Genomic DNA, 115,343 nt, shown 5'->3' on the forward strand with positions numbered 1-115,343 from the left:
TGTAGGTGATCTGAGCTACGTTCAGGTCGGCATCGAGTGGGTCGTCGAAGCCCGCGCCAACGTGCGTGTGCAGGCAAGGGGTAAGGTAGTGATAGATTTCGCCCCAGGCCCCGCGGGTGCGAATGCTGTTGAACGTCATGGTGTTGGTGCTTTGCAGCACTCCGGCATTCAAGAAGCCGAGCCCTTGGCCGACGAAACCTTCGCCCACAATGCCCCAACGTTCGTTGATTCTCCAGCGGAGATCGACGCCCAGGCCGTAGGTATTGGCCACGACGTTGGGGTTGAGTGGGATGGCGGTGCGCAGTTGCCCACCCACTGCCGAGACGCCAATTTCGAAGGCACGCTTGGGTTCGAGCCCTTCCTGTTTGAGCTCGCCCGTCGCGTAGGCGATGCGCCCTTCGATGTTTGGCCAACCGTTGTCTTCGCTGATGCGCAGCGGTGGTGCGCCGGTGATGATCTGTGAGATGGGTGTTTGGGAAACAACGCCCGTGGCAATTGGATCGGAGAGCGCTGCCTGAATGGTCCACTGCGAATTGCTGTCGGGATGCAAATAGCGCTCAACGCGGAATTGTCCCGGAAAGTTATTCCCTGCATTGCCCGAAGCAATCAGCGACGAGAAGGTCAGCATGGTCGGCAAATTGGGAGAGAAAACGTTGAACTGCAAGCCCGCCGCGATGCGCCAGTCTTCGTTGCGGAGTTCTCCGAACGCCTGCAATGGCAGAAACCCATAGCGATCGACGATCAGCGCATCGTTGTAGAACATGGCGAGCATTAACCCGCCCGCTTTGAAGTTGCCCACATCGGGACCAGTGAAAAGCGCGCCCAGGCTACTCGATCGCGCGAAGATATCGACCGTGTTCTCGGGCTGAACTGCGCCCGGCGCCAGAAACATGGGAATGCCCGGCGCAACGGCGCGGGCCGTGTTGTACATCATGTTGGCTTGCAGCGTGCCGAAGATGTTGACGTTCCAGAATGGCTGCAATGTCGAGACGTGCGGGCAGGGCTGACAGGGAGCCGGCTTCACCGGACATTCACAAGTCGCACAGCGACAAGTGGGGCATACGCAATCGGGACAGGGTGGCGCGATTTCGGCGAGGCTATCGGCCACCGAGTGCGAAACGACCGCAGCAGGGAATTCGGCATCAAGCTCTTGGCCAGCCGTCGATCGAAGCACGCCAATTCCTGCGCACAGCACGACTGCCAGCAGTTTCATTCCCAAATTTCGAACACGTTGCATAGCTCCCCCCCGAGAGTTGTCAGATAACTCTTCGACGGTGAATCTGGGGCGGCTTTAACGATTTTGCCGGTCGTAGCGGCAGCCGGCGGGTTCAAAGCGGTTCGCAGTATTGTCCAAGAACGAAAAAAGGCCACTGAGAGCGGGAATTCTCAGTGGCCTTCAGGCGGGATTGATTTTTTGAATGAGCGACAGTTGATTCGTCGCCAGGCAGTTCTACCCAGATGCCCGGGGAGGTCGCTCCGTTCTCGTCGAGTGGGTCATCACCGGTCGTTCTTCCGGCGATGGAAGTGCTGCATGCGTCTTTCCTCCATGTTAAGACTGGGGACTCACGGTTATCAGCCGGCCGGCTGGCCACCACAAGCCTGTTCGTTCCATCGTTTCCCCTGCGCCGGGGCGTCTTCGATGGAACAAACTTATTGCACGCTGCGTGCCAGAACGGCCTTGACTTCTCGAAAACGGGTGCGGGGAGACTTGGATTTGACGGCGAACTTGTCTGCCCATCGCCCCAAACTCTTGAAGCGGCGAGGTTTAGCAGCGAACCGAGAATTTGTGCCAAGCTTCCATCGATCCCCCCGCTAGCTGGATCGCCAACCCGCAGTTGTAAAAACGTCTCTTGACCGATTGGCAATTTTACAATTTCACTTTGAACTTTCTTCCGCTAGCGGGCGTACTGCGTGCAGGTGCAAGTAGTGCCGCCCGCCGTTTTTGCTGGCTAGAATTTGATAAACTTGTCGGCTTGCCTCGCACTTCAGGCGGGGCCACTCATTTTTGCAGTTGTTTTCCATCATCCCGCTCTGCTTCTCTTTGGCCTCTTTGCTATGACTGCTGCTACTACGCTGCCGGCATCGCCGGTTCGCCCCGCCACTACCGATGAAGTGGTGATCGAAACCCGCACCCTCACCAAGGTTTACAAAGACTTTTGGGGCCGGGCCAAAGTGCGAGCCTTAAATGCCTTGGACCTGGAAATTCGCCGTGGCGAAATCTTTGGTCTCCTCGGGCCGAACGGTTCCGGCAAGTCGACCACCATCAAGCTCGTCCTTGGGCTTCTTTTTCCGACCAATGGCCGGGCTTTGGTCTTTGGCAAAGAGGCGACCGAAGTCACCAAGAACGAGCGGATCGGCTATCTGCCCGAAGAGTCGTATCTCTACAAGTTTTTGAACGCCGAAGAGACGCTCGACTTTTACGGTCGGCTGTTCAACATGCCGTCGCAGGTCCGCAAGGACCGCATCAACGAATTGATCAACATGGTGGGGCTCAACTGGGCCCGGCGCCGTCAGCTGCGGGAATATTCGAAGGGTATGACCCGCCGCATCGGTCTGGCCCAAGCGCTGATTAACGATCCTGAGCTGCTTCTGCTCGACGAACCGACCTCCGGTCTCGATCCCATCGGCACGCGCGAGATGAAGGACTTGATTCTCAAGCTTCGCGATCAAGGCAAGACGATCGTCATGAGCAGCCACTTGCTGCCCGATGTGCAGGATGTCTGCGATCGAATCGCGATTTTGCATCAAGGCGAATTGAAAGAGCTTGGCCGTGTCGATGAACTCCTCACCGTGCAGGACGTGATGCAGTTGCGGGCCCGGAATGTCACGCCCGAGTGCGAAGCGGAACTGCGGGCGGTTCTCGCCCGGCACAATACCGAGCTGCTGGCCGTCGAGCGGCCGACGCTGTCGCTCGAAGAGTTGTTCCTCAATATCGTGCGCGAAAGCGAAGCCCGACCGGGCAAGCGAGCCCCGAACTCGTAAGTGCGCTCTTCGTGTGCACCAGCGACAACCTGGTTGCAGCCGCCCGTGAATCAGCCGCCTTTTGAATAAATCAGTGCCATGCTTTCCTTCGAAAACAGACTAATCACCTATTACGAATGGTTGTGGGGAAGTGCCTACAACTGGCAACAGCCCGACAAGTGGGGCTTTGCCATCGGCGCGGTGATCATCATCTTTGCCCTCGCGCTGCTGGTGCCGTTTTTCTGGTTCGTGATTGCCTCGTTCTCGCGCGGGCCCAGCGAAGCCTTTTACCTGGTTTCGCGCTCGATCCTCTCGGTCTTTACCGAAGATGCGCCGGGCTTCTCGCTCCGGCGCACGTTGGCGATTGCCAAGTTGTCGCTGCAAGAGGCGGTTCGCAATCGCGTGCTAATTGCCTTCGGTTTGTTCCTGGTGGTGCTGCTCGTCGCCGGCTTGTTCCTGGATGTAAAAAACAGCAACCCCGCGCGCCTCTACCTGAGCTTCGTCATTTCAACGACGAACTATCTGCTGTTGTTGATGACGGTCTTTCTCAGCACCTTCAGCATTCCGAACGATATCAAAAACCGTACCATTTACACCGTCGTCACCAAGCCGGTGCGGGCGAGTGAGATGGTACTGGGCCGCATCATGGGCTTCATGGGCATTGGTTCGCTGATGCTCCTCGCCATGTGCGCCGTGAGTTACGTCTTCATCTTGCGCGGCCTCACGCATTCGCACGAAGTAGTCACCGACAGCTTTCAAGCCGTCGTCGATGAGACCGGTGCCCCGACCACGATGGAAAAAGGTGAGACAACCAACAACTATCACCACCAGCACGAAATTGTGATCGACGAGAACGGCAAAGCCACCGCTAGTACGGTGATGGGGCATACACACGAAGTGACAGTGACCGGAACCGGCAAAGATCGCAAGCTCACGCTTGGTCCGCCACTTGGCATGCTGCAAGCCAAGGCACCCATTTATGGCCGGCTTCAAGTTATCGACTCCAGCGGCAACTCGAGCGTCACGGGGGGTATTAGCGTCGGCGACGAATGGAGCTATCGCGGCTATATCGAGGGTGGTTACAACACCAAGGCAGCCGCCATTTGGACGTTTGACGGAATCACGAAAGAGCGCTATCCCAACGGGCTGCCGTTGGAAATCAACCTGCAGGTGTTTCGCACCTATAAGGGGAACATCGAACGTGGCGTGCTCGGCGAAATTATTCTGCGCAACCCCGATGAAACTGCCCGCGTACGACAAAGCGGCCCAATCGTATTCGAATCGCGAGAATTCGTTTCGGACTACAAGTTGATTAACAAAGAGAATCCCAAGTATCAAATCGATCCGTTCGACTATGTAAGCGACGATGGCAGAATTCAAGTCATCATTAAGTGCGCGGAGCCCTCGCAGTACTTCGGCATAGCGCAGGCCGACGTCTACCTCCGTCCGTCCGATGGCATCTTCGAATTGAACTTTATCAAGGCCTACTTCAGCATCTGGCTGCAGATGTTGCTGGTGACTTGCTTCGGTGTGATGTTCAGCACTTTCCTCAGTGGGCCGATTGCCCTGCTGGCGACGAACGCGGGTGTGGTGTTGGGACTGTTCGGCGAATTCGCTCGCAATGTCGCAACGGGCGCCGAACAGGGTGGCGGGCCGATCGAGTCGATCATTCGGCTGGTCACTCAGCAGAATCAAACGACCGATATGGAAATGAACGCCATTGCCATGAACATCATCAAAGGGTTCGATAGCACGCTGATGTATTTCATGTACGGACTCACCTATATCCTGCCGGATCTAACGCAGTTCGACTCGTCTCAGTTCGTGGCGAATGGTATCGATATTTATCCGGCAGTCGTACTGCGGCAATTGACGATGGCTCTCGTTTATGCCGCTTGTGCGACGTTTGCTGGTTACTTCTTCCTTAAGTCGCGGGAGATCGCCGCGTGAACAAGAACCAATCTCTTACTCGCAAAGTTGTTTACATCACTGCGATTGCGCTGCTGATGATTCCTCTCTCGCGTTTGAGCGAGCCCGCTACACTCACGCGCACGAAGGACGAGAGTGGCCAGGTGCGCGAAGTCGGTACTCCCGGCGGCACCTTGGCCCGCATGCGCGCCGAACATGGCCTGGCGCAAGCCCAATTGGGAGAGATCGATCCAGCCAGCGCCACAATGAAACTCGCCACGCTCGGCATGCGTCCGGTGGCGGTCAGTGTGCTGTGGCAATACGCCAATCATTACAAAAAGGTCAAAGACTGGGATAAGTTGGAAGCGACGGTCGAGCAGATCATTCGCTTGCAGCCCAACGATCTGGAAGTGTGGGACTTCCAGGCACATAATCTGTCGTACAACGTCTCGGTCGAGTTCGACGACTATCGCTACCGTTACCAATGGGTGAAGAACGGTATCGCGTTTTTGATTCAAGGGACCGAATACAACCGCGACGAACCGGGCCTGCTCAATCAGGTCGGCTGGTTCACTGGGCAAAAGATCGGCCGCTCGGACGAAGCCAAGCAGTTCCGCCGCTTGTTCCGCGACGACAAGGAATTCCACAAGCTGTTCCTTGATGCGGGGGTCGATGTCGATCAATACGCGGCCAAGGGTTACGACGGCAAGCCCGATAACTGGCTCGTCGCGAAACTTTGGTACGATCGCGCGATGGACGCCGCCCTGAACTCGGGCCGGCCGATTCGCGGCAAGACTCCGCTGCTGTTCTATAGCGGTGCGCCGATGTCGCTCATCAATGGTGCCGCAGCAATCGAGAAGGATGGCCACTTTGGCGATCGTGCCAAGGTCGCCTGGGAAAGTGCCTCCGAAATGTGGTACGGCGGTGACGACAAATCTGGGCCCAAGGAAGTGAAGCAGGTCTACGGCAACCGACTCATTCCCACCTCGGCGGGATTCGACATCCGCTTGAATGACCTGGAAGAGGTCGAACAGCGGATGAAGACTGCCGCCGCAGAACTCGATAAACTGGCTCCCGGTGTGCGCGAAAAACTGAGTGCCGAAAAGAAAGCAGCGCTGCCGGAAGATGTGCGCGCCCTGCTCGATAAGCCAATTGAAACGCTAACGTCCGAGCAATATCAAAAGCTTGGCTCGGCTCCGCAGCAAATCATTCCGCGGAATGAAGAGGTGGCCAGCCAGGTGACCGGTCCTGGCCGCGTGCGTGCTCTGCAACTGGCCGACCAGTTGGAAGCGGAAGCCAAGCTGGCACAGTACATCAAGATTTATCGCGGTATCGTCAATTTCGAATACTGGCGCGATCGCTGCCGGGCAGAGAGCAAGCCGCGGATGCTCGCCGCACGGGCCAAGGTGTTTGAAGCCGACCGCAAGCTGGAACTGGGACAAGGCTTCAGCGATGTGCAGAAACTGTACGAAGACTCGTTTCAGGCCTTCGCCGAAATCTACGCCGACTTCCCCGACCTGATGGCCAATCCCGAAGCGGAGGAGCTTGTCGAGTCGGTCGAACGTTATCGCGACTTGCTTTCGCAACTCGACAAGCCGTTCCCTGCCGATTTTGTGCTGAACGAGATGCTCGACAAGCATCAGCGCGGCCGCAAAATTCGCGACCTGGCTAAACTCGTCAGCGATGCTGCCACCGATTCGAACTTGCCCAAGAAGTCGGACGATAAGAAGGAAGAAGAATCGAAGAAGGAAGAACCAAAAAAAGAAGAGTCAAAGCCTGCCGACGAGAAGAAGCCTGAAGAGAAGAAGCCCGAAGAGAAGCCGGCTGCCGACGAGAAGCCCAAGGACGATGCTCAGAAGGTTGAGAACAAACCAGCCGAAAAGCAAGCAGACGAGAAGCCCGTAGAGAAAAAGGCCGAAGAGAAAAAGGCCGAAGAGAAAAAGGCCGAAGAGCAGCCAGCGGAAAAGAAATAGCCGCTCCTCATGCGAATTGTCTCGCTGCTATCGAGCGCTACGGAAATGCTCTTCGCACTTGGGCTGGGGGAGCAAGTGCTGGCCGTCAGTCACGAATGCGATTGGCCAGTCGGTGCCCGGCATCTGCCGCGGGCCACGCACTCCCGCATCGATAGCAGTCAACCCAGCGACGCCATCGATGCGCAGGTGAAACAGCTTGTCGCTGGTGGCGAGCAACTCTACGAACTGAATGAACCACTCCTGCGCCAGCTGCAGCCCGACTTGATCGTCACGCAAGCGCAGTGCGATGTGTGCGCAATTCGTCTGGCCGATGTCTTGAAGCTGCGTGACGATTGCCCAGAACTGCGCGCCACGCGCGTTTTGCCGCTCAATCCCTTGTCGCTCGCCGATGTCCTTGCCGACATTGCGCGCGTTGGTGAAGCCACGGGAGTGCCGTCCCGGGCGGCAGATTTGGTCGCTGGCTATCGCGCTCGAATTGATTCCATCGCCAGCCGCACGAACAGTCTCGCTGCCCGTCAACGACCGCGCGTCTTGTGTATCGAGTGGGTCGCACCTTTGATGCCAGCTGGCAATTGGACGCCGGAACTGATTCACCTGGCCGGTGGCGACAGTGGCCTCGCTATCGCTGGCCAGCACAGCCGCTATGCAACATGGGCAGAAGTGGCAGCATTCGATCCGCAGGTGATTCTCGTCGCCCCGTGCGGCTTCAATTTGCCACGCACCCTGATTGAAGCCGAACAACTACACCAGGTACCCGGTTGGCAGAACTTCACCGCCCTTCGCACGGGACGGGTCTTTGCCATCGATGGCAACGGGCTCCTCAATCGCAGCGGGCCGCGGCTGATTGAATCGCTCGAACTCCTCGCGCAATTGCTGCAGCCCGAGATGTTCGCCGACTTCGGGCTGCGGTCGTATTGGCAACCGCTCGTGTCTGCGCCGTAATTCTACGGCTTGATGACCACTTCTGAACTGACGCTCAGAATGCTGGCCAGGTCTTGCGCATCTTGCGGGCTGAAGCTAATGCAGCCCAAGGCAGGACCACCGGCGGTCGCGGGGCTCCCGTGCAGCGAGACGTTGTTTCCCAAATCGAGCCACCAGCCTCCGTAAGGATTAGCCGGATCGTTGGCGGCCAATTGGCGGCCATCGCGACCGACATACAACTTCTCTCGGCTCTTCTCGCGCACTTGATAAGTACCGGCTGGCGGTTGTTCATCACCAACAGTGAAGGAGAATCGTCCGGCATAGAGCGGGCCCAGGAAGAGAGTCAATTCGCCAGCAGCAACGCTGAGCTCCGCACGAAACGGACCGGGAATCACTTTCAATTCGGTTCCCGGCACGAGCACTGCAGAATCGCGCACGACGGCCGAGTTGATGTTCATCAATAGCTGCGCGTCGACTTTGTACATGCTCGATACTTCGTACAGCGTTTGCGTTTTACCAACCACGCGGTGGGGTTCGCCGAAGTGATGTTCGTTGCTGTAGATCACCTTGCCCGCCAGCGCATCGAGCCAGGTCAGAACTTGTTGCCGCTCAGCTGGGGTCAGGTAGGTGTTATTGGCAAACGGCGAAAGTTCCGCGAGGGCGTCGCGAAACTTGTTGTCCTGCACGTGCCGCTCGACCAGCAGCCAGGCTTGCTTCAGCTTGTGGGCTTCGAGCGCGGGTGTGGTTGCTGCGGTCGTTGGAGTGGCAGGCGCAGTCTGAGGTTGCGATGGCTCGATTGGCTGCGAATAAGTTGGTTGAGTGTAGGTAGACGACCCGGCATTGGGATCAGACGGTTCAGTAGCGAACGGAGCAGGTCCACTCGGCTGAGTTTCTGGAATCGTTGCTTCTACGGGTTCAACCAGCGGCGGAACACTGCGCTCGGGAGCCGGGTAGTAGGCGGGAATGTCTCTCGTTGGCGCGATTCCTTGCTGATCGACGACGGGAATCGTCGAGGCTGCAGGTGGCGAATCGATTAGCGGCGGCAACGACGGTTGTCCATTGGCCGCGCCTTGACCAAAGTCAATTGCGGGGGGCTGCATCTCGGTCAGCTGTTGCTGCGAGAGAGAGCTCGAGGGGGACTTTTCAGGCCCATTGAGAGTGACGTAGACCCCGTACAGCACGCCGGCCAGCACGAGGATCACGCAAGTCGATTTGAGTGAGTTCACATCCGTCCTCCCTGACAAACTGCAGGCTCAACACGTCGCATCATGCCAGCTGGCCAACCTTGCACATCGTCGCGCAAAGGGAGCCCGCCCGGCTAAGCCTGACACACCATGCGCACGATAGCGAACTTGCAAAAATCGGCAAATAGCAAGTTCCAAGAATGCCAAAACCTGTCAGCTGTCACTCGTGGGATAGGCTTCCAGCCTGTCAACTTGACCCCTTAGCACTATTCCGCGTTCGCTTCCGCCACCTTCTGCTGCCAGAAGTCGCGGGCCTGCCGGTGGAATTGCATCACGGCTTGTCTTTGCTCGGGGTCGGTGAGCGTGATCCGGCGGGCTCGCTCCGTCAGCCAATCGAGCATGAACTGGGCCGACTTTTTGCTCACCGTTCGCTCGTAGCCAATCTCAACATAATAGGGGGCAGTCATCGCAAAGCGATATGTCTTCGCCGCGTTGGTCACCGCGCGAATCATCAGCCAACCGCTGCGGTCGAACTTGACGGTCGGCAGCCGCCCGCCTGCTTTGGCCCATTCATCCAACCGAGTTTCGTGGACAACTTTGCCGTTCTGAATCACTTCCAAATATTCGATCTTCTCGCGCGTCGCCAGGTTGAGCGCGATGCTGAGTTCAACGGTCTGCCCTTTCTCTGCTTGAAAGACATGTCCCGGAGGCTGTTCGTTCACGAGCGGACGAAGGAGTGGACCATTCGTAATGACCACGCGACCTTGCTTCAAACCGTCCCACCAGGCTTCGGGCGAGAACTCTTCGCAGTAAACATAAACGCGGTTATAGCCTGCTGGATTGGTGGTGAGCCCACTGCCACTGGCAGCCGCGGGAGCGATGCGCAGTCCGCAATTGAGCAGATGAAAGTAAGCTTCCTGCGACCAACGTCCTGCGCCGGTCGTGCCCGGATAGAGCGCGCCGTCTTTGGGTTTCTCCCACGCGGCTGGTGCTTGGATTTCGTCTCGCTGCAGTGACTCACTGGCAACGACGAGGGAATCCAATTGCCCGGCGGCTACCAGCGCGGGCAAATCCCAAAGCGTGGCACTGCGGGCGGCGATATGTGCTGCTGCTTGTTCGCGCGCTTGGCCCACGATGGCGAAGGGGCTGGGGAACTCCTGACCTGCTGCTCCGAGCGCGAAGGGTTTCGTCAAATTCAGCAGCAGGAGTGAAGCTCCGGCCCGCTCGTCGCGGCCGCCGAGAATTTGTGCGAAGCGTCCATCGCTGGATCGCAGCAGTGGGTCGGTCGGCAACGGCCTCTTGTCCCACAGGCTCTTGTTATTCCACCAGGTGACATCGGCCACGATATCCAACTCTTCCGCCCGCATCAGCAGTTCGACTTCGGCCGGATCGCGCGCCAGGTGTAAATCGCCGGCGTACCACTTTTCCTTGCGCATGTTCACGACGCGATGCAGGTCGACGACCTTCGTATCCTCAGCACCTCGTTCGATTTCGAAGTTGCCATAGCGAGTCTTGTACTCGGGCCCGTGTTCCATTTCGAACGTGTAACTGCCCGGCGCGAGATCGAGCGTGATCGTGCCATCGAACGTAAAGTGATCGTGCCAAAAGGGAGTCTTGGTTGGCGGACGAATCGCTTTGCCGCGGACGTCGCGCAGGATCATCCGCACGGCCAGCGGCTTGCCGGTGTCTTTATCGACCGCCTCGATCGTGAGTTCGCCGCGGCCGTTGGCAGCACTGGCGGCCGGCAATTGACAACCGATCAGCACGATCAAGGCAACCGAGCAAATTTCCAGGTATCGCATGCAACGAGACTTCCGCGCAAGACCTCTGTGACGATTCGACCAGCGCCCGCAATGCGCGCGCAGCGTGCCGCACAAACATAGGTCACGGATTCTGGCCCAAACTCTTCCATCAATAAACTTGAATTGATCGCTCCCGGTACGCTATTCTGCAGGCACCGCTCCCCGGCAGCCCACCTCTCTCCGTTGAGACTCGCGATGGCCACTTCAACCGCAGTCACGCGTTTGCTGAATCAATCCTCACGCCGTTCGTTCTTGCGAGCTGCGGGCGTAACTCTCGCGCTGCCGATGCTCGACGCGCTGCAACCCAAGTTGCGCGCGGGTGAGAAAAAGGTTGTGCCACGGCGAATGGTCTGCATTTGCACACCGCTGAGCGTGAATCCGAATTACTTCTTTCCCACCGATACGGGTCGCGACTACACACTCTCGCCCTATCTCGAACCGCTCGCCGAACTGCGGAACGATTTCTCCGTCATCTCGGGCTTGTCCCATCCCGATGTTGGTTCGAGCCACGATTCAATCTTCAGTTTTCTGACTGCCGCACCACATCCCGAGATTCGTGCGGGCTTTCGGAACTCGATTTCGCTCGATCAATTTGCCGCGGAGCATTTGGGAGGCCAAACGCGCTTTCCGAGTTTGTCTTTATCGGCCGAAGGCTTTGGGTTGTCGTGGACGCGCAGCGGAGCGCTCGTGCCGCCGGACCTTTATCCCGCCAGTGTCTTTGCCAAGATGTTTCTCGATGGCAGGCCCGACGAAGTCGAATCCCAAAAGCGCAGGCTGCGGAATGGTAAGAGCATCCTCGATACGCTGCACGCCCAGGCGAAGCAATTGAATCCGGCCATCGGCACGCGCGACCGGGAAAAGCTGGACGAGTACTTCACCAGCGTGCGTGAACTCGAACAGCGGATGGTGGTGCAGCAGGAGTGGGCGAATCGACCCAAGCCGAAAGTCGATGCCAAGCAGCCCGCGAACAACATGAACTCGGCCGATCTTATCGGCAAGAACCGCCTGATGTTCGATTTGATTCACCTGGCCATTCAAACCGACTCGACGCGGCTGATCACCATGCTGCTGCTCGGCACCAGCAATGTGCCGCCGATTCAAGGGATCTCAGCGGGGCACCACGACCTGTCGCATCACGGGCAGGATCCGAAGAAGATCGAGCAGCTGAAGATTCTTGAGCTCGAGAAGATGAAGACCGTGCAGGAGTTGCTCTCCAAGCTAAAGAACACGCAGGAAGAGGGGGAGTCGCTGCTCGACCGGACGATGGTCTACTTCAGCAGCAATTTGGGGAACGCCAGCAATCACTCGACCAAGAACTTGCCGATTCTGTTTGCCGGCGGCGGCTTCAATCATGGCCAGCATCTGGCCTTCGATCCTAAATCGCCACCGCCACTGAGCAATCTTTATCTTTCAATGCTTCATCGCTTGGGCATTCCCAGCGACAAGTTTGGCTCCAGTAGCGGCACTCTCACCGGGCTGGCAGCGAAAGCGTAGCGCGCAATCAGCAACCAACGCATGCGATATTCCACCGGGCGAGTTCGCTGTTGGAGTGCGAACTCGCTGCGCTTGTTGATGCCGCAAGTTTTCTGGAGAACTACACCGGCAGCACAATCTCGCGACCTTCGACATCGCGAAGATCGATTTCCAGGTGTTCGGGGAACACCGTCGCCGAGCTGAGAATCTGCACGCTCATGTTGCAGTCATCTTCCAGCCGGGTGATCTCGCGTCGCTTCTTGTTGTTCAAGTAAGCGCCAACGGGCTCCGAAACCTTGACCGTAGCCCGGGCAATCTTCGGCTGTTGGCTGGCGAGCATCAGCAGGCGAACGACTTCAATCGCCATGCTTTCGGCAGTCTTCACCACACCACGGCCCGTGCAGCAGGGGCAGTCGCTATAAACAGCCGTCTTCAAGCTGGGGCGAATCCGCTGGCGAGTCATTTCGATCAAACCGAAGGGACTCGTTCGCAGAATCTTGGTGCGGGCGCGGTCGCGGCGCATCGCGTCGCGCAGGGCCCGTTCGACACCGCGGCGATGCTTCTCACGACGCATGTCGATGAAGTCGTTCACTACGACACCGCCCAGATCGCGCAGCCGCAATTGGCGGGCAATTTCCTTCGCCGCCGAGATGTTCAGCTTGAAGGCACTCGTTTCGGCATCGTCGCCGGTGCGGAAGTTACCGCTATTCACGTCGATGGCGACGAGCGCTTCGGTTTGATCGATGACAATCGAACCACCCCCGCGGAGCGGCACCTTGCGCTTGTGAATACCAGCGATTTCCTGATCCAACTTGTATTTGTGGAACAGTGGCTCGCGGCCGTCGTAATGATGCAACCGGTTCACGTGCCGCGGCATCACCAGCTGCAAGAATTCTTTGGCCCGTTCATAGGCATCGGCCTGGTCGATGTAGATGGCATCGATCTCGGCGGTGAAGATGTCGCGAATGGTCCGGATGATCATGTCGCTTTCTTCGTAAATCACGCCTGGTCCAGTGGTCTTTCGCAAGCGGCGAACGATCACCTTCCACAGTCGCAGCAGATAGGCCATGTCGCGCGAAAGTTCCTTCTTCGCCCGATCCTGACCAGCAGTCCGCACGATGAAGCCCAGCCCCTTCGGCGGATTAAGTTCCAGCAGCGTGTCTCGCAGGGTGCGGCGCAGTTGATCGTCTTCGATCTTGCGCGAGACACCAACGCGGCCGAGCGCGGGCATCAACACCAAGTAGCGGCCGGGAATGCTGATGTAGGTCGACAGGGTTGGACCCTTGGTCCCAATCCCTTCTTTAATGACTTGCACCAGCACTTCGTCGCCACGGCGAAAAATCTCTTGAATCGGCGGCTTGATGCGTGGGCGGCCACCACGGGGCGGACGCCGCTGGCGCTGTTGGCGTTGCGGCGGACGGTCACCTTCTTCGCCACCCTCTTCGTCGCTGTCGCCGTTGTCGTCTTCACCGGTATCGATATCAGCATTGCGGCCGCCCATCATCGCTTCGGCCGGGTCGAAACCACCTTGGCGGAAGTATTGCGACTCGACATCGCTGATGTGCAGAAAGCCGTTGCGGCCGACGCCGAAGTCGACGAACGCAGCCTGAATGCTTGGCTCCAGGTTTACGATCCGCCCACGATAGATATTGCCGACGTAATTGTCCGCACTCGCGCGCTCGATGTACAGCTCTTCCAGCAGGCCATCCTCAATGATGGCAATTCGGCACTCCTCGGGCTGCGAGACATTCACCAACATTTCGCTTTTCATGGACTCGTTTTCTCTCGTGATTTGAAGGCCCGCCCTGGCACCTATCCTCCGGCGCAGCTGGTCGTAACCAGCCGTCATGTCCGCCGGCCAGTGTTGGTTCGGCCACCGTCGATAACGACGCGCAACTCGCAGACCAACGAACCAATGCTGGGCGAAAGCCAGCCGCGCAGCGCGGGAGAGTGGCCCGGCGAGGCGCGTGATTCGCGCTCTCGCAGTTTGATGTGGGCCGCCAAGGGCGCTGCCGCCAGCAGCTTTCGCTCGAGCTGGCTGGCTCGCGACGATAGCCGTCAGGGCAAAAAACAGACGTATACGCAACGTGTACGAAAGCCCGCGAACGGGCGCTAGCAGCCACTTGGGCTTCAGCCGATGAGTCCAGTTGATAGCAACGGGCGAGCCGTGTCGAACGAGTCGACTCGCCTGGCGCTAATCGCGCAATTCTGTGCGCGGTTGTACCTTGCCCCGGGAGGGCCGGCCACAAGGACCGGGCATCGAGCGTGAATGGCAAGGTTGGCAACATCGTGAGTGAGGAACAGAGTAGCTGCGAGCTCTCCGGCCTGATGGCACCCCCCATGCTGACAGCCAGCAAACGAGCGCATCACGCCGAGACTATGGGCGATTATTATGCCGGAAACCAGCCCGCTTCGCGACACCAAACCCCGTTCGGGCCAGAGTTTCTGGCGAATTCTTGGGGCGGCGGCAGTTTAGTAGCCATTTTTTCGCACACCCCGCTTGAGCGAGTCCCAAGTTCCAGCCCCCCTCGCCCTCGATTGTTGCTTGTTCCGCCCTCGTTTAGTCGGCGTCGCCCCGGCGCTCCGAGTCTTCATCGTCGTCGTCGTCATCATCGGCGTCGCTGTTGTAGACTTCGAGCGGGACAACCACGACGAGGATCTCTTCGACGTTCACGATGCCGCCGGGAGCCGGGTACTTGCTCAGGCGATGGGCGACCTCGGCCACGACAAGAATCTCGGCGGTGATGGCCATCACCTGCTCACCTTCGCGCGGCACGTGATCGGTGCGGACGAGAAAGTTCTGATAGTCGTCGATATTGACCTCGTTCATCGCGAGGTTGAGGTCGGGCATATAGACGAAGCGAATCGGCGTCCGTCTGCTGGCGGTGCTCCCGGGAAATTTCCGGGGCGGACCTCCTCGGGGGCGCTTCGTCATGCAACTGCTTTCCGATGTCGGGAGTCGGGCGTGGGCAGAGACCGCTGCGGCGGTACTCATCTACTCTAATCGAAACTTGCAGCTGGCAAGGCTCGTCGCGGTGCCCGCCGCACTATAGGCTTCCGCACCACAGGATTCTCGGCCTCCGCCCACCTCAAAGCGTAACACTATATCGCGATTAGCGCGATTCTGAGAGGCGTCTTTTGCGGTAAGTGCCGATTATGCCGGGGCGGCAGGCAGCCCTCACCTCGCATTGCCCAGAAAGCAGCAAAGGTCGTAGTCCAACTGGCACTCAATGTCATCTGGTTAACCCACTCGCTTGCGAGGGTGAACTGTAAAATCGCAGAACTAGCAGTTCAGCGGCCGCAAGCGGCTCGGTTAACCAGGTTTGGCAACCTGACATCCATCGAGGATTAAGCGACTACGCCCTTTGCTCACCGCTCCAAAGATATTCCCTCGCTTGATCGGTTGCGGCAAGCCAGCGGCCACCGTCGGTTTCCATGGGGTTCCAGTCCGAACCAGCGACGACTCGTCCCAATGAATACTCGACGCGAAAGCGAACTCGATCTGCCAGAATTTCCTGAATCCAATTGATCGCATGTTCGGCGGCTTCACGCTGCCGGTCCTCTTTCCGCTCGGCTCGCGATGGAGAACATTCGAAGTGGCGATGACTGATCTTTCCCACCGCTACAGTGAGTTCGTCACCATCGTTGTGGACGACGAGATCACCGACCTCGGGCGCCCTTGCTGGAACGCGGAGAATCTTTGTCGCGTCAGCAGTCCGGTGCAGTTGCAGAACATCGGGCAAAAGCCCGAAGAACACGTTCGCGAGCTTGGGTGACGGTGCGGACATAAGTCTGACGGCTAATTGCCTATACTCTTGCACGGCAGTCAAGTTAATCTGCTCTGCGACCAAGGGAAAGAACTCGAATTGTCTCAAGCAGCAAACGTGGGTCGGGCACCCCGTCCCTTACGAAGGGGCATTCCATTTTTGGTTGCGCACCGCCCTGCACGACGATCCGATACGCTTCGAGCATTGCCTCGCTGAACCGCTCTGGTTCGTTAGGGACGTGGTCTTTGGCCTACCCATTACCCACTATCGGCTGCAGCTGCTCAATTCATCTTTTTGGCAGCGATGAAGACATACTCGAGGCCCGAGTAGATGGTGATCGCGATGGAACCCCAGACGGCGATGGGCAGCACGACTCCCAACCAATCGGGCAGCGGGGTGCCTGCTCCGTACTGGGCAAAGTGACGGAGGGCAACGAGGCTGGCAACGACCGCGAGGCATTGCACGACCATCTTCACCTTGCCGGCCCACTTGGCCGAAAAATCGCCGCCGCTTCCCTCAATCACCGAGCGGAGCGCGGTGACGAGCAATTCGCGCCCCATCACGACGGTGGCCATCCAGGCGGCGATGCCTGAGTTCACTTCGGCCGCAAGAAAGATGTAGGTGCCGCAAATGATGATCTTATCGACGAACGGATCGAGTACGCGCCCCAGCTTGGTCACCTGGCCATACTTGCGGGCCCAGTAGCCATCCATCCAATCGGTGCTGGCGGCGATCACGAACACAATCAGCGCGGCCGTGAATTGGTGCAGGGGAATGAGCACGAACACGGCGATCGCCAAGACGAGCCGCACCATTGTGATGATGTTGGGCACATTCCAGATATCGTTCTCGGTGCCGCGCGCGGTAATTGCGTTGAGCTGAGCTGTGGCGTGCTTTTTCTTTTTGGTGGTCATGTGTATGTAGCGAGGGTTGAGATTCGCGGCCCACCATTCGATTTGATGATGTGCGAACCTAGGGCGACTCGGATGTCGGCGGATTCACCGCAACTCGTTTGCCCGTGTAATAGCTTTCGCGGGCGGCGATGACGACCGACAGTGCGCGGTAGGCATCTTCCAGGTCGTTCACTTTGCGCACCAGGCTCGTCACGCCCCGATAGAACTGCATGAGTAGATGTTCGCCGACGGGACGCTCGCTGTCGAGCGATTCCAAGTGCCGGCCCGCTTCGTCGAACCAGGTGAGGGACGACGGCAGGTCGATGAAGGCCATCCCCCGCTCGCAGCAAACTTGCAAAGCAGCTGGTGGGCGAAAGGAGACCGCTTCGGGCCAGGACGACGGCATATAGCGGCCGCAACTGATTTGCGCGACCGGGCCAACGCCAATTTCGCCAGGAGGGGAAAAATCGAGGCTCATCATTTGATAATCGTCGCCATCGGGCTGGCCGGTGAGGCTGTGGCGAATGCCCATGACCGAAGTTGGCTCCAGGCCGGCGACATAGCGGCACCAATCGACCTGCTCGATCATTTCGCGCTGCATGGTCGGGCAATTGCGGGTCGGGCGGCGACCGTGGCCAGCAGGTTCGACGGACGAGCGGCGATGGCAGAAGAGGAGTCGCGGCTTGCCCAGACGCGTCGCAATCAGTTCCTTCATGCGAATGGTCGCGGGAGCTAAACGGCGGGGAAATTCCGCCATGAAGGCAATGCCTGCCTCTTCGACCCTCTTCTTCAACATGGCCGCTTCGGCGGGAGTGTCGATATCGAGGGCCGCGCCGCAATAAACGCTCTTGCCATAGTCGCAGGCCGCGATGATCGGCAGCGGGCCGTACCACTGGGGTGAGAGAATCAAGACTACATCGATATCGCTACGAGCACAGAGGGCCCGAAAGCCGTCCATTTCTTCCGCGCGAAAGTCCTTGGCCGCTTGTTCGGCCAGATGGGCCACTTCACAGCAGATGGCTTTGATTTCAAAGCGATCGGAGAGGGCCCGCAGGGCGTGCCGATGCCGACTTTCCCAGGCGTCTCCCAAACCCACGATCCCGGCTCGCAGTTTCATGCTCGATCGTCAGCCTGGTTTTACCTCGGTTGTGTCCCTGCGCGGCCGCCTGCGGCAGTCGAGTTGCGCAGCGAATAGTATAGTGCGAGAAAGATCGTTTGTCTTGGCAGTTTCGAAGGAAGTCTGCGGTGCGAGTGATTCCGGTCATCGATCTGAAAGAAGGACTCGTCGTGCGCGGCGTGGGGGGGCGGCGCGACGAATACCGCCCCATCGTCAGCGAACTCGTCCATTCGTCCCATCCCGGGGCAGTCGCGACCGCGCTCAAAATCGCCTTCGAATTCAACGAAATCTACGTGGCCGATCTCGATGCGATCATGCTGGGCATTCCCGACATCGAATCCTGGCAAGCGATCGCCGAAACCGGTTTTTCGCTCCTCCTCGATGCGGGTGTTAGCACGGCTGACGAAGCGGCGACAACCTGGCAACGGCTAACGAGGTTGCCGACCGAGAATTCTCGCCTGGTACTGGGGCTTGAGTCGTGGAGTGGTCCAGACGAACTGCAGCAACTGGCCGCCGCGGGTCTGATTCCGCTCGAACGAGTTGTCTTCAGTCTCGATTTGCAAGAAGGCCGACCGATTACGACCGACGCGGCTTGGAAAAAAATGACTGCGGCCGAGATCGCCGCAGCAGTGCTGCGCTGTGGCATTCGCAGTCTGATCGTGCTCGATCTGGCCGCTGTGGGGAGCGGTCGGGGCATCTCGACGCTCCCGCTCGTGCGAATGCTAAGGGGGGCTTATCCGCAGTTAGAGATCATCGCGGGGGGAGGAGTTCGCGCAAAGCAGGACTTGAGCGATCTTTCGCAAGCCGGTGGGTCGGCCGTGCTCGTTGCTTCGGCCCTGCACGACGGTCGACTCTCGCCCGGCGATCTGCGCTGAGGTGACAAATAGTCGTAGATGACAAATTCTTCAGACCGTGTGCAAATGACCTGAAAACCGCTGCAGATCGTCCCTTTCCGTCGGTTTTTCGGCAAGTTACGATAGGGCCTCTCTCCTTGTCGCCGGCTTCCTTTGGCCGCTAGTTCAGCCCTTCAGCTAACGATACGAACTTCGATGATGAACCCGCCAGTGAAGAGCGCCCTCCTGTGCGCTGCCATGATCTTGTCCGGTGTTTGGTGTGCGACGGAATTCCCCGCCGCGGCCCACGCGCAAGAGCCCGCGACTCCGGCCACAACTCCTGCCGAGGCAGAGGCCAAAACAGCGGATCAAGCTGCTCAAGGAACACCCGCAGCGACGCCGGACGACCACGCTCATGCCGCCGGCCACGAAGGCGAGCACGACGCCGCGCATGCCGCGCATAGCAATATGGGATTGGAACTGCCGCTAGTATCTGTGCTGCCATTCGTGTTGCTGCTGCTGTGCATCGCGATCTTCCCTCTGGTCAGTCCCCACTGGTGGGAACACAACACCAACAAGGGAATCATCGTTGCCCTCCTTTCAGTACCGCTGGCTGCGTATCTGGTCTACGCCTTTGGTACTGCCGGCGTACACGAGATTGCCGAAAAACTGCACGAATACGTTTCGTTCATGATTCTGCTGGCCGCGCTCTATGTCATCAGCGGCGGCATCTATATCAAAGGTTCGCTCAACGGCACACCGCTGGCCAATACGATGCTCTTGCTCATTGGCGCCTTGCTCGCCAGCTTCATCGGCACGACCGGTGCTTCGGTGCTCCTCATTCGTCCGCTGTTGCGAGCCAACCGCACCCGCAAACAGGTGGCTCACATCGTCGTGTTCTTCATCTTCATCGTGTCGAATTGCGCCGGGCTGCTCACGCCACTGGGCGATCCACCATTGTTCATGGGCTTTTTGAAGGGCGTCCCCTTCGAATGGACCCTCATTCACCTTTGGCCCCATTGGCTGCTGGTGAACATCATGCTGCTGGTGATTTTCAATATCTGGGATCAGGTCGTGTTTGCGAAAGAAGAAAAGGAACGCGCCGGATCACAGTTGGAAGCAGTGATGAAGCACGAGCCGCTTGGCGTCGAAGGGGGGCTCAATCTGCTATTCCTGCTGGGTGTCGTCGCGACCATTTATGCCTCGGGCAATTTTGCCTTCTTCGGGCAAAAGCCTTGGCCGATTGGAGTGGCCGAAGGAATGATGGCCGGTCTGGCGATCGCCGGGTATCTGACCACCAGCAAGCAGAACCGCCTCAACAACAAGTTCACGTTTGGTCCGATCATCGAAGTGGCGGTGCTGTTCATCGGCATCTTCATCACCATGGCCCCCGCCCTGCAAATTCTCAATGCCTGGGGTCGACCGATTGGTGGGCGCGAAATCATGGGCGTTAAGTTCGCCATGAGCGAAACCTGGCAGTTCTTCTGGGTGACCGGAATTCTCTCCAGCGTTCTCGACAATGCACCTACGTACATGACCATCGCTGCAACCGCTTGCGGGTTGAATGGTGTAGAAGTGGTCGGCCCGATCTATCTCAAGACCTTCCTCGAGAAGGGCGGACCCGATGCGGTGAGACTGCTGGCTGCCATTTCGTGCGGGGCCGTGTTCATGGGCGCGAATACCTACATCGGCAACGGCCCGAACTTCATGGTCAAAGCCATTGCGGAAGAAAATCAGGTCCGGATGCCGAGCTTCTTCGGCTACATGCTCTACAGCGGCGCGGTACTGATTCCGATCTTTATCATCGTGACGCTCGTCTTTTTCCGGACGTAGTCGCTGAACGATCGATGGATACCAGGTTGCCAAACCAGGTTCACCGGGCCGCTGGCGGCCGTTTGAACGGGTGGTTCGCTTGTTTTGCAGTTCACCCGCGCAAGCGCGTGGGTCAACGAGATGACATGGAGCGCTAGTTGGACTAGTCGTCGCCTGTTTTTGTGAAGGGGGCGAAGTCCGATTCGGTAGCTGAACGATGGCCCATTCAGCTACTTTGCGCTGGCGCGCAAGGGGTTCCAACTGAGCCGTTTATTCCTACGCGGTACGTGCCGGCGGCCAATTACGGGCTGAAACGGCACCGGCAGGGCCTGCAAATTCCCTCTCTGCCGAACTGTTTGCCACACTTGTCACGCTGGCTGGCAAGAACGACGATTCTCTAACGAATAGTTTTCCGCCCAATCAGGGTGGCAAATCAAACCGGAGAGTCTCGCATGTCAAACGATTCCTTTTCTGTGACCAGCAGTTCGTCGTGGGGCTCGCGGATTACGAGCGCTCTCTTCGGCCTGCTCATTGCACCGGTCGCCATGTTTGCTGGCAGCGGACTCCTGTTCTGGAACGAAGGGAACAGCGTCAAGACGGCCAAGAGTCTCGACGAAGGCGAGAAGCAAGTCATCTCGGTTCCGGCCGACCAGATCGATCCAGCCAATAACGGCAAGCTCGTCTATGTCACGGGCGAGACGGCCGTCGAGGGAGCGCTCCGCGACGAGAAGCTGGGCGTTAGCGAGCCAGCCATCAAGCTGCGGCGCGTCGTCGAGATGTATCAGTGGACGGAAAAGAAAGAGACGAAAAGGCGGAACAACAAGACAGTCACCACCTACGACTACACGCGCAAGTGGGTCGAAGGCACGGAAAGCTCAAGCGGTTTTCATAAGCGAAGCGGGCATGAAAACCCCGGTTACATGCCGCTGCACTCGCATGAAGAAGTGGCCGACAAGGTCACGCTGGGCGCGTTCACACTCGATACCAATCAAATTGCCCAAACCGATCACGCTGGCAATCGCAAGCCTCGCGTGATCTCTGCCGAAGAGTTCGCTGCGATGCCGGAAGAAGTGCGGCGCGATGCGGTTCTGCGTGGCGACGAACTGTACATGCCGGTGAGCAAGTGGTTCCCTCATGCTCCGAAAGATCAAATCAACAGCGAGTTTGCCGAGGAATTCAGGGGGGGCGGAGAAGGGGACACGCAGGTGGGCGACGTTCGCATTAAGTTCGTCGTGGTAAAGCCCGGGCCGACGACCATCGTCGCCGAACAAACAGGGACAGGCTTCGAACCGTTCACGACCAAAGCTGGCAAGCCGATCAGCATGTTGCGCACGAAGACGCTGCCGCCGCATGAGATGTTCGAACTGGCCCGCAGCGATAACACCTTCTGGACCTGGGTGCTGCGCGGTGGCGGGGTGCTGGTTATTTTCTTCGGCTTTATGTTTTTGATGGGACCGATCACTGCCGTCAGCGATTGGATTCCCATCCTCGGCAATCTGGTTAGCGGCGGTGTCTTTGTTATTGCCATCGCCGGCACGCTCATGCTGGGCTCGCTGGTGATCGCCTCGGCCTGGCTCTTCTATCGCCCGGTCTTCGCGATCATTGTCTTTTTAGGAGCATTGATGCTCGCAGTTGGGATCTATTACCTCTTCCGCCGCAAGCCCAAACCGATTCAGCACGACAGTGGTTTGGAAATTGTGGGCTAGGCGTTAGCGACCAGTGCGTTTTAACGGTCGAGATAGACGCGGGTGCTTTCTTCGCGGGTGACCGGATTCGGCCACTCGTTGCTGCTGATCTGAACGCGGATGATGAAATCGCCCGCCTTCTGAGCGTTGGCTTGAATGCGAAAGACGGCTTCCTCCTGCGGATTGAGCCGGGCGAGCGGCTCGAAAATAACGCGCGAGCCGTCGTTGGCCGCGCGCGTCGGTCCTTCGCCGGAGAGGGCTTTCAGTTCGGGTGGGAGCATTGCCGAGATGCGAATGTTGGTCGCCGACTTGGTGCCGATGTTCGTCACCTTCACTTCGTAGGTCGTATCGCTCCCCACTTCGATCGGGTCCGACAGATCGGCAATCGTGTGAATCAATTCCGCAGCAGCGTCGACGCTGACCACCTGCTCGAAGGCGGTGTTAAGGCCGAGGTCGGCGCGCCCTTCGATCCGCAATTTTTGATCGCCCACTTCCTGCGGCATGGCGGTCAACTTTACATTGCCAGCCTTAGTGGCGGGAAGTTCCTGTAAGCTCCAGAAGACCGCATGTTGCTGCGGGTCGTAGGTGCCTTGCGAATCGGTTTCGACGAACTTCATGCCGCGCGGCAAATAGGCGACGAGTTCGACATCGCGAGCTGCTGCGGTGCCGGGGTTGCTAACCGAGACGGTGTAAGTGGCTGGACGTTCGAGGAACCGCTTCTTCGGTCCCACGACGCCGACTTGCAACTGCGGGGCGATGACTTCGATGTTGATTTCGTGCTGGGCAGCCAGATTGGCATCGCCACGGACAACGATCGTGTTCTTGATGATGCCGGCCTTATCGGCGCGCAGGGTGAGTTCCATTCGCTTGGATTCGCCGGGCCGCAGCGTGCCGATTTCATATTCAAGCTCGTTGCCCGATTGATGCGACAGCCCTTGCGGCACGTCTTCTTCGACCACAACGCCTGTCGCGGCACCAGTGCCGGGATTGCTGACCGTGATCGTCATATTGAGCGTTTCGCCGATCAACAATTTTTCCGGCGCGCTATGCTCAATGGTGAGGAGTGGCCGAGTGCTGATGGAGCGGGCAGTGGCAGTCGCCGCGAAGGTAACTTGCGCGACACTGCCAATTTCGCCTTCGGCCTGCGGCATCACTTGCAATTGAATGACTTTCTCATCGCCGGGCTGCATGGTGCCGAGCGGCCAGACGAGCGTGCCATCGGCAGCCCGTTGAAATTGCGGCTTGGCTTCGACAAGTTGCGTTCCACGTGGGATCTGGTCAGTCACTTGGACTTGTTGGGCCGGAATCTGGCCGACATTCTTCACATGCAGTTCGAACGTGGCGAGTTTGCCCACTTGGATTTCAGCGGGGGCTACTTTTTCGAGCGTGAGTGCTGGGGTCTGGGCACCTTCGAAGTGACGTTCGCCCGGCGTTCCCTGGCCGGTGGCTTCTGAACGAGCACCGGCATCGCGGGGGGATGCAGCAGCACTGCTGCTGTAACCACCGAGAGCGCGCGGCGCGGGTTCAGCCAGGTCAGTCGCGGCCACTTGCGGAGCATACGAATTGGGCGAAGCTGTTTCCGGGGCCAGGCTCAGAGGTGCCGAACGGAGCGGCATCGGATTGTAGGCGGTAGGAATGGGCTCGGTCGGCGCGCTGTCGTAACCGGGCGGAGCATACGCGTTGGGCTGCATCGCTTCGGTGGGAGTTGGTTCGGTGGCAGGATCATCACTTAGCGAGGCACTACCGCGGATGGGATTGGCAGGAGGATCGCCCGGTGCAGCTGCAAAGCTATTGAATGGCGCAGGCTGGCCATCGGGCGGGGCGCTTGGCAAAGGTGCCTCTTCGGCAGGGGGCTGCGCGGGATCAGCGGCATAGGCTGCGTTGTCTCCAGCAACCACAGGTTGATAGGGAGCCAGTTGCGCTGGCGCTCCGGTATCGGCGGAGTAGGCCGGCGGCGTGCTGTCGGCAGGCGGCGTAGTCGCCGGAGTTCCATAAGCATTCGAGTTGAAAGCAAACGGCGGCGGTTGCGTTGGAGCTCCCACCGGCGCGTGCGGATCATAGACCGGTGCTTCGGCAGCTGCAGGGGTTGCAAACTCAGCAGGGTCACCAGGAATCGGCGCGCCGCCACCGGTGACGACCTTCTTCGGTTCGGGCAAGGCTTGCTTGCCGCTGATCCGCCGGTATCCGATGTAGCCCATGGACAGACCGGTCCCCATCACCAGCACCACAAGGGCCAGCTTGATGTTCATCTTCTCACGAACCCAACGGAGCATTCCCCACACGCGGTTCATGGCAATCGCCTCGCCGAAAATGCCGCTTCGCGAAAATCAGCACCGCGCGACACAATTGCGCGCGGGGCATGCAGAAGCCTGGCAGCTGGCGGTAATTAGCAAAACAAGCAGGGAGGCGAAAGAGCAATCCCCGGCAGTTGAGCGGAGAAACTGAAGAGAAAATCGCAAGATTTGCGCGCGATAGCAGCGCCCCTGAACCTGCAGTGAAGCAGCCCTGCTAGCGGCCCCGTTATTCCGGCCCAATGTAGAACACATCGTCATCCTTCCCCTTGGCACCGCGCTGCTTGCGCCCAGGTGAATTGGGTACCGGTGTATTCTCGTCAATGAAAAGGACTTCGCCCGTGGCTGCGGGAGAGGTCCACCGAACACCTTCGCCCGCGCGATGCGAATAGCTGACGATATTCGACGTGCTCACACTGCCAGCCGAACGCAGAGGACGACTGTCGACCGGAAGTTGATGCTTGCATTCGTCCTCGTACCAATTCTTGGCCGAGTAGTTGGTTGCGCGGTCGAGATTCAAATAGGCACTGCGAGCCATGTCCCACAAACGCTCGCAGATTACGTCGAGCCCCACGTCGGGCATCCATGGCAAACCCATTTCGTTCAGGTTGACGAACCCGCTGAACGAAATGTTGGGGTGAAGAATGGGAGTGAGCCAGCGAATATCGGGCGGGCTGGTGGGATAGGCATAGGGCAAGCGCACTTCGACCTGGTGAAGTTCGACAATCGAGATCTCGCCGGTCTGGGTCACATCGCGGGCCAGTCCTTTGCCGCGAAACGTAAAGACATACCGATCGGCTGGTTCCCCAAACGATTCGACTTTCAAAATGCTGCTGCCGGCACTCAGCTTCTGCAACAGCGCGTGGTCGGCGAGCAGACGTTCGGTGCGTTGCTTGGGATCCATGAATCTATCCTACGTTCTTGCCTGAGTTCTTTTCCGGGCTCGCGGTTTCGGTGGCCGGACTGTCGACTGCGGATGGCGGTGACTCTACCAGTGATTCGTCCACCGGAGCGTGCGCTTGGTTACGAAACCAATAACCGGCGAAACCGAAGGCCGCCAGTACGATGATGCCGCCTCCTAAATACCACCAGGTGCGGCCGTTTGGCGGCCAGGCGAAGGGACTGGTGCTGACCTCGTCGGCGGCGGGCTGCAATTGCTTTTCGAGCGCGGCAATTTGTCCGTCGCGCAGCTTCAGGTCGTCCGCCAGCTTCGTGTTCTCGGCATGGAGCTTCTCGTTTTTCGCTTCCCAGGTCTCAATCACAGCGGCCTGGTCAAGATTACTGCGCTCGAGTTTTTTGAGGCTGGCTTCGAACTCCGCGAACTTGTGCTCCTGCACTGCCTGACTATTGCGCAGCGCCAGTTCCAGATCTTTCCGTTTGTTCATCTCCTCGCGATAGTGCTCGACCAGCCCGCGATCGGTTCCCTTCACTTCTTGCAGCACGCGATCCATCACCAGCAAGTCGCGCTGGCTCTGATGGGCCAATTGTTCAGCCTCGGCGCGGGCCGCCAGTTCTTTTTCCAAGCTAAGTTTGGCAACCGCAGAATCGCCGCCATCGGGCGTGGCGAGCAGTTTCCAGGCAATCAGCGAGAGCAGGCAGAACTGCAGCGCGAGCATGCCCATCATCGCCATTCCTTCCCACGCGGGCTTCGGTGGCGGTGGTGGCGACTGCACGTAAATATTCGGCGAACCCGCGGAACCAGGTGTATAGCTGGGCATTGCTTGTTTTCCTTCTAACGCCTGCACGGTCTGTTCGAGTTCGGCCTGTCGAAAACGGGACGCGGTGACAAAGAACCCGCCCGTTCGCCTGATCCGTTCTTTGGGTTTGCCGGTCCACATGAAGAACGCCCGATCGAGCCGGCAGGGATCGATCACGTACGCCACGTCGAGCGGCTTGTTGAAAAAGTTATCGCAGATGAACATGTCCATGCCCGACAAGAACACACCCCAATCGGGATGCGTGTGATACCAGCCGGCCATTTGCATCTCGGCAGGAAACTCGTCCCGCTGGCGCGAGATCTTCTCCCACGTATCGTGCGTGAACTTGAAGCTTCCCTTCGTGCTTTCGTAATGCTCGGCCCGCAGCGAATCGGAAATGACGACGAAGGGCTGGCCTTCCGCATCTTCATAATGCCCGCCCAACATCACGCCGCCCAGTTCGACCGTCTTATCGCTTGCCGCGTGAGCTTCCATATCCAAGAGCACATCGAGGTCGACAAAAATCGGCAGATCACGCTCGACGGGCTGGCCATAAGCGACCACAGCAAAATGGCGATTGCGGTCGGGTCGCAGGTTCTGCTGCGGCTGCGACTCCTCGACTTCGCCAAATTGCATGTCGTCGGACATAGGGGAAGGGGCTGGGGGTTAGGAACTAGGGGCTAGGGGAAGGCAAGGCACTGATGAGGTTAGGCCTTGAATACTTCTTTCTCATCAGCGGCCAGCAGAAAGGTTTGATACTCACCGCCGCCGGTAACGCGAACAATATCGTAAGCAGGAATGCCGAGGGCAGCGAGTTTTTCACTGGCGAGCGGATGATCTTGAGCGATGGAGTGAATCATCTCGGGCTGGGCCGCCTGACTGCAACTGGGACACAAAGCTTCATCGGCGGCGACCAGTTGCTGCGGCCGCATGACGCTGCGCGTATTGCCACAACCACAGTGCAGCGCGAGGACCAGGTCCCGATCGAGTTCGAGCGTTAGCTTGGTACCTGCGGCGAAATGCGAGCGGGCCGCCCCGAATAGATCCTGCGCGGTAAACGATGCCGCGGAGGCGTCAAGCGAGATCGGCTCGGGGTAAGTCTCGTGGCTGAGGCAATCTTCTCGCCGCTGATAATGGGTCGTATAGAAGTTGTTGGCGATCCCATTGAAAACCATCGCCGCGCCGGCTTGCACAGGCAGACCGTGCAGCAGTTTGAGCGCTTCCTGGGTCTGCAGCCCAGCGATCATCGAACCAATCGTCGGGGCAGTCGGCACTTTGCCTGCGAGCAAGTCCTCTCGCTTCAGCAGCGGGCAACTATAGCGCAAACTGATGAGGCGATAATCGTTCTCGGTCATCGCGCATTCATAGCAAGCGCTGCCCGGCGGCACAAAGACTTTGGCCACGCCACTGATCTCTTGAATCCCACCATCCACCCACGGTGTGCCGACTTTCCAGCAGCAGCGATTGACCCACAGTCGAGCTTCGCGATTGTCGAGGCAGCCGATCACCACGTCGACATCGCGAAATACACCTAGCCCGATGTCGGTCATCACGTTGCCGTGAATCGGCACCACGTGCGTATCGGGATTAATCTCGTGCAGCATCTTCGCTGCGGCGATCGCTTTGCTCTGGCCGCGGTCACTCGCGCGAAACAGAACCGAGCGCGTCAGGTTCGAGTCTTCGATCTCGTCGAGATCGATCACCAGTACCTTGCCCACACCCAGCAACGAGAGATTCTTCAGCACCTCATTGCCCAGCGCTCCGGCACCCACGACCAAAATCTTCGCCGCGCGCAGTTTGTCCTGATCCCACCAGCTAATAAGCCGGAGGCGCGAGTAGCGGTCATCATCGTCGATGATAAAGTCGGACATGGAAGGAGGGGCCAGAGGTTAGGGGCCAGGGACCAGGATAAACGCTCAGATTTGGAGTTTGCAGTCCATGATTATTGATTGCAGCAGTTTTGAGAACCTTGCCTTTCCCTGATCCCTGGCCCCTAACCTCTGGCCGCTACCCGCCGAGGCACACAAACCCACAGTCGAGGACTTCGTCGGCGCGCCAGTGGAAGAAGCCGAGTTCCTGGCGACGGGGGTCGACGACCATGGCGATTTGCCAGGGGAGCGAAAAAAAGTTGCGGTGAATGAACAGGTCATAAGCGGAGAGGAAAACGCCAAAACCTGGATGCGTATGTTGCCAGCCGACAACGACCGCACCAGGAAAGCGAAGTTCCGCCTGCCGGTGCAAGTCAGACCAGGTCTCATGCGTGAAGGTTAGGGACGCGGCCCGCGAAGTGGCTTGCACGGCGGGATGAAAATGCCGCACGATCACGCAATTGGGCTCTTCTTGATGAATCTCGCCCAGCAAGAAACCTCCCACTTCGCGCACCAGGTCGTGACTTGAGTACGACAGAATCTCGTCGAGCACGGGCTCTTCGATCACGACCACTGCGCCGCTCCGATAGAGCGTCCCCAGTTGCCGCGCATCGCGCAGCCGGTCGAGGTCAAAAGGTTCTTTGGCCCGAGCTGAGGTCATAGCAATGGAATGGTATCAATACGAAATGTTCGCGATTGCCTGAGCCAGAAGCGTCAGCGGCGCGGAGAATTCACTGCCGAAGCAAGTACTCTCCGGGCGCTAACGCTACCGGCTCAGAAATGGACTATTGAATAAACATGATGTCGGAATCGCTGGCAGCGGGACGAACGATCTCGGCTTCAATGGCGTCATCCAAAAACATCACGCCACTTTCTTCCGCTTCGTTAGCGCGCCGCGCAATAGTCGCGGCGGGACGAACGGGGGGACGAATGACAGGCGGAATTGCGGCGCGAACGGGGACCGGCACCGCGGCGACTGGTGTGCGCACGGGGCGATCGAGCTTGGCCGGCGTCGGCTTTATGCCCATGCTTTCCATTTCTGCCGCCCGGGCAAGTCGGTCGCGTAGCGGGCGAGCATCGAGCGGCAACTTGTGCGACGACTGGGTCTTGGCCCACAGGGCCGCTTCGCGATTGTAGGGGCTCGTCACGTCGTAGTTTTCGTAACGAATCATGTCCCACAGCATGTGGCACAATTCGTCGAGCGTAAGGCTCGGCACCCAATACGTACCATAGCCGCCGAGGCAGACCGAGCCGTTGCCCGAAATGTTCGGATGGAAGATCGGCGACTTCCAGCGAATCTCTGGCATCATGCGCGGATAGCCCGCGCCGAGCCGAATGGTCACTTCGTGACGTTCCTGAAGTTCGATCGGTCCGCTGTTCTCGCCGCGCATCAGGCCGCGGCCGAGAAAACGAATCTGATACGCCTCGGGCAGGTCGCCATCGGCAGTGAAATGCAGGATCGAACTTTCGGCCTGCAGCTGTTGCATCGCTCTCAGGTCGCTATGCAGCCGGCGCAGGCGGGGAGATGTAGCGCTCATGCGAATGTTTGAGCCAGAAGAGAAGAAAAGACTTAGAACTCGGCAGACCAGGAGGTCTGCCGCCACGAGCTTAACCGGCCACGATCTCGGGATAGACGATCAAGTGATGACCGTCGAATACCGAGGCGTCGATCAGGGTTTGTTCTTCGCGCAGCCGCTTGCCACCCTCTTTATGATCGAGGCTATAGCTCATCGGCTGCCCGTCGGGACCCATCACGGGTAAGTTCATTTTGGTGATGATGTTGGGCAGAATTCGCTTCACGGTGACCGTATCGGCAATCACCGCTTCGACGCTCTTGGCGCCGGTCTGATCGAGAAACGTAACCCGCGTTCCCTTACGCTCCTCGTTCGAGGACGCTGCATTCGAGGGGACAGACATGACCTTATCACTCCTGGCGACGAAATGTCGGCTTGGCAAGGTATTCGCTCGTCAGCCGTCGATCTTACGGCATGCCGTAACGATTTCCTACCGTCTGCGCTAAAAGGAAGACAAAGTAGACCACTGACAGTTCGCGCAAGTCATTACAAAGATAAAAGTTAAAGCCATCGATAAGCGTTGCTCTATGGCAACCGTAAGTTCTTAGCATTGCAAGTGCTAACAGCCAGTTGGTCGGCTTAGGGAATTGGTTAAAGGGGGCGAGGTGTCAGTCGCGGAGTGACTGACGAACGGGTGCTTCGCCAGTGAATAACGAGATTCGCCCGTCGACGCCGACGCCCCAGGCAGGAGCGCCGTGGGGAATGGCGCCGATATCGGGTTCGGCTTGATCGGCGTCGCGCAGGGGATCGGGCCAGGCAGCAGGGACTTTCAGACCGGAGTTCAGAGCGGGGCTGTCGGGTTGCAAGTGCAGGTCAGCAGTTGCTGGTGAATCGACCGAGTAAGCAACAAACTTGGGATCGGCGACTTTATCGTGCGTGGTGAGCCCCGGTTCATAATACTTGCGACTGGCGATGAACAGTGGCGAGGCACGGAACTTGGCAAATGGTTCGCGGGCCAGTTCGGGCCCTTCTTTCAAGCCCCATAGCAGGTTGCCACCGGCGCGCACGTTACCTGGCTCTTTAATGCCGGCGAAGCCCGCGCCGGGAACTTGCTCGGCCTGCACAAAAATGTTGTTGAGGACATCGCGCTCGGTATTCCGCAGCCCTTGAGCACCTAGCCCAAAGAGAAAGTAGTCGCGAAAGACAGGAGTCTTGCGCAGCGTGGTGTTGTGATAGAAGCGGAGCACGGGCCAGGTGGGTCCACCGTGATCGCCGACCAGATGACCTTCTTCGTGCAGATAGCTGCCGGTGGCGTCGGCCTCTTTAGGAGGCGATTTGTAGGTGCCGCGGCGGAGGTCGATCACATTGCGATAGACGAACACGCCGGTTTCGGGAGTGTGATCGACGGGAGATTCGTCCTTGTCAATCTCGTGCTGCGAGAACGGTATCAGGCACGCACCAATCCGGTTCTGCGAAATGAAGAGGGTGTGTGCGCGGAGCTTAGGGCCAGACTCGAGGCCATCGTCGTTAAAGTTGTCGACCAGGTTGTGATGGAAGCGGAGGTTGGTCGCGCAGCGAAGATAAGCGAAGTCGTGATCGTCGGTGAATTCGCACCAGGCGAGTTCGATGTCGTCATTCAGCGGTTGATTGTTCTGCAGCACGATCTGATACGAGGCGGTCCCTCGATACTTCATGTGCGCGCGGGAAGTCCAGGGAGCAGCCAAACCGCGAAAGGCGCTGTTCGTGACGCGAAGGCTCTTCGTCGCATTGACGAGTAGAGCTGGAAAGCCGCCATAGACGGTCAGATGATCGAGTTCGATATTCTCCGAGCCGTAGACGTGGATCAGAGGACTGCCCGTCGCGCCGCGCAGGACGAGGCCTTGAATCGTCACGTGCTTGATGCCGGTCAAGCGGAGAACGTTCGCGCCAAAGCCGAGGGCCACGATGAGAGGCACGCGGCGCGGATCGGTTTCGCCGCGATACGCCTGCTTGCCAAGCCCCGCCAATTGGTTGTGGGCGAGGCGAATGTGAACTCGCCCCGTCTGCCGGTTGAACCACATCCCCGGCCCACCATAGAGACCGATCGTTGCAATTTCCTGTTTGTTCCCGAGCCAGTATTCGTTCGGTGAACGAAGATCCTTGAGCGTGCGATAGCCATGGAGCGGCACGAGTGAATCGGCAAAGTTGCCGAGTGCCAAGGGCCGCTCGTCTTCGATGCCCCACATGGGTTCCCAGGCACCCGGCAGGAACTGATGCGGCGGCAAGCGCGTGTCGGCATCAAAGTAAGATTTCGCGGAGATGTATTCTCCTTCGGCACCATCGGGAAGTGGTCGCCAACTGCCAGCTGGGTCTTCGGCAAACTCCCTCAGTCCGCCGTCGAGGATGGCGAGTTCGCCCGGATAGGAAGCAATGGTGATGGGTGCCTCTGCTGTGCCGGAGCGCACGAGAGCCACGTGTTCGTAATAGGTTCCGCCGCGGAGATAGATGGTATCGCCCGGCTGTACCTTGCGGGCTGCATAACGCAGCGAGCGCCAGGGTGCCGCTTCGGTCCCGGCGTTGGAGTCGTGACCACGAGTTGCATCGACGAACAACTTGGGGCCTACGGCTAGTTCACCTTTGGTCGGAGTGGGGAGAGGCCGCTGCGGCGGGTGCGAACGATACTCGGCTCCGGGGGCGATCGAGACGGCGAGTAGTAACCAGACAAACGTGAGGAGAAACCTGATTCGATCATTCATGGTTAGCTCGCCTGATCTTCATGCGTGGCGGGAGAGAATTCGCTTGCGCTGGTGACCAGGGTAGTCCTTCCTGTGGCGACAATCAAAGCGGGGCGGTGTTAACTGGTCGGGCTGACAGGCCGATCCGAATGACCGGACTGACACGCAACGGCTGTGTCGCGCGGGACTTATCGGCGGTCTGATGCGGCGGTGGCTAGTCGACGTAAGTTGTCGACTAGCTTAATCAGGGGGTGTTCAAGAATGGGCGGTAATTAAATATAAGGATTTGCGTATAGTTCGAGAAATGCGCAATTTATATACCAATAATTAGGTGGATAGTTGGACAGTTACGTCGATTTTCGGCTCGGGTTCACTGAAGTTACGACGAGAGTCCCGGTTGCAGCCGATGCCCCGCAGGTTGACGTTCGGCCCATAGCGGCCACAATGGCGGGACTCTGTTGGCCGAACTGTTTGCCGAACTTGATGCAGGAACTAGCTGGCATGTCTGATGTCGATTTGCGGGGTGAAGTGGCCGTTGTGACCGGGGCCAGCTTGGGAATTGGCGAGGCGACCGCGGTGGCCTTCGCGCGGGCCGGGGCAAGCGTGATTGTGAACTATCGTTCGCACCGCGAGCAGGCTGAGAAAGTGGTCGCCGAATGCGAGCAGGTCGGCGGCAAGGCCATTGCCATTGCGGCCGATGTCGCCGATCAAGCAGCTGTCGAAGGTTTGGTTGACGCCGCCGTGAAGAACTTCGGCAAGTTGACGATTGCCGTGAGCAACGCGGCTTACAGCGATCGCGAGGTCTTCTATCAGGCCGATATGGTGGGCTTCAAGCGGACGGTCGATGTGACGATGTGGGGGGCGTTCTACCTGATGCGAGCGGCGACCCAACAAATGATCAAGCAGGGTGGCGGCGGCTCGATTGTGCTCGTCAGTTCGCCCCACGCGTTCATCCCGGCACCGCGGGCCATGGCTTACAACATGTCGAAGGCGGCGATCGAGCATGCAGCGCGGACGGCGGCCATTGAAGTGGCCGAACATCGCATTCGCATCAACGTCATCCAGCCCGGCTGGACCGATACTCCCGGCGAACGCAAATTCGCTAGCGAAGACACGCTGCAAACGGCAGGGGCGAAGATTCCCCTGGGCCGACTGGGCACGCCGCAGGAAATGGCCGAGGGAATTCTCTATCTGGCCAATCCGAAGAACACTTATCTGACCGGTGCGGCACTTCTAATCGACGGCGGCATCAGTTTGCCTTGGTGGGCCAATCGCGGGTCGGCAGCTCCCGGGTAAGTTGCCTGGTGGAGGCGAACGAGTTGCGAGTAGAAGGTAGAATCAGATTATGACCACCACGCAGCCACAGTTGTTTTTGGTTCCTTGCTCGTGCGGCGAGAAGTTGCGCGTCCGCGGAGGACAAGCGGGCGAGAAGTTGACGTGCAAGTGCGGCGCGAGTGTGGCCGTTCCCACCGTTCGTCAATTGCGACAACTGGAAACGGTTGAGGATGCATCAGCCCCTCAGCCAGCGGCTGCGTGGACTGCCTGGCAAGGTCCGCTGTTCTCGATTGGCGCTCTGTTGCTGTTTGTCGGCGTCGGCGTACTTGTATACACCCGGCTGTTCAGCGTGCTTCCGAGCGATGAATTGAAGCAGCGCTTCGAAGTGGATGTGAAACGGGCGATGATCCCGGTCGAGCAACTGGGCGCTGCGGATTTGCTGGATGAATTCAACGCGCTCCGCGAACAGGGACGGACGACTGAGTTCGACTACGTTTTCGAACAAGCCCATAGTGCGTCGGCCGCTCATCAAACCCGGCAACTGGTCGGCAACTCGTTGGCAGGCATTGGTGGCTTGTTGGTCGTTGCCGGAATTGCGATGGCGCTAGCGACCCCACGGCGGGGATAGTTTCTCAGCGTTCGCCACATCTGGAGAAAGTCTCGGCGTGGACGTCAATCCGTATGCTTCGCCGACTGTTCCCAATGAGCCTGAGACACCGGGAGTAGGTGCCTGGCGTGATGGACCATATTTGGTCATGCATCTAACGGCCGAGTTGCCCCGCTATTGCATTGCCACAGGTGACCCGGCAGACGGCGCACGCGAGTTTGTGCTGACGTGGAAGAATCGAGAGGAATGGCTGAGCCGCACGCACTTGTTCTGGCTTCCACAGACTCGCGTCTATCTGAATCAATACTCTCGCCAAAAGAGACGGGGGCAACTTGGCGTCGTCCTGTTGGGGCTGGCGTCAATTCTCTCGGTGGTTTCCGTTTCGCCGTCGCTCCAATTCATTCCAGCCCTTTCTCTCGACGAAGTGCGTTCGTGGCTACTTTTTGTTGCACTCGGCCTGGTCGTTGCGGGAGGCTTTCTTTGGCTGGCCAGTGCAGTCAACCGTCCGCCGTTAAAACAAGTCCACTCTTGGCGAGATTATATTTGGTTTCAAGGCGCTCATCCTGAATTCTTAGCGCGCCTGCAACCCTGGCCCCTTCCGAGTCGCTAGGGAACCAATGGCTGCTGGCCGATGGCTCCTTTCTCTTCGATCATTGCGAGCAGAAATAATCGCCGCACAGCGTCGTAGCCGCGATCGTTGGGATCTTCGAGATTGAAATAGTACCAGTAGTGCGGATCGTCGCTGCGGTAGTGCTTCCTCCAGAATTTGCGGCAGTGAACGCCATGCCCGAGAAACTCGGCGTGCATGGGGACTAAGCGCACGTGCGGATGCTTGGCAGCTGCGGAGCGGAGGGCCGCGTTGTAGGCACCGTGAATGGGAATCAGGTCGGGCCACGGCGGCAGGCGAACTGTCTCGGGCTGACCATAGCCATCGGACGGGTCGTAGATATCGGCGACGAAGATGAGGCAACCACCGGGAAATCGCTCTTCGATCAGCCCGAACAATTCGTCGAGCCGGCGGCCGTAGTTGGCGATCCACGGTTCCGCTTCTGAGAGCATGGCACCATACATGGCCCCTTCGCGCGGTGGTGTGCGGCCATACCAGTGAATCAAGTCGTTGCCGCCACTCGTCATGACAACCAAGCCGAAAACATCGGCCGGCTGCGCGAGGAGCTTGGTTTTCACTTGCTCGACGTGTTGCGGAGAGTTGCTGCCAGAGACGGCGATGTTCAGCGTCTGCAAGTTCGGCAGCACCGCGGCGAGATTTCGCCCCGCGATGTCTGCGAAATCGTCAGCTGGCGGCGCGTGCAGTCGTTTGAAATAGGAACGGCCACCCGTCGACCCCAGGCCCGCGGTCACGCTGTCGCCAATGCCCACCAAGAGCACGGGTCTTTCTGTCCAAATTGCTTGAAAGGGCTCGAGGGGAACCGGGCGACCTGCTGGCCCAGTTCCCATCGGCAGGTACAACCAATAGTGGATGTAGCCAGCAGCGAGGCCGACCAACAGCAGGCCGACGATCACCAACCAGCGCAGCAAACGACGGGGCTTCTTCACCGCCGCTGCAGGAGGCGATTCCAGAACATTGTTGGTCATGATGAGGAGTCGGAGAAGAGTGTTGAGAAGTGCGGCGCACGAGAACTCCCGAACAGCCTTATCGAGTCTAGCTCAACCTGCGCGTGACTTCACGCGTTACCCGCACCCTCTTGAATTCCCAGCCACTGCAGGGCTAACTGCGTGATGGGAAAGAATTCAATCTCTAAGCCTCGATTGGCAGCGACGGTTTGAAAGAAGCGGGTCATCTCGTCGGGTTCGTATCTTTCCCACCGGCAAGCGATTTTGAGCGGCAGCTTGCTGCCGGCGATGGTCTTGGCCGAGTCGTACGCATCGAGCGTGCTGAGGTTCCGGCGCGGATTGGTGGCCTGCGAGAGGACGCGAGTGCAGTTGTGCACGCGGCAGAATTCGATCACCGCGGCCCAATGGCGGGCGAGACTCGTAGGGGTTAGTTCGAAGTCGGGTGCGAGCTGTACCACGACATAACTCTCCCGAAGTTCCAACGTGAAGTTGTCATTCATCGACACCGCCTGCGTACTAATTTCCGTTAGCAGTTGTCCGCCACGCAGCTGATATTCTACACGTCTCATTATTAGCGAGGCACCTGCAATCTTGGTGAGTGTCACCTAATCTCATGAGTGCTGTAACCCACTTGAACGGCAACCATATCCACTTCATGTCGGCCGTTGACAGGGTGGTTTCCGCACTCGCATTCAATTTCGCGTAAAGCCGTACGCTCGATTCTTTGTCAGTTGATTGAGCTGTCACTTCCCCCAGCTTGTAAACGCCCTATTGTCTCCAGTGCTGCTCACTCTACACTGCCGGGCTCGTTTCACACTCGAAAGTACCAGCCATGAACCAGGTTTCTGCAGGCCCGCTCGTTCTCGTTACAGGGGCCACCGGCAAAGTTGGCCAGCACTTCTGCGACGCCCTGCTTGCGAGTCCGGCCCACACGACTTGGCGGATCCGCGCGCTCTGTCACAACCGGCAGTTGCCGCCGGGACCACGAGTGGAATCGGTGCAGGGATCCATTGCAGATCGAAATGCAGTCGAGCGAGCGCTCGACGGTGTGACTCACGTCGTACATCTGGCGACGTGCAAAGAAACCCCAGAAGACGTGATGGACGTCACAGTAAAGGGACTCTTCTGGCTCCTGGAAGGTTGCCGCCAGAGCGCTGCGTTCAGGCAGTTCGTGCTCATTGGTGGCGACGCCGCGCTCGGGCACTTTGTCTATCCACATCCGTTGCCTGTGACGGAAGAGCAGATCCACTCCGCCTATCCCGGCTGTTATGCGCTGTCGAAAGTGTTGGAGGAAGTGATGCTCGAGCAGTACCAGATTCAATACGACCTGAATGGCTGCTGCCTGCGCGCGCCGTGGATCATGGAGAAGGACGACTTCAAATACCAACTCTCGTTTGGCGAAGATGTGTTTGGTGGGCCCAGGTGGCGCGATCTGGTCGGTGCTGCCAAAGCCGATGAGTATGTACGCAAGGGGCGCGTGCCGGTGATGCTCGATCCTGCCGGCCAGCCTGTGCAAAGAAACTTTGTCCACGTCAGCGATCTGGTCGCGGCCATTCTGCTGGCTCTCGATCATCCGCAGGCCGAGAAGCAGACCTTCAACATTTGCTGCAACGAGCCGGTGAATTACCGGTTCGTCGCTGAGTATTTGAAGGAGACCCGAGGGCTGCCTGCGGTCGATGTGCCCACGCCGTACTACTCAACTTGGCTCGACAATGCGAAAGCCAAGTTCTTGCTCGGCTGGCGCCCGCAGTATGACTATCGCCGCCTGATCGACGATGCTTACAACTTTCAACGCGCGGCCAGCGACCCACGCAAGATTTGGTATCCGGGGTAAAGTATTGAAGCTGGATTGTTACCACGCGGTCACAAATGACCAGGCTTCGCCGCAAGACCAGCCACACCAGTTGCAGCTTTGGCTGCAGCAGCGACCCCAGCGGACGTACCAAGGATCGATCACTTCGGGCTGGCCAATTGCGAACTCGACCTTGGGCCGATGACTTTGCTCCAACTGCTTGAGTAGTTCGGCCGGATGAATTTTGTGGGGTTCGGCGAAGGCGTACCGTCCAGTTCGATTGAGCGTGTTGGCGGCGAGTTCCGCACAGTGCGTCCCATCGCCGGGCTTGCCGCGCACATAGTTCTTCACCGAATAGCGCCGCCCGAGTTGCACGTCGAGATGCTCTTGCATCGCAGCAACTTCGGTCGCATCGTACTTCTGCTTCGGCTCGACCACCCACTGCTGAATCGCCTTGCTCTTGCTGCGTCCAGCGTTGATGCGAGCCAGTTCCGTTTGATAGTCGCCCCAGGTCAGCCGGCGAACCTTCCCCGGTGTCGCTTCATAGATCCAGGTTTCGCTCCCCTCACGAAAGACGAGCGCCACGTGCCCGATCTCATCGCGGGTCGTGTATTCGACCACGCTGTTGCAGTTCTGCAAAAAGACCAAGCTGCCGTCGCCCACCTCCGGCGACACAGCACACAACGCGAGCACCAACCACAGCGAATGCATGGCAAGGCTTCCTGGAAGTGCGAAACGTCGGACCAAACGGTTCGACCAATTGGAAGGTTATTCGCCGGGGGCGGCAGACTATTGATCCGCCGCCGATTTTGCTAACTGAGAAACGACTTACAGCGCCCCAACAACCAGGTCGCCGATCTCTTTGGTGCCGTGGCCCATTTTGCCGGCAGATTGGCTCTTCATCTTGGTGCCGGTGATGGTTTGCACGGCCTTCATCACGCGAGCGCCGGCGGCAGGCTGGCCCGAGTGTTCGAGCAGCATGCTCATGGCGGCGATGGCAGCGATCGGGTTGATCACGTTCTGGCCGGTGTACTTCGGCGCACTGCCACCCATCGGCTCATACATGCTGATGCCCCCCTTATCGGGATTGATGTTGCCGCCCGCCGCGACGCCGAGGCCACCTTGGATCATCGCACCGAGGTCGGTGATGATGTCGCCGAACATGTTGGTGGTGACGATCACATCGTAATACTCGGGGTTCTTCACCATCCACATGCAGCAGGCGTCGACGTGGTTGTAGTCGGCCTTCACATCGGGGAATTCCTTCTGCACGTCTTGGAAGGTCCGCCACCACAGGTCGTGGCCGTAGGTGAGGACGTTCGTCTTGGCGACGAGCGTCAGCATCTTCCCCTTGGGGTTGTTCCGCTTCTGCGTGTATTGAAACGCCCAGCGAATGATTCGTTCGCAGCCCTTGCGGGTGTAAACGGCGGTCTGCGTGGCCACTTCGTCGGCCGTGTTCTTCTTCAGCCAGCCGCCGATGCCTGCGTACATGTCTTCGGTGTTCTCGCGGACGACGACGAAATCGATATCGGCCGGGCCCTTACCCACCAGTGGGCATTCGACGCCGGGGAACAACTTCACCGGACGAAGATTGACGTATTGATCGAGTTGAAAGCGGAGTTCCAGCAGCAGGCCTTTTTCGAGGATGCCGGGCTTCACGTCCGGATGGCCAACAGCGCCCAGATAGACCGCATCGTACTTCTTCAGTTCGGCGACGCCGCCAGCAGGAAGTGTTTCGCCTGTCTTGAGATAGCGCTCGCCACCCCAGTCCAGAAAGTTGGTGGTGTACGTGAACTTCTCAAGCTTGCTGACCGCTTCGAGCACCTTGAGTGCTTCTTGGGTTACTTCGGGGCCGGTGCCATCGCCGGGAATGATCGCCAGTTTCAACGGGTTTGCCACTGCAATTCTCTCAATCGCGAACGTTCAGGGAGTAATAAGCCAACTCGTAAGCTCAAAAGTTTAAACAGCCAAACGGCAGCCGGACAGGGTCGGCTTTTTTTTTCGCACTATTTCGCTCGCGAACAAATTGGCGGTCCGGATGTTATCGACAGGTTTTCCGCACCCTTCGCCACGCGCGCCCCAAAGTCTCCAGGTTGGTTTGCCTCGGTAAAAGCTGCAGTCACCACAATGCGAGACGCTGGAGGTTTGCGAAGTTTGGGCAAAGGGTAATGACAAGCCGGAAAATTTTACCTATGCTACCGCCTCGCTTCATTCTCCCAGCTCAAACACAAGGGAGAAGGTTGGATTTCGAACGTTCGTCGCTACTTAAAAGGACTGATCAATGAGTGGACTAGCGATGGGGTTGATGCTGCAAGCAGCGCTCCTGACAAGTGGGGCCGATTCTTACGACACGGCTTTGCAAGCGGCGAAGGATAATGGCCAGCCTCTCGTGGTTCTGATCGGTGCCGATTGGTGCCCCGGCTGCGTGACGATGAAAAACTCGACGATGCCCAGCATGGCCCGCTCTGGCCAACTGAAGAACGTCAACTACGCCACGATCAATTACGACCAAAACCCAAATCTCGCCCGCCAACTGATGCGTGGTAACTCGATTCCCCAACTGGCCGTCTTCATCAAGACCGACAAGGGCTGGCATCGCGAACAAGTGACCGGTGCGACCAGCCCGGGCGCTGTCTCCGCCATGCTGCAGCGGGCTGTCGCCGCCAAGACCAGTCAGGCCGATACCAAGGTTGTCTCGGAAACCACCGACACTAGCGCAGGCGGCGGGAACTAGTTCGTTCAGTCTTACAAATTGATATTGGTGGTAGGTCACTTCGGCTCGAAGTGACCTTTGAAATTCAGTGCGAATTGAGCGAGCGCTAGCCACTCTTTTGCAAACACGACGATCGTCGTGTCTACTCTGCTGATGTTCTCTAACACGGCAATTCTCGCACTAAGTTGCTTCGGCTTGGCTTCGTTAGTCGCTTGTTCACCGGCGAGTAAACCTGCGCGGTCACAGTCGACTACTTTCAAATCAATGTCCAAACCGCCCTACGCACCTCGCGAGACCGATCCTTGGGTGATTAGGACTGACTACACCGACAATCATGCCTGGCAAGATGCCCAAACGTTGATTAGCACGCCTCAAACGAAATATGCGTTCATTCCCCACGTACGCTTCGTGAGCGATGAAAAATATCGCGACAAGAGTCCAAGTGAATTGCTTCCGCTATTTCCCGACAACTACCCACATCGGTTTTGCTTCGTTGTGGACCGTCGCACACTTCAAGACCCTGAACATCCAGTTTTGGTTGTTGGCTTCTCGCCGCCTATACCGAAGGGCAAGGATCTCGCGACGATCATGAAAACGCCTCGACCAGCGATTCGTGATTTTCCGCCGAACGAAATTAAGACCTATCGCGTGATTCCGAGCGAGCTCTACGCCATCGAAAACAACTTGTCGATCGGCAACATGGATTTCGACGAGTTTGCTAACGCGGTGGATATGGACAGTGTATTCCGCGGCTTTGCCGAATGACTTACGGTCTCTCTCCCGTTTCCATTCGCTCGTTGATCCGGTCGATCACATTTGGCAAATCGACCAGGCTGGGAATCACGTAGTGCGCTCCCGCGCCATACAGCTTGCGGGCGGCGCGGTCGATGTGATAGCTGCGATCGACGTTCGTTAACGACTGCCAATCGGCCAGCGTCATGCCGACTTCGCTACCGCCGGCTGTGATGCCAATGCTCCAGCAGCCGGCGTTCAGCCCCTCTTCGATATCGGGAATCGTGTCGCCGATCTTCACCACAGTCGCCGGCGGAAATACATTCAGTTCCGACATCAGCCGAAACATCATCCACGGCGCGGGGCGGGCTGAAGGGGTGTCGTCCGCGGCCACGTTCGTATCCGCCTCGATACCCTGCAGGCGAGCCGCTTCGTACACACACTCCGCAATCGAGCGGGCATAGTCCGAAGTGGTGCCCACCTTCAATCCGCGGCTGCGTAACTCGGCCAGCACTTCCAGCACATGCGGTGTCAGGTGACTGTACTGCCGCACTGAGTCGAATTGCAGTGGAGCCAAATCGTCATAGATGTTCATCACGTCGGCGTCGGTCCACGGCCGGCCATGCACCATCTGAAACTGCTCGCTGATCGGCGGCATCTCGAGCAGGGCATGAATGTGCTCGTAGTTGTGCAGCCCCATCGACCAGCGAACTTGTGCCGTGGTGAGCATCAACTTCGATTTGGCGAACGCTTCCAAAAACGCGCGGGCCTGCGCCAGGCACCCATAGTCGACGAGGGTGCCTGCCCAGTCAAAAACCACCAGCTGAATTTTGAGAGATCCTGGCATCGTCTTTCCGCGACCGAATTTCCGTGGCTTAATCAGAAAAGCAAACCGCCCGGAACGCGAACGACATCAACGGCTGGCAATCGAAGTCAGAACTGCTCGCTGCCCGCCTCCGTTTAACTTAACGGATCGGCGGCACAGAAAGTAGCGCCCGACAAATCATCTGCCACGCAAAGCTCAGCCCCCTCAGTTCGACTAGACACGCTGGCACCCTCCCAGCAGGTGCCTGCGATTGGTGAGTTGACGCGCGGCTTGCCCACCGGTCAAGTTGCGCCGTCCCGCGTGCTTCGTAGCCAGCACAGGGCTGCAGGAAATTTCCGGAATTTGCATTCGCTTCGCAAATTCGCCTCCATTCGCAACCGATGACCCCGCACGGGATTACACGCTTTTTACGCGTCCTAAGTCCTTATCTCGCTGCGAAAAGTTCCAAAATCAATTTCCTGATTGTTTCCTGAATTCTCACGACCACCGGCCAGTCATGAAAACAGGAAATTTCCGTTATTCACAACGATCGCGAAAATTTCCTGATCCGCATAAGGCCTGTTCCGGCAACCAGTTCGGCTCTTTCACTGTAACGCAAGTCCTGTGGTTTTTGTGATAATCTCAAAATTCAATTTCCATTATCACGACAACTACTTAATTCATAAGTGGCTGTGAATATTTCACTAGAAACAGCGCCATATTCACATGATTGCTACCAAATTGACAAAGAAAATCCGGCAAGAATTATAGACAAGTACTGTGACTAGTCCGGTCACGACGCGGCCAGAATTGTCGCCATTCACGCCAGTACCCGGTAGGTTCTGGCCGCTGGCCGGAACCTGAAGCGGCGAGACACCGAATTTGTAGTTTGCCGGTCGGATGCCAAATGATGGCCCAACTGCCGACCAGGATCACATCCGGCGGATGTGACCTACATGCTGACGTGAACGGTTAACCAGAATAGTCGCCATTCACGCCAGTGTGACCGGGGGTACTGACACTCAGTCTCGCCGCCTTTCAGGAAACCCGAAGCGTGAGCGAGGCGCGTGCTGATCGCGGTTAAGAACCGTCGCAACAGTTAGACCATTCGCTGTTGCCCGCGCTATGGTCCGGCCCGAGTCGTTCCAGCGCATTTCGCGAGACTTGCACTTCATTACCTCTCGCTCACTTTCCTCGCTGACGCTTCGGGTTACCTAAAGAGGTGCCACCTTGACCCGTCATCGCGGGATTCGCACGTCTGGGGTCCGGAGGATTTTCGGGCCGTCGCTAAGCGGCTGAAGATACGGTCAACTCGCCCGAAAAACCTCCCGACCCCGGGCAAATGTCTGGCGAAAAGAAAAACTGGCTGGGACGGTCGCCTCGGCCTACTGCAGCCGTTTTGCAGCCCAGATTGCTAACTGCTCGCGAAAGATTTTGGCGTTGTGCCGAATGTCGACGGGGAGCGAGTTGTGAATGAAGAACGTCTCAATTTGCTGCGTGTAATTGCTCGCTTGAGCCAGCGCTTTTAGTTCAGCGATTAGTTGCGCTTCGTCGGCCCGACTCTGGGGCCGATGTTCGGGCCAAGGCTCGGCGATGATCACCGGTCGCTGTTTGCCGGCCGCACCAACGCCAACCAATGCGCTGCGATAGATCCGCGGGTGCTGATTAAAAATCGCCTCGCATTGAATGGTGAACAGCGTGGCTGTCGGCGTAGTCACGCGATGCGCTTTGCGGCCGCAGAACCAGAATCGCTCGCCCCGCGGTTCACCGGTGGGTGACGGTTCGAGGTAACCGACATCTCCCATGCGGTGCCACAGTCGCGCGCCGTCCCGAATCTTGTGCAGCGGATTGCAATCGGTTCGCGTCACGTACTCGCTGGTTACAACCGGCCCCGTCACAATCAGTTCGCCGATTTCACTCGCCGCGAGCTCTCTCACCTGGCTCATTTCGGTGAGCGGGCCATCGTCGATGGCGATCACTTTCCACTCGATCCCCGGGAACCTGCGTCCGACGCACGTTCCCGCGCCGGTTGCACTTCGCTGGCGAGTCTCGCGTAGCACTTCGCTGGCTGCGATGGAAGCAACAGGTAAGGCCTCGGTCGCGCCATAGGGAGTATGGACGTCTCCCTCGGGATGAATGATGTTTTTCACGCGCTCGAGCACATGCGGCGGGACGGGCGCACCAGCCGATAGGACTCGCGTAACGCTCGGCAATTGAATGTGATGTTGTTCGCAGTAACGGCCGACGACGTTCCACAGCGCGGGCGAACCAAACGACTGATCCACTTGCCAATCGTTGACCGCTTCGATGATGTTGCGCGGGTCGACGTTGGCTGGCCGCGTGGGATCCATCTCGGGAAAAATGGTCGTCACCCCCATCGCGCAGTTGAACAGCGCGAACAGCGGAAACGCCGGCAGCGCCACCTCGCCGGGTTGAATGTGATAGAAGTCGCGAATCTCGTCGGCCTGGCGATTGAAATTGCCGTGGCTGTACAGCACTCCCTTAGGTGGGCCGGTGCTCCCCGTGGTGAAAATGATGGCCGCTGGGTCTTGCGCTTGAATGTTTGGTGGGGTGAACGGAGCGTTCAGCGCTTTCAGTTGCGCCAGCGTTTTACCACCCCAGAACCAACGGCGACCGACCGTCACGTTGTACTTGGCCTGCGGAAATCGCCCGCGCAAGAGCACGCGCAGCGCCTGAGCCAAGGGAATGCCGACGAAGCCCTCGGGCTGACTCTCGGCGAGGCAGCGAATCAAGTTCGCCCGCCCCATGCCGGGATCGATCAGCACCTGCACTACGCCCGCTTTGAACAGCGCGAACACCAGTGCCACAAAGTCGATACTCGGCGGCACCATCAGCACCAGCTTCGTGCCTGGGCGAACGCCCATCGCGTGCAGGCCGGCCGCGATCCGGTTCGTGTCGTCGTCCAATTCACGAAACGTCAGCTGATCGTACTTTCGTCGGCCTTTGGCATCGCGCCCCTTGGGCACCGCGATCGCAACCCCGTGCGGATTCTGCCGGGCCGTTTCACTCAGGCGAAACCCCACATTGCATAGCAGCTGCGGCGAGAAAAACGACGAAGATTCCGATCCGGACATTGCGGGCAATTCAATTCAAGGCGAAGCGAGTGCGTAAGCCTGTCAGTATCGGCCCGGTACTCGCAGCGGTCAACGCGAGCGAGTGGCGGGTGGTCATTCACGCAGGCAATCCAGCGGTTCGGGGTCGGGAGGTATTTCGGGCTAACGGCGAACAGGCTGCGCGCAAACCGCAAAAGGGGGGTGTCCAACTATCGGGTCCATAATTGGACAGTAGGTAGCGCAACTCTCGGGTTTCCGAGCGATTGGTGTCCAACAATGGGGCGCGAAGTTGGACACCTTGGTTGAAATGAAGGCTGAAAATTTAGGACGCAGAGACGACCGTCACCGGGGTAAAAGTCTGCTCGGCAAGCACAATAAAGATGCCGCGCAGAACGTCTTGATAACTGCGGATGACTGACAAAACAAATCACGAGATGCTCACGCCAAGTGAGCGCAACTCAAATCGGGAAGTTGTTTCAACTGCGATCTTAATTACGGAAACCGCCATGCTGCGCCTCTCCTCTGGGATACTACTCTGCTTCTTGTTTCCGTGTCTCGCGCTCTCTGCCGATCCAGTTGCGCGGAAGGGCCAGCCCAACATCATTTACATCCTCAGCGATGATCTGGCGCAGGGCGATGTCGGTTGTTACGGCCAGAAGTTAATCAAGACACCGAATCTCGATCGGATGGCAAAGGAAGGAACCCGCTTCACACAGGCGTATTGCGGAACATCGGTTTGCGCGCCCTCGCGCACATCGCTGATGACAGGTTTGCACATGGGGCATGCGCCGGTGCGGGCGAACTGGGAAATTGCCAAGGGTGAAGGACAATTGCCATTGCCCGCCAACACCGTGACGGTTGCCAGCATTCTGAAAGATTCGGGCTATGCCACGGCCTGTGTCGGCAAATGGGGCATGGGAATGTTCGATACAACAGGAAGCCCGCTGAAGCGCGGCTTCGATCATTTTTTTGGCTACAACTGCCAGCGCCACGCACACTCCTACTTTCCCGCGTATCTCTACAACGATGCCGAGAGGATTCCACTTGCCGGCAACAATGGAGTCGGTGGCGGCGAGGCCTACGCGCAGGAGTTGATTCAGCGCGATGCCGAGCAATGGTTGCGAGCCAATCACGCGCAGCCTTTCTTTCTCTTCTATGCCATTACATTGCCGCACGGCAGACACGAAATTGATGACCTGGGTGAATATGCGACGACCGATTGGACTCCCCTGCAAAAAGCCTATGCCGCGCAAGTCACGCGCCTCGATAGCGACGTCGGCCGGTTGCTCGCGCTGCTGAAGGAATTGAAGGTTGACGACAATACGCTGATGATGGTCTCGGGTGACAACGGCTCGTCATTCAACGAGACATCGGATATCGGTCGCCGCTTCGATCAATCGATGGGGGGCAAGCTCCGCGGCTTCAAGCGGGGCATGTACGAAGGTGGCCTGCGCCAGGCGGCGATCGCGCGTTGGCCGGGAGTGGTAACGGCGGGCCGGGTGTGCGAAGAACCGTGGGCCTTTTGGGATTTTCTGCCGACGGCTGCCGAGCTCGCTGGTGCGAAGCTTCCCGTTGGCTACCAAACCGATGGCCACTCGCTCACGACCATGCTGCGCGGCGGCCCCGCGCCGCAGCGAGACTACTTCTACTGGGAGTTGCACGAGCAGTCGTTCATTCAAGCCGTTCGCTTTGGCGATTGGAAAGCGGTTCGCAATGGACCTAATGAGCCAATCGAGCTTTATGACCTGAAGAGCGATTCGGGGGAGAAGAATGATGTAGCCGCGAGCCACGGCGAACTGGTCGCCAAGGCCGAAACGCTGCTGAAAGATGCCCATCGCGACGATCCCAACTGGCCAGTCTTCGCCACCCAGAAGCAACGTCAGGAGTGGCGGAAGAGTCGTTCAGCAAAGTAGCGTGGGCTTTAGCCCACGCACGATGGATAAACGATGTGGGCTTAAACCCACACTCCGGGACTAGCCCGCGCCGAACCCCGTTTGGCGATTGAACAAGCGATCCTTCGTCGCCCAGAGGCCAGCAGATGGTGTGGGAATGAAGTAAATCTGCTCGCCATTCACCTCGTTGAAGCCTTCTTTTAACTGGCCAATCGGGTACTTGAGCAACTGTTCTTCGAGATTCGCATAGCCGAACTTCACTTGCTCGATGTCCGACTTTTCGAGATGCCCCGGCGCGTAGGTGATCTTGAATCGCCCTTCGCTGCTGCCGTGAATCAGGTGGGCAGTGCCGTGAGCCAGATCCTGCATATCGGCGTTCTTCTTGTACTGCTCCATTACGGCTGGTGTGCCGCAGTAGCCATACTTGCGAATCAGCGCGTCCACATCGGCTTGTTCGCCAAACCGCTTGAGTCCCGGCGCCAGAATCAACAATTCGCCCCCATCGGCAATCGCCATCCGCGTGCGATAGACGGCCTTGTTGGCCACCCAGGTGCTGAAGAACTCATCGCCTTGCATGACGCAGACGACCTTCTGCAGCGGTTCATCGAAGGTGGCGATGTTTTGTTCGCGCGCCTGGCGGGCAGCGCCCAGGTAGGTTTCCAAATCATCGCCGACGAACACGCCGGTATGCACCAGGTGCCCATTCGGATTGCGCGCCAGGACCACTTGCACGTAGAAGTCGGGCAAGTGGCCGAGATACTTCTCTTCAGCATAGTTGAAGCATTGCCGAACCGGCGTGAGCAGGTTGCCGAGGTTGTTCTCGATGCCGCAACTGGCAGCCGCCATGTGTGACGTGCAGATGAGATCCTTGCCAGCGAGGCCAATGAAATAGTTCTTGTTGTGATTGGCAAAGCCAAGGACTTCGTGCGGTACAACGTGACCGATGTTGATGATCAGGTCCCACTTTTCTTTCATCAGCATGGTGTTGAGCCACAGCGGAAATGCCCAGTCGGCTGCGCCGCCGGTCTTCTCCTTCACATAGTCAGCAGGGACTTCGCCGATGTGCGTGCAGCCGCCGCGCCAATCGTGCGGATGGATTCGCTCGTGCGGAATCTTGCCGAACATCTGCGCGTTCTGCTCGCGCGTGTGCGGTTCGTGTTGACCGAGCGTGGGAATGACGTGCACTTCGGCCGATGACGATAGCAAGTTATAGAACGACTCCGTAATCCAACCGCTGCCGGAGTGCATGCGGGTAATATCGGGGGGGAGCAAGAGAACCCGCTTGGGATCTTTGCAGATTCGTCGCTTGGCTTCATCGAGCGCCCGTTCGATAAGGACTTCGACTTCGGCACGAGAGATTTCAGGAGCAGATTGTGTGAACCAGGGCATGGGAGTAGCGAGAATGGGTTGAAGGGATTGGGGACGAAGAGCAGGAGCAGAACGACGGAACTACTTGGCAGCGCGGCGTGCGATTTCGACGAGTGTGCGAACACCGAAGCCACTACCGCCAGCATCGAGCCAGGGCTTTTGACCATCGAGGAATGCCGGGCCGGCGATATCGAGATGGACCCACGGTTTGCCGGCCACAAATTCTTCCAAGAACTTGGCGGCAGTGATCGCACCACCCCAGCGGCCGTCGCCGGTGTTTTTGATGTCGGCGACTTCGCTGCGAATCTGCTCGCTGAATTCGGGATACATGGGCAACTGCCACAGTGGTTCGCCCACTGCATCGCCCGAGGCTTTCACTTCGTCGGCCCAAGCCTGGTCGTTGGTCATCAGGCCGGCGATGTCGGTCCCCAGGGCAACCACGCAAGCGCCGGTAAGTGTGGCGAGGTCAACGATTTTTGCAGGCTGCGACTGCAGCGCCACATCGAGCACGTCTCCCAGCACGAGGCGACCTTCGGCATCGGTATTGAGAACCTCAATCGTCTTGCCGCTGCGAGCGCGAAGTACATCGCCCAGCTTGAATGCGCTGCCGCCGAGCATGTTCTCGACGAGGCCACAAAAGCCAATCACGTTCACGGGCAATTGCAGCTGAGCAATTGTCTGCATGGCACCAAGCACTGCAGCGGCGCCGGCCATATCGCACTTCATCGTTTTCATGCCGTCGGTCGGCTTGATCGACAGGCCACCGGAGTCGAACGTCACACCCTTGCCGACGAAGGCAATCGGAGCGACCGAGTCAGCGGCTCCTTGATACTTCAGAATCACCAGTCGCGAGTCACGGTCCGAGCCCTTGCCCACCGCCAGCAAGCTGCCACAGCGTTCGGCCTCTAAGCGGGCGCGGTCCCAAACTTCAATCGATAGCCCCGAACTTTCGGCCACGCTGACGGCTTCATTCGCAAACGATTCGGGATAAATGTCTCCCGCCGGTTCGTTTACCAAGCGACGGGCGAGGTTGACGCCACCGGCGAGAATCTCGCCGCGGCGAATGTCGTCTGCCGAAGCATTCGCCCAGCCAAGTTGTGCCAGCGGGAAGCGGTTCTTTTTGGCGCGATACAAGTCTTGACCGACACAGCCCACGAGACTTCCGCAGATACCACTTTCGAGCAGTTCGCCCGACCAGCCTTCGCCCAGGTAGAAGGCAACCAGCCCACGTTCTTTACCTGCCAGTGCTTTGGCGGCAATTGCTGCCGAGCGAAATGCGGTGCTGCGATCGACAGTCGCGCGTGCACCAAGACCAATCAAGGTGGCTTGCTTGGCTTGGGTTCCTGGCGGTGCGAACAGAGTGACGACTTCGCCGCGCTTACCGCTCAAGTCTTTCGATTCCAGCAGTTTCGTCAGCAGTCCTTGTGTGGCCCGGTTCAAAGCCTCCGCTGCACCACTCAGCGGTTCGTCAGCATAGATGCCCACCACGACCGCATCAGCCTGGATGGTTGCCACGCCGTCTTGAATTGCCGTTACCGCCATGAAACGAGTTCCCTCTGACTAATCTTCATCCGAGTTGTGACCGCACGTACCCGGATTTTAACGCCCGCTGCCGAGAATGGCAGATGGGAGAGAGGGGCCTCGGCTAGCCGAACCAAGTTTGATGGCTGATCTGTTGCTCGCTAGAATTGAGGAAGTTCCCATCCTTCAGGACTGCACTATGACCATCAACCTGGCTGATTTCGGCATCGATCGACTCAATCGTGACGAACGAATGGAACTAGCGATTGCCATCCTAAGATCGGTTGCCGAGTCACCGGACGTTCCAGTACTTTCGGACGCACTTAAGGCGGAACTGAATCGGCGAATGGACGCGTACGAACGTGATCCAGGCAAAGTGCTGGGTTGGGAGGACGTCCGGGCTGAAATCTATGCTTCGCTGCAAAAATGAGCCGAAGTCTGGTTATCACTCTAGAGGCGAAGGATGATCTTCGCGCTGCTGCACGCTGGTACGAAGATCAGTCGGCAGGTCTCGGTTTTCGCTTCATGCAGGCGATCGACCATGCCTTGGATTTAATCGCCCTTCATCCCGAAATTCACGCGATTGTTCACAGGGACGGACGGCTCGCAAAAGTTGAGCGATTTCCATATGCAATTTGCTATCGCCTTGAGAGATCCCGAATCCTTATTTTCTCAGTCACTCACACGTCGCGTGATCCGGCGTACTGGCAAGATCGGCTACCGTGATTCATCGCGCAGACAATCTGCCACAGAATTCCCCCCAAATACCACGCTGGGGCCTCGCGGACTATAATCGCTTGTTCGCATGCGGATCTTCCTGCTGAGTAACGAGTCCGCGCTGATTCTGCTTCCTCTCTGCGAACCGGATGGTTGTTATGAGTGCTTTCAGCTTGATTTTTCGCGGCTTATTCGCCGCTGTGCTGGTTCTGTCTTCGTTGCCGCTGACTGTGGCCGCTCCAGTGACTGGCTCGTACGACGTCGTCGTCTACGGCGGTACTGCAGGGGGCGTGGCGGCCGCGGTGCAAGCTCGGCGGATGGGAAAAACCGCGGTCATTATCGAGCCCGGCAAGCACTTGGGCGGGTTGACGAGCGGCGGCCTGGGCGCGACCGATATCGGCAATAAAGCGGCCATTGGCGGCATCAGCCGCGAGTTCTATCAACATGTGCGCAAGCACTACAACGATCCGGCAAACTGGACTCAAGAAGAACCCGAAAACTACAAGAGCGGTCGCGGCAGCGAAGGGGCGAAGGAAGATGCCATGTGGACCTTTGAGCCCAGCGTGGCTGAAAAGATCCTCCGCCAGATGTGCGCTGACGAGAAGGTCGAGATCATCTATGGCGAACGACTAAACCTGAAGGATGGCGTACAGAAGCAGGATAAACAGATCGTTTCTATCCGCATGGAAAGTGGCAAGGTTTTCGCTGGCAAAATGTTTCTCGATGCCACCTACGAAGGCGATCTCTTCGCTCTGGTAGGCTGCTCGTATCATGTCGGCCGCGAAGCGAACGCCGTCTATGGCGAAACGCTCAATGGCGTGCAAACCAAAAATGCTCGCTCGCACCAGATGGTCCCCGGTGTCGATCCTTACGTGAAGAAAGGTGACAAGACCAGCGGTCTGTTGCCTGGCGTACATGGCGATTCACCGGGCGAAGAAGGTGCCGGCGACAAACGCGTGCAAGCCTATAACTTCCGCATGTGCTTAACCGACCGCGAGAACAACAAGATCCCATTCAGCAAGCCAGACGGTTACGACCCGGCCCGCTACGAACTACTGCTACGAAACTTCGAAGCGGGCGAGACTCGCGCGCCGTGGGCACCAACGCTGATGCCGAATCGCAAGACCGATGTGAATAACAATCACGGTTTTGCCAGCGACAACATCGGCATGAACTACGACTATCCCGAAGCCGACTATGCCAAGCGGGACGAGATCTTTAAGGACCATTTGCTCTATCAGCGTGGTCTGATGTGGACGCTGGTGAGCAACCCGCGCGTGCCGGAAAAGATTCGGAACGAAGTCAGCCGTTGGGGACTCTGCAAGGATGAATTCCCCGAGCACGATGGCTGGCCGCACCAAATGTACGTGCGCGAAGCCCGCCGCCTTATTAGCGACTACGTGATGACCCAGCACGATTGCCAGGGCCGCCGCGAATGCAGCGATTCCGTCGGTTTGGCTGCGTACACCATGGACTCACATAACGTCCAGCGTTACGTCGATGCCAACGGACAGGTCCGCAACGAGGGGGACGTGCAGGTAGGCGGATTCTCCCCCTATCCCATTTCGTACAAGTCAATCGTTGCCGCCGAAAAAGAGTGCAGCAACCTGCTCGTGCCGGTCAACCTGAGCAGTTCGCACATCGCCTTCGGCAGTATTCGGATGGAGCCTGTCTTCATGGTGCTAGGCCAGTCCGCTGCGACTGCGGCGTGCCAGGCCATCGATGACAACGTGACTGTGCAGAAGGTCGATTACAAAAAACTGAGCGAACGACTTGCAGCCGACAAACAAGTGCTGGTTTGGACCGGTCCCAAGCGAGGTGCTCAAGGCGGGATCGATCCCAAGACCCTCAAGGGAATCGTCGTTGACGACAGCGCGGCGAAGACGACCGGCACTTGGGGCGTGAGCAATTCGACCAGCGGTTTTATCGGCACCCAGTATTTGCACGACGGCAACGAGCAGAAGGGGCAATTGAGCGCGCAGTTTCTGATCAACGTTGACAAGGCCGGCGAATACGACGTTCGCCTGGCTTATACCGCGTTCACCAACCGGGCAACGAACGTTCCCGTCACGATCAAAGCCGGCGATGTTGAAAGGGAAGTGACGGTCAATCAACGGAATAAGCCGGCCATCGACGGTATGTTTGTTTCCCTCGGCAAGTTCAAGGCCGACAAAGAGATCGTCGTCACCATTTCCACCAAGGGAACCGACGGCCACGTGATTGCCGATGCTGTACAGGCTGTGTTGGTAGAGTAAAGCTGAAATAGCCGTAGCTGAATTCGCCAGAATTCAGATGATTGCAACTCGACTGAATTCTGGCGAATTCAGCTACTTTGAATACTTCGAACTATGTCCCTGCAACCTGTTCTCATTGCTGGCGAGTGGCGCGCGTCGAACTCAAGCAGTTCTTTCCAAGCGGAGAATCCTGCCACGCAGGAAAAACTGCCGGCCGAGTTTCCCATCAGCAGTTGGGCCGATTGCGATGCCGCGCTCGCGGCTGCGACGAGCGCGGCTGCGGAGTTGCGAGCGCTTCCCGCCGAACGGATCGCGGAATTCCTCGAAGCATTTGCCCGGCGAATCGAAGCTCGCAAGGACGAGTTCGTCAAACTGGCGAATCAAGAGAGCGCGCTACCGGCGTCACCAAGACTGGCCGATAACGAGTTCCCACGTACTACCGGGCAACTTCGTCAAGCTGCGGCGGCCGCTCGCGACGGCAGTTGGTCGATGCCGACCATCGACGCAGCGAATAACATTCGCTCGGTCCTCGCGCCAATTGGCCCGGTGCTTGTCTTTGGTCCCAACAATTTTCCCTTTGCGTTCAACAGCGCAGCGGGCGGGGACTTTGCAGCGGCGATTGCCGCCGGCAATCCGGTAATTGCCAAGGCCAATACTTCGCATCCCGGCACTTCGCAATTGTTTGCCGAGGAAGCTCTGGCGGCGTTAAAAGAAACCAAGTTGCCGCTGGCGACAGTGCAACTTATCTATCGCACCAGCCATGCGGATGGCGAGAAGCTGGTCGCCGATCATCGCGTGGGGGCCATCGGATATACCGGCAGCCGCCATGCAGGACTGAAGTTGAAAGCTGCTGCCGATGCCACGGGCAAGCCGTTTTATGCTGAACTGTCGAGCGTGAATCCGGTTGTGATCTTGCCAGGCGCGCTGGCCGAGAAAGCCGAAGAATTGGCAGCGACCTTCACGACTAGTTGTTTGATGGGCGTCGGGCAGTTCTGCACGAATCCGGGCCTGATCGTACTGCTCGAAGGCTCGCTGTCCGAGACGTTTATCACCGATGTGACCTCCCGCTTTCAAGCGGCTCCGGTCGGCACGCTCCTCTCGTCGGGCGTTGCCACTTCGCTCACCAAGGCGATTGCGGCGCTACAAGATGCCGGAGCAAAGCTGCTCGTCGGCGGCACCACTGGCGGCGGCAAGGGACATAGCTTTGCGAATACGCTGCTCCGCGTCTCGGGCGATCAGTTCGTCCATAACGCAGCTGCACTACAAACCGAAGCGTTCGGCAATGCTTCACTGCTAGTCGTTGTCGAGAGTGTCGTGGAAGCGGCCAAAGTACTTGCGCAACTGGAAGGGAATCTTACGGGTTGCATTTATTCCAGCACGACTGGCAAAGACGACGAAGCCTACGCGCAACTGGCTCCGATTTTGCGACAGAAGGTGGGCCGCCTGCTGGACGACAAAATGCCGACTGGTGTGGCGGTCAGCCCCGCCATGAATCACGGCGGGCCATTTCCCGCCACCGGACATCCGGGCTTTACCGCGGTCGGAATTCCGGCCTCGCTCCGTCGCTTTGCCATGCTGCAATGCTACGACAGCGTGCGCGAGAATCGCCTCCCAGCTTCGCTTAAGAACAAGAACCCAAGCGGCAAGCTCTGGCGTCAGATTGGCGACCAGTGGACCCAGGCCGATGTGGGCTAAGGGAAGCAGCCGATTTTCTACCAGCGGTCACTCGCGGCCGTGGAACTGTTCTTCGCGTGGCAAAGCATTGACTTTCCACGTGGCCGGATAAAAGCGAACCACGCGGTTGGGGCGAAAGCCTTCGAGCAGTTGGCAGCACTTCACTTTGATCTGCACACCGCTGCTGCCTGGTTCGAGCGGCACTTTGCCGATGTGAAGAATGTTGCCCCCTTTGCGATCGTTGACGGGGTCATACGTCATCAGCGTCTCGCGAGCGACGCAGATGCCACCCTTCGGCGCTAGGGGATCATCCTCGCGGCCCGAAAAAGGCCAGCCGTGTGGTTCTTCGTTAATGCCGCGCAACTCGTCGAACAGTTTTGGGTCAACTCCGCCAAAAAATGTGATGGTGACAATCTGCGGTTCATCTTCGACGGCATCAATCCAGCCAGGAAGGCCGCGGTCGCGGATGTGGGTCCGATGGCGTTCCAGTTGTTGCTCGGTGGCTAAGCGCCGGCTCGTCTCGTCGAGCCAGATTTCCTGAACTCGGCCAGGGCCATACAACGTGGCCCAGGTGAGGTTGAATTGCACCGTCTGCCCCGCCTTTAGCGCGTCCAGCTTTCCAAAACCATTTTCGCTCAACACACGGGTGCTCGTCGAAAGATCAAAAAGCTTTGGTTTGCCGACCCCTGCGCCCTTGGCTTGCAACGTGGCAGTCAATTTGTTCTCAGCCAGGTTCACCGCGTCGATCTTCCAAGCCTGCTCTCGACTTGCGTAGTGGCTGAAGTCGTCTTCCAGTTGAAAACAGCGAGTGAAAGCGGCATCGGCGTTCACACGGCGATAAGCGCCAGCGGGAGGAGCCGACTTATCGTTCGGATCCTTTTGATAGAACTTGCCATGCAGGTGAGTGCCGAGCGGAATATCCTGCAGCGCGGCAGGCGCGCCGTGATAGTAGATCGAACCATACGGCAGCATTGCTGCATCAATGGGCAGATCCAAGTGCCCCGCCTGTTGACTGTCGTCGCGATCGACGCGCAGTCGAAAGCGACGCTCCAAATGATCGACCTGGATCAATTCACCGGAAATGGCGTGAGCCGAGTTGGCCGGTGGGAATTCACCTTCGATCAAGCGAAACCAGGGCAAGGCTTTGTCCGGGTTGTCGTCCGTACGAAACTTGCCCGGCTCGGCGCCAGACAACACGGCCACGGTCAAACACAAGCAGGTGCAGGACAAAATCGAAAGGCGGCGGCTAGTCATGAGGATGCACTGGTTAAAACGACTGAGAAACTTCCCGACACCGGCAATTACTTGACGATGGCGGAAATAGCACCGAGGCTGTCTTGAAACTGTTCTGTCTCGACGTCCACCCGCTGCAGCATCGTCAGGAGCAGATTACTTAAACGGGCATCGCCATCGACGGGGCGCGAGCAGACACGGTAATGGCCGTTGGCATCGGCGACGTTGTACTTGCCGATCTTGGGCAAATTGAAATCGACGTGCTGACCGTGCTTGTGACCGAGCGCACGCCCACCCGCCAGAATCGTCGGCAGGTTGGCATTGCCGTGGCTGTGGCCATAGGCCATTCCGCTCCCCCAAAGAACCTGGGTTGTATCGAGCAGCGGCTGACCCTCTTCCGTGTGGGCCTTGAGTTGATCGAGGAAGTAGCTGAGTTGCTCGACGAGGAAAGTATCCGTCTCGGTCAGGCGACGCAACTGTTCAGGATCACCATTGTGATGCGACAAGCCGTGGCGAGCCTGCGAAATGCCGATATCGGGAATCGCTCCACCATTCGACTCGCTGCAAATCATGCAGGTAATGACGCGCGTCGAGTCGGTGCGCAAGGCCAGGACCATCAAGTCGTAAAACAGGCGGTAGTATTCCGTGACCTGGCTCATGTTCAACTTGCGCGTCAGGCGGGCTTCATCCGCAGCGTCGATCTTGGGCTTGGGAATGTTCAGCCACGATTCAGCTCGCTGCGTGCGCACTTCGACCTGGCGCACGGCGGTGAGATACTCATCCAACTTGGTGCGATCTTCGGCGCCCAGTTTGCGATTCACTCGTTGGGCGTCTTCGGCCACCGCGTCGAGGATGCTGTTCCGGCGACTCAGGCGGCGACTGATCGCGCTTTTGCTTTCCTTCTCCACGCCAAACAGCATGTTGAAGATCGTGCGCGTATCGCGCTCGGCCGGAATCTGGATTCCATCGCGTGACCAGGCCAGCGAGTGCCCCTCAATGGCCAATTCCAACGACGCAAAACGTGTCGACGTCCCTTGCACCTCGGCCATTAGCTGATCGGCCGAAACGCTATTGCGGAAAGCGCCGCCATCGCTGGGCACGTTCGCACCGGTGAGCCACACTTTGTCGCAGTTGTGATGTTTGCCAAGCACCTTGGGATGATGCAGCCCGCTGATTGGCGTGACATCGGCCCGGTGTCGCTCGAGCGACTGCAGCGGTTTGGTGAACTCGAAGTCCTTGCCCGCTTTCTCGATTTGCCACGTCAGCGTATTTACGCCGTTCGGAATGTAAAGAAAGACACTCCGCTTCGGTTTGCTCTTGGCAGTCGTCTCGGGCGCACCCAGGCTGGTGCCTGCCATGCAATTGAGCAGTGGCAGGGCGAGAGACACACCCGCGCCCCGCAGCAGTTGACGGCGGTTCAGTTGCCAGCTGTCGCGATTCATATTGTTCATGGTCGAAGGTTATCCGTAACGGTTATCTTGTTTGAAACAGGTTGGAAAGGACGAATGCTTCGACCAGATCGCGGAGGCGGTAGTCCTTCGTGCGGCTGGCTTGGGCAATTGCAGCTAAAGCCTCTCGATCTTCGAATGACATGCTGCGACGGAGGCCGTAGGTGGCTAATTTCTCGATGAACGCAGCATTGAAAGAATCGATGTCTGCCAATAGCAGCTGTTTGAATTCTTCGGGCGTTTGATAGGTGCGGCCATCGGCCATTTTGCCGGCGGCATTCACGACCGGATTGTCGCCGGTTCCTTCAACGACCTCGTGAGTCCGCCAACGACCGATCGCATCGAAGTTTTCGAAGGCCAATCCCAGTGGATCGATCTTGCTGTGGCACGAGGCACAATTGGCATCGTGGATGTGCGCTTCCAGCTTCATGCGCAACGTGGCTTTGGGAGAATCGATCGGGTTGGGTGCGATTGGATCGACATTGGCCGGCGGCGGTGGAGGTGACTTGCCAAAGACGGCCTCGGAAACCCACTTGCCGCGATGCACCGGACGATGCCGCGTGCCATCCGACGTGAGCGATAGGATCGAGGCCTGGGTGAGGAGTCCGCCGCGATGACTATCGGCTGGCAGCGAGACTCGCTGAAACTCGAAACTGGAGACCTCTGGCAAACCATAGAACCGTGCCAGCCGGGAGTTCACCATGGTCCAGTCGGAATGGAGAAACTCGCGCAGTGTCAGTCCCCGATCGAGCACTTCGCGAAAGAACGCCGTCGTCTCGCCAACCATGCTTTGCTCGAGCGACTTATCGTAGTCGGGATAAAGCTTTTTATCCGGTGGAAACATTCCCACTTTGCGCAGGTGAAGCCACTGCGAAGCGAACGATTCGCTGAACCGCTCGGCCTTGGGACTGGCCAGCATCCGCTGCACTTGCCTGGCAAGCTCGCTCTTGTCTCGCAGCTTGCCTTGTTCGGCGAGCGTGAAGAGCTCATCATCGGGCATCGTGCTCCAGAAGAGGTACGATAACCGGCAGGCGATTTCCCAGTCGCTGAGCGTGTTGCGACTGACGCTTTCATCACCCTCTGCCACAAAAAGGAAGCTCTTGGAGCACAGAATCGCGAGCATGCCCGCTTTCACTGCGTCCGAAAACTTTTCCCCCGCGGCAATTTCTGCCTTCACGATTTCGAGGTAACTACTCAGTTCCTCATCGGTGACCGGCCGCCGAAATGCTCGCCGGGCCAGTTTCTCGAGTCCACTGCGAACCTGTTCCAGATTGCCTTCTTCGCTTGGCCAGTACTCGGCCCGCCGCTGCTGTTCTTCGTCCGTGATAAACGGGCCCCGGAAGGAAACGGAATCCAAAATGAGAAATGGATAACGAGCGCGCCCTTGTTCGTCGGTCAGTTTCATCTGCCAGGGAATGCGCCCTTCCTTGGTACTGACGAAGGGCTTGTTACCGTGGCGACCGGAGCGAAAGTTGTTCGACAGACCAGGAATGTTGTTAATCACATCGATGCTCGCGTGCCCCTTGGGCAGGTGCGCGCGAAACGTCACGGTGATCGGCTGATCCTCGGGGGCGAGAATGTCCTGTTCGAACAAGACGCGGTCAAGCTGCTTCTCATAGACAAACAGTCGTGGGGCACGACCGTTCTCCGGCTTCAGGCCACTCAACGTGAAGCTAAGTTCATAGATGCCGGCCTCGGGCAGATTCATGCCAGCGCCGCGGAAGATATCGCCTGCCCACATTTCGAAGCGGACCTTATCGAGCAAACCCAACTCGCGCAGCCGCTCGCGATGATCTTCGTTGATGTGGCTTTCCGGAACTGCCCGCTTCGTTGTTTCGAAGAAAACTGGCTTCTTCGCTGGATAGGCTTCGGCCAGCACGACTTCCGCAGCCGCGAGATACTTTTCGACGTTCGCTGGCGACAAGGTCATCACAGCGCCAATGCGCTCGAAGCCATGCCACTCCGCATCTTCCGGAAAGCCCCCGGGATCGGTCGCGTCGAAGTGTACTCCGATGAGATCGCGAACCGTATTCACATATTCGTCGCGCGTTAGCCGGTTGTAGGAAACGCGGCTCCGCTTGGCTAAGCGAGCACCTTCACCTTCTTTGATTCGGGCAGCCAACCATTCGACAATGGCGGCACTCTCCTTCGCAGTCGGCAGGTTCTTCGCGTCAGGCGGCGGCATTTCGCCCGAACTGATGCGCTCCATCACCTCGGCCCACTGCGGCGTACTCTCCTGCCCCACATTTTTCGACAATTTGTCGATGCGAAAATCAGCTTCCTGTTTTTCGGGACCGTGACACCGCAAACAATGAGACTGCAAGTAGGGCTGAAGGTCTGCCTCGAAATTTGGTGCAGCAAACAGCGCAGCAGGGACCAAACTGAACCAAACCGTCGCGACGGCAAACACTACTGGCCGCCAGCGGCGCACCTCACCCATACCCACTCCAATCCTCAGCTGCGATGTAGCACAAGTCACCCGTACCCCTGCCACTCTACTCCCTGTCGAAAGCCGCGCCAATTCAATCCGATCAGCGAGAATTCGTCGAAACGACTGCGCGCCAGTTCTACCGATCACCACGTGGAGCGCTTCATTCGCTGCTTAGGGCTTTACGGCGAGTCGTTGATTCGCCTTGACGTCTTTTCGCACGATCGTTCCTTTGCCGTGCGGCAGGATTACTTCGAGATCGACGGATTCGTTTTGTCCCAACCCGAAGTGGGCTACTGCTTCCTGGCCAGAACAATAACCGTAACCAATGGCAATTTCGCGCGAGCCCAGCAGGGCAGAGGGAACGCCAGATTTGCCCGTAGCGTAAACATTTACCCGCGCGCCGATGCCCATCCGATTGACTCCATCCTTCCCCTCGACGGTCACGTCGAGCCAATGGCCGTCCGGTGTTTCGTTGCGTAGCAGCAGCGAAGGAGACTCAAGCCACCAGTTCGCCAGGAACAAATCGAGTCGGCCGTCGCGATCAAAATCGGCCGACGGTGCGGCAGCCATATAGATAATCTTCTTTTCCTTCAGGATTTTCTCGAACAGGGTGCCGGAGCGCTTGATTGCTCGGTCCTCGTCGGTAGGAAAGTCGTTGACTGCCCAGGCGTCATTACTGAACTGCGGCATATGCTCGCGCGTGGTCCCCAAATTCTTCAGAATGATCGGACAGGGCCGCCCTGCCTGGAACTTCACAATGCTGACATAGATGTCGGCCCAGCCATCGTTGTCGAAATCCTGAATCTCGACATGCGGAGCTTTCATTTCCAGTGGTTTCAATCCGGCAGCCTCTGAGACGTCTTCAAACTTGGGCGTACCGTTTTCAATTCCGCGATTGAGATAAAGTCGCACCGGGGCAGGCTTGGTCCATGGGCTTTTGAAGTGATTGCCGATGACAAGATCGGGAAGCGTGTCGCGGTTCACGTCGGCAATCGCCACACCTGCCGGTGTGTCGTCGGGTGTGCCAGTGTTCCAGCGAAATACCTCGCGAGAACCGGGAGCTTCGTGGAACTTGCCTTTGCCATCGTTGAGTAGCAGGCGATGCTCACCGCCGCCATGCGTCAAGAAGATGTCGGGCCAACCGTCGAGATTCAGATCGGCCGCCGCGACACCCAAACCGCCGAGGCCCAGCGGCAGACCGGCAGTTTCCGAAACATTTTCGAATCGGTAGTTGCCCAGGTTGCGAAAGAGGGCGGGGCCGGTTTTCACATTGGGCGAGTAGTATTGCTCGCACAGGACAAGATCCAGCAACCCGTCGCCATCATAGTCGAGTGCTGCCAGTCCGCGGCCCGCGTAACCACTCGGACATGCGCCGCTCTCCTTCGAAATGTCGGTGAACTTGCCATCACCTTCGTTGCGAAACAGTAAGCTCGGCACGGTCAGCAGTCCTTCTTTGCCGTGCGCACAATGCGACACGTACAAGTCCAGCCGACCGCTATTGTTCAGATCGACAAACAAAGCCCCGCTGCCGATGCCTGATGTTCGTACGTGCTCTTGCGCGTCGAGTCGGAACTTCCCCTTCTCGTTGCGGAACAACTGGCTCGCCTTGGAACCGGCATTATGAAAAGTGCCGACAAATAATTCGGGCCAGCCATCAGCGTTTACATCACCCCAGGCGGCTGCATGCCCACGAATACCGCCAACATCCGGCAACAGTCCCGTCGCCTGACCAGCGTCGCTAAAGACGAACGGATATTTCGACTTGGGTTCTTCCCCAATTGCGAATCTAGCCTGAACACCAGCCAGCATCGCGAGCGCTACAAGTGCCATACCGCGAGAAACAATCACTCGATTCAAGGAAAACATGGCTTCACTTGTGCGAAAGGGGAAACTCGCCGGGCTGTTGGCTGCCAGACGTGGCTTATCACGGCAGTTTTACAATATTTTCTGCTGCGTACTGCTTATCTACCCGAACCACGCGGTGATTGAGACAGTCGCCGATATAAACATACTTGTCGCTGGCGCTCGCAGTTACTGGCCAGCCCAAGGGGATCGATGGCTGAGGTTCCAAGCTGCCCGATCCCTGGCAATCGATATTCCCATACTCGCCACAGTGCAAGATTTCATTGTCCGCGTTGTCGCGCACCGAGACCGAAAACGTAATGCTGTTGGGAATGTACAGCCGGCCAAAATCATCGACATCGAACCGCGGCTTGGTGCAGACGCAGGAACCGGCTGCCCGCCATTGGCTCACGGCTCCGCAGCCGACGTATTGTGTCACCGCACCGTGGACGCTTTTCACCTTGTTGTTGCTCGAATCAATTTCGCCACCACTGGGCGGAAACTTGTAGATGGTTCCTACGGCGTTTTGATAGGCCTCGTCAGCTGCAAAACCCATTGGCAAGGTTGTCTTCGGCGGGAAGCCACCTTGCAACAGATACATGTTGCCCGCGCGATCGACCCGCAAGCTGCCACCAAAGCCGGTGACTCCAGAAATTGCCACGGGAATGTCACCCTTGCCGCGTACGTCGGCAATCTTGCGGGGAAAATCGACCAGTTCGCCCTGCGGATCGAAGACGCGCACGTGACATTCGTTTGAACCAAAGGTGGCATAGACTCGTCCTTGCGAGTCCACATCGAATCCACAGATGCTGATCCCGCGTCCAGCCCGGTTGGAGACGTAACCAAACGTGTTCGCTTCAGTCGACACGGCAGTAACCGGCTTCAATTCGCGCGTGTAGCGGGCGATGGGGCCTTCAAAACTGCCAACCGTTCCCAAGGTGAAGACATCGCCGCGGGGTCCGATTGCCACGTCGGCAGCGCGAAACGGCAATGGGCCTCCCTCTCCGGTGATACCATCGAACCGCCACACCGTGCCGCCCGAGCGCGTGACGTAGATCAACTCCTGCTCGCGATCAATGTCGGTGTAACTCACAAACGTGATCGCCTTGGGATCGCGGTTAAGGTACTGATCGCCAGCAATCGTCAACTTGCTTCCCTGGTCTTCGACACGCACCAGCGCACTGCTCTCTCGCCCGCTTTGCGTCCGCGGCCCTGCGAGCCATAGCACCGGAGCGCTCCCCGTTTCGTCGAGTGTGTATCCTCCACCGACGATACCGTCCAACTCCAAAGTCGCAACAACCTTCGCAGCCGCGCCGCGGCCGGTAATCTTCGATAGTGTGGCCGGCGGCAATGAACCACGCGAAACCTTGCGAGAGAGGACATACAAGTCGCCAGACTTGCGCGAAACCAACACTTTGTCCGGCCAGGCAACCGGTGTCTGGCTTAGCAACTTGCCTAGCGGAGAAATCTCGACGACCTGTTGATTCACCAGATCGCAGACCACGACATTCCCCTGAGCATCGGTGTCGATACCTGCCGCTGCCGATTTCTTATCCCAGGCGCTCGGCATCCAGTACGGATTCTGCCTCCAATCGGGAAGTTGCAAATCGAACAGCGGAGTGGGAACGCTCCCGGCCGTTGTGAGATCTTGACGATAGATTCGCCCCTGGGGCCAAGCGGAATCGATGTCTTCTGGCTTGCGGCCGTCATAGGGAACGCCCGCGACGTTGGAATAATACGCAGTCTTGCCATCGGGCGCGAGAGCAACTTGAATATCGAGCCAGTTGGGACAGTTGAGCTTGCTGCTGGCCGGCCACATTTTGATCGTCTGCAGCCCGTTGGAGCCATCCAGGGAGAGGAAGTTCAGTTCGCGAGACTCGGTACGGACAAAGACGACCCGACCGGCAGAAAGTCGGGGGACGATCTCGTTGCCCAGACTGGAAAAGACTGGATAGAGGCTCGATTGATTGGCAGGTAAGAAGCGCTGGTCATCCGTCTGCAACAGCGTGTATCCGCTGGCCTGCGCGGGCTTCGTCGAAGGTGGATAGGGGAGCAGCGTCCGCTGGTAGTTTCCTGCGCTATCGAATTTGCGCAGTTGCCAGGGCCACCTGCCCGAATTGCCATGACTGCCGACATCCGACATGAGCAGCACCAACAGATTACCCTGCTCGTCGGTCACCAGGCCATTCACCGGCGCGCGATAAGGCATCATCGACACGCTGCCCGTATAAGGACTACCACCAATCAACTTGCCGAAGCTGACCCGCATGCCAGCCCGCAGTCGGACTTGAAAGTCGTTGCCTTCCACCGGCCGACCGTCGTCGTCTTTGCCGTCCCACAAGAGGCTCTGCTGCAAGCCGGGCTGTAGCGGCACTGGTGGCGGATTCTTACCACCAAGCACACCAGCCGCCAGGTGGCGTACCACCTTCGACTTGCGATCCAAGATGGCGACTTCTACGTCCGTCGCCGCGCTCACCTCGAAGGCAATGCGCACTCCCGCTGCCTCGCGCGCGACTTTTGGCGAGCTCACGAAGGTAGCTTCTTTCGCGCTAACCAGCGACGCGCTCGTGCCGAGCACCAGCAACCATGCGAACCAGATGCGAGTCATGAAATCACCTTGTTGCTGGACTTCAGTTCGATCATGCCTCAATTCGCGCTGACGACTTGCGAGTGCGACGTCGTGCAGCGGCTGGCAGCCCCTATCGCGTCAACCGGCGCACCGGGCCGAGAAAATAGCCGGGCCATTGCTGCAGCGCATTTGCCGAAGCCTGATTGCTGTCGCGCCCTGGAACCACGGTCCAAACTGGCGGTCCACCAATGGCGGCACTCGGGTAGAGCGTGACTTCCCACAGCGACGTGAGCCCCACGTTGACGGCTTGCAATTTGAGGTTCAAGAGCGCGATCTCGCGCATCACTTTCTGGTCGTGATTCCGGGCCGCGGCCAGCGATTGCAGCATGAATGCCTTATCTTCGAGTTCTTCCTGTTTATCGAGGCGAACACTGCTTAGCCAATCGTCGAACCCGGCCCCTAACACTTCCTGGTCTTGCGGCGAGAGTAGGAAAAACGGCACGGCGTACTCATCGCCGTTTTCGGTTTCAAAGGCGATTCCCTTGAGCGTGAATGTCCGCTCTTGCCCCCGTTGAAGCAGCACCCAGGCTTCGAACGCGCGGCGGTCTGAGGCTTCGAGCGATTCAAGCTTTGCGACAATCTGGGGCACCAGCCTTTGATAGAACTCGGGCAGATTATCGAACCGCCGATCGTTCACGAAGATGTGTCCCCGGCGGCGCTGAATCGACAGCGGGCGACTCGTGTAGCTCACCGCGCGGGCCACCAGTTTGGTGCCGTCTTGCAGCGTCCAGGTCTGCGGACCATCGAGCTTCTGCTTCCGCAGTTCGAGTGCCTCGTTCGATTTGAGAAATTCTTGATCCTTGGTCGACAACAACTTGATCGGCAGCGAGACCAACTCGTGATCCGCACGCTGCAAGACAACCTTGTCTTCGCTCATGCTCACCAGGTCGGCTTCGAGCGTGAAATGGCCAGTCGAATCGGTCCAGGTCCGAGCCGCTTGGGCTGCAGCCGGGGCCAGGCAAAGTAAGCCAATGACGGTGCAGGTACGAATCAGTGACATGCAGGTTCTACTCCAACTTCACTCCAGGGGGTTCGCCGCGTCTGGTTTAGTTTACCAACGGAGTTGTACCGCCGCATGAAGTTCCGGCAGAGATCGCGAAAAGTAGCTCCCAGCAACGGTACCCCTGGCCCGCTGTTGATCGGTAAGCTTCGGCGATGTGATGTTCGCCAGTGCGTCGCCCCTGATCTGTGAAGTTCGTATCAGTTCTCGATCGCGACTTCTCAGCGGCGCACGCGCGGTAGAGCCAACCTGCCCCGCCCTTGGTTCGGGCCTTCAATGCTCCACAGGACGAAGCATCTCATTGGCAGCGAATTCGGCCTGCGTTGAAAGTGCCCCGAGGTTTATCAACACCCCCCTTTTGCGAGAATCACCGACAAGTCGTTTCGCGGTAACGAATTGCGTCTAACTTTCCAATCTCGAAAACATCCTATTTGTTGAAAAACCCTCTGCGGCACATCGCACCGTTCCGCCAGCCAAGCCCAGAAATGGCCATTCGCAGCGGCGCGAAATCTCGCATCCGCGCAGTCGCACTTCTTTCAGAAAGATTCGAAAACGATCGCTCGAATTTTCATGAAGTTATGATCTGTTGTCAAGTAACTAGGGGGAATAGTTTACTCGCCGCTTTGGCCTGGGCAGTACAAGTCGTTGGTGTCGTTCAACTGCACAGAGCTGCTGGTCGACTTCGCGAACGTCCCCAGACTACACCCCCAGGAAGCTCAACACGCTGTTGCCAACATCGTTGATCTGTGAGTTAAAGCTGTTCACTTCAGCGGTGAAGAGGTTGGTCTGGGCGAGAATCTGATCGCGAATGGCATTCGCGTCCGCTACAGCTTGGGCATAGTCGGCCTGGGCTTGTTCGTTGGCCTTGATCGCTTCGACCAGTTCGTCGATTTCGTCCGAGAGGTCGGCCAGTTTAGCCACTTCGGTCGGATCGACTTCGATATTGAAGCCTGCTTTGCCGCCGACGATCGGGGAAGCACCCAACGATGTCTTGAACTTGAACTTGCCGTCGTCCATCTTGGCACTCAGTTCGGCTTCACCACCTTGACCGGCCCAGCCTTCACCTTCCACGCCCACTCCAATGCCCGCGATATTCGACTTGAGATTCCCGCCAGCCTTGGCACCGGCAAAGGCACCGGCCTTCGCTTCCATGCCATCCTTCCCCAAGCTCCCTTCGGCAGAGGCTTCTGCCCCGGCCCGAGCATAGCCATCTGTACTGGCAGCAGTCTTCACTCCCAGCACTCGATTGTCCATGCTCGCGTCTCCCTTCGCTTCGATGCCGGCGAAGACGTTTGCTTTGCCTTTCAGGCCTGCGTCTTTGCTGTTCCAATTCACGCCAGCTTCGGCAGAGCCGGTCACACCGACGAGGACAGTCGCGTTCGCCTTGAGATCTACCGTCGCGACTTCCTTGCCAGCAATGGTCGCACTGGGCGAAGCATATTGAGCGTGGTGGTCGGTCTTGAACAGGCTGGCGTCCCCTTCAGCCTTCGCCGAGAGCTTACCCTGGGCTGCATCGTTTTCCAGCTTGACCTTGCCAGAAGCGGTGAAAGCCCGGGTCGTACCTTGATAGGCGGCCGAACCCACTGGCCAGTTGCCGAGACATCGGTGTTCTGCATTTCAGAGGCATGCACTTCGCCCGCGTAGGTCGCGTCGTCGGTCGGCTTGGCGACGGGGCGGGTCTTCAGACCCAGCAGCGATTGCTTGGCGAAAGAGGGGCTCGTCGACGCGGCATTTGTAGCAGTAGTCGGAGCGTGCTTTACGACGGTGCCGGTCGATTCGGTGGCTACCTTCTTTGTTTCGGCAACTGGCAGTTGGCCAACAGCGACTCGTGTTTCAGCTTGTGATTCAGCTTGAACCCCGGCTACTACAGCAACCGTCGTTATCTTCGCCTGCGGCGCGGTGAAGGCGATTTCGGCCGACTGGCGGTCGCCAATGTTTTTGACATAAACCCGCTCGCTGACGCAGCCACGCAGGTCGCTGGCCAGCAGGCGGCGATCTTCCAGGCTTTCGATGCCGAGCTTGCGATTGAAGCTGTTGAAGCGATTGAACTTGCGAGTTGAAGTGGTCATGGCAGGTGACTTTGCTGGAGGGCCTGAAGTGAGTGAACACTCCTAGCCCGTAAAGTCGCCCCGTTGCCCGCCACCTAAAACGGTCAAAAAAGGAATTAGGCGTGCCAGCAGCGGGAAATCGTCCCAACCGCTGGTGAAATCACGAGATTCTTCGCGATTCCATTTTCACTCAAACCGCAGCGAGAACAACTTCGCATCCTGCAGAACGAGGCGAACGCGAACGGGCTGGCCGGCCAGCGATTGCAGGTCGCTGCCGTTCTTCCAGGCCACCGCTTGCTTGAGGCTGTCGCCGGTCAGGGGAACACAATCGTCAGCAGCGAAATTCTTCAGGGGTTGGCCATCGGCGTCTTGCAGTTCGACGCGCACCGAGCCCTTATCGGCCGTGAGCAGATTCAACTGCAGCTTGCTGCCACTGAAGATAATGGGACGCGTGACAGCCTCGCCCCCCTTGGCGTCCGCCGCGAGAGCAACGAGACCATCGGGCCGATAAGTGAATCGCCTCAGCTTGCTGCCGTTGCCGGTGTAGTAGGCTTCTTTGGCGTAGACCGACCATTCGTTCTTGTTGTTGGGCAAACGCTGCAGGCCCCAGGCCATGTAGTTGCTGCGGTTGCCGTCGCGCTGCTGGGGTGCAGTCGGGGGAATCACAGCGTCGGCATAGCGGTGAAAGGTCTGGCCGTCGCGGCTAACCATGAAGGTCGGCTCGGTCTGCGACTTGGGTGGCAAGTAGCGAGTCGGAAACCCAATGAGAATGTGCTCGGCCCCGGGATAGTTCTGCACGGCGTTCGTGTATAGATGTTCAACCGCGGCACCCGGATAGTCGAGAAACTTCGGCTCGGTCCACGTCAGAAAGTCGTCCGAAGTGCCAGTCATGATGTCGCGAACTTTAGTGCGGAAGTGCCGGTGATACTCGCGGTATTTGCCGATGTTCGGATCCCAGAAGGCGATGTTTTGCGAATCGAACGCGCCGTGCGTGATGACCGGCTGCTCGGCCATTGCTTGCCAATGAATCCCGTCGGCGGACTTCATTGCGCGCAAGCCACCCTTCACGCGCGTAACCGCTTTGAAGCGGGCATCGGGCGCGCACTTGGGATTCGTATCGAGAAACGGACTGAAGCAGTGCGTCCCCTCGCCGTCCCACACAATGTTGTTTTGCTTGCTCCCGTTGAATTCGAATAACCCGAGTTCGGGCTTAGTGAACGTCAGGCCGTCGTCACTCTCGGCATAGCAAACCAGTTCGCGATGCGCCGGCTTATTAGTAACAGTGTCGTAGTGCGAGCCGCGGTAATACATGCGGTACTTCTGACCGTCGTGCAGCACGATGTAATACGCACTGGTGTTTCCTTCCCACGGTGCATCGGCGGCAATCACCACCTCTTTCGCCACGGGCTGTTGCACGACGAGTTGAGCCGAGCCCGTGAGACGCTGCAGCAGATAGTCATCGACGAACGGCTCCAGCCGCGAACCGATCTTCTCGGCCTTGAGCGGGACCTTGATCTTTGCCAGGTAAATCGACGTCTTCCCTTCGTGCGACGAATAGAAGCTCATCCACAATTGGCCATCGTGCCAGATCATGCCGGGATAGCTGGTATCGCCACTGCTCTTGAGCGTGAGAACCGGTTCGTACTCACCCTCGGCGGTCATTTTGATGAGTGCTGTCTTCGCGCCGCCAGGATAAACGCGCCCCGCTGCCCACAATTCACCATCGGGGAGTTGAATAAAGTTCGGCCCGCCGAAGCGATGCTTCGTCTCGGTCCATTTCCATTCTTTGTAAGGAGCCTTGCTGTGACCGATCCAGCCGTTCTTAGTTCCCCCTTCGCGACGCACCAGGGCTACCATTTCGCCATCGGGCAGGAACCGCACTGTGCTCTCGTTGGGATGACCGGGCACATCGAGGTGCGTAATCAGGTCGTACTTCACACCGTCGTTACTCACGACCAACTTCAATTTCCAATCGGCGGGGCCCGGTTCAGCTTTGCCGGTCTCGGCGGCCTTCAGCGCGGCTTCGCTGGTGCGCTCCGAAGCGTCGTAGGCAATGCCATAGCACTTGCCGCCGTGCCAGGTCACGCGCCATAGCCAATCCCCATCTTCCAGGGTGCGGGCAGTCGGAGTCCACTCGCGCCCATCTTTCGAAAACGTGACGCGGGGCTGACGGCCGAGAAGTTTCTTCCCCTCATAAACCGAGCCGCCGGCGACGATCATCAGGCGATCGTCGGGAGTAATCGACAACTTCGGATCGCGCAGGTCGATGCCCTTTTCGCAGATCAGAGCCGCGGACTCCCAAGTGGTTCCATCCGCCGAGACCAGCACTCGCAGTTGGCCATCGCCACCGACGTGACCCTCGGCTTCGCGAAAGGTGCAGTACCACTGGTCGCGCCAGCGAATCAGATCGGTGAAGGCATTGTGATTTCCCTTGTCCCAGATCTTGATGACCGAGACAACTTCGGGCTCCGCGGCCGCTGCGATGGGCAGCAGACACGCACATGCCAGGACGGACAGGACAAAGTGAGCTGTTTTCATGGTGAGCTTTAGGGCGAGTAAATGTGGTTGGAAGCTTAACAAAATCGCAGAGTTACTTCTCGAATTACTTCTCCGGCCGATAGCTGGCCTTGCCGGCAATTTTTGTCGGCAGGCTCAGGAGGAGTGAGCCGCAAGTGATATACAGCGTCTTCAAATCGGCACCGCCAAAGCGGCAATTAGTGATCGTATCTTCGGGCGTCTGCACAAAGGCCAGCAGCTTGCCGCTGGGCGAGATGACGTGAATCCCCGGGCGTGTATCGAGCGTTTCGGAAGTCTTGCGCGGTGCGTGCAGCCCCGCGGCCACATACAAATTCCCCTGTTCGTCGATGGCCATCCCATCGCCACTGCGGCCGGGATAGAAATCGATCAGCCTGGTTCCCTTGCCGAGCGTACCATCGGCCTGCAGGGGGAACGACAAAATACAACGATTAAAATCGGCCTGCGGATGAGCTTCGATCAGGTAGAGAGTTTTGTCGTCGGGCGAAATGACAATGCCGTTGGGCATGTGAATATCCGGCGCGTGAACCACCTGCGCCACTTTGCCATCCACATCGATTCGATAGACCGAGTTGACGTTCCCTTTGGCCGGATCGAGATTCGGCAGCCGCGACGTAAAGTAGATGCGCCCTTTCGCATCGAAGCACAAGTCATTCGGCGCACCGAGCGGATGGCCATTGAATTGATCGACCAGGACTTCGATTCCGCCGGTGCTCAGGTCGGTGCGCGTTACGCGCCCCGCCACTCCTTCGCAGGCCACCAATCTCCCTTGCTGGTCGAACAGCAGGCCGTTAGCCCCGCCGCTGTTCTCGCGAAAGGTTGTCAGCTCTTTGCCGTCCCACTTGAGGATCTTATTGACTTCGGTACTGGTGAAATAAACATTCCCCGCGCGATCGCAACACGGGCCTTCGGTGAATACCTTGCGGTCGACTACCTTCGCCAGCGTTGTCAGTTCGCCCAAATAGTCTGCCGTCTTCAGCCCCGCATATTGATCGGCGACTCCGGCCGCTTGACCGGTGGGCAGCGATGCGTGGCATAGACAGCCGGCCGAGACGGCAGCGGCAGTCTGCAGGAATTGACGTCGTCGCATGTTGTTCACTCCAGATGTTTCAGCACTTGTTGGCGAAGCTTGGGCAGATCAATCTGCTCGCCCGCGGCGGGGAAGGGATGCGAGAGGAGAAACCATTCTTCGGTGAACGCAGCCGACTCGCCTGGTTGCAAGCGCTCACGCGGGCCGATGGGTTCGAGCTCAATCCGCGCGCCGGCGGGATACCACACCGAAAGCGTGAGTCCAGCTGCTTCGCTATAGACACGATCGGGGAACGTCGGAAACCGCTTCACGAACAGCACATCGCCCGGCAGCAGGTATGCCAACCAGCCCGCATAAGAATCGAAGCCGAGCTTCGGCTTGCGCGGCGGCCCGAGTATCTCTAAGAAGCCGTCGCGCTCGCGAATCTTCTCATCTTGATTGCGAACGTTGATGATCGCCGAATCTTCGTACATCGCATATTTGCTAGGAAACCGACTCTGCCCTTGCAGTGGCACGAGGCAAATGCCGCCCCCGGGCGAAAACGATCGCCCCCAGTGACAAACCTCGCGCGGCTGGGACGAAATGTTCGTCATTGTCTGCCGAATCAGCAAGCTGCCGCCGGCTTTCAATTCAAAGTCGCGAGTTAACTGCATCCCGGTAGCTTCGTCCTTGACGCTAATCAGTTGCGCCGCCGATTCGCCACTGACTTTGCCGCTCCATGGACCTGACCAAAGCTGCGGATGCGGGGCAATCGTCAGCTCCGGGCCGATATCAAACCGCCCCGCGCTCATGGGCCGCGGCTTGCCTGCTTCCGGCTGCTGCTCTTTATCATCGAGCCACAGCGCCTGCTTGCCCGCGCGCGAGAACTCCAGCGCGCGACCGCCGAAGGTGGTTAGTAATGCGCGGGACTCGCCGCGGACTAATTCGATTGCATTCGCATCGCCGTGCGAGCTGATGACTTTCGCCGCTGGTTCCGCGGACAGGGCGGACGAAGCGACCATTGCCAGTGAAACCGCAACCAAACAAAAACAACTGCGATGCAACATAGGTGGGCCTGAGCGCTGGGAGGTGAGGTCGCGTTATAGTACCCGGTCGCTACGGCGGAATGCCAGCTTTTTAAGTCCCCTCGTCAAGTTTCCGCCCCAGCGCAAGTTCCAGTTCTCGCTCTAATATTCCCAGCAGTTCTGCTGCGGGAAACGCGCGCGCCAGCGGAGCGCCTTGCCCCGCGAGATAAGCGCCGTAACCCGGCACACCGGCCCCTTTGGCCGCGGCGATCAATTGCTTGGCTGCGTCGTAGGCAACGGGATAAGCGGGAACGTCATCATCGCTGGCCGCGGCAACAAGTTCCGTCAGCCGGTTGGGCAAAGCGCGAGCATCGCGACCGGAGAGGCGGCGGGTGACAAATGTCTGCTCGGCAACTGGGCTGAAGAGGGTTGCTCGATAGTCTTCACTGGCGGCCGATTCAGGGCACGCAATGAAAGCAGTCCCCAGTTGAGCTGCACTTGCTCCGAGCGAAAGAACAGCTGCGATGCCAGCACCGTCCATAATTCCCCCCGCTGCAATCACCGGCAGCGAGATCTGACGCTCGATCAACCTCGTGAGCGCGAATACTCCCAACTTGTCGTCGCCGCGCGCGGGATCAAATACTCCCCGGTGTCCACCCGCCTCGTAACCCTGAGCGATAACTCCATCGAGACCCGCATTGGCGATGGCCCGCGCTTCGGACAAGTTCGTCGCCGACGCCAGCAAAACCGTGCCCGGGTTTCGCAGCCCGGCGAGCCATTCCTCACTGGGCAAGCCGAAATGAAAACTGATTACCGGCGGGCGCTCGGTGCGCATCAATTCGAACATCGCTTCATTTTCTACGAAGCTCGGGTAATTCGCGCGCAGTTGCTGAGGTGCCTGCGTACCAAACTGAGCGAAAGCGGGAGTGAACCGGGCGAGCCAGGCTGCTTCCTTGGCGGTGTCGCTGACTGCCCGTTCGTGGCAAAAGAGATTGACTTGAAAGGGGCGGTCGGTGAGCGCCCGCGTCTCGGCAATCATCTTGCGCGCGGTGGCCACGTCCGCCGAACCAATTCCCAGCGAGCCGAGTCCCCCGGCGTTGCAAACCGCTGCGGCTAGCGCCGGTGTCGATACTCCCGCCATCGGTGCCTGAATGATTGGCAGGCGAATCCGCAGTTTCTGCAACAAGTCATTCACGCAGCGACTCCTCGCGAATACAACTTTTCAACCAACCCATTGTTGAGCGCCGCGCTACGAACCACTAGCAGGCCAGTATCGATGTTTGTCCCGCGCGCGGACGGTTGTTATATTGCGACTCAGGCGGGTAGGGATCGTTGTCTTCATATCGGAACCCGCACCATGTCTGAGTTGCTGCAGCTTGCCTCACCATCTACCAAGCCTTCCTCGAACGGCCATCCTCTCGCGCCGCATCCACTCGAGCCCCTGACGGCTGCGGAAGTTGCCCAAGCAGTTTCTATCCTGCGCGCGGCGAGCAAACTCACACCGACCACGCGGATCGTGTCGATTGCCTTGCAAGAACCGGCGAAAGAGCTGGTCCATCAAGGGGCAGCGAACATTCCCCGCGCAGCATTTGCGGTGTTGTTCGATAATGGTGCGAACGCCTGTTACGAAGCGGCCCTGTCGTTGGCGACGAATTCGCTCACGTCGTTCCGCCATATTCCCGGCGCGCAGCCCACAATGACCATCGATGAGCAGGTCGAGTGCGAGCAGGCCGTGCTGAACAGCGACGAATTCAAAGCGAAGCTGAAAGAGCACTATGGCGTCGATGGCACCGAACTGGTGATGGTCGATATCTGGAGCGCTGGGAATTATGGCAGTGAAGAAGATCGGACGCGCCGCCTTGCTCGGCCCCTCTGCTTCTTGCGTAGCGACGCGACCGATAACGGCTACGTCCGCCCCATCGAAGGACTGCGCCCGGTCGTCGACTTGAACACGATGCAAGTGATTCGCGTGGAAGATTATGGCCGCTGGCCCTTGCCGCCCGGCGAGGCGAATTATGCAGCCACGCGCGTGCCAAATCAGCGGCCAGACCTCAAGCCAATCGACATCACCCAGCCCGCTGGCCCCAGCTTTGAAGTGAACGGCTATCAAGTCCGCTGGCAGAAGTGGAACTTCGTCATCGGCTTCAATGCCCGCGAAGGACTCACGCTGCATCACCTGCGCTACAACGACGCCGGCCAAGAGCGCTCGATTCTGTACCGCGCAAGTCTGACCGAGATGGTCGTGCCGTATGGCGACCCCGGCCCGACGCAGCGCCGCAAGAACGCGTTCGATGTCGGCGAATATGGGATGGGCATGTGCGCGAACAGTCTCGAACTGGGTTGCGACTGCCTCGGGCTGATCAAGTACTTCGACGCGCACATGTGCACGAGTCGCGGCGAGCCACTGCTGATTAAGAACGCCATTTGCATGCACGAAGAAGACTACGGCATCGGTTGGAAGCATACCGACCGTCGCCTGCCCGAGACGCCCGAAGTTCGCCGCTCGCGCCGGCTGGTGATTTCGTCCGTCTCGACCGTCGAGAACTACGAATACGGTTTCTTCTGGTATCTGTATCAGGACGGCAACATCCAACTCGAAGTCAAACTAACCGGCATCCTCTCGCTTGGTGCTGCCGGACCCGAAGCTAAGCCCAAGTACGGCACACTCATCGCGCCGCAATTGTATGCGCCCAATCACCAGCACTTCTTCAACGTGCGTCTCGATTTCGATTTGGACGGTCAGCCCAACACAGTGCTGCAAGTCGATGCCGTCGCCGATGAACTTGATGAAAACAATCCGTTCGAGAATGCCTTCTATGCCAAATCGACGAAGTTGCTCAGTGAGTCGCAGGCCCGCGCGCATTTGAACTTGGAAACGTGCCGCACGTGGCGCATCGTCAACGAGCAGTCGCTCAATAGCGTGGGGGAACCGGTCGGCTATAAGTTCTTTCCCGGCGACAATGCGTTTCCGCTTGCTTCGAAGAATGCCTGGTGGCGCAAGCGAGCAGGCTTCGTCGAGAGTCACGTCTGGGTCACGCCGTTCCATGAGGCAGAGAACTATGGCGCGGGCGACTATCCCAATCAGAGCAGCGGGGGGGATGGGTTGATTCGCTGGACCGCGCAGGACCGGCCGATTGCCAACACCGACGTCGTCTTCTGGTACACCTTTGGTCACACCCACATTCCGCGGGCCGAAGACTATCCTGTGATGCCTACCGCATACATCGGCTTTTTGCTCAAACCGAGCGGCTTCTTCTCACAAAATCCGGCGAACGATGTGCCACCTTCGCCCAGGAAGCAAGGGGCGAGCAAGTCTTGCTGCCATTGATCTGAAAGATTTGGCAAACACAGAGACCTCGCGGAAGTTTGCTCTCCGCCCGCGCGGCCGATATCATCCGGGCTCACGTTCTCTACATTTAGTGTGTTCGCTTCCCGCCCGTTTGTTTCCTGCCCACGAGGTCCTCTCATGCGTGTGCTTTCGTGCTTTGTCGCGCTGCTGATCGTTGTTCCCCTCGTCGCTACTGCTCAGCAGTCTGAGTTGCCGTCGGCAGATGAGTTGAAGAAGGCGCTCGCCGAACCGATCATCACCGACACCACCACGCAGCAGGAGGTGGAAGCGTTTTGCGAAGCGCGGGTGCTGAAGTTTCCTGCTGAAGGCGCGCCGGAGTTGAAGACGCCCGAGGCCTGGCAGAAGTACATTGCCGGAGTGCGCGAGAACGTCCTGCAGAATGTCGTCTATCGTGGCGCAGCTGCCGAGTGGCGAGACTACAACGGCAAGATCGAGTGGCAAGATTCAATCGAAGGGGGCGAAGGTTACACGATCAAGAAGGTGCGGTTCGAAGCGGTGCCGGGCATGTGGATTCCGGCAGTCGTGTATGAACCGACCAAGCGCAGCGGCAAGTTGCCCGTGTTCTTGAATGTGAACGGGCACGATAGCGCCGGCAAGGCCGCGCGGTACAAGCAGATTCGCTGCATCAACATGGCCAAGCGGGGCATGCTGGTGATGAACCTCGAATGGATGGGGATGGGACAACTGCGCACGCCGGGCTTCTCGCACGCCAAGATCAATCAACTCGACCTATGCGGCACCGGCGGCGTGGCCACGCATTTTTTGGCGATGAAGCGCGGGCTCGATATTCTCCTCTCGCAGGCCGCGGCTGACCCGACACGCGTAGGAGTCGCGGGACTCTCCGGCGGCGGCTGGCAGACGATCTTCTTCACCGCGCTCGACTCGCGCGTCACGCTGTCGAATCCGGTGGCTGGCTACTCTAGCTTTTTCACACGCATTCATTACTACAGCGACTTGGGCGATTCCGAACAAACGCCCGTCGATCTGGCTGCCAATGGCGACTATGCCCACCTGACCGCAATGCTTGCTCCGCGCGTGGCCTTGCTGACGTTCAACGAAAAAGACAACTGCTGCTTTGCCGCGCCCCATGCCTTGCCGCCGCTGTTGGCAGCGACACGGCCCGTGTATCAACTGCTCGGCAAGCCGACCAATCTGCACGACCACATCAATTACGATCCGGGCAATCACAACTTCGAGCGCGATAATCGCGAAGCACTTTACAAAGTGATTGGCCAGCATTGGTACGAGGGAGATAGCAGTTTCTCGGCGACAGAAATTGAATGTGCAGCTGAAGTGAAAAAGGGAGACGAGCTGAAGGTTGAACTGCCCGCCGAGAATCTCGACTTGCAACAGTTGGCATTGCAGTTGGCGAAGTCGCTGCCGCGTGGTCAGGCGACGATCGAGCAAGTGGCGCAAGCTCTGCGATTGCCGACCGAGCATCGAATCGCAGCCAAAACATCGGGCGAGGGCTCGGTTGGCGAAATCAAGCTGGTCCGTTATCAGTTGCGTCTGGGAGACACCTGGACGGTTCCTGCCGTTGAGTTCCTGGCAACTGGTACACCGGCAGACAGCAAAGGAACCGTCATCCTGCTGGCCGATGAAGGGCGTGCTGCCATTGCAGAGCAGGTTCGTCAGTCCCTGGCAGACGGCTGGAATGTGCTGGCCGTCGATCCGTTTTACTTTGGCGAGGCGAAAGTCAAAAACAAGAACTGGCTGTTTGCCATTTTGATGGCCAGCGTGGGCGAACGTCCCCTCGGCGTGCAAGCCGCGCAGGTGCAACAGGTTGCTCAGTGGCTGAAAGCCCAACGCAATGCCAAGCAGGTGCGCGTGGCAACAGTTGGACCGCGGACCAGTTTGATCGCCCTGGCTGCGGCCGCCACCGACGCCAAGAGCATCGACAGTCTGCGATTGCAGGGCTCGCTTGGTTCGCTCAAGGAAGTGATTGAGAATGGGGGCACCGTCGACAAAACCCCCGAGCAATTCTGCTTCGGACTGCTTGAAACGGCCGACATCGCGCAGCTCACGACGCTGGTCGCCCCGCGCCATGTGCAATTCGTCGAGCCCAGTGACCGGGTGAAGCAGGAACTGGCCGGACTGGCGGCCGTTTATCAGAAGCTGGGGCAGGCCTTCGATCCGCTGGCGCAGTGAGGAATTACTCGAAAAGCAGCAGCAAGCAGAGTTTGCGACAAACGGGGCCGGAGGTTACACTAAAAGGCCCGCCTGGGGCCCGGCCAAAATCGCGAAAATCGCGCGCGGCGTGCTCCGTTTATCACGTTCTCTGCTGGCTCTGTACTCGCTATGTATTCAGGTTCTCAGCGTCGCTCATCCCCCACGTCCATCGCCGCGATGATGGCAGCTGTTTTGCTTGTCGCCGGCACAGCGAATTTCTCCAAAGCTGCTACTCCGGCCGAAGCTGAGTTCGACAAGGTCGTGCAGCCGTTTTTGCAGCAATACTGTGACCGCTGCCATACCGAAAAACTACATGAAGGCGAATTCCGGCTCGATACACTGGCTCGCGATGTGGCCAACGGCCCTTCCGGCATGAAATGGGCCGAAGTGTTGGAACGGATCAGTTCGGCCCAAATGCCCCCCGCAGATGAACCGCAGCCCAAGATCGAAGACGCGACGAAGATCGTCGAATGGCTGGCGATGAAGTTGAAAGAAGGGGAAGCGACGCGCCTTGCCAAGCGCGAACTAGTGACGTTCAACAAGTTGACCCGCGCGGAGTATGCCAACACGGTGCGCGACTTGCTCGGCGTCGGCTTCGATGCCACCGATCCCACCGGCCTGGCCGAAGACGAGGCGTGGCACGGCTTCGAGCGGATTGGCTCGGTACTGTCGCTATCGCCGTCACATGTCGAAAAGTATTTTGGTGCCGCCGAATCGATTCTCACCGAAGCGTTTCCCGAGAAGCCACCGGTCAAGTTTTTGAAGAAGAAAGATGCGCTCGACCTGCGCGGCGGTGGCAATCGCGAGGATTTGGCCGCAGCTGGGCTGGCCGACAAAGTCCGCGTCGACTTGTGGCCCGGGCACGATTTGATTGGCGGCCGTCCTGGTCCCGGTCAAGCCCTCCCTGCAGCCGGCGATTACAAAGTGCGCATTCAACTGAGCGGCCTGCAGCCGAAAAACGGTCGGGCTCCGCACCTGACGGTGTATGCAACCGATCTCGACCGCATGCTGTTTGAAACCGATGTGGTCGCGCCCGAAGACAAGCCAATCGTCGTCGAGTTCACCACGCACTTGCCAGCTGGCAATCTCAATCTGCGGGTGACGAACGACGTTCCTGGCCCTTCGAACTTGCCTCGCTCGGGTCGATCCGATCCGCGGATTCCGTTCTTTAGCATCAAAGATGGTCGCCGCCCGTGGCAAATGAAACTGACCGACGAAGAGGGCGCGCCGCTGTGGCCCTTCTTGATTGTCGATTGGATCGAATGGTCCGGCCCGCTGGTCGACGACGGCCCGACCTATGCTCAGCGCGAATACTTGCCCGCCGATAGCAACGACCGCGAACAAGTGCGGGCCGCGCTGGCGAAGTTCACCACGCGGGCCTTTCGCCGTCCCGCGCGGCCTGAAGAAGTGGATCGCTATTTCCAACTCGTCGAAAGTGAAATGGCTAGCGGCGAAAAGTTCTTGCCGGCCATGAAGACCGCCATGCTCGCCATTCTCTGCTCGAAGAACTTCATCTACCTGGTCGAAGGTTCGTCGGAAAGCAATGAGATTCAACTCAACGATTTTGAACTCGCTTCGCGCCTGTCGTACTTCATTTGGAGCACCATGCCCGATGACGAACTGATGGCAGTCGCCCAGAGTGGCAAGCTCCGCGAGCCCGCCGAACTAAAAAAGCAAGTGCGGCGACTGCTCGCCGATCCCCGAGCGGCCCGGTTCGCCAAGCAGTTCCCCCGCAACTGGCTGCAGCTGCAAATGGTCGGCATGTTTCCGCCCGACAAGAAACTCTATCCCGATTACGACTCGCACCTCGAACAGAGCATGATCGGCGAAACGACCGAGTATTTTCGCGAAGTGCTGCAACAGAACCTAAGCTTGCGTGAGTTTCTTACGTCGGACTGGACGATGATCAATCCGCGATTGGCGATGCACTATGAACTGACTTCGCCCACGCAAGATCGCTTCGAACGGGTGTCGCTCACGCCCGCAGACCATCGGGGCGGTTTGCTCACACAGGCAGCGATTTTGAGTCTCACCTCCGATGGCACTCGGCATCGCCCCGTGCATCGCGGCAAGTGGGTCCTTGAGTCGATCGTCGGCAAGTCACCGCCACCGCCGCCAGCTAATGTAAAGCCCATCGAACCGACACCGGCCATGCAACCGAAGGCGACGCTGCGAATGAAACTCGACGCGCATAAGAGCGACGCCAGTTGTGCCTCGTGCCATAAGCGAATCGATCCGCTCGGCTTTGCTTTCGACAATTACGACGCGATCGGCCGGTGGCGAACGCACGAGATCGTCAGCGATGGTGACGGCGATAATCCGAAGGTCGATGCCAGTGGCGAAATGGTCGACGGCCGAAAGTTTGCCAACGCCGAAGAATTCAAACAAATTCTGGCAGCCGATTTAGAAACGTTTAACGCCGCTTTCGTGGAAAAATTGGCCATTTTTGCCACGCGACGGGTAATGACCATTGCCGATCGCGAGTCGCTGGCGAAGGTAGCCAAGCAAAGCAAAACTGCCGACTATAAACTACAGTCCGTCGTCGAAAACCTGGTTCTGTCCGACTTGTTTCAAAAACGGTAGGTCCTCGCAACGTGGGCTTTAGCCCACGCTACAAACATATCACCGTGGGCAAAAAGCCCACGCAACTCCAGGAAGGGTCCGCAGCATGAGTAACGTCCTATCGCAAAACTGGCTCATCAGCCGTCGTCACATGTTGCGGGGTGCCGGGGCGACCATCGCCTTGCCGCTGCTCAATTGCATGCGGCCGATCTTCGCCGCCGAAACACCAGCTGCCAAGCCGAAGCGGAGCGTGTTCATTTACATTCCCAACGGCGTGAACGTGCTGACCTGGCAGATCACCAAAGCTGGTCGCGACTATCAATTGAGCGAACCACTCCAATCGCTGGAAAAGCATCGCAGCAACATCACACCGATCAGCGGTCTGTATCATCCCAACGGTTTAGGGCAGGCCCACGAGTGCGGCAAAATCTGGCTGACGGCGGCCAAGATCAGTCAGGAAGGGGGCGCTTTTCGCAACAGCATCTCGGCCGACCAGATGATGGCCGAAGTAACCGCGCCGCAAACTCGCTTCGGCTCGCTCGAATTGTCCATCTCGCGCGGACCGACCACGCTGGGCTGGTCACGCGACGGTGTCCCTTTACCGGCCGAGGACAATCCGAAGAACGTCTTCAATCGCCTGTTCGGTGCAGAGGTCGGCGGGATCGACGTGCAACGTCGGCGACTCAATCGCCGCGCTAGCGTGCTCGATGCAGTGCTCGACGATGCCAAGTCGCTTAAGCGCAATGTCGGCAGCGAAGACCGCACCAAGCTCGACGAGTATCTGACTTCGGTGCGCGAAGTGGAAATTCGCACCGAACGACTCGATTCGTGGCTGAAAGTACCCAAGCCGAAGATCGATGGTCCGACCACGGCGAATCTAACCCGCAATGTGTCCAAGACCGAAGCGGGAGATTATTACCGCACCATGTACGACTTGATCACCCTGGCCCTGCGAACTGACATGACCCGTGTCGTCACTTACATGAGCGGCAGCGAAAGCAACGGGCTGGCGATTCCTGAAATTGGGATTCCGCAAACCCGGCACGAACTGTCGCACCACAATGGCGATCCCGAGCAGATGGCGCGTCTCAGCCGCAGCGATGCCTTCATTGCCCAGCAGTTCTCGTACTTTCTCGATTCGCTGCAGGCCATTCAAGATGGCGAAGAATCGCTACTCGACCGGACGATGGTCCTGTTCGGCAGCGGCATGAGCTATGGCCATAGCCACGGCAATGCGAACCTGCCAACCATTCTGGCCGGCGGCAAATCGTTGGGCCTGAAGCATGGCCAGCACATCGATTACAACCTGCCGAAGATCAAGGAATACAACGTCGCGAATGCTGGCGGTCACTACTCGATCTGTCATAAACCGGTCGAACAGAACGCCCGCCTGACGAACCTGCTGTTGACGATGATGAACAAGATGGATGTCAACGTCGAACAGTTCGCCGATAGCCTCGCCCCGGTTTCGGAATTGATTTAGTTCACGCGTACTCACCACCTTGGTTTCGAATTCATCTTGCTTTGAAGACTCGCATGCAACGATTGTTTTGGCTGTTGCTGATTTGCTGCCTGCTCGCTCCCGCTAGTTCGCTGGCGGCCGAGGAAGCAACTCCGGCGTTTCGCACCGATGGTGGCGACGAAAAACTCCCCTGGTTTCAGTTGAAGCCCGGTGAGTTTCCGCCCCTTGGTTCGGCGCATTACATCGGCGGCGAATTGATCGCCCTCGATCATGTGAATCGCACCGGCATCCTTCGTCCCGACCGGACCGATGCCCAGCGGCGCGGCGATTGGGACTTGCCTCATGCCTTCACAATGCTGCCGTACGGTTCGCTTCGCTATCACGGCGCTCCCGCGGAATTGAAAGACATTCCGCTCGGCACTCACTTGCACGGCTACTTTTATCTGGAAGAGCCGAAGGCGAAAGCCCCCAAGGCCAAGCCCCCGGCGAATGCCCCGCGGCTCAGTTTGGAAGCCCCATTTAATCGCTGCCTGCGACTGGAAGACGACTTCAGCTATTGCCAGCGGCTGGAACGCAATTGGAAGATCGAAGCCATCGACCGCGAACTTGGCGTCCTCACACTTCTGGGAATCACAGCTGGCCAGGCCGATGCGAAGCCCACGCTGATCCAGATTGTCCCCAGTTCTCGAGTTTGGAAAGGGAACGGCCTGGGCACGCTCGCCGATCTGGCCGTCGGTCAGACCATGACGACGAACCTGACCGTTTGCACGCTCAAGGGCCCCGGTCGCTGCAAAGAGATCTGGCTCGATCAGACCAGTCGCGACCTGGCCACCGGTCAGCAGTTGGAAGTGCATCGCCAGTTTCAGCGTGAGCATGGGCTGCCGGGCATGATTGAAGAAGTCGACAACCCGAACAGCATTGTCACCGTACACCTATACGCTGGCTTCGACCCGAAGTTGATCGAAGCCTTCGCACCGAACGATAGCGTGACCGCAGCGGTGGCCGAAGACAATCTCCGCACGTGGGACCAGATTAACGACCGCAAGTCGGGCCCGCTGGTCGCCGTCGAACGGGTGGAACCAAGATTCGCCGGCCAAAGCGGTTACCGAGTCAAATTCAAACCGGGGTTGCTGCTCGAGGGTTTTCGTCCCCAGCGAGTCATTCGCATCTGGCCGAGCGCGTGGAAGGTCGACGACCTGCCGCGCGAAGAACGCTTGTACAACTAGACTCAAAATGTTGTTCCACTTAGCCCGACGCATGAGCGAGGGAATGGTGCCGCCAACCGGTTCCCAACGAATTGTCACAACCAACGGGTCCGACGAAGCCCGATCATTATTTACCCCTGCTAACTATCTCACAGTAGCTCCCTCGCTGACGCGTCGGGCTAATGAAGAAACGACATTCCGATGAAACACTTCGCCTTCCTTCTTCTCGCCCTCTGCTGCGGTTCGTTGCTCGCGCAGAATCAGCCCAGCAAAGAAGCACCCAAAGATCAGCCCGCTAAACCGGTCCTCAAAATTACGCCGGGGCAGGTGATCATTCCCTTCGACCGGATGCAGCGTCCTTGGGGCGAACTCATCAGCGTTGATCTCGCCACGCGAACCGGTAAATTCCGCCGCGAAAATACCGACGAAGTCATTACCTTCACTGCCATGCCCTACGCTGAGTTGCTGCACCATGCCACACATGGCGACCTGCAGGATTTTCGCGTTGGCGAGCGGGCCATCTTCCGCCTGCACGAAAATGAGAAGGGAGAATGGGTGTGGCTGACCTACATTCAAGATGAAATGAACATGATGAACGGCCACAAGGAGTTTTATCACGTCGATAAACTCGATGCTGCCGCGGGGCAGATTGTCGTGACGCAGGGAAGTGCTGATAAGACGTACATTCGCGAAGCCGGCATTGTGATCAATACCGACAAAGAGACCCGTTTTTGGAAAAATGGCGAGCCCGCGAAATTTGCCGATATACAACTCGGCGATAAGCTGCGGACCAAGACTCACGGCGTGGGTAAAGGGAAAGTCCGTGTGGCCTGGGAAGTCTTTTTGGACGAAGCGAGCCTGCTCAAGTTTCAAGCCGAGCAGAAAGCTGTGCATGCCGAGCGAATCGCCGAGCAAGGTGCTCCCGGCTATGTCGACGCCGTGGCCGATGGCAACTTGAGCTTGACGCTCTTCAACGAAGGGGAGCTTCAGGTCAAGCAAATCAAGGCGGGCAAGAACGTGCGAATCGCGCCAGCTGGGGTCGATCGCAAACCCACCGCCGAGCCGATCACCGCGCAGGTGAAGTCCGTCAAAATGATGGGGCGGCAATGCAAGGTTGAACTCACCGTGACTTCGCCCACCGACAAGTTCAAGCCAACCGAACTGGCCCGCGTCTGGGCGGTTACTGAGTAGTCGCTCAAATCAGGGAGTTGCTCAATCAATTTCTGTTGATTCGTTTTTCGCCAGATAATACACTTAGCCCTGTGAGATACCTGCCGGCCTGCGCTTAACAATGCAGGCCAATCCCACCCCGCCATTTCCGCCCAGAACTCTCCCGCCTGAGCCGCTTCGATTCATTCTGCTTTCTCCTTGGAAAGCGAGGAATTCATGCTTGCCGTGCTCCCCGAGTTTCGCGCTGCGCGTCGGTCCGGTTTCACCCTGGTGGAACTGCTCGTAGTCATCGCCATTATTGGCGTGCTGGTGGCGCTATTGCTCCCCGCCGTGCAGGCCGCTCGCGAAGCTGCCCGCCGCACGGAGTGCCAGAACAACGTCAAACAGATTGGTTTGGCGTGTCATAACTTTCACGATGCGCACCTGATCTTTCCACCGGCTTCGGATCGGATCGTACGAACCACCCATAGCGTGCGCTGGGGCCCGGGCTGGGCTACGCATATTTTGCCGTTTGTCGAACAGAGTGCCATCTACAATACGATGGATATGACACCGGGCAGCGATTATTTCTACAGCGTGAATTTTCAGAATTGGCCGGGCCCGACGGCGCCGCGCTTGGTGAATATCGCCAAGCTGCAGGATCTGGTCGTCAAGTTTTACGTTTGCCCTTCAAGCCCCCTGCCCAAGAAGATCGAGCCGGAAGACGAAATTGGCTGGGGGCAGCATGTGCAAGCGGGGAACTATGTTGGCGTCATGGGCGCTACAACGAGTGCGCTCTCGCCGACCGATCCGACGGGGGACAATCGCGTGTGTGATTGTGCGGCGACGCTGGCCCCGAATCAGTATCAACACGGTGGCTATCTGGCCTCGAATGGAGTGCTCGTACCGGGAATGAGAACGCGAATTGCCGATATCACAGACGGCAGCTCGAACACAATTATGATTGCCGAGCAATCGGACTGGGGCGAACGGCCGCCAGGCATTGGCACTGCATCCGCCGTGCAGCGTTTAGATATTCGTTCCACTGAACGAATGGGAATTTGGGCGAGCGTCGGTGTGTCGGTCGCCACTTTCACTCCCACGAGTACCACCAGCTGTAGTGGCAATGAAGGTGGGACCGTCATGACTGTTCGGCATCACCCGGGTACGAAGAAGCGGACCAGCCACCAAGATGGCATGGGGCCTTATGGCTGGAATGGTCCTATTCAATCGGCGCACTCCGGCGGCGCATTCACGCTCCGTGGCGACGGCAGCGTTCAGTATCTCAGTTACACGATCGATCGCGCGGCCCTCAATTGGCTGTGCGTCCGCGACGACGGCAATAGCTAACCGCCACGTTATTGGCGAATCTGGGTGAGTGATGAATTGGTTGAATCCCCTGCTGATCGCCGGCTTGATCAGCTATCTGCTCGCAGCTGCGGGTTGCGGACCGAAGCTGGAATCGGTCAAAGGCCGCGTGACATTCGCCGGACGGCCTGTACCCAAAGGACACATTTGGTTCGTCCCCGATCTCGAGAAAGGCGCGGAACATACTCAGTTCTCGATCTGCCCGCTCAATATGAACGGCGAGTTCGAACTCGCCACCTACGGCGAGAACGGCGTTCCGCCGGGCTGGTACAAGATCGTCATCTACGCCACGAAGAGCGAGCCACCCTCTTCGCCAACTGGCTGGACTCCCGATTGGATCGTGCCGGCCAAATATACTTCCGACCAAACCACTGACCTCCGCGTCGAAGTGGTCGCCAATCCCCGGCCCGGCATGTACGACTTCGACCTGAAGCCGTAGCACCTCGTGGCATAGGCTTCCAGCCTGTGAGTGCTGCGAGCGAGACGACGACAGGCAAGGGTGCCTATCCCACGGGCTGGAGGTCGCCATCTATAGCGCCACGAGCTTCGCCTGCTTGAGATCCAAACGCAGCACATGCACGTGACTATTTTGCCCAACCGCCCAGATCAGTTTGCGCGCGGGGTCGTACATCAGCCCCATCGAGTTGTTGAACTCCCCCTTGCTGATCGGGTCGACTCCGGCGAGTTCGACAGAGAACCAGGCATTCTTCGCACAGTCGTACAAGAGCCAACAGAAGTTGCCGTTGGCGTCTTTCACTCGCGCTCCGATCAGCACCGCATCTTGTTCGGGCAGGTAGATTGTCTCTCGCGACGACACCGCCGCATGAACTTTGCCGGCTGCGTCGAGCCATGAGTTGTCGCCGGTTTTCAAATCGTAGGCGGCGACATCCCCCTTCTGCTTGCCAACGGCGCTGAAGAACAGCAGTCGATCTCGCTTCGAGTCGTAGGCCATGCCATGACGGTCTGGACTCTTATCGGGGAGTGAACCAGCGAGCGGAAGTGCTTGCCAGGTTCGCGAACTACCATCAAGCCGCCACAAGCCGGAACCACCTCCACGGCGGTCGGCCCAAGCTACGGTTCCCGCCGGTGTGGTCGCGAGCGTGACGACATACATATTCGGAGTGAACGGGCACTTTTCAGAACTGCGCGACCACTTGCTGGTCTGCGCATCGAAGAAGTACGTGTAATCATGCGCAGCAAAGGCCAGCGATTGCGAATGGGGTTCGTACCCCGTCGCTTTATAGGTATGTCCGCTCATCCAGGGATTGCCTTGAAACGACCATTCGCCGTGAACCTGGTCGTTGCTGTAAACAAACTCGATGGGCAACTCCGGCGCGAAGGCCAGCAAGTAACGATCGGTCTTGATGTCATAGATGATCGGCGCGGTGCCGCTGTAGGCCGAATGCCCGCCGGAGAAGCGGACGATCTTGTCTTGCGCTGGGATGAACACGGCCGAGCCCCAGTCCATGTTCGGTCGCGGCAACTTCGGAGTTGGTCGTGGGACCCATTCGTTGGCAGGTAGCGCGGCGAGCTCTTTCAACACTTGCGCGGGATCGGCAGCAGGCACATCTTGCGCGAACCAGGCGGGGTCGTAGGGACCGGTGCGTCGTTGCACGGTGCCTGGCTGAACGCCGAGTTTCTCGGTGCCAGCGGCGTCGAACTTCGTCGCCTCAATCTGACAGAGCCAGGTACCTTCGCCGGTCGTCACGACGACATCGTTCTCATCAGCTGCTGCGTGCCACATGCCGCTGATCGGTCCTGCTGGGCCATTCTTTGGTTCACTCTGCGCGAGCAAGCTCCACTTGCCGGCAACCGTATCGAGCGTCCAGATTTCGACCGGCAGCCGCTGATACATACTGGCCACGTAGCCCGTGTTCGAAGTGTATTCGTAGCCGCCAATCAGCGCCACCTTTTGCGCCTTCGGTAACCACACGAGCGCATGCCCAGCCCGCGGCGATGGGCTGCGCTCCGTTTTCAATTGCTCCCAGCGGCGCGTGCCCAGTTCGAAGGTCCAGGTATCGGCGATGAGTTGCGAAAGCTGATCGCCCCCGAACAGAACCACCTTCTTCGCCACCGGATCGTAGACCAACTGCGAATTGGCTCGTTGCGGGGGCTGCTCCTTCAGCTCCACTTCTTCCCATTTGTTCTCGGTGGGCGAATAGGTCCAAGTGCCGGGATCGCCACGCGTCGTCTGCGCGTTGCCACCACCAAACAGGACGAATTTTTTGTGCGCCCGGTCATAACACAGCGACGACCAAAGCAAGATTCCGCCGTGTTCCCGCTCAGGATCGCTCGCGGGCTGCAAGTCGGTCCAGGTGCGGGCCAGGGGATCGTAGCGAAACGTCTTACCGTGGGCGAAGAAGAGAAATGTCTTCGTATCGGGATCGTAGTCGTACGCATGCCCGAGCGAAAACGTGCCGTAGATATTCCAATTGGGCCGCGCGTTCTCTTCGCTATCTGCGAAGACCCACTTCTCATTCTTCCAGGAGGGAAAATTGCCGACGCCGAACTTCGGCCCCCAATCCTTGCCCACGGGATACCAGTTTTCCCATTCACCTTGCGTTCGGTCGAGGGCCAGCTGATCGTACGAGCGAGCCTTCTTGTTCTCGCCCCAACTGATTCGCCCACCCAGCACGAGAAATCGCTTCAATTCAGGTGAATAGCCAATCGGCGTTTCGTATCGCCGGCCAGTGATCGTCGCCTGCTCGAGTTTTTGCCAAACGTTGGGCGCAACCTTCGTGCCTTCTTCTGCTCGCAATACCGTCGATTGCCCAAAGCCTACGATCAGCACCAGAAGCAGAAAAGAAATTATGCAGCGGGACGGTTGCTGGAGCATGTTGCCACTCGTGAGAGGAAGTTCGTGAGGCAGGCTGAACTACGGAATCGGCGGGCCTTGCTTGAGCCAGGCTTCGTTGAAGGCGGCCACGCTTTGCCGCGAACCGAATGCATAGATCACGCCGTTCGGAGCTTGGGTCAGGGCGAGGTAACCACCCAGGTCGTCCAACTTGCGGACGTGGGTCCAGGTGGCGCCATCATCGGGCGAAAGGGCAACATAGGTGGGGCCGCCGACAATTTTCCTCGTACTATCCGCTGAAACGAGCACGACGGCTCCGCTGGCCAATCGCAGTGCAGCGGACTTTTGCCCCACGCTCACGCCGGGCAAGGGGGTGGCGATTGACTTCCACGTTTGACCAAGATCGGCCGTGACCAATAGCGGCAGGGGATTTGGCCCACGCAGGAAAAGTCCCAGCGAGTGATCTTTGCGCACGAACAGCGCCGGGTGAATCGCGTACTTCTTGTCGCACGCTTCGCGCAGGTCGCCTGTGCACAATTGCCACGACTGGCCATGGTCGCTGCTGGTCAGAAGTCGTTCGTGTCGGTGATTGTCGCCGTCTATGGCGAGCACCAGCGTGCCACCGGGCAACGCCACCGCCGAGCAAGGCTGCGAGAGTTTGACTCCTTCCTCACGCGACCAGATGATGCGCGCGGGCGTCCACGTATTGCCACTATCGTCGGAAGTGCGCACGGCGATGGCGGCATCGTCCCAGCCTTTCAAACCCTGACCAAAGAAATGAAAGATCCGCTCGCCAGCCGTCAGCAATACCGGCGCGTGGTCGTTCATATCGGGAATATCGAGCAGACAGGCTGCAGGTTCCCAGCGATTCGTCCCCGCGCGCAAGCGGGTGAAACCCTGAGCCAACTCGCGACCTTCTTCCGATTTGGTCGTATACCAGGCCGCGAGAATATCGCCGTTGGGACAACTGCAGACGGCCGCGAAATGATTCCACGCGCTATAGACCGGCCCCCAACTGTTTGCGGGAATCGTTGCTCGCCGATTATCCGAGAGGAAATTATCGAAGTAGGGCTGGGAAGGATCGACGGACGGAAGCTTGGTTGGCAACGGACCACTGCCTGCCGGCTTTTGCCCCGTACTGGCCAGAGGTTGAGACTTGGGCAACTCGCCGAGGACCACGCGAAAACCGACCGCGCGATTGGCATCGTCTGGCAAGTACCCACCGCGATTGGCCGAGCGGCAATAGCGGCCGCTCCCCACAAAGTTGCCCCGTTTGCGACCGTTGTAACTGCCGCCGCGCACCACGCGGGCAATTCCCTCTGCCGCGCCGACGGGATCGGTTTGCTCGGTGGCTGGATAAGGTCCATACCAATCGTGGCACCACTCTTCGACATTTCCATGCAGATCGAACAGGCCCCAGGCATTCGGCGGAAAACTGGCGACCTTCATGGTCGTTGGTCGCGGTTTGTCATCGGTCGTCACTCCCAGGTTGGCAGCTGCAGCGGTTAATTCCTCGCCAGTAGTGAACACAGTCGTCGTCCCCGCGCGGCAGGCATACTCCCACTCGGCTTCGGTGGGGAGTCGATACGGGCGGCCTTCTTTCTTAGTGAGCCAAGCGCAGAAGTCGCACGTTTGTTGCCAGGTTACGTAGGTAACCGGCTCGTCGTCCGCTTTTGAAACATTGCCGAGGCCGCGCCGGGTCTTGTGCTTCGGATCAAACTGCTCGTACTGCGCATTGGTGACTTCCGTTGCCCCCAAGTGAAAGGGGCGCGAAATAGTCACCTGGTGCGCTGGCGACTCGTCGTAGTCGCGCTGATCGAACTCAGCCTGGCTTTGCGGCGGCAAGTCACTCGTGCCCATGACAAAACGGCCCGGTGCAATGGGAAGCAGCTTCATCCCCAGCGAGTTGACGATCGTTTCGCCACGCGCTGGCGCTTTCTCTTGCGCAGGTGCTGGCAAGGCAAAGAGTGTGACCGTTAGTAATAAGAGCGATGTCTGCGGGCAAGAGAGGTTCATCGCAATCGCCATTCGTGAGAGGTGGTGCCGCTACTCTTACTTTTGCTTTATCGTGGCATTCAACAGCACCGCAGTCATGGTGAGAAGACCGGTCTTGATGGTCGGTTCGGGAATGGGGAAATAAGCATCCGTGTGTGTGAGTGACAAGGGCGCGCCGCCATTCTTGGCTGCGGCAACTCGCTCGGGTGAGGCTGTACCCAAAAAGTAATAACAGCCGGGCACACCCGCGAGAACGAAGCGGCTGAAGTCTTCGCCACCGAGGCTCATCGGTCGCTCGTGTACATGGTCGCTGCCAAGGACATCCTTGAGTACCGCGACCGTCGCCGCGGTGATTTCGGGATCGTTCACCAGGGCTGGGGTGAATTGCTCCTCGTCGATGAGTACGGTCGGCTCGGGCGCGCGGGCAGCAGTGGCGGCGGCAGTCGCGATGCGCCGAATCGCTTCGAGAACGTGCTGGCGCGATTTGTCGTTCGTCGTCCGCACAGTCAGTTGCAGGCGCACTTCATTGGGGATCACGTTGTGCTTGGTACCACCATTGATGCTGCCGACTGTCACCACGGCCGCATCGAGCGGGTCGAGTTCGCGACTGACGATGGTTTGCAAATCGATCACAATGCGGGCGGCAATCACCACGGGGTCGATCGTGACTTGCGGCGCGGCACCATGCCCACCTTTGCCCAGGACCACGATATCGACCGTGTCGACGTTGGCCTGCATTTGCCCGCTGCGATAGTTCACATGCCCGTGCGGAAAGCGGGCGTCGCAATGCAAGGCGAAACACTTCTCAGGGCGGGGAAAACGATGAAAGAGACCATCGGCCAGCATCATCCGTGCGCCCGCGCCGACCTCTTCTGCCGGCTGACCGACAAAGACGATCGTCCCTTGCCAATGAGCGCGCAGTTCGTCCATCAGCCGGGCCGTGCCCACCAGATTTGTCATGTTCACATCGTGGCCGCAGGCATGCATCACGCCTACATCGCGTCCCTGGCGATCGCGCGTGCGCACCTGGCTGGCGTAGGGGAGCTTCGTCCGTTCCGCAATCGGCAGTGCGTCCATATCGGCGCGCAGCATGATGGTGGGGCCGTTGCCGTTCTTCATCACGCCGACCACGCCATGCCCACCGACATCGGTCGTCACCTCGCAATGGGCGTTCTTTAATTCGAGGGCAATTCGGGCCGCCGTTTCTTTCTCGGCCAGCGATAACTCCGGATGCGAATGGAGATGCTTGTAAAGAGTTTCGAGCGACGGATAGTGCGAATCAATCTGTTTTCGCACGTCGCGGAGCAACGTCGCATCCTGGGCAACAGCTGCTACGGCGCTCGTCATCAGCAGGCAGAGGGCGCTGACTCGCATCATCGGTGTAAGCCTTAGAAAGTAGCTCGAAACAAGTGTATTCACGCGCCCGGCATGATTTGCAGCAGCGGCCGGAGATCAAGCCAAAATGCCTTTAACCACGTGGCCAGAAACATCGGTGAGGCGGAAATCGCGACCGGCGTAGCGGTAGGTGAGTCGTTCATGATCGAGCCCGAGCAGGTGGAGCAGTGTCGCGTGCAGATCGTGCACGTGAACTTTATTCTCGACGGCATAGTAACCGAATTCGTCGGTCGCGCCGTACTTAAAGCCCGATTTCACGCCGCCACCGGCCAGCCACATGGTGAAGCCTTCCGGGTTGTGATCGCGACCGTCGGTCCCTTGCGCAACAGGCGTGCGACCGAATTCGCCGCCCCACAAGACCAGCGTATCGTCGAGCAGTCCGCGGAGTTTCAGATCTTGTAAGAGCGCGGCGATGGGGCGGTCGACTTCCAGCGCATTCTTCGAATGCCCCGCTTTCAGATTTCCGTGCTGATCCCATTGCACGGCAGCATCGCTGTGCGTGACTTGCACAAAACGGACGCCGCGCTCGACGAACCGCCGGGCGAGCAAGCACTGACGGCCAAAGTTCTCTGTCACCTTGTCGTCGAGACCATAGGCAGTGCGCGTGGCAGCTGATTCGCGCCCGAGATCTTCGATTTCGGGAAAGGCAGCCTGCATGCGAAAAGCGAGCTCAAACGAATCGATGCGACCTTCGAGTGCCTGATCGGGCCCCGTCGTTTGCAAATGCTCGCGATTGATTTCGGCAAGCAGGTCGAGTTCGCGCCGCTGCTGGCCACGATCGACGGCGGCATTCCTCAAGTATCGCACTTGGGCCTGCGTGGCTGGAATGCTCGCATTGCCTAGCGGAGTGCCCGAATAGGGGGCTGGCAAAAACGCGGAGCTCCAGTTTTTTACGCCACCGTGCGCAAGCGTGGGACAAATGGTCACAAAGCCGGGAAGATCTTGATTCTCGGTACCGAGGCCATAAGTCACCCACGAGCCCATGCTGGGCCGACTGAACGAATCGCTGCCGGTATGCATCTTCAGCAGGGCACCGCCGTGGGCGGCATTCGAGCCATGCAGCGAGTTGATAATGCAGAGGTCGTCGACGCACTTGGCCACCTGAGGGAAGAGTTCGCTGACTTCGATGCCACTCTCGCCGTACTTCTGAAACTTCCAAGGCGACTTGAGCAAGTTACCCGTGGGAGCAAATTGCACGCGTGGCTTGGCGAACGGCACGGGTTGGCCGTCCTTCTCTTGCAGCAGCGGTTTGGGGTCGAAGGTATCGACCTGCGATGGCCCACCTTTCATGAACAAAAAGATGATGCGCTTGGCCCGCGCCGGAAAGTGCGGCGACTTTGGCGCTAAGGGAATGGCGGCGGAAACGGGCTGGTCACCGGCTAAGAGCGACGAGAGGGCGAGGTAGCCAAAACCAGCTGCGGAGCGCTGGAGCATTTGCCGGCGAGAAACCGGATGTGCGGCGGGCATCACATTCACAGGCTTACCTCGTGCTTAACGCAAGTAAAGGAATTCGTTGGCCGCAAGTAATACGTGACTCAGCGACGACCAGGCTCGCTGTTGGGCAGCAGCATCCGCCGCATCGGGAGCCTGACGCGCGACATAGGCCAGGGCTCGTTCTGTTTCGGTGCTGGTGGCAGCGCGGCCATACGTGCGCAGGTAAAGAAGTTTCACCCGCGCAGGATTGGCCTGCTCAAGGGCAAGCACACTCTGCGCGAGATTCTCGCTGGCCTTGAGGACCAGATCGCTATTGAGCATGAAGAGCGCCTGCGGAGCAACGACCGTACTAGCGCGGTTGCCGTCGAGCACCGTGGCATCGGTGGCATCGAATAGTTGAAACACGTCGTATAGGTTATTGCGCACGACGGGCAGATAAAGCGAACGTCGTAAACTGTCGTATTTCGTGCCGTCTTTCGAAGTGTGATCGAAAAAGAACTCTCGGTTCCCCACATGCAACAGCGAACCGCCCGCTGTCCGATCGAGCAAGCCGCTGGTTGTCAGAATCGCGTCGCGAATTTCTTCAGCTTCCAAGCGCCGCACCGGCATTCGCCAGTACAGACGGTTCTCAGGATCAGCTGCGGCAGCGGTCGCGTTGAACGTGCTGCTCATTTGATAAGTCTGCGAGAGCATGAGCAGGCGATGCATCGACTTAATCGACCAGCCACTCTGCATGAACTGCCGCGATAGCCAATCGAGCAAGGCTGGGTGCGAAGGAGCTTCGCCGAGACGGCCGAAGTTATCCGGTGTCGACACCAGCCCTTGGCCGAAATGCCAGCGCCAAATGCGATTGGCCATGACGCGGCTCGTGAGGGGATGATCGGGCTTCGTTAGCCACTCGGCCAGTTCCAAGCGGCCGCTCGTTTTCGCCGTGAGTGGCTGTTGTTCTGTGGAAACAAGAACCACGGGAAAACCTCGCGGCACTATTTTTCCCAGGGCGAGATGACTGCCCCGAATATGTACCGGGACGTCAGTCACTTCACCTTCGATCACACCCATCGCCGTCGGCACCACCGGCGCGGTCTTGGAGAGCGTGGCCAGTTGTTCGCGGCGCACCTTTAACTCGGTTTGCACTTCGGCAGCAAACAACGGCTCGAACTCTTTCGGCAGTTCAGTCCCCGGCTTCGCCTGTTGCAGCAAGTCTTTGTTCTTTTTCACCAGCGCGTCGATGGCGCCTTTCTGTTCGGCAATCAGTTTGTCGAACGCTGCCTTGCGTTGTACTTCGGCTGGCGAGGCGAGTGGATTCTCCCACCACCGCGCGATGGTTTTGAAACTCTCCATCGTTCGCGTGCTCTTGAAAATGCCAACCAGCGCATAGTAATCTTCGGCGCTGATTGGATCGAACTTATGATCGTGGCAGCGAGCACAGCCGAACGTGAGGCCGAGCAGCGAGCGACCGATCGTATCGACTTGCTCATCCAAAATGTCCATTTCCATCTTGGTTTTATCGACTTCGGCCAGCACCTTCGGGCCGAGGGCAAGAAACCCGGTCGCAATCAAACGGTCGTGTACGACGTTCGGATCGGCAGCAGCGGGAAGCAAGTCGCCGGCCAGTTGCTCATGCAGAAATTGATCGTAAGGCTTATCCGCATTGAACGCGCGGACGACATAGTCGCGATAGCGCCAGGCATTGCCGTGCGCGACATTCTCGTCGACGCCATTCGAATCGGCATAGCGAGCGACATCGAGCCAATGGCGGCCCCAGCGTTCGCCATAGTGCGTCGAGTCGAGCAGGCGGTCGATCACCTTCGCGTACGCAGCGGGGGAAGTGTCGTTTTCGAAAGCGGCGATTTCTTCTGGCGTTGGGGGCAGACCGGTGAGGTCGAACGTGGCACGACGCAGCAGCGTTAGTTTGTCGGCGGGTGGCGCAGGCTGCAGGTTCTTCGCTTCGAGTTCTGCCAGAACGAACTGATCGACGGGTGAGACCGGCCAGGTTTGATTTTTTACGGCGGGTGGTGACGGATTGGTAATGGGTTGCAGCGACCAGAACTGCCGGGCTTTGGCCAGATCGACTTTTTCGACTGCGATGGGCGCGCCAGCCTGGCGATCGGGATGAGGAGCGCCCATTTTCACCCAAGCGGTCAGATCGTTGATTTCGCGGTCGCTCAGTTTTTTCTTCGGCGGCATTTGCAGTTCGGCCAGTTGATAACCGACGACCGCGACCAGCAGACTCTTGTCGGGCTGGCCGGCAACCACCAGCGAACCCGCTTTGCCGCCGCGGGCGATGCCGTCCCAAGTATCGACGCGCAGTTTCGATTCCTGCGAATCCTCGCCGTGGCAGTCGTAACAATGCGTCGCCAAAATCGGCCGGACCTTGGTTTCGAAAAAGCGAATTCCTTCAGCTGCCGGGTCTTTGTCGTCAGCGGACAGGTTGACCGCCGAAAACGCCAAAAGTCCCACCACAAGAAACTTTGCCAGCAGGCAATGAGCATGGTTGGGAGTGCTTGGTGACATCGTTCACCTTTCGCATGGGCGCGAGTTAAGGGTGGGAAGCGACCAGCAGAGCGGCAGGAGGGTAAGAGCGCCAGCGGATTGGGGGCAGCAGCGCTCACCGAGCAGCAAAGTCCGATACGATGAATCATCGTTCATGGCACCACCGCAATCAACCCGACGCCGTTGGGGGAAGAACCCAAGATTCTCCGAATTCTTTCTCCGCAGTTGACAAGGATGCTGCTTGTACGACGAAATAGAAGGTGAGGCTGCGAGCGCGGTGCTTGTATTTTCGTATTTGTCTGGAACGAATCATGTTTGCTGCGTGGCGATTCAAGCTGAAGGAGGCCGAAACTGCGCTCCAGCAAGGCCGGCTTGAAGATGCGGCCACGCTGCTGCAGCAATCCGACTTACTTACTTACCTTCCCATTAAGCAACTCCTGGCGCAGGTGGCAATTGCGGTCGGTAAGCGGGGGATTGAACGAGCGCAGCGCGGGGAATTCGACTCTGCCTGGCGAGATCTGGAACTGGCCCGGGTGTGGGGCGGCGAAACCAACGAGTTTCAAACTGCACAGCGGAGCATCGTCGATGCGGCGCTCGCGGAAGTCGTCCACCATCTGGCCGCTGAGGATTCGACCGGTGCGCAGCAGCGGATCGATGCGCTGGCGCGTCGGCAGGTGAAGGGCGTCTCGCTCGATACGCTGCGCGAAGTTGCCCGCCGCTTGCAATCGGCGACAAAATTGCGCGAGCGGGCCCAATTTGCCGAAGCGCTCGAGCAACTGCAGGCAGCTGCTGCGTTGCGGCCCGATCTGCCGGCGCTCGACGACCTGCTAAGGAAAACTCGTGAGGCAGCCGAACAAGCCCGGCAAGTGCAGGAGCAGTTGCACGTGGCGCTCGCGGCCGCTGATTGGACACAAACGCTGGCCCTCTCCGAACAGCTGCTGCAGGTTTCTCCGCAGTGTCGCCTGGCGCGCAACGCGCGGCGGCAAGCTTGGGCCGAAGTGGGCGGAAAACTGGGGGATTCGCGCGTGGCGCGCGAAACGCAACCCTGGGCTTCGTCGCTACTGGGTGGCAAAGAAGATTGCGGCGTCGTGCTGGCGCGCGGGCCCCGCTTCTTGTTATGGGTCGATGCCGTTGGCGGTTACTTAGTTTGTCTGGCAGATGAAGTTGTCATCGGTCAGGCACATCCGGGCAATCAGGTCGATGTGCCAATCCAGGCCGATATTCGCCGCCGTCATGTCAGCATTAAACGCCAGGGCGAAGGTTACGTCCTTGATCCACTCGCGGCGCGCGATTCACAGATTAGTGCCATGTCGACTCGGCAAGGGCGCGTGCGCATCGATGGCAAAGACATTCGCTCCCCCGTGCTATTAAACGATGGAGACGAGATTGAACTCGGCGAAGGCGTCAAGCTGCGGTTTCGCAAGCCGCACGCACTGAGTGCTTCGGCCCGATTGGAGATTCTCAGCAATCACCGGACGCACCCCTTTGCGGATGCGGTGCTGTTGATGGCAGAGTCGGCGGTGCTCGGTCCAAAGTGGCAGAATCACGTGATCTGCCGCGACTGGGCTAGCGACGTAGTGCTTTATCGCCAGGAGGAGAACCTGTTTTGCCGGGCCATGCAGTCACTCGAAATCGACGGCCAGCTGCAGGAGGGTCGTGGCCGCCTGAATGTCCGCTCCCGAATCGTCGGCCCTGATTTTTCGCTCAGCTTGGAACCCGTCGAAGTTGCTTGATGTGTTTTCCGCACTCTTTTCGCCCCTGCCCCTGCGGCAGGGGTTTAACGGCTTTTGCACTATTTAAGCACTGCTGGAAGGCTGTAGTGCAAAAGCCGTTAAACCCCCGGAGCAGGCCCGGGGGCGTGCCTGCGACGATCGTTGCCAACTTGTTCATTTCCAAGGAGTTGTGAAACGAACTAACGACCAGACGTGTATTATGAAGGAGAGTTTGACACGCGCCGCTCGCCTGTGGTTGGCAGCTTGAGGGAAATCGTCCGCGGATTCCCGCCAAGATTTGCGGCTGCGCAGCGAACACCTGAAGAGCGAAACGGGTCTTGCCACTGACGGCAATGCGATTCCGCCCGGGAGGGAGCACAGGATTGTTTGACCCTGGGGTTGATCCCCGGGATTCCATCCCAGGAACACTCCTTCGCGTAAGAAAGTGGACCGATGACTTTGCGAGCCGCTACCATGCCCGCCGATGCCGATAACGACAAGCGCGATGCAGCAGCATCTGCCAAGCCGGCTGGTGGCATTAAGTTTACGTTTGCCAGCGGGGTTCGACCGTTCGATGGCTACACGCTGAAGCGCGGCATTGGCCGCGGCGGGTTCGGCGAAGTCTACTTCGCCACGACCGATGCCGGCAAAGAACTCGCGCTCAAGCACGTTGAGCGCAATCTCGAGGTCGAGCTGCGCGGCGCAAGCCAGTGCCTCAACCTCAAGCATCCGAATCTAATCGACCTGTACGACATTCGTTACGACGACCACGGCGATGCCTGGATCGTGATGGAGTATGTCGTCGGCCCCAGCTTGAAGGACGTGCTCGACCGGAATCCGAACGGGCTGCCGCGCGATCAAGTCGAGTTCTGGTTCCGCGGCATCGCGGCCGGCACTGCCTACCTGCACGACAACGGCTTGATCCATCGCGATTTGAAGCCGGGGAACATTTTCGAAGATCAGAACTACGTCAAAGTGGGCGATTATGGTCTGTCGAAATTCATCTCTTGCAGTCGGCGCAGCGGCCAGACGGAAAGTGTCGGCACATTCCATTACATGGCCCCCGAAATTGGCAAAGGCGTGTACGGAAAAGAGATCGACATCTACGCGTTGGGGGTGATCCTGTACGAACTGCTCACGGGTCGCGTCCCTTTTGATGGTGAAAGCAGCCAGGAAATCATCATGAAGCACCTGACGGCCGATCCTGAACTAGCGGCTGTTCCGGTGGCCTATCGCGCCGTGATTCAACGGGCCTTGCTCAAGGATCCCGACAAGCGCTTTTCGAATGTGGCTGAAATGCTCGCGGCATTCGGCAAGGTGATTGATGGCACTGCCAAGCTGGCTGCGCCAGCCGGACAGTCGCCGATGTTCACCGCGGTTGCTGTTTCAACCGAAGCGCCGCTTTACATTGGGGACGACGAACGCGAAATGCAATTTGGCCCCATTCAACCAGGCAAGAAGGGAAAAGTCCCCGCGGCAGGCAACATCCGCCAGCCGGCAACTCCCGCGCGCATGAGCGTGGTCCCAGTTCCGCCGCGCGAGCCGATTGCAGCTGCCGTTCGAGCGGGAGGCAGCAACCTCGCGCAGTGGTGGAATCAAAGCAGCTTGAATACGCCGGTCAAGGTCGCCTTGATCCTGGCGGTCACGGTGCTGGCCGTGGTGAATGGCTTCTGGCTTGGGCCGGTTCTGGTGGCGCTGGCCGCGGTGTACGTTCTGTATCTGGGCGTGCGGATGCTCGCGCTCGCGGGCAAATCGACCTCGCCGATTCCGTCGCCCGAAGCAATGCGTCCTCTGCCACAGCGGAAGACATTCAACCTGGAAGTTCACGGCCGTCATGCCCTGGCGATGAAAACCGCCGGCGACCGTGTGGGCGAACTGTCGGGCTCAATGCTTTCGGCGGCGATTATCTCGGCGATCCTCTGCCTGCTGATGCTTGTCGTCAACGGCGAGAACCTGCAACAAGGTGGCGTCAGTACTTGGACGTTTTACGCCTGGCTCACGCTCACCAGCACCGCAGGCTCTTGGTTGGCGCTATTGGCCGGCAAGTTCTGGGAGCCGCGCTCGGGCGAACAGATGAAGCGCCGCTTTACTCAGGTCGTGCTCGGCCTGGTCCTGGCGACGCTCTCGTTCGGGGCAGCCCAGTTGTTGATGATTGGCGGCGCTTATGGTCACTCGTTTGCCGCCCGAGACATCAGCGAGTCGCTGGCCAGCCCGGGCATGTACAGCTCGACGGGTGTGCCCGCACTTACGGCGTTCCTGGCTTACTTCACTGCCGTCTTTACGACGATTAGTTGGTGGAAACAGACCGATCCGCTCCGTAGTTCGCGCCTGCAAATTGGGCCACTGGCCGTGACATTGCTGGCCGCCTGGTTGTGGAGTTTGGCTTGGCCATTTCCGCAGCCGTGGGGCGTGATGCTCGCGGGGGCGATCTCGATCAGCGTGCAACTCTCGGCCTCGTGGCTGACGCCGCAAGATCGAATGTCGCTGCGGCAGAACGTGCTACGAAACTTGATTGGCTAGCGAACCTCGTCCTCGCGCCGCGTTCGTGGCTTGACCGCGCGGAGCTTGATGAGCACGATCGATTCAGAAGATTGAAAGTTGGATTAGGAACCTGGTTATGGAACTTATCATCGTGGTCGCCTTGGTCTGCTTAGGAATTGCCGCGCAGCCCTTTGCTGCGCGTCGTTTGTCCCCCGTGGTCCAAAGCACGCTGGGGTCGCTCTGCGTGGGCATTTCGCTCGTCCTCACCGCGCTCGTTGGCAGTGGCCTTGTGCAATTGCCGCAGCCAATGATGGCCGGTGGTCAAGCACAGGCTGCCTTGCCCGATGTAAATAAGCCCGCTGTTCCCGAGGATGCATCGCCCAGCGCTGAAGGTTCGCCTGCTTCGCCAGCTGAGAAGCCGAGTGTGGTGCCGAATGACGAAAGCCGCTTCTTCGTTCCGCCCGAGCAAACACCAGATGGAATCAAGCTCTACACCGATGACGACGAAACGGTGATCATTCCGCCCGGTCGTCCGAACTGGGTCGGCCAGGCTCCGCAGCTCGAAGGGGCCATCCATTCGACAGCGGTTTGCTCCGATCCTTATGCCACCCATCAGCAGGCCATCCAAGCGCTCGACAAGAAGCTGGAAGTGGCCACTGCCGACTATATTCGCCAGCACTTGCAATCGGACCTCGCGCCGCAGTTGATCAGCTACGATGCCCGCCAGATTCATAAGCGACTTCTCCCGCCGCAGAATGTCTATCACGAGAAGATCAAAGTTTCGATCGGTCCCATGCACCAGGTTCACGCGCTCGTCGAGTTCTCGCCCGAGTTTCGCGAAGAACTCGACCGCCGCTGGAGCGAGTTGCGGGCCACTTATCGGCTGGCCGAGACCGGCATCGTAGGTGGTGGCGTGCTGCTGGTGCTGGCGACGATTTTTGGCTACTTCCGCCTCGATAATGCCACGCGCGGCTACTACACCAGTCGCTTGCAGTTCATGGCTGCCGCGGCAATACTAGCCATTGTCGGGACCAGCGCTTTGGTTTCGAAGTGGTGGATTTACTGGCTGTAAGCTGAGACGCTCGCTGTCTCTTTGCCCATTTGGAACACTGCGTTGTCCGATGCCGATACGCTGCTCATCGATCGAATTCGTCAAGGCGAAGCGGATGCTTGGACCGACCTGATCGCCCGGTATGAAGGACGCCTGCTCGCCTTTGTCGAAAGTCGCTTGGGTCGCCGCGCACCAAGTGAAGACATCGTGCAAGAAGCGTTTCTCGGCTTTCTCAACAGCTTGCCGAACTTCGACGGTAAGCGTCCGCTCGAAGGTTACTTGTTCTCGATTTGCGCCTATAAGTTGACCGATCACTTGCGCCGCGAAGGTCGCCGCCCGGCAGTGCCCCTGTCGAGCAGCAACGATTCATCGGGCGAATGGCACATTGCCGGCAGCGAACGACCAGCCAGCAGCATTGTCCGCAGCGGCGAACGCAAAGACATGGAAGAGCGGGCCGTCGCTGCTTCGCTCCGCGATCAGATCGAGCGCTGGGCCGAAAAAGGGGAATGGCAAAAGCTGATGTGTGCGGAGCTGCTCTTCGTCCGTGGCTGGGCCAACAAAGAAGTGGCAGAATCACTCGGCCTCTCGGAGCAGCAAGTCGCCAATTACAAGTTCGACTTCATCGCCCGTTTGCGGACCATGGTCAAAAAGCAGGAACTATCGGCCGAAGTCTTTCCCGAACTGGCCGACGAGGAACCGGCCTGACCGTAGCGTGGGCATTGGCCTCATCGATCAACAGGCTACGTGGGCTAAAGCCCACGCTACGAAAAGCGAAACCACCATGACTACTCCTCGTCGCCTGACCGATGCCGAACTGGAAGCCTATCTCGAAGAGACGCTGGCCGCGGAAGAGATGGCTGCAATCGAACACGAATTGCGCCAGCGGCCCGAGTTGCTGCGCCGATTGTCGACGATTCTCGGCCGCCGCGATGCCGGCCTGCATAGCGTCGGCGAGATTTGGCGGCGGCATCGGCTGAGTTGTCCGGATCGGCAGCAACTGGGTAGCTATCTGCTCGGCGTGCTCGACAACGAACATGCGAATTACATTCGCTTTCATCTCGATCAGATCGGCTGCCGCTATTGCCAAGCCAACTACGCCGACCTGCGCTCGCAGCAGGAAGAAACTCAGGAACTGATCGTCACCCGCCGCACCAAGTATTTTCAATCGACGGCCGGCCATCTGCGACAGACGCCGTAGTCGTTTTCGCGACCGGATCTATTGATCGCTGTTCGAATGCAGCGCGATCTTGTTCCCTTCGCTGTCGATGAGAACGGCGCGGTAACCGTGCGGGCCGATGGAATTGACCGGCTCGACGATCTTCGCCCCCAGCTGCTCGGCCTGCGCGACGGCATCACGAATGCGGCCATCGGCATTGAAATAGACCAGCAGGCCCGCGGTGGTGGATGCTTCGCCCGCGTTCTTTACCAGGCAGCCGCCGTTCCCATTCTCGTGATCGAGCAGTCCGAACTCGCCCCCGGGATACTCCTGCTTGGTCGCATTGTTGGCTAGGACGGCTCGATAGAACGCCAAAGCCCGGTCTAGATCTTGCACCGGAACATCGACCCACACCACGCGATTACGCTCGGAATTGAAATCGCTCATGAGCATTCACCTCGGAAGAAAAGGTTCAGCAAGCCGAGCCTGATTGTAACGACGGTTGGCTCTGTTCGACCACATCTGCTGGCCTCGTCGCGAGAAACGCGCTTGCCCTGTCCAAGCCCACCGACGCCACATTGGCCGCACCCTTCAGGGAACAGCGTAATAGGTAACGCGCCATTTCAGATTGTTCTAACTAGCGGTTTTCGGGACAGGGATGGATGCCAGTCCATCGGTCTCAGTTTCCGGTCGATCTGTTCCAGGGGCCAGAAAACTCCGCGCGCGATTTTGTCAGCCAAGCGGTAGTGGACCAAGTAGAATTCCCAGCCATCGTCAATGAAGTACTGATCTATCGGCTGCGGGCCCGGACCTTGCCACTTTGTTGCGATAGTTCCTTCCGGCACGACCAACGCCAGATAACCCCCCACGTACAGCATGGGTAGTAGCAGAATGATGACAGCGAAGATCGGCGCGGCATGTTTCTTCATGGCTTGCTGTTCTGCTGGGTATGAGCCAGACCAATCATCATCGACAGATAATCGATCGTGGCGATGACAGCAACCGCCACGATTACTGCGAGAAATGCGATTGCCATACCTCTTAAGGCCAGCAATGCTCGAGGGCGCTCGGCTGGTTCAGCGTGATGCAGCGGCGATTCGTAGGGATTCTGACTCATCGCCCAATTCTACCCGCTTACCAAAAGCCTCCTCCAGAGTTGTGGGGCAGAAAGTGATTTAGAACTGGCACGCATCCGGTAGCACAGTGCGGTTAGGTCGAGTTCCAACGAAGGATCACTTCTTACCATCGCTACCGCGCTGATAGGTGCTTTCCTCGACTCGACCGGCAACGGCAATCTTCAACTCCAGTCCCGTACGCGGAAAATCGTGGACCACAACACTTACGACCTGGCCCGTTTTTCGCTCAACAGTCACATAGATTCCCGCTCCAGCCGTCGAGTAGTGGGAAAATACGCTCTTGCCGACCCCTTCCTCAACCTCGATTGGGAGCAGTGAGGCATCTGTCGCATTGGCCCATTCATTCTTTTGCTTCGTGGCGAGATCGAAGTTCGCCTTTAACTTCTCCCACTTGTCGTGCTCCCAATCGAGTTCGATCAACACCTGCACAATCTTTTTCGCCTCAATATTTACGTCGGCAGCGACAAGCTGGTCGCCGCCGAACCATCGCAAGAGAGCAACACAGACGAGCGCGCATCGAACCGCGCGACTACGAGTGAATCGTTTCATGCCCTGCTCCAACGACCTTGCTGCCCACAACGCGTCAAAGACTCCCGACCCCAGCGAACCAGCACCTTGCGAACGCTCGACTACTTCGCCCCACCGAGCGCCAGCAGTTTGTCCTCGACGCGTAGCCAGAGCAAACCGCTACCGACGGCGGGTGTGGCGCTGCTCCCGCTGGGCAGTTTCATGCGGCCTAGCTCTTGGTACTCTTCGGCTGCGGCCAACACAACCAGTTCGCCGTCTTGCGACATGGCATAGAGTGCTTTGCCGACGCAAATCGGCGAGCCCGCGTAGTTGCCGCCGACGCGCTTTTGCCACACGGACTGGCCACTCTTGGCATGCACGCAGGAGACGACTCCCTGGTCGTTCCACAGGAACAGCAGGTCTCCCACGGCGATCGTGGTGGGCTGATGATTCACCATGCGATCCAGCCGATACTCCTCGGCAGCTGTCTCGCCATTGGGCCGCATAGCCACGAGAAACTTCTTCCCCCCGGCAAAGCCGCAATTGGCCAGGACCAGATCGCCAGCCACGATGGGCGAACCAATCGCCCGCTTCTCCTGATCGCGTTCGAAGACGTCCTTCTCCCAATTGATTTTTCCCGTCGTGGGATCGACGCTGGTGATTCCTTCGTGCCAACTTGAGAAGATCACTTCGTCTTTGCCTTGAGCGTTGCGAAACACGCACGGAGTGCTGTACGTGGCCTTCACTTGCGCCCGCGGAATCTTCCACGCTTGTTCGCCGGTGGCCGCCTTCACGCCGATCAGGAACGAACTCTCACCCTCTTGGTTGTTGTTCACCACCACTACATCGCCCACGACGATCGGGCTTGTGCCGCAACCGTGATTGCTCTCGAAACGTCCCAGGTCGTACTTCCACAATTCCTGACCGAGATGATCGAAGGCCAGCAGTTGCGAGCGCTCCTTGGCTTGCCAAATGGTGTACACCCGCTCGGCATCGCAGGCGGGCGTATTGCTCGCATACGAATTCTTGGCGTGCTTCTTTTCCTTCTCTAGCGGCCAACTCTTTTGCCACAGCAGCCCGCCCGAACCGGTGGAGTAACACAGCAGATACCGCTCCAGTTTTTGAGCGTCGGCTGCCGTGACAAACAGCTTGTCTTGCCAGATGACCGGCGACGAATTGCCCGAGCCCGGCAAGTCGATTTGAAAGCGATAATCCTTCTCGGTCCAAGTGGTCGGAATGCCCGCCGCCGTACTGAGGCCGGAACCATTCGGGCCACGAAAGCGATTCCATTCTTCAGCCCCACTGGACGCTGTGACGAGTGCGAGGGCAAGTGTGAGGGCGAAGCTGAAGATAAGGGTCTTGCGCATGGGTTTTTTACTGCCGTGGCGAGCTGGGAAGACAATCGTACCCAGTAAGATGCGTTGCCCGCGCGAGTTATTGAGCCGGTTTGCTCGGTTTTTGCCTCATATGCCCCCGCTGGCGTAGGGACTCTCACGGCGAAGTTGCCGGCCCGCGATGCGGTACACTGGCAACTGCAGAATATCGTTGCCCCATTTGGTGAGAATCGAAATGAAACTGTTTTCCTGCTTCGTGCTCCTCTTCGCAGGTTCCGTCGCACTGGCAGCCGATCTTCCTCGCAGTAGTCCCGAGGCTCAAGGCATCGCTTCATCCGCAGTGCAGTCCTTCCTCGACGAAGCGGACAAGGTCGATTCGCTCCACAGCGTGATGCTGGTGCGACACGGCCATGTGATCGCCGAAGGTTGGTGGGCCCCTTATCATCCGACTGCCCGGCACTCGCTCTTTTCGCTCAGCAAGAGTTTCACGTCGACCGCCGTCGGCCTGGCGATTGCCGAAGGGAAGTTGAACCTGGACGACGAAGTGTTGAAGGCGTTTCCCGACGACGCCCCGAACGAGCCGAGCAACAATCTCAAGTCGATGCGGCTGAGCGACCTGCTGCGGATGTCGACGGGCCATCAAACCGAGCCGCCGCGCACGGGCGAAGAAGCTTGGACGAAGATGTTCCTCGCGCATCCGGTGCCGTTCAAACCGGGGACGCATTTTCAATACAACACGTCGGCCACTTACATGCAGTCGGCTATGGTGCAAAAAGCGACTGGCCAGACGGTGCTCGAGTATCTTCGCCCGCGGCTGTTCGAACCGCTTGGCATCGAAAACCCCACTTGGGAACTGAGCCCGCAAGGAATCTCAACGGGCGGCTACGGCCTGAGCATTCGCACCGAAGACATTGCCAAGTTCGGGCAGCTCTATTTGCAAAAGGGGCAGTGGCAAGGAAAGCAGTTGGTGCCCGCCGCCTGGATTGAAGCCGCCACCGCTCGCCAAACTTCGAACGGCAGCAATCCCAAGAGCGATTGGGACCAAGGCTATGGTTATCAATTCTGGCGTTGTCGTAACGGGGCCTATCGTGGCGATGGTGCCTTCGGTCAGTATTGCATCGTGTTGCCCGAGCAGGACGCGGTGATTGCCATTACCAGTGGCTTGAAGGACATGCAGTCGGTCCTGAATATTGTCTGGGACAAACTATTGCCTGCGATGAAATCGTCCCCCTTACCGGCCGATGAAACAGCTGCGGCCAAGCTGACGAAGACGCTGCAAGGTCTCTCGCTGCGTCAACCCGTTGCTGCCGGCAAACCTGCTGCTGCGGCGGGCAAGAAGTTTGTGTTTGCCAGCAACGAACGGAAGTTGGAATCGATTTCGCTCAAGGCGGGCGAGAAGGAAAGCGAAACGATCTTAGAAGTGCGCATCGACGGCACCCCCCAACAAATCGTCTGCAGCACGGGACAATGGCAAAAAGGACGCCTTGCCTGGGGACCATTGCCGGCCCAACCCGCTGCCGCGTGCGGCGCCTGGACAGCTGACGACACGTTCACCGCCAAGCTTTGCTTTTATGAAACGCCGTTCGTGGCCACGGTGCAACTCAAGTACACCAACGACGAACTGCTGCTCACTTCGCAGTCGAACGTCGGCTTCGGCCCCAACAAAGGCTTCGAACTCGTTGGCAAGCCCGAGTAGCTGATCCCCGCAACAGCTGCTGCAAACTCCGCTCTTGTTGATTCTCCTACAGGCCATTTTATGACTCGCATGATTCCCCGCTTCACAGTCGCGCTGTTGCTCGTCTGCCCGCTTGTAGCCAATGCTGCCGCAAGCGACTTCCCGCTCATCGAAAGCACCAAACTCGACAACGGCACCTTCACGCAGTGGCTGGCCGGCGAAGAATCGCCCCTCTCGGAAGCCGAAGCCAAAGGAGGAGCGACCGCGGTGGTCTGGACTGCCAAGAGCCGTCCCGATTTTCGCGGCGTGAAGTTTGGCACCGGCCGCGGGCAGGGAGTGCGGCACTTGCGCATCGGCTTGACCGAGAACATGGCGATCGGCAGTGTCCTCGTGCGTGGTGGTGGTAGCTTGAGCGTGCTCAAGACAACCGCTGCGTATCCCGGCAACATCGCAGACGACTCGCAGTGGCAAGCTGCCGAGCGTTTAGTCGCTGGGCAAGGATCGCGGGCCGAAGTGGATGGCGAAGGGTTTGCCTTGTGGCTACTGCCGCCGGGAACGACTACTCGCGCACTGCGTTTCAGTCACGCGCCAAATCCGGGCGACCGAGAATCGGCGGGCTGGCTCGGCGGCGTTTGGATTCTCGAAGCGCGACTTGGCAATGTCGCGCCGCAGGCACTGGCACAAACGGGCGAGCGCGACGATGTCAGTGCGAAATTGATCGACGAAGCGAATAACCGCACATGGGGAGCTTGGAGCAACGGTGAACAAGGGGCCGCGCTCCCTCTTTCGTCAGAGCATCCCGAATTCATCACCCTCACCTGGCCGAAGGCCGTTTCGCTCACGGGCCTCTGCCTGCTGTGGACGGGCTTTGCCGATGTCGACGTGGACGCCTTCACTGGCGAGGACGACGCCAATGTGCGCGAAGCTCCGAACACTAGTTGGCACCGCGTCGCCAGCCGCACCGGACTGGATTCACTTTATCCACTGGCATTCGGCCCGCAATGGATCTCATTCGACAAGGCCACGACCACGCGCGCCGTGCGCTTGCGCGTAACGAAAGGAGCCAAGTCGAATCATCCGCACCTGGCCGACAAAGTGAAACAAGGCCGACGCATCTGGCTGGGCGAAATCATCGCCCTCAGTTCTTTACCCAATAACGCAGGACTCGCGAGCCTGGTGTTGCCCAAATCTAGCGAAGAGCCGCCGCCGATCCCGGTGAAGTTTCATCTCCCCGCAGCGGGTGTGGTCACGCTGGTGATTGAAGACTTGCAGAATCGCCGCGTGCGGAATCTCGTCAGTGAAACACCTTTCCCCGCGGGCGATAACATTGCCTGGTGGGACGGCAGCGACGATTTGCTGCGCGATCCAGAAGCTGCCAAGCATGGTGTGTATCACATTCCCGCGCGGCCGGTAGCGCCGGGGCAATACAAGGTCCGCGGGCTGTGGCATCAGCCACTCAACCTGCGCTACGAGTTCAGCATCTACAACGCGGGCAAACCGGCTTGGGTCACTGCCGATAACACGGGCTGTTGGCTGACCACTCACACGCCCCCTTCGAGCGTGGCGTTCGTTCCCGGCTCGCGCACCGCCGATGGTCAGCCCCTCGTCTTCCTGGGTGCCTTTGTGGCCGAAGGTGGCCACGGGCTGCAATGGCTACGCGAAGATGGCACGAAGCTCGGTGGCCAAGGTTGGGTCGGCGGCAACTGGACAGGCGCGCCAACGCTGGCCGTCGATCTCGGCCCGCAGGCGAATGCCGAGCATCTCTGCTATGTCGGTTCCTCCTGGGAAGGTGAACTTCGCCTCACCGCCAAGACGCGCGGCCTGACCGATCAGCCCATTCTCAAGCAAAAGCTGGGCGAAGAGTACGACAAAAAGAAGAAGGGTTCTCCACCTGCGCCGCCGGTCCTCGACGAGTTCGACGGTGGCGACAAGATCTTCGTGCTCGGAGGGATCGCCGCCCGCGATGGTCAATTGATCTGCTCCATGGTTCGCCAGAACGAATTGCTCGTCGTCGATATTCGCGGCGGCAAAATCACTGCGCGCATTCCGCTCGATAATCCACGCGGGCTGACCTTCGATGCGCAGGGCCGTTTGTTGGCGCTCAGTGGCAAGCAACTCGTGCGATTTGCCAATTTCGCTGCCCGGCCTGAGACGATTGTGGCTGGCGATCTCGATGATCCGCGGCATGTAGCGGTTGACGGGCAAGGGAATCTGCTCATCACCGATCGGGGCACTTCGCACCAGGTGAAGAAGTTCACCGCAGCTGGCAAGCCAAGCGGATATGTCGGCAAGCCCGGCGCGCCGGCGATTGGCCCTTACGATCCGCTGCATCTCAACAATCCCAACGGGCTGGCTGTCGACTCACAAGGCCGGCTCTGGGTTGCGGAGGCTGACAATTTTCCTCGCCGCGTGTCGCTCTGGTCGGCTGCTGGCAAGCTTGTGCGAGCCTTCTACGGCCCGACGGAGTACGGTGGCGGCGGCGTGCTCGACCCGCGCGACGAGACGAAGTTCTTTTATAAGGGACTTGAGTTCAAGCTCGATTGGCAAACAGGAACCGATCAGCTGGTGCGCGTTTTCGCGCGGCCCGATCAGCTGCTGCATGCTCATTATGGTCATTTCTCGCCCGATACGCCCCTTTATCCGCCGCAGCAAAAAGGTCAGCGCTACTTCACCAGTTGCTACACCCACAACCCGACGAGTGGCGACGATGTAGCCTTCGTCTGGCTCGATGGTGATCAGCAAGCGAAGCTGGTCGCCGCGGTTGGCAATGCTCACTCCTGGCCCGCGCTGCGAGCCGTTGAGTTTCATAGTCGCTGGCCGGAGCGTTCCAAGCCGGCCGACGACAATCCCAAGCCCGAAGCGCTCGCGACCTTCGCTTGGAGCGATGCCAACAACGATGGCCACCCTCAGCCCGCAGAGGTTCGCTTCACCAGCACGCGCAGCCGCGGTGTAACTGTGATGAACGACCTGAGCTTCGTGATTGCGCAGTTCGGCGATCTCAATGTTCGCTTGCCGCCATCGTTCACTGCGGCTGGCGTGCCGCAATACGATTTGACGGAGGCCGAAAGCCTGGGTGTGGCCGGTGGACGTCAACCGTCGAGTGGTGGCAATCAATCGCTGACCGAATCCGGCGGTTGGACGATCAACACCAACGCGCCGGAACCTTTCTCGCCGTCGAGCCTCGGTGGCAAGTTCCGCGGCCAGCCGCGCTGGAGTTATCCAAGTCCCTGGCCCGGCCTGCATGCCAGTCACGAAGCGGCAGTCCCGGATCGGCCCGGCATGGTCATCGGGCACACTCGCTTGCTCGGCGGCTGGATCAACGGCAAGGCGGGCCCCATGTTCTGCATCAATGGCAACATGGGAAACATGTACCTCTTCACGGCCGACGGTCTGTTCGTCAGCACGCTGTTCAACGACATTCGCCTGCGACCCAACTGGGCCGCGCCCGTCGCGACACGCAACATGGACGTAACTGAGGTCTCGCTACACGACGAAAACTTCTGGCCTAGCATCACGCAAACGGCCGACGGGCGAGTATTTCTCGTCGATGGTGGCCGCACTAGCCTCGTCCGCGTCGACGGACTTGAAACGCTCGCGCCCCTTCCTGAGTCAACCATTACTGTCACCACTGCCGATCTGCAGCGCGCGAGCGACTGGTACGCCAAGGCCGAAACGCGCCGGCAACAAGCGCGGGGGAGCGGCATCTTGGCAGTTCCGCTGCGCAAGAGTGCGCCGGAAGTCGACGGACAGGTGAACGATTGGCCGCTCGCTACCGAGTGGGCCTTTATCGATCGCCGTGGCACCAAGGCCAACTTCAATAGCAACTCGCGCCCCTATGAAGTGAGCGCGGCCGTCGCCCTGTCAAACACTCACCTGATCGCCGCTTGGCGCACGACGGAGAAAGACCTGCTCAGCAACAGTGGCGAAACACCCAACGCCCTCTTCAAACACGGGGGCTGTCTCGATGTAATGCTGGCGACTGATCCCGCCGCAGCTGCCGACCGCACCGCGCCGGTTCCCGGCGACCAGCGACTCCTCATCACGCAAGTCAAGGGGAAGACTCAGGCGCTGCTCTATCGGGCCAAAGTGCCAGGTACGACCGAGCCGGTTCCCTTCAGCAGTCCGTGGCGCAGCGTCCCCATCGATGTGGTCGAAGATGTCAGCGAGCATGTGCGCCTTGCGAGCGATGGCACCGGCAATTACGAAATCAGCATTCCCCTTAGCGTGTTGCACTGGCAGCCGAAGCCGGGCGAAATCTACCGCGCCGACCTGGGCGTGCTGCGGGGCGCGAATGGCCAAACGACGCAGCGCGTCTATTGGTCGAACAAGGCCACCGCCATCACCGCCGACGTTCCTAGCGAGGCGGAACTCACGCCGCGTCTCTGGGGCAAATGGAAAATCGTGGCCGAATGATCGTGAGCTCACCATGACCGCTGCGCAGCAAACTCCCGATCCCGAGCAGTTCCGCTCTTACCTGCGACTGCTGGCGCGGATGCAGTTGCCGCCGCGCCTGGTGCCGAAGATCGATACTTCGGACGTAGTGCAGCAGACGCTGATCAAAGCCTATCAGGGCCTGGCGGGCTTTCGCGGTTCGACCGAGCGCGAAATGGCCGGTTGGTTACGGCAGATTCTGGCGAATCAATTGGCTCATCTGGTTCGCGACTTTGGCCGGCAGAAGCGCGATGCTGGGCGCGAGTTGCCACTTGCGCAGGTGGTCGACGAATCGTCGGCCAGGTTAGAAGCGTGGCTTGCAGCCGAACAGTCGAGTCCCAGCGAGCACGTGCAGCGCAGTGACTTGCTGTTGCAACTGGCCACCGGCTTAGAATCGCTGCCGGAAGATCAGCGCGAAGCCGTCGAGCTGCACTATTGCCACGGTTGGACCCTCGCTCAAATCGCCACCCACCTCCATCGAACGCCCCCCAGCGTCGCGGGCCTGGTTCACCGCGGCTTGCTCAAACTGCGCGATCAATTGGCCGAAACCTCCGGTTAATGCTGGTCGTTTTTGCCCGGAATTCTCGTCATTTCTGACGATTCCCAGAATTTCTTGCCAGCGCGCGCAAAACCGCCACTGAGGCGGGCTCTAGATCCCCAGGTGGCTGCACGATCGCGGCCGCCGTACTTCACCAGGGGATGAACTATGTCCGACGCCATTGAGTGCCCGTGCGGCGCGCAAATACCATGGCCTAGCCAATCGCCATATGCGGTGGCCCATTGCTCGGTCTGCGGGCAAATGCACTCCGGCCCCGGGAAAGTTAAGGAGCCCGTTGAATCGCCTATTTTGGCAACCATCGTGCCTCACTGGTCGCAGCGCATGCTCGTCGCGCTGCTCGATCCACGCAGCATTCAATGGATGTTGATGCTCGGCGGCGGGCTCATGGTGCTCGGCCTCGTGATCTGGCTCGTCAGCTCCCAGCTGTTCGAGAACAAGCTGGTGGTAGCGGCCACGCTGACTGCGGGAAGTCTGCTGGTGCATCTGGCCGGCTGTGGTATTGCCTTGAAGTCGCGGTACAAGACCGCCGGTCATGCGTTGGCATTTCTCGGCTGTCTGCTCTTGCCGCTTAACCTTTGGTTTTATCACGAGCATGGCTTGCTCACACTTGAAGGGCAGCTGTGGATCGGCGGCGTCATCTGCTCGGCGCTGTATGTTGCGACTGTCATCCTGCTGCGCGATCCGCTCTTCGTCTATGCCGTGGAAGGTGGAATCACGTTGACGGTTGTGCTCTTGCTCGGACAACAAGGAGTTGTCGCCGATGCGACCTGGCTGAGCGTCGTCTTCATGGTGCTGGCTGCCATCTCGATTCATGCAGAACGGGCACTTCCCGTGGAAGGCGAACCCTTCAATCGCCGGAAGTATGGCTTGCCCCTTTTCTGGTCGGGGCAGTTCCAATTGGCGGCTGCGGTGGTCTCGCTCCTCGGCAGCCAATTGCTGGTCCAGCTACTAGCACCCGAACAACGTTGGTTCTCGACCACTTGGACTGGCAATGGACTCACGCAGCATTATTGGTTGGCAGGCAGTCTGTGGCTCGCCGCAGCGTACCTGTATCTCTATAGCGATCTCGTCGTGCGCAAGCTCGGCTGGTATGTATACGCGGCTGTTGCCTGCTTGATTGGTGCCGAATTGACGTTCATCGGTTATCGTTTGCCCGCCGAGTGGTTGATTGTCATTCCGGCTTTCACGGCAGTCGTCATTACCCTGCTCGCAACGCGCTTGGATGAAGGCGTGACTGGAATCGCTCAGCGATTGACCCCGCTGGCGATGGTCCTGGCCGCCATCTCGGTGTTCGCCGGTTTGGTTCAGCACGTGCTGGCCACTAGCCTGCTGGCGGCGGATTTGAATTGGACCCGCCCCACGGGCTGGGCGTTTTTCGGGACGATGGTGTTCGTCGCGCTGAGCAACCGCCTGATTGCCGTCCTCCTGCAACGGCGTTCGACCTGGTTTGCGAGCGCACACGTGTTTCTCTCAGCGGCCAGCGTGCTGGTTGCAGCGGCAAGTCTGGCCCGCTGCCTGGAAGTAACGTCGTGGACGTTGCAAGCTCCCCTCGTGATGTTGGTTCCGCTCGCCTACCTTGTGGCTGCCCGGCTCTGGAAAGGCCACAGCCCGGAGCAACCACTGGCGATCTCGGCCCAGGTCGGTGCAGCCGTAATTCTGCTCCATGTGCTGTTCAACACGGTCCTCATCAAGGCGGGCTTGAACTCCCAGCTGCTGGTCGAAACGGTAGCCGGCTCGCACGACAATCTCTGGCTCGGGCTGGTGTTTGTTCAAGCGACCATTTTCTATCTGGGCTATGCCATCCTCTTCCGTCAGAGCGCGAATATCTATGTCGCCACAGCTGCAGCCTGCGGAGCAGTTTGGCAACTGGCGAATTTCTATCTTGTGCCCGATGCCTGGTACACCATGGTCTACGCGAGCTTGGGCTTGATCTTGCTGGCCGCTGCCCGCCTCATGCCAGCGAAAGATACCTTCGCCGGTCCCGGTGAAGCGCCGCGCAAAACTGGCGAAATCGACACAGCAGGTGCTATGTTCCACAGTGCCAATGCCCTGCTGTCGCTGGCACTACTTTCGGCCTCGTTACAGGCTTTGGCTCGACTGGTAACGCATCAGGCCGATTGGCGATTACTCAGCGTCCTGGCTCTGGCCACTGTGGCTGGCCTGGTCGCGATCGTCCTGTCTCCGACAACCACCTGGCGGCGGATTTATGCGACCTGCACCATCGCACTGGCCGGCTTGGCGTTCGTAATGCTGAACGTGCTGATGACGCTAACACTCTGGCAGAAGGCGGAACTGTTTGCCGTGGTAGTTGGTCTGGTGCTGCTCGTGGCGAGCTACATCGGCCGCTTCACAGAGCGGAATCGGAGCGATGCCGATCACGTTACGCTCGGACTATGGTTTGGCAGCATGCTGCCGACCGCGGCCCTGTTTATCGGGGCCATGCACTATCGCTTTGCGGTGGGCCAGGTCTCGCTGCCCGATGAATTGGGTCTACTGGCTTTGTCGATCCTCATGCTGGTGACCGGCTATGCCTGGCAACTCAAGTCCCCCGCCATCTTTGGCGGCAGCGCGTTGTCGCTCTACTTGCTGGTGGTCATCGGCACGCTGGCTTACTTTCCAAACGTAGCGATTGGTGTTTACCTGGCGATTGGCGGCGGACTTCTCTTTGCCGCTGGGCTTGGCCTGAGCATCTTCCGCGACCGCCTGGCCGAACTGCCAGAGAAGATCAGCAAACGCGAAGGAGTGTTCCAAGTGCTCGATTGGCGCTAGTTCTCTGATTGAATGCGGCGGCAATCTGGCCGCCGCATTGGTCAGCGCGCAATGCTACGATAAGAACCCGCCGCGATTGGACTTTATTACCGGCGACACCTTGAGAATTCTGCATGGCCGATCTCGACTCACCCGCCGAAGCTTTGGAAGTTGCCATTGCCGAGTTCCTGCAGGCGGAAGAGGCGGGGCGGCCAATGTCACAGGCGGAGTTGCTCGCGAAGTTCCCCGAAGTGAGTGCTTCGCTGGCAGAATTTTTGGAGGGTCATGAGCGCTTGCGGTCGGCACTGGCGCCCTTACGACAGTCGGTCGAGTACCTGGTGCAACGTTGGCACGATAGTTCCCCTCCAGCTGAACGACCAACGCTCGACTTTCATCCGTCATCGGCGGAACCCGACGTCGTTCAACCACTGCTGCCAGCAGCCCGCTTTGGCGATTACGAATTGCTGGAGGAATTAGGTCGCGGCGGGATGGGGGTCGTCTACAAGGCGCGGCATATCCGGCTGAATCGCGTGGTCGCCCTCAAAATGATTCTGGCTGGTCGCTTTGCCGATGAGCATGATCTGGTGCGCTTTCGCGCGGAAGCACTAACGGCCGCCTCGCTCGATCATCCAGGTATTGTGCCAATTCATGAAGCGGGCGAAGTCGAAGGCCTCCCCTATTTTTCGATGAGTTATGTCGAAGGAATCAGCCTGGCTCATCAGGTGAAACAAGGACCAACCGCGCCCAGCGACGCAGCCCGGTTGGTGCGACGAATTTCTGCGGCGGTGGCTTATGCCCACGCACATGGGGTGATTCATCGCGACTTGAAGCCCGCGAACATCCTGCTCACCAGCGAAGTAGCCACTGGCCGCTTGGAACCCAAGATCACCGACTTTGGGCTCGCGCGGCGCATGGATGTTGACAGTCAACTAACCGCCAGTGGGCAGGTTCTCGGTACGCCCAGCTATATGTCACCCGAACAGGCAGCGGGGCGAGTACACGATATCCAAGCTGCAGCGGACGTCTATTCGCTCGGGGCGATTCTCTATGCCCTGCTGACCGGGCGGCCACCATTTATCGCCGATGGTCCCATGGAAGTTTTGCTGCAAGTGTTGGAGCAGGATCCTCCCTCGCTACGTTCGCTAAATCCCGCGGTTCCTCCGGAGTTGGAATGGATCTGTCTGAAGTGCCTGGAGAAACGTCCCGAGAATCGTTACCAGTCGGCAACCAATCTGGCTGAGGACTTGGACCGCTTCTTGCGGCAGGAACCGCTCGAAGCGCGGGCCGGATCGTGGTGGCATCGACTGCGCAGGTGGGGACGGCGCGAACCGGTGTTCGCGGCACACCTGATGAGCCTCGCGTTTGTGCTGCTGCTGGCGCAGTTCATTTTTATCGGGCATGCTGGGCGCGATTGGGATTATCACTGGCCCATCTGCGGGACAATCCTGGGCTGGATGATTGCCTGCGGGCTGTTGCAAACCATGGCCCGCCGGCAGCAGACAACGGAAGCGATCTCCTACGGCTGGAGCGTTGTCGATGTCGTTTTTCTCACCGGACTGCTCTCGCTGTTAGTCGCCCCGCTCGGTCTG

Annotated in this window: 83 protein-coding genes (2 of these 83 running past the window's edge); 39 read left to right on the forward strand and 44 right to left on the reverse strand. The window is 58.7% G+C overall.

What is annotated here, in order from left to right; all coding sequences use genetic code 11:
- Positions 1-1,213, reverse strand: partial view of a hypothetical protein gene (locus tag ETAA8_RS02610; protein ID WP_145084461.1) — the 5' portion only. Its footprint begins 146 nt before the window's first position; 1,213 of the gene's 1,359 nt are visible here — the first part of the coding sequence; its start codon is at positions 1,211-1,213; its stop codon lies off the left edge, out of view.
- Positions 1,214-2,055: 842 nt separating this feature from the next.
- Here ETAA8_RS02610 and ETAA8_RS02615 point away from each other — a divergent pair.
- The 4 genes from ETAA8_RS02615 (at position 2,056) to ETAA8_RS02630 (ending at position 7,784) form a co-directional block, all read left to right on the forward strand.
- Positions 2,056-2,982 (forward strand): ABC transporter ATP-binding protein, encoded by a 927-nt coding sequence (locus ETAA8_RS02615; RefSeq protein WP_145084464.1) that lies wholly within the window; start codon positions 2,056-2,058, stop codon positions 2,980-2,982.
- 78 nt (positions 2,983-3,060) lie between these two features.
- Positions 3,061-4,911 carry an ABC transporter permease gene (locus ETAA8_RS02620; protein ID WP_145084467.1) on the forward strand — a complete coding sequence of 617 codons (1,851 nt, stop codon included), beginning with the start codon at positions 3,061-3,063 and terminating at the stop codon, positions 4,909-4,911.
- Entirely contained in the window at positions 4,908-6,842 is a 1,935-nt protein-coding gene (locus tag ETAA8_RS02625; protein WP_145084470.1) for a hypothetical protein, read from the forward strand. Before ETAA8_RS02620 ends, ETAA8_RS02625 begins: the two co-directional genes overlap by 4 nt.
- Before the next feature lie 9 nt (positions 6,843-6,851).
- Positions 6,852-7,784, forward strand: coding sequence for a cobalamin-binding protein (locus ETAA8_RS02630; RefSeq protein WP_145084473.1), 933 nt, complete (start codon positions 6,852-6,854; stop codon positions 7,782-7,784).
- A 2-nt stretch (positions 7,785-7,786) separates the two neighbouring features.
- Here the strand turns inward: ETAA8_RS02630 and ETAA8_RS02635 are convergent, their stop codons facing one another.
- Positions 7,787-8,989 (reverse strand): L,D-transpeptidase, encoded by a 1,203-nt coding sequence (locus ETAA8_RS02635; protein WP_145084476.1) that lies wholly within the window; start codon positions 8,987-8,989, stop codon positions 7,787-7,789.
- A 224-nt stretch (positions 8,990-9,213) separates the two neighbouring features.
- Entirely contained in the window at positions 9,214-10,749 is a 1,536-nt protein-coding gene (locus ETAA8_RS02640) for a CehA/McbA family metallohydrolase (protein ID WP_145084479.1), read from the reverse strand.
- A gap of 195 nt (positions 10,750-10,944) precedes the next feature.
- Between ETAA8_RS02640 and ETAA8_RS02645 the strand changes: the two genes are divergently transcribed.
- Complete coding sequence (locus ETAA8_RS02645) at positions 10,945-12,243, forward strand: DUF1552 domain-containing protein (RefSeq protein WP_145084482.1); 1,299 nt, start codon at positions 10,945-10,947, stop codon at positions 12,241-12,243.
- 100 nt (positions 12,244-12,343) lie between these two features.
- Here the strand turns inward: ETAA8_RS02645 and ETAA8_RS02650 are convergent, their stop codons facing one another.
- Both ETAA8_RS02650 and ETAA8_RS02655 read right to left on the reverse strand, forming a co-directional pair.
- A complete protein-coding gene (locus ETAA8_RS02650; RefSeq protein ID WP_145084485.1) occupies positions 12,344-13,993 on the reverse strand; it encodes an Rne/Rng family ribonuclease in 1,650 nt (549 codons plus the stop codon).
- Between the two features lie 789 nt (positions 13,994-14,782).
- Positions 14,783-15,157 (reverse strand): hypothetical protein, encoded by a 375-nt coding sequence (locus tag ETAA8_RS02655; RefSeq protein ID WP_145084488.1) that lies wholly within the window; start codon positions 15,155-15,157, stop codon positions 14,783-14,785.
- A gap of 598 nt (positions 15,158-15,755) precedes the next feature.
- Between ETAA8_RS02655 and ETAA8_RS02660 the strand changes: the two genes are divergently transcribed.
- Positions 15,756-15,998, forward strand: a complete 243-nt coding sequence (locus ETAA8_RS02660) for a hypothetical protein (protein WP_145084491.1) — start codon at positions 15,756-15,758, stop codon at positions 15,996-15,998.
- 272 nt (positions 15,999-16,270) lie between these two features.
- Here the strand turns inward: ETAA8_RS02660 and pgsA are convergent, their stop codons facing one another.
- Positions 16,271-16,903 (reverse strand): CDP-diacylglycerol--glycerol-3-phosphate 3-phosphatidyltransferase, encoded by a 633-nt coding sequence (gene pgsA / locus ETAA8_RS02665; protein ID WP_145084494.1) that lies wholly within the window; start codon positions 16,901-16,903, stop codon positions 16,271-16,273.
- A 58-nt stretch (positions 16,904-16,961) separates the two neighbouring features.
- Positions 16,962-17,999 carry a Gfo/Idh/MocA family protein gene (locus tag ETAA8_RS02670; RefSeq protein ID WP_145084497.1) on the reverse strand — a complete coding sequence of 346 codons (1,038 nt, stop codon included), beginning with the start codon at positions 17,997-17,999 and terminating at the stop codon, positions 16,962-16,964.
- Between the two features lie 128 nt (positions 18,000-18,127).
- Here ETAA8_RS02670 and ETAA8_RS02675 point away from each other — a divergent pair, with 128 nt between their 5' ends.
- From ETAA8_RS02675 to ETAA8_RS02685, 3 genes are all read left to right on the forward strand, one after another.
- Positions 18,128-18,874, forward strand: a complete 747-nt coding sequence (locus ETAA8_RS02675; RefSeq protein WP_202921521.1) for a HisA/HisF-related TIM barrel protein — start codon at positions 18,128-18,130, stop codon at positions 18,872-18,874.
- A 174-nt stretch (positions 18,875-19,048) separates the two neighbouring features.
- On the forward strand, positions 19,049-20,665 hold the full coding sequence (locus ETAA8_RS02680) for a sodium:proton antiporter (RefSeq protein ID WP_238397662.1): 1,617 nt from the start codon (positions 19,049-19,051) through the stop codon (positions 20,663-20,665).
- A gap of 431 nt (positions 20,666-21,096) precedes the next feature.
- Positions 21,097-22,350 carry a TMEM43 family protein gene (locus tag ETAA8_RS02685; RefSeq protein ID WP_145084502.1) on the forward strand — a complete coding sequence of 418 codons (1,254 nt, stop codon included), beginning with the start codon at positions 21,097-21,099 and terminating at the stop codon, positions 22,348-22,350.
- 20 nt (positions 22,351-22,370) lie between these two features.
- Here ETAA8_RS02685 and ETAA8_RS02690 read toward each other — a convergent pair whose 3' ends face one another.
- The 8 genes from ETAA8_RS02690 to ETAA8_RS02725 form a co-directional block, all read right to left on the reverse strand.
- The gene (locus ETAA8_RS02690) at positions 22,371-24,620 is read right to left on the reverse strand and encodes a DUF11 domain-containing protein (RefSeq protein ID WP_145084505.1); all 2,250 of its coding nucleotides are present in this window, start codon (positions 24,618-24,620) and stop codon (positions 22,371-22,373) included.
- Between the two features lie 229 nt (positions 24,621-24,849).
- A complete protein-coding gene (locus ETAA8_RS02695) occupies positions 24,850-25,524 on the reverse strand; it encodes a ubiquitin-conjugating enzyme E2 (RefSeq protein WP_145084507.1) in 675 nt (224 codons plus the stop codon).
- 4 nt (positions 25,525-25,528) lie between these two features.
- The gene (locus ETAA8_RS02700) at positions 25,529-26,965 is read right to left on the reverse strand and encodes an MPN domain-containing protein (protein WP_145084510.1); all 1,437 of its coding nucleotides are present in this window, start codon (positions 26,963-26,965) and stop codon (positions 25,529-25,531) included.
- Positions 26,966-27,024: 59 nt separating this feature from the next.
- Positions 27,025-28,188, reverse strand: coding sequence for a HesA/MoeB/ThiF family protein (locus tag ETAA8_RS02705; RefSeq protein WP_145084513.1), 1,164 nt, complete (start codon positions 28,186-28,188; stop codon positions 27,025-27,027).
- Between the two features lie 136 nt (positions 28,189-28,324).
- A complete protein-coding gene (locus tag ETAA8_RS02710; RefSeq protein ID WP_145084517.1) occupies positions 28,325-28,846 on the reverse strand; it encodes a Mov34/MPN/PAD-1 family protein in 522 nt (173 codons plus the stop codon).
- A gap of 124 nt (positions 28,847-28,970) precedes the next feature.
- Positions 28,971-29,723, reverse strand: coding sequence for a ubiquitin-conjugating enzyme E2 (locus tag ETAA8_RS02715; RefSeq protein ID WP_202921522.1), 753 nt, complete (start codon positions 29,721-29,723; stop codon positions 28,971-28,973).
- Between the two features lie 70 nt (positions 29,724-29,793).
- The gene (locus ETAA8_RS02720) at positions 29,794-30,102 is read right to left on the reverse strand and encodes an EsaB/YukD family protein (protein ID WP_145084520.1); all 309 of its coding nucleotides are present in this window, start codon (positions 30,100-30,102) and stop codon (positions 29,794-29,796) included.
- A gap of 265 nt (positions 30,103-30,367) precedes the next feature.
- A complete protein-coding gene (locus ETAA8_RS02725; RefSeq protein ID WP_145084523.1) occupies positions 30,368-32,434 on the reverse strand; it encodes a right-handed parallel beta-helix repeat-containing protein in 2,067 nt (688 codons plus the stop codon).
- A gap of 480 nt (positions 32,435-32,914) precedes the next feature.
- Here ETAA8_RS02725 and ETAA8_RS02730 point away from each other — a divergent pair, with 480 nt between their 5' ends.
- The 3 genes from ETAA8_RS02730 to ETAA8_RS02740 are packed head-to-tail and all read left to right on the forward strand — an operon-like array spanning position 32,915 to position 34,905.
- Complete coding sequence (locus ETAA8_RS02730; protein ID WP_145084526.1) at positions 32,915-33,709, forward strand: SDR family NAD(P)-dependent oxidoreductase; 795 nt, start codon at positions 32,915-32,917, stop codon at positions 33,707-33,709.
- Between the two features lie 49 nt (positions 33,710-33,758).
- Complete coding sequence (locus ETAA8_RS02735) at positions 33,759-34,316, forward strand: DUF1922 domain-containing protein (RefSeq protein ID WP_145084529.1); 558 nt, start codon at positions 33,759-33,761, stop codon at positions 34,314-34,316.
- Positions 34,317-34,353: 37 nt separating this feature from the next.
- Positions 34,354-34,905, forward strand: coding sequence for a hypothetical protein (locus tag ETAA8_RS02740; RefSeq protein WP_145084532.1), 552 nt, complete (start codon positions 34,354-34,356; stop codon positions 34,903-34,905).
- Here ETAA8_RS02740 and ETAA8_RS02745 read toward each other — a convergent pair.
- The gene (locus ETAA8_RS02745) at positions 34,902-35,888 is read right to left on the reverse strand and encodes an SGNH/GDSL hydrolase family protein (protein WP_145084535.1); all 987 of its coding nucleotides are present in this window, start codon (positions 35,886-35,888) and stop codon (positions 34,902-34,904) included. The genes ETAA8_RS02740 and ETAA8_RS02745 overlap by 4 nt on opposite strands.
- 89 nt (positions 35,889-35,977) lie before the next feature.
- Positions 35,978-36,436 (reverse strand): hypothetical protein, encoded by a 459-nt coding sequence (locus tag ETAA8_RS02750; protein ID WP_145084538.1) that lies wholly within the window; start codon positions 36,434-36,436, stop codon positions 35,978-35,980.
- A gap of 263 nt (positions 36,437-36,699) precedes the next feature.
- Here ETAA8_RS02750 and ETAA8_RS02755 point away from each other — a divergent pair, with 263 nt between their 5' ends.
- Positions 36,700-37,701 carry an NAD-dependent epimerase/dehydratase family protein gene (locus ETAA8_RS02755; RefSeq protein ID WP_145084541.1) on the forward strand — a complete coding sequence of 334 codons (1,002 nt, stop codon included), beginning with the start codon at positions 36,700-36,702 and terminating at the stop codon, positions 37,699-37,701.
- 18 nt (positions 37,702-37,719) lie between these two features.
- Here the strand turns inward: ETAA8_RS02755 and ETAA8_RS02760 are convergent, their stop codons facing one another.
- Together ETAA8_RS02760 and ETAA8_RS02765 are read right to left on the reverse strand one after the other, a co-directional pair.
- Positions 37,720-38,370, reverse strand: coding sequence for a hypothetical protein (locus tag ETAA8_RS02760; protein WP_145084544.1), 651 nt, complete (start codon positions 38,368-38,370; stop codon positions 37,720-37,722).
- Positions 38,371-38,487: 117 nt separating this feature from the next.
- Positions 38,488-39,558, reverse strand: coding sequence for a 3-isopropylmalate dehydrogenase (locus ETAA8_RS02765; protein ID WP_145084547.1), 1,071 nt, complete (start codon positions 39,556-39,558; stop codon positions 38,488-38,490).
- A gap of 382 nt (positions 39,559-39,940) precedes the next feature.
- Here ETAA8_RS02765 and ETAA8_RS02770 point away from each other — a divergent pair, with 382 nt between their 5' ends.
- Positions 39,941-40,393: a thioredoxin family protein gene (locus ETAA8_RS02770; protein WP_145084550.1), complete on the forward strand. Its 453-nt coding sequence runs from the start codon at positions 39,941-39,943 to the stop codon at positions 40,391-40,393.
- A gap of 243 nt (positions 40,394-40,636) precedes the next feature.
- Complete coding sequence (locus ETAA8_RS02775; RefSeq protein WP_391484803.1) at positions 40,637-41,137, forward strand: DUF6924 domain-containing protein; 501 nt, start codon at positions 40,637-40,639, stop codon at positions 41,135-41,137.
- A 1-nt stretch (position 41,138) separates the two neighbouring features.
- On the opposite strand, the gene phnX is transcribed toward ETAA8_RS02775, so the two are convergent.
- A complete protein-coding gene (gene phnX / locus ETAA8_RS02780; protein ID WP_145084556.1) occupies positions 41,139-41,951 on the reverse strand; it encodes a phosphonoacetaldehyde hydrolase in 813 nt (270 codons plus the stop codon).
- 1,343 nt (positions 41,952-43,294) lie between these two features.
- A complete protein-coding gene (locus ETAA8_RS02785; RefSeq protein ID WP_145084559.1) occupies positions 43,295-45,004 on the reverse strand; it encodes a fatty acid CoA ligase family protein in 1,710 nt (569 codons plus the stop codon).
- A gap of 485 nt (positions 45,005-45,489) precedes the next feature.
- Between ETAA8_RS02785 and ETAA8_RS02790 the strand changes: the two genes are divergently transcribed.
- Entirely contained in the window at positions 45,490-46,896 is a 1,407-nt protein-coding gene (locus ETAA8_RS02790; RefSeq protein ID WP_202921523.1) for an arylsulfatase, read from the forward strand.
- Positions 46,897-46,956: 60 nt separating this feature from the next.
- On the opposite strand, the gene ETAA8_RS02795 is transcribed toward ETAA8_RS02790, so the two are convergent.
- Together ETAA8_RS02795 and ETAA8_RS02800 are read right to left on the reverse strand one after the other, a co-directional pair.
- Positions 46,957-48,264 carry a lactate racemase domain-containing protein gene (locus ETAA8_RS02795; RefSeq protein WP_145084566.1) on the reverse strand — a complete coding sequence of 436 codons (1,308 nt, stop codon included), beginning with the start codon at positions 48,262-48,264 and terminating at the stop codon, positions 46,957-46,959.
- Positions 48,265-48,324: 60 nt separating this feature from the next.
- On the reverse strand, positions 48,325-49,785 hold the full coding sequence (locus ETAA8_RS02800; RefSeq protein WP_145084569.1) for a leucyl aminopeptidase: 1,461 nt from the start codon (positions 49,783-49,785) through the stop codon (positions 48,325-48,327).
- A 178-nt stretch (positions 49,786-49,963) separates the two neighbouring features.
- Between ETAA8_RS02800 and ETAA8_RS02805 the strand changes: the two genes are divergently transcribed.
- The 4 genes from ETAA8_RS02805 to ETAA8_RS02820 all read left to right on the forward strand — a co-directional run bounded on the left by ETAA8_RS02805 (position 49,964) and on the right by ETAA8_RS02820 (position 54,410).
- On the forward strand, positions 49,964-50,194 hold the full coding sequence (locus ETAA8_RS02805) for an addiction module protein (RefSeq protein ID WP_202921524.1): 231 nt from the start codon (positions 49,964-49,966) through the stop codon (positions 50,192-50,194).
- Positions 50,191-50,490: a type II toxin-antitoxin system RelE/ParE family toxin gene (locus tag ETAA8_RS35785; protein WP_145084575.1), complete on the forward strand. Its 300-nt coding sequence runs from the start codon at positions 50,191-50,193 to the stop codon at positions 50,488-50,490. Before ETAA8_RS02805 ends, ETAA8_RS35785 begins: the two co-directional genes overlap by 4 nt.
- Positions 50,491-50,639: 149 nt before the next feature.
- The gene (locus tag ETAA8_RS02815) at positions 50,640-52,736 is read left to right on the forward strand and encodes an FAD-dependent oxidoreductase (protein WP_145084578.1); all 2,097 of its coding nucleotides are present in this window, start codon (positions 50,640-50,642) and stop codon (positions 52,734-52,736) included.
- 93 nt (positions 52,737-52,829) lie between these two features.
- A complete protein-coding gene (locus tag ETAA8_RS02820) occupies positions 52,830-54,410 on the forward strand; it encodes an aldehyde dehydrogenase (NADP(+)) (RefSeq protein ID WP_145084581.1) in 1,581 nt (526 codons plus the stop codon).
- A 27-nt stretch (positions 54,411-54,437) separates the two neighbouring features.
- Here the strand turns inward: ETAA8_RS02820 and ETAA8_RS02825 are convergent, their stop codons facing one another.
- From ETAA8_RS02825 to ETAA8_RS02855, 7 genes are all read right to left on the reverse strand, one after another.
- On the reverse strand, positions 54,438-55,643 hold the full coding sequence (locus tag ETAA8_RS02825) for a hypothetical protein (RefSeq protein ID WP_145084584.1): 1,206 nt from the start codon (positions 55,641-55,643) through the stop codon (positions 54,438-54,440).
- Between the two features lie 47 nt (positions 55,644-55,690).
- On the reverse strand, positions 55,691-57,073 hold the full coding sequence (locus tag ETAA8_RS02830; protein WP_145084586.1) for a DUF1552 domain-containing protein: 1,383 nt from the start codon (positions 57,071-57,073) through the stop codon (positions 55,691-55,693).
- A gap of 22 nt (positions 57,074-57,095) precedes the next feature.
- Positions 57,096-59,510: a DUF1592 domain-containing protein gene (locus ETAA8_RS02835; RefSeq protein ID WP_145084589.1), complete on the reverse strand. Its 2,415-nt coding sequence runs from the start codon at positions 59,508-59,510 to the stop codon at positions 57,096-57,098.
- 162 nt (positions 59,511-59,672) lie between these two features.
- Positions 59,673-61,367 carry a CRTAC1 family protein gene (locus ETAA8_RS02840; RefSeq protein ID WP_145084592.1) on the reverse strand — a complete coding sequence of 565 codons (1,695 nt, stop codon included), beginning with the start codon at positions 61,365-61,367 and terminating at the stop codon, positions 59,673-59,675.
- Positions 61,368-61,425: 58 nt separating this feature from the next.
- Entirely contained in the window at positions 61,426-63,951 is a 2,526-nt protein-coding gene (locus tag ETAA8_RS02845) for a hypothetical protein (protein WP_145084595.1), read from the reverse strand.
- A gap of 91 nt (positions 63,952-64,042) precedes the next feature.
- A complete protein-coding gene (locus ETAA8_RS02850; protein WP_145084599.1) occupies positions 64,043-64,972 on the reverse strand; it encodes an SHD1 domain-containing protein in 930 nt (309 codons plus the stop codon).
- Positions 64,973-65,671: 699 nt separating this feature from the next.
- Entirely contained in the window at positions 65,672-66,556 is an 885-nt protein-coding gene (locus tag ETAA8_RS02855; protein ID WP_145084602.1) for a hypothetical protein, read from the reverse strand.
- A gap of 266 nt (positions 66,557-66,822) precedes the next feature.
- Between ETAA8_RS02855 and ETAA8_RS02860 the strand changes: the two genes are divergently transcribed.
- Positions 66,823-67,032 carry a hypothetical protein gene (locus ETAA8_RS02860; protein ID WP_145084605.1) on the forward strand — a complete coding sequence of 70 codons (210 nt, stop codon included), beginning with the start codon at positions 66,823-66,825 and terminating at the stop codon, positions 67,030-67,032.
- Between the two features lie 174 nt (positions 67,033-67,206).
- Here the strand turns inward: ETAA8_RS02860 and ETAA8_RS34320 are convergent, their stop codons facing one another.
- From ETAA8_RS34320 to ETAA8_RS02880, 4 genes are all read right to left on the reverse strand, one after another.
- Positions 67,207-69,558, reverse strand: a complete 2,352-nt coding sequence (locus ETAA8_RS34320; protein ID WP_202921525.1) for a glycoside hydrolase family protein — start codon at positions 69,556-69,558, stop codon at positions 67,207-67,209.
- Between the two features lie 64 nt (positions 69,559-69,622).
- A complete protein-coding gene (locus tag ETAA8_RS02870) occupies positions 69,623-70,645 on the reverse strand; it encodes an SMP-30/gluconolactonase/LRE family protein (RefSeq protein ID WP_145084608.1) in 1,023 nt (340 codons plus the stop codon).
- Between the two features lie 5 nt (positions 70,646-70,650).
- The gene (locus ETAA8_RS02875; RefSeq protein ID WP_202921526.1) at positions 70,651-71,586 is read right to left on the reverse strand and encodes a hypothetical protein; all 936 of its coding nucleotides are present in this window, start codon (positions 71,584-71,586) and stop codon (positions 70,651-70,653) included.
- 115 nt (positions 71,587-71,701) lie between these two features.
- Positions 71,702-72,784: an NAD(P)H-dependent flavin oxidoreductase gene (locus tag ETAA8_RS02880; protein WP_145084615.1), complete on the reverse strand. Its 1,083-nt coding sequence runs from the start codon at positions 72,782-72,784 to the stop codon at positions 71,702-71,704.
- Between the two features lie 162 nt (positions 72,785-72,946).
- On the opposite strand from ETAA8_RS02880, the gene ETAA8_RS02885 reads away from it, so the two are divergent.
- From ETAA8_RS02885 to ETAA8_RS02920, 8 genes are all read left to right on the forward strand, one after another.
- Complete coding sequence (locus ETAA8_RS02885; RefSeq protein ID WP_145084618.1) at positions 72,947-74,917, forward strand: primary-amine oxidase; 1,971 nt, start codon at positions 72,947-72,949, stop codon at positions 74,915-74,917.
- Positions 74,918-75,055: 138 nt separating this feature from the next.
- Complete coding sequence (locus ETAA8_RS02890; RefSeq protein WP_145084621.1) at positions 75,056-77,086, forward strand: alpha/beta hydrolase family protein; 2,031 nt, start codon at positions 75,056-75,058, stop codon at positions 77,084-77,086.
- A 150-nt stretch (positions 77,087-77,236) separates the two neighbouring features.
- A complete protein-coding gene (locus ETAA8_RS02895; protein WP_238397663.1) occupies positions 77,237-79,690 on the forward strand; it encodes a DUF1592 domain-containing protein in 2,454 nt (817 codons plus the stop codon).
- An 85-nt stretch (positions 79,691-79,775) separates the two neighbouring features.
- Entirely contained in the window at positions 79,776-81,152 is a 1,377-nt protein-coding gene (locus ETAA8_RS02900) for a DUF1552 domain-containing protein (protein ID WP_145084624.1), read from the forward strand.
- Positions 81,153-81,205: 53 nt separating this feature from the next.
- On the forward strand, positions 81,206-82,357 hold the full coding sequence (locus ETAA8_RS02905; RefSeq protein ID WP_145084626.1) for a hypothetical protein: 1,152 nt from the start codon (positions 81,206-81,208) through the stop codon (positions 82,355-82,357).
- A 180-nt stretch (positions 82,358-82,537) separates the two neighbouring features.
- The gene (locus ETAA8_RS02910; RefSeq protein ID WP_145084629.1) at positions 82,538-83,527 is read left to right on the forward strand and encodes a hypothetical protein; all 990 of its coding nucleotides are present in this window, start codon (positions 82,538-82,540) and stop codon (positions 83,525-83,527) included.
- 195 nt (positions 83,528-83,722) lie between these two features.
- The gene (locus ETAA8_RS02915; RefSeq protein ID WP_145084632.1) at positions 83,723-84,835 is read left to right on the forward strand and encodes a DUF1559 family PulG-like putative transporter; all 1,113 of its coding nucleotides are present in this window, start codon (positions 83,723-83,725) and stop codon (positions 84,833-84,835) included.
- A 31-nt stretch (positions 84,836-84,866) separates the two neighbouring features.
- Positions 84,867-85,292 (forward strand): carboxypeptidase regulatory-like domain-containing protein, encoded by a 426-nt coding sequence (locus ETAA8_RS02920; RefSeq protein ID WP_145084635.1) that lies wholly within the window; start codon positions 84,867-84,869, stop codon positions 85,290-85,292.
- Positions 85,293-85,382: 90 nt separating this feature from the next.
- On the opposite strand, the gene ETAA8_RS02925 is transcribed toward ETAA8_RS02920, so the two are convergent.
- The 5 genes from ETAA8_RS02925 to ETAA8_RS02945 form a co-directional block, all read right to left on the reverse strand.
- Positions 85,383-87,689 (reverse strand): Kelch repeat-containing protein, encoded by a 2,307-nt coding sequence (locus tag ETAA8_RS02925; protein ID WP_145084638.1) that lies wholly within the window; start codon positions 87,687-87,689, stop codon positions 85,383-85,385.
- Between the two features lie 39 nt (positions 87,690-87,728).
- The gene (locus ETAA8_RS02930) at positions 87,729-89,663 is read right to left on the reverse strand and encodes an SUMF1/EgtB/PvdO family nonheme iron enzyme (protein ID WP_202921527.1); all 1,935 of its coding nucleotides are present in this window, start codon (positions 89,661-89,663) and stop codon (positions 87,729-87,731) included.
- A gap of 36 nt (positions 89,664-89,699) precedes the next feature.
- Positions 89,700-91,019, reverse strand: a complete 1,320-nt coding sequence (locus ETAA8_RS02935; protein WP_145084644.1) for an amidohydrolase — start codon at positions 91,017-91,019, stop codon at positions 89,700-89,702.
- Between the two features lie 75 nt (positions 91,020-91,094).
- Positions 91,095-92,504, reverse strand: a complete 1,410-nt coding sequence (locus ETAA8_RS02940; protein ID WP_202921900.1) for a DUF1501 domain-containing protein — start codon at positions 92,502-92,504, stop codon at positions 91,095-91,097.
- A gap of 24 nt (positions 92,505-92,528) precedes the next feature.
- The gene (locus ETAA8_RS02945; RefSeq protein ID WP_145084647.1) at positions 92,529-94,985 is read right to left on the reverse strand and encodes a DUF1553 domain-containing protein; all 2,457 of its coding nucleotides are present in this window, start codon (positions 94,983-94,985) and stop codon (positions 92,529-92,531) included.
- 290 nt (positions 94,986-95,275) lie between these two features.
- Between ETAA8_RS02945 and ETAA8_RS02950 the strand changes: the two genes are divergently transcribed.
- From ETAA8_RS02950 to ETAA8_RS02970, 5 genes are all read left to right on the forward strand, one after another.
- Positions 95,276-96,697 carry an FHA domain-containing protein gene (locus ETAA8_RS02950; protein ID WP_145084650.1) on the forward strand — a complete coding sequence of 474 codons (1,422 nt, stop codon included), beginning with the start codon at positions 95,276-95,278 and terminating at the stop codon, positions 96,695-96,697.
- A gap of 432 nt (positions 96,698-97,129) precedes the next feature.
- Entirely contained in the window at positions 97,130-99,196 is a 2,067-nt protein-coding gene (locus ETAA8_RS02955; protein ID WP_145084653.1) for a serine/threonine-protein kinase, read from the forward strand.
- 97 nt (positions 99,197-99,293) lie between these two features.
- Positions 99,294-100,229 carry a hypothetical protein gene (locus ETAA8_RS02960; protein WP_145084656.1) on the forward strand — a complete coding sequence of 312 codons (936 nt, stop codon included), beginning with the start codon at positions 99,294-99,296 and terminating at the stop codon, positions 100,227-100,229.
- 42 nt (positions 100,230-100,271) lie between these two features.
- Positions 100,272-100,913: an RNA polymerase sigma factor gene (locus ETAA8_RS02965; protein ID WP_238397664.1), complete on the forward strand. Its 642-nt coding sequence runs from the start codon at positions 100,272-100,274 to the stop codon at positions 100,911-100,913.
- Positions 100,914-100,989: 76 nt separating this feature from the next.
- Entirely contained in the window at positions 100,990-101,406 is a 417-nt protein-coding gene (locus tag ETAA8_RS02970; protein ID WP_145084658.1) for a hypothetical protein, read from the forward strand.
- Positions 101,407-101,424: 18 nt separating this feature from the next.
- On the opposite strand, the gene ETAA8_RS02975 is transcribed toward ETAA8_RS02970, so the two are convergent.
- From ETAA8_RS02975 to ETAA8_RS02995, 5 genes are all read right to left on the reverse strand, one after another.
- The gene (locus ETAA8_RS02975) at positions 101,425-101,811 is read right to left on the reverse strand and encodes a VOC family protein (RefSeq protein ID WP_145084661.1); all 387 of its coding nucleotides are present in this window, start codon (positions 101,809-101,811) and stop codon (positions 101,425-101,427) included.
- A gap of 176 nt (positions 101,812-101,987) precedes the next feature.
- On the reverse strand, positions 101,988-102,293 hold the full coding sequence (locus ETAA8_RS02980) for a hypothetical protein (protein WP_145084664.1): 306 nt from the start codon (positions 102,291-102,293) through the stop codon (positions 101,988-101,990).
- A complete protein-coding gene (locus ETAA8_RS02985) occupies positions 102,290-102,481 on the reverse strand; it encodes a hypothetical protein (RefSeq protein WP_145084667.1) in 192 nt (63 codons plus the stop codon). Before ETAA8_RS02985 ends, ETAA8_RS02980 begins: the two co-directional genes overlap by 4 nt.
- Positions 102,482-102,596: 115 nt before the next feature.
- On the reverse strand, positions 102,597-103,049 hold the full coding sequence (locus ETAA8_RS02990) for a hypothetical protein (RefSeq protein ID WP_145084670.1): 453 nt from the start codon (positions 103,047-103,049) through the stop codon (positions 102,597-102,599).
- A gap of 80 nt (positions 103,050-103,129) precedes the next feature.
- The gene (locus ETAA8_RS02995; RefSeq protein ID WP_145084674.1) at positions 103,130-104,374 is read right to left on the reverse strand and encodes an outer membrane protein assembly factor BamB family protein; all 1,245 of its coding nucleotides are present in this window, start codon (positions 104,372-104,374) and stop codon (positions 103,130-103,132) included.
- 202 nt (positions 104,375-104,576) lie between these two features.
- Here ETAA8_RS02995 and ETAA8_RS03000 point away from each other — a divergent pair, with 202 nt between their 5' ends.
- The 5 genes from ETAA8_RS03000 to ETAA8_RS03020 form a co-directional block, all read left to right on the forward strand.
- On the forward strand, positions 104,577-106,037 hold the full coding sequence (locus tag ETAA8_RS03000; RefSeq protein ID WP_145084677.1) for a serine hydrolase domain-containing protein: 1,461 nt from the start codon (positions 104,577-104,579) through the stop codon (positions 106,035-106,037).
- Positions 106,038-106,097: 60 nt separating this feature from the next.
- The gene (locus tag ETAA8_RS03005; protein ID WP_145084679.1) at positions 106,098-110,429 is read left to right on the forward strand and encodes an NHL repeat-containing protein; all 4,332 of its coding nucleotides are present in this window, start codon (positions 106,098-106,100) and stop codon (positions 110,427-110,429) included.
- 13 nt (positions 110,430-110,442) lie between these two features.
- Positions 110,443-111,006 (forward strand): sigma-70 family RNA polymerase sigma factor, encoded by a 564-nt coding sequence (locus ETAA8_RS03010; protein WP_145084682.1) that lies wholly within the window; start codon positions 110,443-110,445, stop codon positions 111,004-111,006.
- A 300-nt stretch (positions 111,007-111,306) separates the two neighbouring features.
- Positions 111,307-113,775: a hypothetical protein gene (locus ETAA8_RS03015; RefSeq protein ID WP_145084684.1), complete on the forward strand. Its 2,469-nt coding sequence runs from the start codon at positions 111,307-111,309 to the stop codon at positions 113,773-113,775.
- Between the two features lie 113 nt (positions 113,776-113,888).
- Positions 113,889-115,343: the 5' portion of a serine/threonine-protein kinase gene (locus tag ETAA8_RS03020; protein ID WP_145084687.1), read on the forward strand. It continues 255 nt past the right edge of the window; 1,455 of the gene's 1,710 nt are visible here — the first part of the coding sequence; its start codon is at positions 113,889-113,891; the stop codon falls past the right edge of the window.

The organism is Anatilimnocola aggregata, from assembly GCF_007747655.1.
Taxonomy (GTDB): domain Bacteria; phylum Planctomycetota; class Planctomycetia; order Pirellulales; family Pirellulaceae; genus Anatilimnocola; species Anatilimnocola aggregata.

Bases quoted from the DNA above. Each gene is read 5' to 3' on its own strand.
- ETAA8_RS02670 (WP_145084497.1), bottom strand. From the start codon at position 17,999: ATGAAACTGCGAGCCGGGATCGTGGGTTTGGGAGACGCCTGGGAAAGT.
- ETAA8_RS34320 (WP_202921525.1), bottom strand. From the start codon at position 69,558: ATGAAAACAGCTCACTTTGTCCTGTCCGTCCTGGCATGTGCGTGTCTG.
- ETAA8_RS02815 (WP_145084578.1), top strand. From the start codon at position 50,640: ATGAGTGCTTTCAGCTTGATTTTTCGCGGCTTATTCGCCGCTGTGCTG.
- ETAA8_RS02660 (WP_145084491.1), top strand. From the start codon at position 15,756: ATGTTCGGCGGCTTCACGCTGCCGGTCCTCTTTCCGCTCGGCTCGCGA.
- ETAA8_RS02920 (WP_145084635.1), top strand. From the start codon at position 84,867: ATGAATTGGTTGAATCCCCTGCTGATCGCCGGCTTGATCAGCTATCTG.
- ETAA8_RS02980 (WP_145084664.1), bottom strand. From the start codon at position 102,293: ATGAAGAAACATGCCGCGCCGATCTTCGCTGTCATCATTCTGCTACTA.
- ETAA8_RS02925 (WP_145084638.1), bottom strand. From the start codon at position 87,689: ATGCTCCAGCAACCGTCCCGCTGCATAATTTCTTTTCTGCTTCTGGTG.
- ETAA8_RS02655 (WP_145084488.1), bottom strand. From the start codon at position 15,157: ATGACGAAGCGCCCCCGAGGAGGTCCGCCCCGGAAATTTCCCGGGAGC.
- ETAA8_RS02995 (WP_145084674.1), bottom strand. From the start codon at position 104,374: ATGCGCAAGACCCTTATCTTCAGCTTCGCCCTCACACTTGCCCTCGCA.
- ETAA8_RS02770 (WP_145084550.1), top strand. From the start codon at position 39,941: ATGAGTGGACTAGCGATGGGGTTGATGCTGCAAGCAGCGCTCCTGACA.
- ETAA8_RS02970 (WP_145084658.1), top strand. From the start codon at position 100,990: ATGACTACTCCTCGTCGCCTGACCGATGCCGAACTGGAAGCCTATCTC.
- ETAA8_RS02695 (WP_145084507.1), bottom strand. From the start codon at position 25,524: ATGGATCCCAAGCAACGCACCGAACGTCTGCTCGCCGACCACGCGCTG.
- ETAA8_RS03005 (WP_145084679.1), top strand. From the start codon at position 106,098: ATGACTCGCATGATTCCCCGCTTCACAGTCGCGCTGTTGCTCGTCTGC.
- ETAA8_RS02905 (WP_145084626.1), top strand. From the start codon at position 81,206: ATGCAACGATTGTTTTGGCTGTTGCTGATTTGCTGCCTGCTCGCTCCC.
- ETAA8_RS02700 (WP_145084510.1), bottom strand. From the start codon at position 26,965: ATGTCCGACGACATGCAATTTGGCGAAGTCGAGGAGTCGCAGCCGCAG.
- ETAA8_RS02955 (WP_145084653.1), top strand. From the start codon at position 97,130: ATGACTTTGCGAGCCGCTACCATGCCCGCCGATGCCGATAACGACAAG.
- ETAA8_RS02990 (WP_145084670.1), bottom strand. From the start codon at position 103,049: ATGAAACGATTCACTCGTAGTCGCGCGGTTCGATGCGCGCTCGTCTGT.
- ETAA8_RS02910 (WP_145084629.1), top strand. From the start codon at position 82,538: ATGAAACACTTCGCCTTCCTTCTTCTCGCCCTCTGCTGCGGTTCGTTG.
- ETAA8_RS02870 (WP_145084608.1), bottom strand. From the start codon at position 70,645: ATGCGACGACGTCAATTCCTGCAGACTGCCGCTGCCGTCTCGGCCGGC.
- ETAA8_RS02940 (WP_202921900.1), bottom strand. From the start codon at position 92,504: ATGCCCGCCGCACATCCGGTTTCTCGCCGGCAAATGCTCCAGCGCTCC.
- pgsA (WP_145084494.1), bottom strand. From the start codon at position 16,903: ATGACCACCAAAAAGAAAAAGCACGCCACAGCTCAGCTCAACGCAATT.
- ETAA8_RS02710 (WP_145084517.1), bottom strand. From the start codon at position 28,846: ATGACCTCAGCTCGGGCCAAAGAACCTTTTGACCTCGACCGGCTGCGC.
- ETAA8_RS02720 (WP_145084520.1), bottom strand. From the start codon at position 30,102: ATGTCTGTCCCCTCGAATGCAGCGTCCTCGAACGAGGAGCGTAAGGGA.
- ETAA8_RS02985 (WP_145084667.1), bottom strand. From the start codon at position 102,481: ATGAGTCAGAATCCCTACGAATCGCCGCTGCATCACGCTGAACCAGCC.
- ETAA8_RS02650 (WP_145084485.1), bottom strand. From the start codon at position 13,993: ATGAAAAGCGAAATGTTGGTGAATGTCTCGCAGCCCGAGGAGTGCCGA.
- ETAA8_RS02735 (WP_145084529.1), top strand. From the start codon at position 33,759: ATGACCACCACGCAGCCACAGTTGTTTTTGGTTCCTTGCTCGTGCGGC.
- ETAA8_RS02620 (WP_145084467.1), top strand. From the start codon at position 3,061: ATGCTTTCCTTCGAAAACAGACTAATCACCTATTACGAATGGTTGTGG.
- ETAA8_RS02885 (WP_145084618.1), top strand. From the start codon at position 72,947: ATGTCTGAGTTGCTGCAGCTTGCCTCACCATCTACCAAGCCTTCCTCG.
- ETAA8_RS02795 (WP_145084566.1), bottom strand. From the start codon at position 48,264: ATGCCCTGGTTCACACAATCTGCTCCTGAAATCTCTCGTGCCGAAGTC.
- ETAA8_RS02760 (WP_145084544.1), bottom strand. From the start codon at position 38,370: ATGCATTCGCTGTGGTTGGTGCTCGCGTTGTGTGCTGTGTCGCCGGAG.
- ETAA8_RS02915 (WP_145084632.1), top strand. From the start codon at position 83,723: ATGCTTGCCGTGCTCCCCGAGTTTCGCGCTGCGCGTCGGTCCGGTTTC.
- ETAA8_RS02715 (WP_202921522.1), bottom strand. From the start codon at position 29,723: ATGAGCGCTACATCTCCCCGCCTGCGCCGGCTGCATAGCGACCTGAGA.
- ETAA8_RS02805 (WP_202921524.1), top strand. From the start codon at position 49,964: ATGACCATCAACCTGGCTGATTTCGGCATCGATCGACTCAATCGTGAC.
- ETAA8_RS02755 (WP_145084541.1), top strand. From the start codon at position 36,700: ATGAACCAGGTTTCTGCAGGCCCGCTCGTTCTCGTTACAGGGGCCACC.
- ETAA8_RS02875 (WP_202921526.1), bottom strand. From the start codon at position 71,586: ATGGTCGCTTCGTCCGCCCTGTCCGCGGAACCAGCGGCGAAAGTCATC.
- ETAA8_RS02835 (WP_145084589.1), bottom strand. From the start codon at position 59,510: ATGGGTGAGGTGCGCCGCTGGCGGCCAGTAGTGTTTGCCGTCGCGACG.
- ETAA8_RS02845 (WP_145084595.1), bottom strand. From the start codon at position 63,951: ATGACTCGCATCTGGTTCGCATGGTTGCTGGTGCTCGGCACGAGCGCG.
- ETAA8_RS02830 (WP_145084586.1), bottom strand. From the start codon at position 57,073: ATGAACAATATGAATCGCGACAGCTGGCAACTGAACCGCCGTCAACTG.
- ETAA8_RS02840 (WP_145084592.1), bottom strand. From the start codon at position 61,367: ATGTTTTCCTTGAATCGAGTGATTGTTTCTCGCGGTATGGCACTTGTA.
- ETAA8_RS02685 (WP_145084502.1), top strand. From the start codon at position 21,097: ATGTCAAACGATTCCTTTTCTGTGACCAGCAGTTCGTCGTGGGGCTCG.
- ETAA8_RS02730 (WP_145084526.1), top strand. From the start codon at position 32,915: ATGTCTGATGTCGATTTGCGGGGTGAAGTGGCCGTTGTGACCGGGGCC.
- ETAA8_RS03010 (WP_145084682.1), top strand. From the start codon at position 110,443: ATGACCGCTGCGCAGCAAACTCCCGATCCCGAGCAGTTCCGCTCTTAC.
- ETAA8_RS02630 (WP_145084473.1), top strand. From the start codon at position 6,852: ATGCGAATTGTCTCGCTGCTATCGAGCGCTACGGAAATGCTCTTCGCA.
- ETAA8_RS02645 (WP_145084482.1), top strand. From the start codon at position 10,945: ATGGCCACTTCAACCGCAGTCACGCGTTTGCTGAATCAATCCTCACGC.
- ETAA8_RS02950 (WP_145084650.1), top strand. From the start codon at position 95,276: ATGTTTGCTGCGTGGCGATTCAAGCTGAAGGAGGCCGAAACTGCGCTC.
- ETAA8_RS02705 (WP_145084513.1), bottom strand. From the start codon at position 28,188: ATGTCCGACTTTATCATCGACGATGATGACCGCTACTCGCGCCTCCGG.
- ETAA8_RS02850 (WP_145084599.1), bottom strand. From the start codon at position 64,972: ATGTCACTGATTCGTACCTGCACCGTCATTGGCTTACTTTGCCTGGCC.
- ETAA8_RS02900 (WP_145084624.1), top strand. From the start codon at position 79,776: ATGAGTAACGTCCTATCGCAAAACTGGCTCATCAGCCGTCGTCACATG.
- ETAA8_RS02680 (WP_238397662.1), top strand. From the start codon at position 19,049: ATGATGAACCCGCCAGTGAAGAGCGCCCTCCTGTGCGCTGCCATGATC.
- ETAA8_RS02725 (WP_145084523.1), bottom strand. From the start codon at position 32,434: ATGAATGATCGAATCAGGTTTCTCCTCACGTTTGTCTGGTTACTACTC.
- ETAA8_RS02890 (WP_145084621.1), top strand. From the start codon at position 75,056: ATGCGTGTGCTTTCGTGCTTTGTCGCGCTGCTGATCGTTGTTCCCCTC.
- ETAA8_RS02800 (WP_145084569.1), bottom strand. From the start codon at position 49,785: ATGGCGGTAACGGCAATTCAAGACGGCGTGGCAACCATCCAGGCTGAT.
- ETAA8_RS02895 (WP_238397663.1), top strand. From the start codon at position 77,237: ATGTATTCAGGTTCTCAGCGTCGCTCATCCCCCACGTCCATCGCCGCG.
- ETAA8_RS02745 (WP_145084535.1), bottom strand. From the start codon at position 35,888: ATGACCAACAATGTTCTGGAATCGCCTCCTGCAGCGGCGGTGAAGAAG.
- ETAA8_RS02785 (WP_145084559.1), bottom strand. From the start codon at position 45,004: ATGTCCGGATCGGAATCTTCGTCGTTTTTCTCGCCGCAGCTGCTATGC.
- ETAA8_RS02930 (WP_202921527.1), bottom strand. From the start codon at position 89,663: ATGAACCTCTCTTGCCCGCAGACATCGCTCTTATTACTAACGGTCACA.
- ETAA8_RS02825 (WP_145084584.1), bottom strand. From the start codon at position 55,643: ATGACTAGCCGCCGCCTTTCGATTTTGTCCTGCACCTGCTTGTGTTTG.
- ETAA8_RS02945 (WP_145084647.1), bottom strand. From the start codon at position 94,985: ATGTCACCAAGCACTCCCAACCATGCTCATTGCCTGCTGGCAAAGTTT.
- ETAA8_RS03000 (WP_145084677.1), top strand. From the start codon at position 104,577: ATGAAACTGTTTTCCTGCTTCGTGCTCCTCTTCGCAGGTTCCGTCGCA.
- ETAA8_RS02820 (WP_145084581.1), top strand. From the start codon at position 52,830: ATGTCCCTGCAACCTGTTCTCATTGCTGGCGAGTGGCGCGCGTCGAAC.
- ETAA8_RS02975 (WP_145084661.1), bottom strand. From the start codon at position 101,811: ATGAGCGATTTCAATTCCGAGCGTAATCGCGTGGTGTGGGTCGATGTT.
- ETAA8_RS02750 (WP_145084538.1), bottom strand. From the start codon at position 36,436: ATGAGACGTGTAGAATATCAGCTGCGTGGCGGACAACTGCTAACGGAA.
- ETAA8_RS02775 (WP_391484803.1), top strand. From the start codon at position 40,637: ATGTCCAAACCGCCCTACGCACCTCGCGAGACCGATCCTTGGGTGATT.
- ETAA8_RS02640 (WP_145084479.1), bottom strand. From the start codon at position 10,749: ATGCGATACCTGGAAATTTGCTCGGTTGCCTTGATCGTGCTGATCGGT.
- ETAA8_RS02615 (WP_145084464.1), top strand. From the start codon at position 2,056: ATGACTGCTGCTACTACGCTGCCGGCATCGCCGGTTCGCCCCGCCACT.
- ETAA8_RS02960 (WP_145084656.1), top strand. From the start codon at position 99,294: ATGGAACTTATCATCGTGGTCGCCTTGGTCTGCTTAGGAATTGCCGCG.
- ETAA8_RS02690 (WP_145084505.1), bottom strand. From the start codon at position 24,620: ATGAACCGCGTGTGGGGAATGCTCCGTTGGGTTCGTGAGAAGATGAAC.
- ETAA8_RS35785 (WP_145084575.1), top strand. From the start codon at position 50,191: ATGAGCCGAAGTCTGGTTATCACTCTAGAGGCGAAGGATGATCTTCGC.
- ETAA8_RS02790 (WP_202921523.1), top strand. From the start codon at position 45,490: ATGCTGCGCCTCTCCTCTGGGATACTACTCTGCTTCTTGTTTCCGTGT.
- ETAA8_RS02935 (WP_145084644.1), bottom strand. From the start codon at position 91,019: ATGATGCGAGTCAGCGCCCTCTGCCTGCTGATGACGAGCGCCGTAGCA.
- phnX (WP_145084556.1), bottom strand. From the start codon at position 41,951: ATGCCAGGATCTCTCAAAATTCAGCTGGTGGTTTTTGACTGGGCAGGC.